The sequence below is a fragment of the Pseudomonas sp. R11F genome (assembly GCF_050312575.1).
GTDB lineage: Bacteria > Pseudomonadota > Gammaproteobacteria > Pseudomonadales > Pseudomonadaceae > Aquipseudomonas > Aquipseudomonas palleroniana.
The window spans coordinates 225495-312193 of the sequence record NZ_JBNPJU010000067.1 but is presented as its reverse complement, the minus strand read 5'-3'; the positions used below and the strand labels follow the sequence as shown (position 1 = coordinate 312193).

Below are 86699 nucleotides of genomic sequence, written 5' to 3'. Positions count from 1 at the left end.
CTGTAGTGAGCGGGCTTGCCCCGCGCTGGGTGGCGCAGCCGCCCCAAACCCAGGCACCTCGGTCCTCCTGAAATACCGTGGCGCATGTTGGGGCGGCTTTGCCACCCAGCGCGGGGCAAGCCCGCTCACTACAAGGCTGCGTTCGGTATCAGGCGGTTTAACTGGCTGGGACTAGGGCTTTACGCGGACGTGATGGCCTAAGCCAATGATAAAAGGTGCGGCAGGCCGCCTATGGAGCCGGCCACCATGGCAGGCGCGGTCCATAGAGTTTCTAGCGATTAAAAACCGATTTCTTAGACTGTCATTTCTGACAGGTTTTATTTTTGAGCGATTGACTTAAGCTCCTGATGCCTATTAGTCATCAAATGAAAAAAGGAGTTTTTATGCCAAACGTCCCTAATATCGTCCTGCCGAAAATCAGCCCGTTCGGCAGTATGGTGGGTGCGGTAACCACTGGCGGTGTGCCGAGTATTTTCATATCGACATCGGTCTATCGCGACGAACAAAGCGGAAATATTCGATTTTTTGGCAGGATGGAAGGTTCAGATCCGCTAGCGCCAGCAATCATCCAGGTCGAGATTAAGGGTGTTGACACGCCAAGCGGTACTTACACATTAGCGGACAAAGTAGTGAGTGTTACTTACGTTCCCCATGGCTCAACTCAGGGCCGCCCAGCAGTCAGTGCCGAGGTGCTGTTTATTACGTCCGGTCCGATTGTGTGGATTCGAGGACGTGTGGAGGCTAAAACCCGGGAGGGGAATGAGATAGACGTTGTGTACAGTATCTTCGGAAAGGTTTGAAAGGCTCAAAACCGACAGTGCGGCTTTCTGACGTCGACTTCAGAAAGCCGCTCTTTATTGGGTAGTGACACCCGGCCCTCAGGGATTCTCCAGATCATGCCCCAACGACTGGATAAACAACGAAAACAGCTCCGGTTGTGACGAGATATCCAGCTTCGCGTACAGATGTCGCCGATGCACCTTCACCGTGTCCGGTGAAATATTCAGGCGCTCGGCCATGGCCTTGGACGAGAACCCACGCAGCACCAGCCGCGCGACCTCCAGCTCACGCTCCGACAGCACGCCGCAGCCGAAATGGCTCAGGGCGTCCCTGATCTGGCTGTCCATCGCCGGCACTCGCTGAGTACTTTGTTGCCAATGCTGCTGCATCAACGGCAGCACCCACGCCGCCAGCGTGGTCATCAGCCCGCTTTCTTCAAAACTGAACCGGCGTTGCATGCCCAGCGACAATGACAAGGTGCCTGCCCCCGGCAATTGCAGGATGAACTGCACCTCATCTTCCAGGACGTTGTCGTGGAAGTAGTTGAGGAAGTATTCACTCTGGCGAAAATGGTCCGGCGCCACCTCTTCGAGGCGGTACACACCGCTGGGGTAGCCTTCGCGGCACGCCTGGAAAAACGGGTCGAGCAAATACAAGCCATTGAGGTAAACCAGCATCGACGCCGGTTTGCTGCTGGGCTGGGCGTCGTATTCCTCCAGCGCCTGGGGCGGGCCTTCCAGTGGGTAGAAGATCGCCAGGGCGTTGTCGAAGGGCAGGCACTGATGCAGTAACAGCACCAGTTGTTTCCAGAAACGATCGGTGCCGATCTGTGACAGGGTGCGCCCCAGCCCTGCATGCATGCCGATTTCCCTGAACAGGCTCATTTAAACGGCTCCCGGCCTCGAATAGATCGGTCAAGGGTTGGGTTTTTGCCGGGGGCCGTCAAGGGGAGTACCCCAATAGGGGAATTGGCTGACGCCGTCGCAGCCGATACCTTCGTGCTCATTCAGCGGGAAACATATCCCGCAACCCATCCGGTTTTTCGTTTCTGCCTCACACCAAAAACAACGATAGAGGATAACGATATGAGTGCTTCTCCCGCGCCAGACGGCGTGCTCAAGCCGACCTTGAGCGTCTTCGATGTGGTGGCCATCACCGTTTCGGCGGTCACTCCGGCCAGTTCCGTGTTCGTCATCGCGCCCTTTGCCATCCAACAGGCCGGCAGTGGTGTGTTCCTGGCCTTTGTGATGGCCGCTTTGCTCGCACTGATGTTCGCCTTCTGCTACGCCGAACTGGGGCGTGCCCATAACAGCGCAGGGGGTGAATATGTCTACGCCAAGCGCGTGTTCGGCGGCATGGCCGGTTATGCGACGTTTTTGACCGTGCTGGTCATGTTGCTGTTTATCCCGCCGGTACTGGCAACGGGAGCCGCGACGTATCTCAATAACGCCTTGGGCACGAAATTCGACTCGCAAACCGTGGCCCTGGTCATCGTGGTGTGCAGCTACGCACTGGGCATCCTCAATATCAAGCTCAATGCCTGGATCACCGGCACTTGCCTGTTGCTGGAAGTGGCGGCACTGCTGGTGATCGTGTGCATCGGCTTCGGCAACCCGGTGCAGCCGGCCAGCGTGCTGTTGCAACCGCAGATTGTCGAGAACGGCATGTTGCATCTGGCGCCCTGGGGCCTGGTGATCGGCGCGGTCGGTATCGGCCTGTTTTCGTTCAATGGCTATGGCCCGGCCGTGCTGCTGGCCGAAGACATGAAGTGTGGCGGCAAAGGCGTACACAAAGCCGTATTGTGGTCGCTGGGGCTGGTGGTGGTGATCGAGCTAGTGCCCATTACCGCGCTGTTGATTGGCGCGCCGTCCCTGAGTGCGATGATCAGCAGCCCCGACCCGATCGGCTACCTGCTGACCAGCCACGGCAATGAAACCCTGTCACGCCTGGTCAGCGCAGGCATCTTCCTGTCGGTGTTCAATGCCATCGTCGCCATCGTCATCCAGATCGGTCGCGTGGTGTTCAGCAGTGGCCGCGATGCACTGTGGACGCCGACCATCAATCGCTGCTTCACGCGTATCCACCCGCGCTGGGATTCCCCCTGGTTGGCTACGCTGTTTCTGGCGGTTCCCTCGGCGTTGCTGAGTTTCAGCTCGAATTTGGCGGACCTGACCTCATTCAGCGTATTGCTGATCATGCTGGTGTACCTGGTGGTGGCGTTGAGTGCGCTGATGAGCCGGGTGCTGCTGCGTGATCGTGAGCATCCTTACCGCATGCCGCTGTGGCCGCTGCCGGCGTTACTGGCGGTGCTGGGGGCGGGTTATTTACTGACGACCCTGATCGCGGCTGCGTCGATCCGGGACATCATGATCATCATCGGCTTGCTGGCCACGTCGGTGATTTTGTATTGCATCAGTGGCCGGTTGAGTCCGGCGTTTCAGAAATTGTAAGGAGTGGTTATGCGTGCACGTCAATTGGGCATCACGTTGGGGCTGGGCACGCCCGGCGAATTGAATGCAATCACCGATGTACCGGGCGTGCGGGTCGGCCACGCCACGCTCAAGACCTGCATCGACGGCAAACAGGTGCGCACCGGCGTCAGCGTCATCCAGCCACGGGCCGGGGAGGCGCGCCATCAACCATGCTTTGCCGGCTATCACGTGCTCAATGGCAATGGTGACGCCACTGGCCTTGAATGGATCAGCGAAGCGGGGCTGCTGACCACACCGCTGGCCATCACCAACACCCACAGCATCGGCGTGGTGCGCGACACGTTGATCGCCCTGGAGCGCGAGCGCCTGGCAGACCCGGCCGTGTATTGGTGCATGCCGGTGGTGATGGAAACCTACGACGGCCTGCTGAATGATATCTGGGGCCAGCACGTCAAGCCTGAGCATGTGCGCGCGGCGCTGGATAACGCTGAATCCGGCCCGGTGCAGGAAGGCGCGGTGGGCGGCGGTACCGGGATGATCTGTCACGAGTTCAAGGGCGGCATCGGGACGGCATCGCGGCGCTTGCCGGCGCAGCAGGGGGGCTGGACGGTCGGCGCGCTGGTGCAGGCCAACCATGGCAAACGCCAGGAACTGCGTGTGGATGGCTACCCGGTGGGGCGTCATCTGATGGAGATCCCTTCGCCGTTCGCCGAACGCGGTACGCCCGGCATGGGCTCGATTGTGGTGATCCTCGCCACCGACGCGCCGTTATTGCCGCACCAATGCCGACGCCTGGCACAGCGTGCCTCGGTCGGTATCGCCCGCACCGGCGGCGGCACTGAAGACTCCAGTGGCGATCTGTTCCTGGCGTTCGCCACCGGCAACCAAGCGATCCCACCGGCCGATTACGGGCGCAAGGACCTACCGCTGAGCACGCCCCTGCAGATGGTGAACAACGACCATATTTCACCGCTGTTCAGCGCGGCGGCAGAGGCGGTGGAGGAGGCGATCATCAATGCCTTGCTGGCCGGTGAAGACATGACCACGCAAGACGGCATCAGCGTGCCGGGACTTGCCGGCGAGAGGCTGATCAGCGCGTTGAACAAGTCGGGTTGGAGTGTGGCCCGGTAATAGGGGACAAAGCACTTTAATAGTGCAGATAGTGGCTCTTTAATGTTGTAGATGACACCGTGACAATATATTGGATCCATTTATCAAGTGTGCCGCTCAACTTGAGCGGCTTTACCGATATTTAATATTTAAATAACAGTGGGCGACAATTGGCCGCGCAGAAGCAATGGCCCCCAATAAATGCTGGAGAGCACTTCCTCAAGTTGAATCTACGTCACAGTTTCAATGCGGAAATATTTGTAGACGAAAGATTTCAGGTTGTGTCAGTTTCGATACGCCTTCAAAAGAGGCGAGTGATAGGACGATCTCGCCCGCGAGGTTCCTATCGAACAAAGACTGATGCACTTGCAAACAAGGAAGTACGTTTATGTCAAAAGTAAAAGACAAAGCTATTGTTTCTGCAGCGCAAACCAGCACAGCGTATTCGCAGATCGATAGTTTCAGCCATCTGTACGACCGTGGCGGCAACCTCACGGTCAATGGCAAACCGTCCTACACCGTGGACCAGGCAGCGACCCAGCTGCTGCGGGATGGTGCCGCGTACCGGGACTTTGATGGCAACGGCAAGATCGATCTGACCTACACCTTCCTCACCTCGGCGTCCTCGGCCACCATGAACAAACATGGCATTTCCGGGTTCAGCCAATTCAACGCCCAGCAAAAAGCACAGGCCGCACTGGCCATGCAATCCTGGTCGGATGTCGCCAACGTGACCTTTACCGAAAAGGCTTCCGGTGGTGATGCACACATGACCTTCGGCAACTACAGCGGTGGCCAGGACGGCGCAGCGGCTTTCGCCTACCTGCCCGGCACCGGCGCAGGCTACGACGGCACTTCGTGGTACCTGACCAACAACAGCTACACGCCGAACAAGACCCCGGACCTGAACAACTATGGCCGGCAGACCCTGACCCACGAAATCGGCCACACCCTGGGCCTGGCTCACCCTGGCGACTACAACGCCGGGAATGGCAACCCGACCTATAACGACGCGACCTATGGACAGGACACGCGTGGCTACAGCGTCATGAGTTACTGGAGCGAGAGCAACACCAACCAGAACTTCAGTAAAGGCGGGGTCGAGGCTTACTCCTCGGGCCCGCTGATCGACGACATCGCGGCGATCCAGAAGCTCTACGGCGCCAACTACAACACGCGTGCCGGCGACACCACCTACGGTTTCAACTCCAACACCGGGCGTGATTTCTACAGCGCCACTTCCAATGCCGACAAGCTGGTGTTTTCGGTATGGGACGGTGGCGGCAATGACACCCTGGACTTCTCCGGTTTTACCCAGAACCAGAAGATCAACCTCAATGAAGCGTCGTTCTCCGACGTCGGCGGCCTGGTGGGCAACGTGTCCATCGCCAAGGGCGTCACGGTCGAAAACGCCTTCGGCGGTTCGGGCAACGACCTGATTATCGGTAACAACGCAGCCAACCTCATCAAGGGCGGTGCCGGCAACGACATCATCTACGGCGGCGGCGGTGCGGACCAACTGTGGGGCGGCGCCGGCAACGATACCTTCGTGTACGGTGCCAGTTCCGACTCCAAGCCGGGTGCGGCCGACAAGATCTTTGACTTCACCTCCGGTTCCGACAAGATCGACCTCACCGGTATCACCAAAGGTGCAGGCGTAAGCTTCGTCAATGCATTCACCGGGCATGCCGGCGATGCTGTACTGACCTACGCCTCGGGTACCAACCTGGGTACGTTGGCAGTGGACTTCTCTGGGCATGGCGTGGCGGACTTCCTCGTCACCACCGTTGGCCAGGCGGCAACCAGCGACATCGTAGCCTGATGTAAAGCGCGCGGCGCCACGGCGCCGCGCTCTATGATGGAGCAGAAGATGCCGCGTTTTTCCCATTTGATCGCCTGTGCTTCGCAGGTGTTGTTCGTTTTGGCAGGAGCCCAAGCAATGGCGAGCAGTCTCGTATTACCCACCAGCGCCCAATTGGCCGGGCATTGGCAGCTCAAGCAACAGGATCAGGTCTGCGCGCTGGACCTGCTGGAACAGGCCAATGCGCTGGCCGGTGATGTCGCCTGTGTCGAGCAATGGCTGGGAGACAAACCCCTGACCTGGTCACCGACCCCGGACGGCATCTGGTTGATGAACGCCGAAGGCACCGGTATTACCCATTTGAATCGCCAGAAAGAAGGCGAATATAAAGGGCGCACCGCCTCCGGTTCGGAAGTTATATTGCAACGCACACCTTAGTTAATCGTTATAAGCCTATAACTCGATTTCATAGTTGGCCGTCCCTTAGTCAGGGGCTTGGGCAACTATTGCGCGTATTCGCTTCAGGGAAGATCAATAAATATGGCGAAGTCCCATGCGGTTGTGCCCTTATTCAGGGCATTGGGTGAATACAAAAGTATTTTGATCAGCATCGGCTGTTTCACCGCGTTGATTAACCTGCTGATGCTGGTACCGTCGATTTACATGCTGCAAGTGTATGACCGTGTGCTGTCCTCCCAGAATGAAACCACGCTGGTGATGTTGACACTGATGGTCGTGGGCTTCTTTGCCTTTATCGGCACCCTGGAAGTGGTGCGCAGTTTTATCGTGATCCGTATCGGCAGCCAGTTGGAACAGCGTTTCAACCTGCGCGTGTACAAGGCCGCGTTCGAACGCAACCTGCAACGGGGCCAGGGGCATGCCGGGCAGTCCCTGGGCGATTTGACGGTGATCCGCCAATTCATCACCGGGCCTGCGCTGTTCGCATTTTTCGATGCGCCGTGGTTTCCCATCTACCTGTTCGTGATTTTCCTGTTCAACGTCTGGCTCGGCGTGCTGGCCACGGCAGGCGCCGTGATCTTGATCGCACTGGCTTGCCTGAACGAATACCTGACCAAAAAGCCGCTGGGCGAGGCGGGCGCCTTTTCCCAGCAGTCGACGCAGTTGGCCACCAGCCATTTGCACAACGCCGAGACGATCCAGGCCATGGGCATGCTCGGTGCGCTGCGCAAGCGCTGGTTCGCCGTGCATGCGCAATTTCTCGGTTACCAGAACAAGGCCAGCGACACCGGCTCGGTGATCACCTCCCTGAGCAAATCCTTGCGCCTGTGCCTGCAATCGCTGGTGCTGGGCCTGGGTGCATGGCTGGTGATCAAGGGCCAGATGACCGCCGGGATGATGATCGCCGGCTCCATTCTGATGGGGCGCGTACTCAGCCCGATCGACCAATTGATCGCGGTGTGGAAGCAGTGGAGTTCGGCGAAGCTGGCTTACCAACGCCTCGACGATCTGTTGCGTGAGTTTCCACCGCAAGTCGAGCAGATGGCCTTGCCGGCACCCAAGGGCCAGGTGAGTTTCGAGCAAGTCAGTGCGGGCCCGCCGGGGCGACGCCTGGCCACCCTGCATCAAGTCAGCTTCAACCTGGGGGCCGGTGAAGTGCTGGGCGTGCTCGGCGCATCGGGCTCCGGTAAATCCACCCTGGCCCGCGTGCTGGTGGGGGTATGGCCGACCCTGGCGGGCACGGTGCGCCTGGACGGCGCGGATATTCACCGCTGGGATCGCGATGACCTCGGCCCACATATCGGCTACCTGCCCCAGGACATCGAATTGTTCAGCGGCAGCATTGCCGACAACATCGCACGCTTTCGCGACGCCGACCCGGAGCTGGTGGTGAGGGCGGCACAACAGGCCGGGGTGCATGAACTGATCCTGCGCTTGCCGCAAGGCTACGACACGGTGCTGGGCGACAACGGTGGCGGTCTGTCAGGCGGCCAGAAACAACGCGTGGCCCTGGCCCGGGCGCTGTACGGCGCGCCGCGCTTGATCGTGCTGGATGAGCCCAACTCCAACCTCGACACCGTGGGCGAAGCCGCGTTGGCCAGCGCCATCGTGCAGATGAAAGCCCAGGGCTCAAGCGTGGTACTGGTGACGCACCGCTCTTCGGCGCTGGCCCAGGCGGACAAATTGGCGGTGCTCAACGAAGGGCGGTTGCAGGCGTTCGGGCCGAGCCAGGAAGTGCTGCGCGCCTTGTCGGGCCAGCCGGAAGCACCACGGGAAAAGGCCGGAGTGAGCCTTAGCCGTCAGTACCCAGCCGCAAGGAACCCAGGCGCATGAGCAGTACCACTTTCGAATCCCCTTTCAAGCAGCGAGACGCCGGTTTTTTCGTCAAGATGGGCTGGTTGCTGACGGTTGTCGGCGCCGGCGGTTTTTTCCTCTGGGCCAGCCTGGCCCCACTGGACCAAGGGATTCCGGTGCAAGGCACGGTGGTGGTGTCGGGCAAGCGCAAGGCTGTGCAAACCCTCAGCCCAGGCGTGGTCAGCCGGATCCTGGTGAAGGAGGGCGAGGCGGTCAAACAAGGCCAGCCGCTGTTTCTGCTCGACCAGACCCAGCATCAAGCCGACGTGCAGTCGCTCCAGGCCCAATACCGCCTGGCTTGGGCCAGCGTCGCCCGCTGGCAGAGCGAGCGCGACAACCAATCCAGCATCACCTTTCCGGCCGAGTTGAGTGCCAACCCCGACCCGGCGCTGGCGTTGGTGCTTGAAGGCCAGCGCCAACTCTTCAGCAGCCGCCGCGAAGCCTTTGCCCGCGAGCAGGCGGGCATCAGCGCGAACATCGAAGGCGCCAGCGCACAGCTCGATGGCATGCGCCGTGCCCGCAGCGACCTCACTGCCCAGGCGCAATCGCTGCGCGAGCAACTGAGCAACCTGCAGCCCCTGGCCGACAATGGCTATATCCCGCGCAACCGCCTGATGGACTATCAGCGTCAGCTGTCCCAGGTCCAGCAGAGCCTGGCGCAAAACACCGGGGAAAGCGGTCGTGTCGCGCAGGGCATCCTCGAGTCGCGCCTCAAGTTGCAGCAACACCGTGAGGAATACCAAAAGGAGGTGCGCAGCCAACTGGCCGACGCCCAGCTGCGCAGCTTGACCCTGGAGCAGCAGCTGACCTCGGCGGGTTTCGACCTGCAGCACAGCGAAATCAACGCGCCGGCCGACGGCATTGCGGTCAACCTTGGCGTGCACACGGAAGGCGCCGTGGTGCGGGCCGGTGAAACCCTGCTGGAGATCGTGCCCCAGGGCACGCGCCTGGAGGTGGAAGGGCATCTGCCGGTGCATCTGGTGGACAAGGTGGGCACCCATCTGCCGGTCGACATCCTGTTCACGGCGTTCAACCAGAGCCGCACCCCGCGTGTGCCGGGCGAGGTCAGCCTGATCTCCGCCGACCAGATGCTCGATGAAAAAACCGGCGCGCCGTACTACGTGCTGCGTAGCAGCGTCAGTGACGCGGCACTGGAAAAACTCCACGGCCTGGTGATCAAGCCCGGCATGCCCGCCGAGATGTTCGTGCGCACTGGTGAGCGTTCGTTGCTCAATTACCTGTTCAAGCCGCTGCTCGACCGCGCCGGCTCCGCGTTGACCGAGGAATGAGCATGAAGTCAGTGTTCATCTCCTTGCTGTTGGCCTGTGGCAGTGCGCAAGCGGCCATGGGCCCGTTCGATGTGTACGAACAGGCCCTGCGTAACGACCCGGTCTTCCTCGGGGCGATCAAGGAGCGCGATGCCGGCCTGGAGAACCGTACCATCGGTCGTGCCGGGCTGCTGCCGAGGCTGTCGTACAACTACAACAAGGGCCGTAACAACTCCGAGGCGCACCTGCCGGATGGCCGCGGCGGCTCCTATCGCGACGACCGCAACTACAACAGCTACGGCTCCACGTTCAGCCTGCAACAGCCGTTGTTCGACTACGAAGCCTATGCCAACTACCGCAAGGGCGTGGCCCAGGCGTTGTTTGCCGACGAGAGCTTTCGCGACAAGAGCCAGGCGCTGCTGGTGCGGGTACTGAGTTACTACACCCAGGCGTTGTTCGCCCAGGACCAGATCGACATTGCCCGCGCCAAGAAGAAAGCGTACGAGCAACAGTTCCAGCAGAACCAGCATCTGTTCCAGCAAGGCGAGGGCACGCGCACCGACATTCTGGAAGCCGAGTCGCGTTATGAATTGGCGACCGCCGAGGAAATCCAGGCGCTGGACGAACAAGACGCGTCGCTGCGCGAACTGGGGGCCTTGATCGGCGTGCAGAGCGTCGACATCCATGACCTGGCGCCCCTGAACCAGAGCTTCGCCGCCTTCACCTTGACCCCGGCCAACTACGACACCTGGCATGAGCTGGCGATCAGCAATAACCCCACGCTGGCGTCCCAGCGCCAGGCGGTCGAAGTGGCGCACTATGAGGTGGAACGCAACCGCGCCGGGCATTTGCCGAAGATCACCGCGTACGCCAGCTCGCGTCGCCAGGAGTCCGACAGCGGCAACACCTACAACCAGCGCTATGACACCAACACCATCGGTGTCGAATTCAGCCTGCCGCTGTATGCCGGTGGCGCCGTCTCCGCGTCCACCCGCCAGGCCAGCCGTGCCATGGAGCAAGCCGAGTACGAGCTGGAAGGCAAGACCCGCGAGACCTTGATCGAACTGCGTCGCCAGTTCAGCGCCTGCCTGTCGGGGGTGAGCAAGTTGCGCGCCTATCAAAAAGCCCTGGTTTCGGCTGAAGCGCTGGTGGTGTCTACCCGGCAAAGCATCCTCGGCGGTGAGCGGGTCAACCTCGACGCGTTGAACGCCGAACAGCAGCTGTACAGCACCCGTCGCGACCTGGCCCAGGCGCGTTATGACTACCTGATGGCCTGGACCAAATTGCATTACTACGCCGGCAACTTGCGTGACACCGACCTGGCGAAAGTCGATGAGGCTTTCGGCCCGGTGAAATGAGCGTCTAAAAAAACAATAAGGATGGTTTAGATGATCACCGATTCACCTCGCTTCAAACCCTTTACCGCCGGTTCCTTGCTGCTGTTGTCCGTTGCGGCGCAGGCGGCATACACCGAGACCGGTCAAGCGGGTAACCCCGCCAGTTGGCGCACCGCCGAGTTCCAGAGTGACTGGGGCCTGGGACGCATGAAGGCGGATGAGGCCTACGCCGCAGGCATCAGCGGCAGCGGCGTAAAAATCGGCGCCCTCGACTCAGGCTTCGACCCCAACCACCCGGAGGCGGCCAAGGACCGCTTCCACCCGGTCACGGCCACCGGCACCTACGTCAATGGCAGCCCGTTCAGCACTACCGGCGCGCTCAACCCCAACAACGACTCCCACGGCACCCATGTCACCGGCACCATGGGCGCGTCCCGTGACGGCGTGGGCATGCATGGCGTGGCCTACAACGCACAAATCTACGTGGGCAATACCAACGCCAACGACAGTTTCCTGTTCGGCCCGACCCCGGACCCCCAATACTTCAAGACGGTGTACAGCGCGCTGGTCGATTCCGGCGTGCGCGCCATCAACAACAGTTGGGGCAGCCAGCCCAAGGATGTCAGCTACCAGACCCTCGGCGATCTGCACGCCGCCTATGCCCAGCATTACAACCAGGGCACCTGGCTGGATGCGGCGGCGGACGTGGCCAAGGCCGGCGTGATCAATGTGTTCAGCGCCGGCAACAGTGGTTATGCGAATGCCAGCGTGCGCTCGGCACTGCCGTATTTCCAACCGGAGCTGGAAGGGCATTGGCTCGCGGTGTCGGGCCTGGATAAAGCCAACAACCAGAAGTACAACAAGTGCGGTATCGCCAAGTATTGGTGCATTTCTACCCCGGGCGCGCTGATCAACAGCACCATCCCCGACGGCGGCTACGGCGTGAAATCCGGCACTTCGATGGCGGCGCCCCACGCCACTGGCGCGCTTGCGCTGGTGATGGAACGCTACCCGTACATGAACAATGAGCAGGCGTTGCAGGTGTTGCTGACCACCGCGACGCAGCTCGATGGTTCGATCACCCAAGCCCCCAACACCACGGTCGGTTGGGGTGTGCCGGACCTGGGCCGGGCGATGCACGGGCCGGGACAGCTGCTGGGCGCGATGAACGTGAACCTCGCGGCCGGGCAAGGCGATGTGTGGAGTAATGGCATCACCGATCAGGCGCTGATCCAGCGCCAGGCCGAAGACCGCACCGAGCACGCCGCCTGGCAGCAAACCCTGCTCGACAAGGGCTGGCAAAACGGCGTGGCCGCGAATGCCAGCCAGCAGGACAAGACCGATTACGCCATCGGCACCGCACGCGACCAGGCCGCCGCCCAGCGGGTGTACGAGGGCAGCCTGATCAAGTCCGGCGGCGGGCGGCTGGTCCTCAGTGGCGACAGCACCTATCGCGGCGCGACCACGGTCAACGGCGGCTTGCTGGCGGTCAATGGTTCGCTGGCATCGGCGGTGACGGTCAACGACAGCGGCACCCTCGGCGGCTCCGGGCGGATTGCCGCGCTGTCGGTCAACAACGGCGGCAGCGTGGCGCCGGGTAACTCGGTGGGCACCTTGCAAGTGGCCGGCGATGTGAACCTGGCGGCAGGCTCCACGTACGCCGTGGAACTGACCCCCACCAGCAGCGACCGCATCGTGGCGGGAGGCAAAGCGCTGTTGGGTGGCGGCACGGTCACCCTCGCGCTGGAAAACAGCCCCACGTTGCTCAGCCAGAGCCAGGTACACAGCCTGATCGGCCAGCAGTACTCCATCCTCCAGGCGGCGGGCGGCATCCAGGGCCAGTTCGGCCAGGTGTTGCCCAACTACCTGTTCCTGGGCGGCACACTCGACTATGCGGCCAACGGCGTGCAACTGAATGTAGGACGCAACAACGCTACCTTCGCCAGCGTGGCCGCTACCCGCAACCAGCGCAATGTGGCCGCCGCAGCCGAGCAGTTAGGCGCGGGCAATCCGGTGTACGAGAGTGTGTTGCTGTCGGACTCGGTGGCCACCGCCCGACAAGGTTTGCAGCAGTTGTCCGGCGAGATCTATCCGGCGATCGGCGCGATGCTGCTCAACGACAGCCTGCAACTGCGCGATGCCGTGGGCGAGCGCCTGCGGCATGTGCCGGTGAGCGGTGAACGCAACCTGTGGCTGAAGGCGCTTGGCGCCTGGGGCAAGGCTGACAGCCGCAGTGAAACGGCGGGTTCGACCCGCTCCATCGGTGGCCTGCTGGCCGGTGTGGACGGCGAGCTGGATGAGCAGACCCGTGTCGGCGTGGTCGCCGGTTACAGCGACAGTTCGTTGAACATGGGCAGTGGCACCCATGCATCGGCGTCCATCGACAGCTACCACTTCGGCGCATATGCCGGGCGCGAGCTGGGCGATTGGCGCGTCAGCGTCGGTGGTGCCTACAGCTGGCATCGCGGCGATGTAAAGCGTGACTTGCAGTACGGCGCGGTCAGCGGCAAGCAAAAGGTCAAGCTTGAGGCGCGCACGGCGCAATTGTTCACCGAGGCGGCCTACCGCATTCACCTGCAACCCCTGGCCCTGGAGCCGTTCGCCAACCTGGCCTACGTGCACCTGGACAGCGATGCCTTCCACGAAAAAGGCGCTGCCGCCGCGCTGGAGCGCAGCCGCGATCAGCGTGACGCGGTGCTCAGCACCCTGGGCGTGCGTGCGCTGAAAACCCTGCCTTTGAATGATCGCCAGCAGCTTGAACTGTCGGGCTCGCTGGGCTGGCAGCACAGCCTCAGTGCGGTGCAATCGCAAGAGCATTTGGCGTTTGTCGCCGGCGGGCCGTCATTCGCCGTGGGCAGTTCGCCGCTGCTGCGCGATGCGGCGCTGGTCGGCGTGCAGGCCAGCCTGGCGTTGAGCCCGTCCACGCGGGTCAACCTGGACTACACCGGCCAATTGGGGGGCAGCGAGAAAACCCAGGGTGTGGGTTTGAGCCTCAACTGGCAGTTCTGAGTTCAACAAGAAAAACCAAGAAAACTAAGGAAGGTCACCGTGAACAAACGAATTACCGCCACTCACACCGGCCCGGGCTACCCGCTCAAGGCTTTGAGCTGCGTGCCATACGGCGCGCTGCTGTGCTGCCTGGCAACCCTGGGAACCGCCCAGGCCGCACCCTATGTGGAAACCGGCAAGTTGGGCGACGCCGCCAGTTGGCGCAGCAATGAGTTCAAGGCTGACTGGGGCCTTGGCGCCATCCAGGCCGACACCGCGTACGCCGCCGGTTACACCGGCAAGGGCGTCAAGCTGGGGATTTTCGACCAGCCGGTGTATGCCCAGCACCCGGAATTCGCCAGCCCCGGCAAAGTGGTGACGATTGTCACCGAGGGCATCCGTCAGTACACCGACCCTTACATTCCGGTCAAGGCGGGCGACGCGTTCCGCTATGACGGCACGCCGTCCCAGGATTCCAACGGCAAGTTGGGCAACCACGGCACTCACGTTGGCGGTATTGCCGCCGGTAACCGCGATGGCGGGCCGATGCACGGCGTAGCGTTCAACGCGCAGATCCTCAGCGCGGAAAACGGTGACCCAGGTCCCGAAGACGGCATCATCCTCGGCAACGACGGTGCGGTGTACAAAGCCGGTTGGGACGGTCTGGTGGCCAGCGGCGCACGCATCATCAACAACAGTTGGGGGATCGGCATCGGTGCGCAGTACGCCAAGGGCGGCCGTGATCCGGCGTTCCCGAATTTCACGGTCAACGAAGCCCAGGCGCAGTTCAACAATATCCGGCCGATCCTCGGCACGCTGGCCGGCGGGGCTTATCAAGGGGCCATCGACGCCGCACGCAGCGGTGTGCTGACCATCTTCGCCGCCGGTAACGACTACAACCGCAACAACCCGGATGCGATGTCGGGCCTGGCGTACTTTGTGCCGGAAATCGCGCCGAACTGGCTGTCGGTGGCGGCATTGCAGCAAAACCCGGACACCACCAGTGCCACGCCGTATGTGATCAGTACGTTCTCGTCGCGCTGTGGTTATGCGGCGAGTTTCTGCGTGTCGGCGCCGGGCACCAAGATCTTCAGTTCGATCATCAATGGCACCACGCTGGAGAACCTCACCACCGATTGGGCCAACAAAAACGGCACCTCGATGGCCGCGCCGCATGTGGCCGGCGCCGCAGCCGTGTTGATGGAACGCTTCCCGTACATGAGCGGCGAACAGGTCTCCACCGTGCTCAAAACCACCGCCACCGACCTGGGTGCGCCGGGTATCGATTCGCTGTATGGCTGGGGCATGATCAACCTGGGCAAGGCGGTCAACGGGCCGGGTATGTTCATTACGGCCGAGGACATTCCCGCCGAGTTCCGTATCGATGGCGCCTATGGCAGCGGGCAGTTTGTCGCCGACCTGCCGGGCGTGGGCGCCGTGGTGGACGCGGGCAAACCCACCCAGCGCCTGTGTACCGACGTGCATTGCGGGCGCGATGTGTGGAGCAATGATATCTCGGGCCACGGCGGCCTGACCAAGCAGGGCATCGGTACGCTGGTGCTGACCGGTACCAATACCTACAGTGGTCCGACCCTGGTCAACCAGGGGTTGCTGGCGATCAACGGTTCGGTGACCTCCGACGTCAGCGTCAGCCAGGGCGGTGTGGTGGGCGGCTCCGGGCGTATCGGCTCGCTGGCCGCGAAAAGCGGCGGCACCGTGGCGCCGGGCAATTCCATCGGCACCCTGAATGTGGCGGGCAATGTCACGTTTGACGCCGGTTCAACCTACGCGGTGGAGTTGTCGCCGACCAGCAGCGACCGGATCGTTGCCGGTGGCACCGCCACCCTCAACGGCGGCACCGTGACCCTGGCCCTGGAAAACAGCCCGACCTTGTTGAGCGCGGCACAGGCCGACAGCCTGATCGGGCGGCAGTACAACATCCTGCAGGCCGCCGGCGGTGTGACCGGCGCCTTTGGCGCGGTACTGCCCAACTACCTGTTTATCGGTGGCACCTTGAACTACGGCGCCACCGGTGTGCAGTTGGACGTGGCGCGCACCAACAGCTTTGCCAGCGTCGCCGCCACGCCTAACCAACGTGCGGTGGCCGGCGCCGCCGAGCAATTGGGCGCGGGCAATGCGGTGTATGAAAGCCTGTTGCTGGCACCCAATGCCGCCTCGGCGCAAGGTGCCTTCCAGCAACTGACCGGCGAGATCTACCCGGCCCTGCAGAGCGCGCTGATCAACGACAGCCGCTATGTGCGCGAAGCCGTGGGCGAGCGCCTGCGCAACGGTGAGATGGGCTCGCGCAGCGATACCCTCGACAGCCGTGGCAACGTGTGGGTCAAGGCGTTGGGCGCGTGGGGCAAGACCGACAGCCGCAGTGAGACGGCGGGTTACACCACGTCCATCGGCGGCATGCTTGCCGGGGTGGATGGCGCACTGGACGAGGCGACTCGCATCGGTCTGGTTGCCGGCTACAGCGATACCTCGCTGAACGTGGGCAACGACACCCACAGTCGCGCCTCGGTCGACAGCTACCACTTGGGCGCTTATGCCGGGCATGAAATCGGCGCCTTGCGCCTGAGCGGCGGCGCGGCGTACAGCTGGCATCGCGCCGATGTGAAGCGTGACCTGCAATACGGCGACGTTTCCGGCAAGCAGAAAGCCAAGGTCGACGCCCGCAGCACCCAGGTGTTCGGTGAAGCGGCTTACCGCGTCAACCTGCAACCGTTGGCCCTGGAACCGTTCGCCAACCTGGCCTACGTGCACCTGGACACCGATGGCTTTACCGAGAAGGGGGATGCCGCCGCACTCAAAGGCCGCGACGACAGCCGCGACGTGGTGCTGAGCACCTTGGGCGCACGTGCCTTGAAGACGATCAACCTCAACGATCACCAGGCGCTGGAAGTGTCCGGCACCCTGGGCTGGCAGCACAACCTGAGCCGCGTGGGTTCCGAGCAGTCCTTGGCCTTTGCCTCGGGCGGCCCGACGTTTGCGGTGCAGAGCGCGCCGCTGGTGCGTGATGCGGCGCTGGTGGGGGCCCGGGTCAGCCTGGCGTTGACCAAGGATGCACGGGTGAACTTTGACTACAACGGCCTGCTGGCCAGCAAGGAGAACGTCCACGGCGTCGGCTTGAGCCTCGACTGGGCCTTCTGACCGTGTAGTGAGCGGGCTTGCCCCGCGCTGGGCGGCGCAGCCGCCCCAACAGGGGCGCTGCGGTGTTTCAGGGAGACCGAGGTGTCTGGGTTGGGGCGGCTTCGCCCCCCAGCGCGGGGCAAGCCCGCTCACTACATACGTTCGACATAGGACAAACGCTTTCTCGACAAATCCAACAACAGAGAGGCACTACCATGGGTATCTTTGACTATAAAAACCTCGGCACCGAGGGCTCCAAAGCGTTGTTTGCCGACGCCATGGCGATCACGCTGTATTCCTATCACAACCTGGATAACGGCTTTGCCGTGGGCTACCAGCACAACGGCTTTGGCCTCGGCCTGCCCGCCACACTGGTCACGGCGTTGCTGGGCAGCACGGATTCACAAGGCGTGATTCCGGGCATCCCCTGGAACCCCGACTCGGAAAAAGCCGCCCTTGAAGCCGTGCAAAAAGCCGGCTGGACGCCCATCAGCGCCGCGACCCTGGGCTATGAGGGCAAGGTCGACCAGCGGGGTACGTTCTTCGGTGAAAAGGCCGGCTATACCAGCGCCCAGGTCGAGGTGCTGGGCAAATACGATGACGCCGGCAAATTGCAGGAAATCGGTATCAGCTTTCGCGGCACCTCGGGGCCACGGGAGCACCTGATCAGTGACTCCATCGGCGACCTGATCAGCGATCTGCTGGCCGCCCTGGGGCCTAAGGATTATGCCAAGAACTATGCGGGCGAAGCGTTCGGGAACCTGCTCAAGAACGTGGCCGATTATGCCGGCGCCCATGGCCTGACCGGCAAGGACGTGCTGGTCAGCGGCCACAGCCTGGGCGGGCTGGCGGTCAACAGCATGGCGGACCTGAGCAACAGCAAGTGGGCGGGTTTTTACCAGGACGCCAACTACGTGGCCTATGCGTCGCCCACCCAAAGCGCCGGCGACAAGGTGCTCAATGTCGGCTATGAGAATGACCCGGTCTTCCGCGCACTGGATGGCTCATCCTTCAACCTGTCGTCCCTGGGCGTGCACGACAAGCCGCATGAATCGACCACCGACAACATCGTCAACTTCAACGATCACTACGCCTCCACCTTGTGGAATGTGCTGCCGTTCTCCATCGTCAACCTGCCGACCTGGCTTTCCCACTTGCCGTTCGGCTATGGCGATGGCATGACGCGTATCCTCGAATCCGGGTTCTATGACCAGATGACCCGCGACTCGACGGTGATCGTCGCCAACCTGTCCGACCCGGCGCGGGCCAACACCTGGGTGCAGGACCTGAACCGCAATGCCGAGGCCCACAAGGGCAATACCTTCATCATCGGCAGCGACGGCAACGACCTGATCCAGGGTGGCAAGGGCGCGGACTTTATCGAAGGCGGCAAGGGCAATGACACGATCCGCGACAACAGCGGGCATAACACCTTCCTGTTCAGCGGCCACTTCGGCAACGATCGGGTAATTGGCTACCAGGTCACCGACAAGCTGGTGTTCAAGGATGTGGAAGGCAGCACCGACCTGCGTGATCACGCCAAGGTGGTCGGTGCGGACACGGTGCTCACCTTTGGCGCCGACTCGGTGACCCTGGTCGGCGTGGGGCAGGGTGGGCTATGGGCTGACGGCGTCAGCATCGGCTGATCAACGCCAATGGCGCTCCCGCCAGCCGTGATCCCAATGCGGCCGGTGGGAGTAGCCATAACCGTAGTAGGGGCGTGGAGAGTAATAGGGGCGTGGCCCGTAACCCCAATGCGCGTAATAGATCGGTGGGGGTGGAGGCTGTACCACGATCACCCGGGGTGCCTGGCGGATGATGATGGTGTCGGCAAAGGCGGGCGTACTCGCCAGGGCCGCCAGGGTCAAGGGAATGAGTAAAAGCGCGCGTACCGCTCGGGACATGCGTGCCATGGCCTTGGTTCTCCGTGCTGCCGCCCTCGAATGAAGGCGGCTTATCGGTTAAACGCAGCGGCGTGGAAAATCCTTCGCTAAATAAATCTTTAACTTCCCATCGCGACGGATCGGCCGGCGTGCGCGCGTTTAACGGTCAAGCGAGCTGTTTCGCGTGATCACGTGGGAGGAATCGAACATGTCCCGTTTACGATTGTTGCTGTGCGCCCTGGTCCTGCTGGGGTTGGGCGGGTGTGCGGTGTACCCGGCGTACCCGGCGTATCCGGCGTATCCGGCCCCGTGCTGTTATCGCCCGTACTACCACTCGTACTATTACCATCCCTACTATCACCCGTATTACCACCCGTACTACCGGTATTGACCGAGGGATGCCCCTTAACAAAAAGCCCCGCATTTGCGGGGCTTTTTACTGTCATTTTTCTTTGATGACGGTCGCCACATCCGCGGCTTTTACGCGTATGTGCTTGCCGGCGATGTCGGTGAACTCGTAGAAGCCGTCGGCTGTCTTGGCGTTGGGGACGTCCTTGGTCAAATACTGTGTGCCATTTTGCAATGTGACCACGGTTTGCGTCGCACAACCGGCCAACAGCACAAAAGACAGTGCAACCAGTGGCAGACCCAAATTCTTCATGTTCATAACCCTTACCCTTAACCCTGAAAAATCCCGTAGCCAGGGGCTGCGGGCCCTAAATGTTACGCCATCAACTGAGCTATCTGATCACTTTTATACAAAAAGTTGCGTGCGCCATTTATCTATTACCGATTGCAACAGCCGCTGGGTGGCGGCACTCTGTATGCATAACCAGTATTCGATCAGCGCGTGACATGGCCAACCCCCTCGACGATCCCCTGTATTACCTGCATAACTTCCGTCAAGTACTGCTGTGGCTGGGGCAGCGCTATGCCGATTTGCTCGATGCGCACGAAGTGCATTTTATTCAGCAGTTCGACAGCTTGCCGCAGGCGTCCCAGGCGCTGCTGGTGCGCATGGTGATGCGCAAGGGCGTGCATTTTCGGGCGAGCAAACTCAATTACCTGGAAATTGGTTGCACCCACACGGCAGCGCTGGCACTGGTGCAGCAGGGTTGGGTCGATGACCAGTGCCCGCTTGGCTTTGAAGCACTGTTCGCCGTCCTGCAGAAAGGCGAAATCCTCGCGGCCTTCAAGCCCTGGATCGAGCAACCCAAGGCCAGGAAAACCGATTGGCTGGACGCGTTGGCGGCGCGGTTTACCGAGCCCCGGCATTTTGCCCAATGGTGCCCGGACCTTGAAGACACCCTCTATAGCCTCACGGTGATGGACCTGTGCGACCGCTTGCGGCTGATGTTCTTCGGCAACCTGCATCAGGATTGGTCGGAGTTCGTGCTGGCGGACCTGGGCATCTACACCTACGAAAAGGTCGAGTTCTGTGCGCAGTCCCGTGGCTTGCGTCACCGTGATGACGTGCACGGTTTTCTGTTCCTGCATCAGTGCCAGCAAGCGTTTGAAGCGGGGCAGGCGCTGGACGTGGTACTCGCGCAAATCGCCACGTTTGCCACCGACAACCCCTGGCTGGAAAAGCGTCGCGCCAAGTTGTTGTTCCAGATCGGTCAGTATTGTGAACGCAGCGCCGAGCTGGACCTGGCGCAACGGATCTATCGCGAGTGCGCGCACCCCGGCGCGCGTTCGCGCCTGATCCGGGTGCTGGAGCGCCAAGAGGACTATGCCCAGGCCATGGCCCTGGCGTGTGCGGCGCAACAGGCGCCGGAAAGCGCCGCCGAACAGCAACATCTGCTACGCGTGCTGCCGCGTCTGCGCCGCAAGCTGGGGGAGCCGGCGCTGCCCAGGATCAAGCCCCGGGCCATCACCCGCCTGGACCTGGACTTGGCGCTGCCCGAACCGCTGATGTCGGTGGAGTATTGCGTGCAGGCCCATCTCAGCGAGCCGGATGCGCCAGTGCATTATGTCGAGAACGGGCTGATCAATTCGCTGTTCGGCCTGTTGTGCTGGGACGCGATCTTTGCGCCGTTGCCGGGGGCGTTTTTCCACCCGTTCCAGCGAGGGCCGGCGGATTTGCACAGCGAAGATTTTCATCAGCGTCGTGCACCGCTGTTCGCGGCCTGTTTCGAGCAGTTGCAAGATGAGCGCTACAAAACCAGCATCCGCCAACGCTACGCAGACAAATGGGGCATCCAATCGCCTTTCGTGTTCTGGAACCTGCTCAGCGAAGCGCTGCTGGAGCAAGCCCTGGACTGTTTGCCCGCCGAGCACTTGCGCTATTGGTTTGAACGCTTGCTGCTGGACATTCGCGCCAACCGTACCGGCATGCCGGACCTGATCCAGTTCTGGCCCGCCCGCAAAACCTACCGCATGATCGAGGTCAAGGGGCCGGGCGACCGCCTGCAAGACAACCAGCTGCGTTGGCTGGAGTTCTGCGGCGAGTACCAGATGCCGGTCACCGTCTGCTATGTGCGTTGGGCGCAACCGGCTTGAGCTACAGCGTCGCGGTACGCGCGTTGTGTGAGTTCACGGCCAAGGTCGGTGACCTGGACCTGCGCTTCACACCGTCACCCAGCGCCCAGGAAGGCATCGTCGGGCATCGCACGGTGGCTTCGCGGCGCAGCGCGCATTATCAAAACGAAGTCGCCCTCGAAGGCGAATATGCACAACTGAAGGTGCGGGGCAGGGCGGACGGCTATGACCCGGATGCCAATCGCCTGGAGGAAGTCAAAACCTATCGTGGCGACCTCGGTGCCCAGCCCGCCAACCACCGGCAATTGCATTGGGCCCAGGTCAAGGTCTACGGCTGGCTGATGTGCCGCAAGCTCGGCCTTGGCGAGATCGACCTGGCGCTGGTGTACTTCGACATCGTCGGCGAAGGCGAAACCCTGCTCAACCAGCGTTTCACCGCAGTGGAGCTGGAGCAGTTCTTCAACCAGCAATGTGCGCTGTTCCTTGGTTGGGCCGAGTGCGAGATGCAGCATCGCGACGCGCGTAACAGCGCGGCTCAACGCCTGGCGTTCCCGCATGCGGCCTTTCGCCCCGGCCAGCGCCCGTTGGCCGAGGCGGTATACAAGGCCGTGAGTACCGGGCGTTGCCTGATGGCCCAGGCGCCGACCGGCATCGGCAAGACCGTCGGCACGATTTTCCCGATGCTCAAGGCATTGGCGCCCCAGCAACTGGACAAGGTGTTCTTCCTCACGGCCAAGACCCCAGGGCGCAAACTCGCCCTGGACGCGGCGCAGGTGCTCTACGACAGCAGCCCCGATCTGCCGCTGCGCGTGCTCGAACTGGTCGCGCGGGACAAGGCTTGCGAACACCCGGACAAAGCCTGTCATGGCGATGCCTGCCCATTGGCCAAAGGTTTTTACGACCGCCTGCCGGCCGCACGCAAGGCAGCGTCCCAGGTACGCCTGCTGGACCAGCGCAACCTGCGCGAGGTGGCGCTGGCCCACGAGGTCTGCCCGTATTACCTGAGCCAGGAAATGGCGCGCTGGAGCGACGTGGTGGTCGCCGACTACAACTACTATTTCGACTTTGGCGCCATGCTGTTCGGCCTGGCCCAGCTCAACCAATGGCGCGCCGCCGTGCTGGTGGACGAAGCCCATAACCTGGTGGAGCGCGCCCGTGCGATGTACAGCGCCAGCCTCGACTCCTATGCACTCAAGACCTTGCGCGACGTCGCCCCCGACCCCTTGAAAAAGCCTTTGCAGCGCCTCAACCGTGAGTGGAATGCGCTGCACAAGGACCAGCTCGCGCCGTACCAGGCGTATGCGAGCAAGCCCGACAAACTGCTCCAGGCCCTGAGCCTGACCACCAGCGCCATGGGCGAGTACTTCAACGACCACCCCGAGGCGCTGTCCGGCGACCTGCAAGCCTTCTACTTCGAAGCGCTGCAATTTGCCAAGGTGGCCGAGTTGTTCGACGAACATTTTCTCTTCGATATCAGCAAGCGCCCGTTCGGCGGCAAACGCAGCGCTTCAACCCTGTGCCTGCGCAACCTGGTGCCCGCCGAGTTTATCCGGCCCCGGCTGACGGCGGCCCGCAGCAGCGTGCTGTTTTCCGCGACCCTGAGCCCGCGTCACTATTACGCCGACCTGCTTGGCTTGCCGGCGGACACCGCCTGGATCGACGTGGAGTCACCGTTCAAGGCCGAGCAACTGCGTGTACGTATTGTTGATCAGATCTCCACACGGTTCGTGCACCGCCAGGCCTCGCTGGAGCCGATCGTCGAGTTGATTGCCCAGCAGTTCGCCGCGCAACCGGGCAACTACCTGGCGTTTTTCTCAAGCTTCGATTACCTGCAACAGGTGGCGCAGTTGATGGCCGAGCGGCACCCGCAGGTTGCGTTGTGGTTGCAGTCACGCGGCATGGCCGAGGCGCAGCGGCAGGCGTTTCTCGACCAATTCACCCAGCACAGCCAGGGGGTCGGCTTTGCCGTGCTGGGCGGTGCGTTTGGCGAAGGCATTGATTTACCCGGCGCGCGCTTGATCGGGGCATTTGTCGCGACCTTGGGGCTGCCGCAACTGAACCCGATCAACGAACAGATGAAAGCGCGCATGGGCGCGATCTTCGGTTCGGGCTACGACTACACCTATTTGTACCCCGGCCTGCAGAAAGTGGTGCAGGCGGCGGGGAGGGTGATCCGCAGCCAACAGGACCGAGGTGTGGTGATGTTGATCGATGACCGCTTTGGCGAGGCGCGGGTGCGCCAATTGTTGCCGCGTTGGTGGTTGATTGAGTGATGCCCAACCCAACCACCTGCGGACTACCCCCGGGGCCGCGCCTCAGACGACTTCCAGGTAAGAGCTATGAATCGCCCGCGCCAACTCGCGCACGGTGTCGATGAACTCGGTCAGCCGGCTATGCAAGCCGTCTTCAAGGATTTCATCGATGCCGGTATAGCGCAGTCGCGCCTCGAACTCCGCCGCCAGGCGCTGCGCCGAGCGCCCGTAACTGCCGGGCAGGTCCGCCAGGATATGGCTCAGTTCCTCGATGCACGCATGCAACGAACGCGGTACATCGCTGCGCAATAGCAGCAACTGCGACACCGAGCGTGCGTTCAGCGCATTCGGGTACAACTCGGTGTACGCCTCGAACGACGACAACGCGCGCAGCAGCGCGCTCCACTGGTAATAACCGCGTGCCGACAGGTCGCTGACTTCTTCCGACTCTTCGCCAAACATCTCGTAGCGCGCATCCAGCAGGCGCAAGGTGTTGTCCGCGCGCTCGACAAAGGTGCCCAGGCGGATAAACCGATAGGCATCATTGCGCATGATGGTGCCCGAGGTCGCGCCTCGGAACAGGTGCGAGCGCTGCTTGACCCAGTCGCAGAAGTGGCTGATGCCGTGGCGTGCCAGGCCGCCGGCGGCGATGCTGCGCATTTCCAGCCAGGTGGCGTTGAGGTTTTCCCACATGTCGGCGGTGATGCGCCCGCGTACCGCATGGGCATTGCCCCGGGCGGCGCGCAGGCAGTTGTAGATACTGGCGGGGTTTTCCGCGTCGAGGGCGAAGAAATGCAACATGCGCTCGGCGTCCAGGTGCTTATGGCGTTCGAGGTAGCTGTCCAGGGTGCCGCTGCTGAGCAACGACATCGCCAGTTCGTCCAGCCCATCGCTGCGCCCGGCCTGGGGCATCAACGACAGCGAGTAACTGACTTCCAGCATGCGCGCCAGATTCTCGGCACGTTCCAGGTAGCGGGACATCCAGTACAGATCTGCGGCGGTTCTACTCAACATACTCAGTCCTCCACCACCCAGGTGTCTTTGGTTCCGCCGCCTTGCGACGAGTTGACGATCAGCGAACCTTCCTTCAATGCCACGCGGGTCAGCCCGCCGGGCACCAGGCGGGTTTCCTTGCCCGACAACACAAACGGTCGCAGGTCGATATGCCGTGGCGCGATACCGTTTTCGACAAAGGTGGGGCAGGTCGACAGGCTCAAGGTGGGCTGGGCGATGTAGGCGTGGGGGCGGGCCTTGATGCGTTGGCGGAAATCTTCGATCTCGGCGGCCGTCGAGGCCGGGCCCACCAGCATGCCGTAGCCGCCGGAGCCCTGGGTTTCCTTGACCACCAGCTCGCCCAGGTTAGCCAGCACATGGGACAGTTCATCCGGCTTGCGGCACTGGAAGGTCGGCACGTTTTGCAGGATCGGTTCTTCGCTCAGGTAGAAGCGGATCATGTCCGGCACATAGGGGTAGATCGACTTGTCATCGGCCACCCCGGTGCCAATCGCATTGGCCAGCACCACGTTGCCCGCGCAGTACGCGGCGACCAGGCCAGGAACACCCAGCATGGACTCCGGGTTGAATGCCTGTGGGTCGAGGAACGCATCGTCGATACGCCGGTAAATCACATCCACGGCCTTGGGGCCGTCGGTGGTGCGCATGAACACCTTGAGGTCGTGCACGAACAGGTCGGCGCCTTCGACCAGTTCCACGCCCATTTCCCGGGCGAGGAACGCGTGTTCGAAGAATGCGCTGTTAAAGCGTCCGGGCGTCAGTACCACCACATTGGGGTTGTCCAGGCGGCTGGAGCTTTTCAGGGTCTTGAGCAGCAGGTTGGGGTAGTGGTCCACCGGTGCAATGCGCTGCTTGGCGAAGACTTCCGGGAACAGGCGCATCATCATCTTGCGGTCTTCGAGCATGTAGCTCACGCCGCTGGGCGTGCGCAGGTTGTCTTCGAGCACGTAGTAGGTGCCATCACCGTCGCGGACCAGGTCCACACCCGAAATGTGCGAGTAGAGGCCGCGGTGCAGGTCCAGGCCGACCATCGACTTCTGATACCCCTCGTTGCCCAGCACCTGGTCCGCCGGGATGATGCCGGCCTTGATGATGCGCTGGTCGTGGTAGATGTCGGCAAGAAACAGGTTGAGGGCGTTGACTCGCTGAATGCAGCCGCGTTCGATCACGCTCCATTCACTGGCGGGGATGCTGCGCGGGATGATGTCGAAGGGGATCAGGCGTTCGGTACCTTGCTCGTCGCCATAGAGGGTGAAGGTGATCCCGGCGCGATGGAACAACAGGTCAGCTTCGCGACGCCTCTGGGCCAGCAGTTCCGGCGGCGTGTTGGCCAGCCAGCGTGAGAAGTCCTGATAGTGCGCACGGCACACGCCGTTTGCGTCATTCATTTCATCAAAGAAAGATCGAGCCATTCCAGTACCTTGTCAGTGCCGAGTGAAGCTTGATAGCACTGCCGCTTCAAAAAACGCATTTTTTATAAGGCCGTGGCGCACAGTGCCAGCGGACCGGGTCCTTACTTTCTTATGGGGTCGGCTCTGGGTCGGGGGGTAACGAAAGCTCCTGCAGATGAGCGCGGTAGTGGGTGATGAAAGGGTTAAGCAAAGCTTGTGCCTAAACCGCCTGTAGTGAGCGAGCTTGCTCGCGCTGGAGTGCGCAGCGCTCCCGCTCTTATTGGGGCCGCTGCGCAGCCCAGCGCGAGCAAGCTCGCTCACTACAAGGGCAGGCGGTGCGCCAAATGGGTGCGTGACAATGTTTGAACTTCACCTTGCCGTGATTCTTCTAACGACACTCGACACCTTAATGGAGCACCGCCGTGCCCAGAATCATCTCGCCGGATACTCCCGAAGCGGCGCTGACCGATCACAGCGAACACAACGCCAAGATCTTCGGCTCGCCCAAGGACCGCCTGGATTTCTATCGCCGAGAGATCCAATACGAAACCAGCATCCTGGCCAACCGCACCGATGCTTACCTCACCGCGCAGTCATTCCTGGTGATTGCGTTCGTCTCGGGCATGGGCAATCTCAATCCCGAGTGGGGCAAATTCTTCACGCTGGTGGTGCCGGTATTCCTCGCCGCCCTGGGCATCCTCAGCTCGTTGAACGCCTGGCCGGGTATCCGCGCCGCCTACGAAATCATCGACCATTGGCACTACAAGCAGAGCGAACTGCTGCGCAGCGAGCCGGTGATGGGGCTGGCGTATGACGACTCGCCGCTGTTCTGCGAAACGGAGTCATCGCACAAGGGCTATCGCAAGTCGCTGTTGTTTTCGATGCGTGCGCCCTGGTTGTTCATGGTGTTCTGGGTCTTGCTGGGCGCCTATGCGTTCTACATCCAGGTGGATAACCCGGTGTCTTGAATCAATTGAACTTCAGCGCCGGAAGCGTGACCTTAACTCTACCCGGCCGATATTTTCCAAGAGGTGCCCCATGAACCCACACCCACAACCTGCCACCGGTGCCGATGCCCCCAAGGACCCGACGCCGGCCAAAGACCCCAAGGCCAAGGAAAACGACTACAGTCCAGACTTCAAGCCCGAGCGCGAGCCCAAGCCTGAAACCGATGCCGATATCGATACCCAAGGCGGTTAGAGGGAACGGTCATGTCAAAAGAGCCTGATGAAGAACTCAACGACCCCGGCAATGAAGACCCGGGGTCGTTGATGGATGATGCGCAAGTGCCGCTCAAACCGGTAGATGAAGCGCCGCAGGCCGGCACTACAGAGCCCCAGGATTGAACCTCTTCAAGTCAGGCGTTGATCCAGGAGTGTTCAGCGCCAATCCTGACCTGGAACTTGTAGTGAAGCGGATAGTAATGCTGCTTTAGGTTGTCCAGCTGTTTGTCCAGCGTTTGCGGGGGAACGATGCCGCGACGCGTGTAGTACCGACGAACATCGTTTTCAATGTTGACTATCGGGCCGTGTGATTCGAGCTTTCCGTTGACCAGCCGCGACTCCTTGGTAATGCCGTCAAAGCCCAAGTCGTACATGTCAGGCCGTTGCGACTTGAGCACCTTGTTGAACAGCGTTGGCCCCACAGTCTCAAAAATCTTGCCCTCATAGAGATTGAATTCAGGGGTGTATTGCACTCGGCCGTCAGGCCCACGGCCCACCGTAGGCCGGTTCGCCGCAAAGTAGGGTTTGTTGGCCGCAAAGCTGGTTTTCATTTCATCAATGACTGCGGTGATGACCGGGTTGCCTGCTTGTGTGCCGAAATTGCTGGTGTTGTAGAACGGCTTATAGCCGGTGAGGCTATGGGCAACCGGTTTGTTGAGCAGCACATCACTTGCACCGGCATTTAACCCATCAGCCCCGACCTTTGCCTGGATCACATCATCGGTATCCAGGTAGAACCCACCATATTTGTTGAGGATAGGGTACCGGGCAACGTCTGAAGCGGCGGCCAGGTTTTTTCCTTGTCCCTGTCGGAAGTAGTCGTACATTCCATCGCCTTTCAACTGTTTGAAGACGTCATCCTCGCGCAGGTTCCTGACTTCCAGGCCGGGAGCCTTGCTTTCCAGGGTGCGCTTTATCTGGTTGAAAATGGCTGGGGTGTCAGCATCCACATGCAGGATGGACTTGTACCCAGGCGCCTGGGCGGCGTTGTTGAGCAGGGTATCCATCAGCTTGGACGGGAGCTCTTGGCCCGCCCAGAAATAGTGAAGGTTTCTGGGGATCGGCTTCACATCGTTGGGGATTTTCACGGCCGAAGGCGGCATGACATCAACGAACGAGTAGGTATGCGCATCTGCCTTTCTGGCTTTTATGAATTCGTTGAACGGCCCGCGTTGCCACTTGCCCTTGGCGCTTCGCCAGAAATAGGCAGGGTTGAGCGGATCGATACCGGTGGACAGGTTGCTTTCTTTCCAGGCTCCCGCCGAACTGTCAAAGATGACGTTATGTTCGACGCCCTTGTAGTTGAGCGTGAACGGGGTGGTTGAGTTTTCCACGACTTTAATGTCGTCCATGGGCACGACATAGGTGCTGTCGCCCAATTTCCAACGCAAGGGTGCGTCACTCTTGCCGCCCAGCAAACGCGCAGTTCTGGCGGCAGGTTCCCATCCTGAGGCCCCCAGATCCCTGACCGCAATGTCCGGCCCCGTGCCCTGGGGATGCTGGATGACGCGTTGTCCGTCTTTAAGCTTGGACTTGTAAAGCACCCCGTCGATCTTCACGTATTCATTCCGGCCACGGCCCACATAGACATTGCCTTGCAAGCCCTTGGCCGAGAGCTCGTCAGCCGCGATGTACTTGGCTTCATAACCCAGGAGGTCCGGGTCAGGGGCCGGACCTCGCCGCCAGCCGCGATTCGGTGAGGGGTGAAGTCTTTCAAAGGTGGCCCGAAGGGTTGTTTCTTGAACGCATCGTATCGGTGCCAGTTACCTTGAACCATGACCGCGATGTCTTCCACCGTCTGTTGTCCAGCCTTTAACCGTCCGCTTGCCGCCAGGCCGTATTGCTGACTGGCGGCCTTGACGGCATCAGCGCTGCCGATCGCGTGCAAGCTGTCGGCGGTATTGGCGCCAGCAGGAGCCACCCGGAAGTTATCCAGCGGTTTGCCGAAGGCTTGCTGGGTATGCGGGTCAAAGGCGTACCAGCGACCTGATGCCTCATCGAATTTGGCCAGGGCTTGGCTTTCCACCGTGTGATTGAGTGCCCTGTAGGTGCCTTCGGCGATGTCCGGCTTTTTGGCCAGCTCAAGCAGGTTGACACTACGCTGGCCACGTAGATGTTGAATCCCGCGGTAGGTGGCGCCGGCTGCCGTTATGACTGCCTTCTTGCCTGCCTGCAGGACACCCAGCGCCAGGTCATCGACCCCGCTCAAGGGGTTCAGCGCGCCCACCGCTGCCCGGCCAATGATTTTGCCTGCATGGCCCACCCTTGAAAGGGCTGACGCGCCTGCGACAACGCCTTTCGCACCTTTGAGTGCGCCACCAATGCCGATCGCAAAACCGAACAGGTCGACAACAACTTCAACAATGCCTTCCTTGATCCTGCCGTTGATGATGTTCTCGATGCCTGATTTGAATGGAATCAGGCCGACGACGATTTGTTCAATGGTCTCGTACAGCGGTACCTGAGTGTCGAATGTCGTGGCACCTTTGGCATAACGCTCGACCTCGGGCAGGCGCATGTCGTCGAGTACCGCATCGACGATGTAGCGGGTCCGGGCACTGCTGAAACTGTCAGGCGCGCCTCGGGCATCTTTTTTCTCATCCGTAACGTCTGCCGGGTAGTTACCCGCAGGTTTGATCACGTCGTACCGCTTGCCGGGTTGGGGGATGGTGCCGTTGGTCGGCGGGTATTCATCATAGGTCTGCCCAGGCCGGCGAGTGATGGTGCCCTTGTTTCGATCAATCGCATAGTGGATGACCTTGCCGTTGTATTCGGTTTCTACCAACAGCACGCCATCGGCCACTCGTACGGGGTGGTCCGCCCGGTGGTAGCTGACTTCCTTGCGGACCGTCAATTGGCCGAACTGCAGATGCTGACGGTCTTCCAGCGGTTGTCTGGCCAGCAGCAATTTGTACTGCGCCGCCGTGGTTTTTTTCAGCGCATCGGAAAAGTCGGTGAATTGTTGCGCGAACAGGTCTTTTGGGCGTGGCAGGCTTTTCAGCTTTTCGCGAACCTCATCGAAGTTGAACGCGCTGGATGAAGAGACCCAGGCGGCGGGCGTTTGATCAGGCTGCTCCTGGTTTTCCTCGGACCTGAACAGGTTGGTGAAGTTACGTGCCTCTTCCTTCCAGAAGTTGGCACGGTTGGGTGTCCAGAACAGAGGGCGTCCGTCGATGTAACTGTCCAGTATCGAGTAGCGTTCTGGAAAGCGTTTATGTGCGGGCTGTACGGTGATGCATTTTTCGTCGAACCATTTCGGGTCGATGTGCGGCAGGGCCTTTTTCAGCTGTTCCAGTGCAATGGCCCGAGTGGTCGGGAGTTCCCTTATGTCTGTTTGCGCCGCCTCCTTCAACTCGTTGATCTGGGCGGTGAACGCCTTGCGCACTTCAACCATGGCCGCTTCGGTCGAGGGATAGGCCTGACCGTTGGCGACGGCCCACTCCTTGAGTGCTTTGGCCTGGGCGGCATATTCACTTGCGCTGTCCTCATCGGTCACCGGTGCGGTGCTGCCTTCCAGCATGATTTGCGCATAGTTCATCGTTGCCGTGGCACCCGGCGATTTCGCTTCAATACGGGCGACTAGGGTGGCGAAGCTGACCCAGCTGTGAGTGCCTGGGACGATCGTGTCCGGGATGCCCTTGACCCGGAACTCCGGTGCCAGCCTGGTCAACACCAGGTGCGCCTGGATCAGCGCCTTTTCAGGCGACGAAGCCTGCCCGCGAGCAACCAGATGCTCGACCAGTTCCTTGAAAACCGTGGCAGCCGTCTTGTCCACATTCTCAGGCGAAACCAAGTGATAGCCGCCAATCTTCAAGCCCTGTGCTGCGTCGCTATCAATCTCCAGATGCAGCGCCGCCAGCAGCCAATCGGTGCCGGGGCCTTTGACGCCGCGCGCGGCAAAGAGTGCTTGAATGGCGTCACCCAGGGCCTGGCCCCTGGGGGAGCTGATCAAGGCTTCAATCATCAGGCGCGGGTTGTCGAGCTCGGCGGGAGAGATCGACCGATTGTCCAGCAGGTAGTCCAAGACAGTTTTGAACGGGCTCAGCTTAATGTTGCCGAACGTGCCGCCCTGAATATCCGCCTTGAGCTGTTGCAGGCTCTCCTGGTCAAGCCACCTCAGCGCACCGCTGAGGTTCCCCTGCACAGCCGCCTTGGGTGTGGGAGTGGAGAGGGCGGTTGCGAGGTTGACCAGCTCTTCGTGACGGGTTGGCAAGTGCAACCCGTGGTCCGTGAGGTATTGTAAAAGCGAGACGGTCGGGGACTGGCCGCCGCTTGAGGGACGGTAGCTGCTGTCAGCAGACAGGTTGAGTGTCCTGGCTTTCAGTTCATGCGTAATCTGCCCATCATATTCGACGCCATTCTCCACGGATGCCGCCAGGTGTCTGAGTTCGCCGGCCGCCTGATGTCGGTTGTGGATATCGCCTGTAAACGCTTTCTGGTTCTGGAGTGCTTCCTCGCTGCGCGATTCGATCAAGTGTTTCGACGTGCCTGGATCGAGCGGGGTGAACCCCTGGTTTCGATCGATTTCTGCCGCCCGCTCACGCATCGCCGGCCCGGTGAGGTCCTGCCGCTCGTTGTAAAACCGGCCGATCAACCACCAGGCAACCGGTTCATCTGGAACACTGACCGGCGGCTTGAACCAGGTATCGGCATGGCCTGCGGCAATAACCCTGGCGGCATTCAGAACCGGGCCGCTGATAGCCGCCCAGCGCGGGTCGTCTTGCCCGACCGTATGGAGTTTTTGTTCGGGATCACGCGCCCGCGTGAGCGTAAAGCTGATCTGGCCCGAGGTGGCGTTGAGCTTGATCGATGCCGTGTCGATCCCTTGGTCTCGGATCCACTGCAGCACGTCGGGTGACTGAAAGGTGTTATGCAACTGCGTCCACCACTGACCGAAGGTGGAGGAGGGAGGAAGCTGGCCAATAGTGATGTTTCGTTCACGGTTGGCCGCCAGGAGCAACGCGCTGTGATATTCCGTTGTTGCAAGCTCACGATCACCCTCGCGGCGTGAACCTTCAGCCGGTGCCGAGGGGACGGGAAACTCACGCGCTTGCCCGGAAAGCTGCGGCGGGTTGGCGGTTGTCGGGGCGGGGGGAGGACGATGTTGCGTGGCATGGGAGAGCGAAACAGTGTTCATGAGGTTGGTCACCGACAGGGTGTGGATTACGCCCGGGCTCACTAAGTCCCGTGGCATTGTCCTTGTGTCGCCATGCTCGCCGTTTTGATTCCTCGCTTCTGCCGGCAGGTCCTGTGCCTTGTGTTTCCACTCTTTGCGCCAAAGGCTTTGGTGTCGAGCCGCCTTGATTGATTGGACGGCTACGGAGTTTGAACTATGTTGAGCGCATCCATCCGTTCGCACTTGGACGGACCCACGCTTTTTTCTTTTTGAACGAGAGGCCCCGGCATGCGGTTTTCCCCCTTCGTTGAGCGAATTACAGGGCAGGGCGTCGCTGCCTGGGACATACACCACGCCGCGTTTCACGCCGCTAGCCAGGGCGAGGACATCATTATCCTCAGCGTCGGCGACCCCGATTTCGCCACGCCATCCTTCATTACCGATGCCGCCGTCGGCGCCCTGCGCGAGGGCGATACCCACTACACCGAGATCCCCGGCCGCCAGACCCTGCGTGACGCGGTTGCGGCGCGCTACAGCAACAGCCTGGGGCGCGCCGTAGGCGCCGAAAACGTCATCATTGTGCCCGGCGCACAAAATGCATTGTTCATCAGCTCCCTTTGCCTGTTGCAGGCCGGGGATGAAGTGCTGGTGCTCGACCCGATGTATGTCACCTACGAAGCCACGCTCAACGCCAGCGGCGCGACCCTGGTACGTGTGCCGTGCTTGCCGGAGTCCGGCTTTCGCCTGGACGCGCAGGCGCTCGCCGCAGCGATCACCCCGCGTACCCGAGCGATCTTCTTCTCCAACCCGAACAACCCCACCGGCGTGGTACTTGACCCTCGGGAGCTGCAAGCCATCGCCGACCTGGCCGTGGCCCATGACCTGTGGGTGGTGGTCGACGAGGTGTATGAAAGCCTGGTGTTCGACGGCCAGTACCACAGCCTGGCCGCGTTGCCGGGTATGGCCGAACGCTGCATCGTGATTGGCAGTTTGTCCAAGTCCCACGCCATGACCGGTTGGCGCATCGGCTGGATCATCGCCGCGCCGCAGATGGTGGTGCACGCACAAACCCTGGTGCTGAGCATGCTTTACGGTGTGCCGGGGTTTGTGATGGAAGCCGCGACGGCGGCGGTGCTGGCCCATGATGACGTGACCCAGGGCATGCGCGAGATCTACCGGCGCCGACGTGATTTGGTGGTGACCGCGCTGAGTCTCTGCCCTGGCATCCAGGTGCAGGCACCCCAAGCCGGTATGTTTGTGCTGGTGGACATACGGGGGACCGGCCTCAGTTCCCTGGACTTCGCCTGGCGACTGTTTCGCGAAGCCGGCGTGTCGGTCCTCGATGCGGCGGCCTTTGGTGAGCCCGCCCAGGGTTTTGTGCGCTTGTCGTTCACCCTCGGCGAAGTACGCCTGGCCCAGGCGTGCCGCCGTATCGCAGGCTTTGTGGCCAAGTTGGCCGATGAGCGCGGTGACTGCAGCCTGGGTCGTCACGCAGCGTCAAATAGCTAGTAACCCGCAGATTCCGCGTTTTTGCTTTGACTGAAACGTTTAACCAAACGATAAACGGCACACGCAAGCGCTTGCGTAAGGAAATGTATCTGATCTAGAGTCGGCAGCATTCGACAACAAAAATAATAAATCCAGGAGCTCAGCCATGAGCCTTGATCCCTTGCTTGAGATGCAGGGCATCAGCAAAACCTTCAATGGTTTGCGGGTGCTCAAGAATGTCGGCCTGAAGGTCTATCCCGGTGAAATTCATGCCCTGATGGGTGAGAACGGCGCCGGCAAGTCGACCCTGATGAAGATTCTTTCCGGCGCTTACCAGGCCGATCCCGGCGGTGAAATCCGCATCGACGGCCAGCCCGTCGCCTCCTTTGACCCCGCCACCGCCAAGACCCTCGGCATTGCCGTGATCTATCAGGAACTGAGCCTGTGCCCGAACCTGAGCGTGGCTGAGAACATCTATCTGGGGCGCGAACGCCGGCGTGGCTGGACCATCGACCGCAAAGGCATGCAGGCCGGCTGCGTCGAGGTGTTGCAACGGTTGGGCGCCGAGTTCAAGCCCAATACCCTCGTGAGCAGCCTGTCGATTGCCGAGCGTCAACTGGTGGAAATCGCCCGCGCCTTGCATGCCCACGCGCGGATCCTGGTGATGGATGAACCCACCACGCCGTTGTCTTCCCGCGAAACCGACCGCCTGTTTGCCCTGATCAAACAGCTGCGCAGCCAGGGCCTGGCGATCATCTATATCAGTCACCGCATGGCCGAGATCTATGAGTTATCCGACCGGGTCTCGGTACTGCGCGACGGCCAATACATCGGCGAATTGACCCGCGAAGCGCTGTCCGCCGAGGTGCTGGTAAAAATGATGGTGGGCCGCGACCTCTCGGGGTTCTACAAGAAGGAACACGCGGCCTATAACCCGGGCAACGTGGTGATGCGCGTGCGCGATATGGCGGATGGCAAGCGGGTACGCCGCTGCAGCTTTGATTTGCATGCTGGCGAAGTGCTGGGCATTGCCGGCTTGGTCGGGGCCGGGCGTACCGAGCTGGCGCGCCTGATTTTCGGCGCCGACCCGCGCATCAGCGGCAGCCTGGAAGTGGTCGGCAAGACCGTCACCCAACTGCGTACCCCGGCCGATGCGATTCGTGCCGGCGTGGTGTACCTCACCGAAGACCGCAAGGCCCAGGGGCTGTTCCTGGACATGAGCGTGGCCGACAACATCAATGTCTGCGCCTGCGTCCCGGATGCCCATGCCGGTGGCGTGCTCGATCGTGGCCATGCGGCACAACGCGCTGGCGCTGCGATCAAGTCGCTGTCGATTCGTGTGGCGTCGGGCAAGGTCAATGTCGGCGCGTTGTCCGGCGGCAACCAGCAGAAGGTGCTCCTGGCGCGGTTGCTGGAGGTCAAGCCGCACGTGCTGATCCTCGATGAACCGACGCGGGGCGTGGACATCGGCTCCAAGTCGGAGATCTACCGCATCATCAATCAACTGGCGCAGGCGGGCGTGGGCATCGTGGTGATTTCCAGCGAGCTGCCGGAAATCATCGGCACCTGCGACCGTGTGCTGATCATGCGCGAAGGCGAGTTGGTCGCCGAAGTCGGTGGGGCTTCCGGCCATGCCATTTCCCAGGAACGTATTATTGACCTCGCCACTGGTGGCGATCAGGTGGCTGCCCATGGCTGAATTGACGATGACAACAACCCATAAAACCGAACGCGTGCGTGAACTGATGCGTACCGTGGGCATGCTGCCGGTGCTGGTCCTGTTGCTGGTGGGCTTTGCCCTGGCCAGTGAAAACTTCCTCACCGTGCAGAACCTGTCGATCATCACCCAACAGGCTTCGGTCAACGTGGTGCTGGCGGCGGGCATGACCTTTGTGATTCTCACGGCAGGGATCGACCTGTCGGTCGGTGCGATTCTCGCGGCGTCCGCCGTGGTCGCCCTGCAGGCGTCGATGTCGCCACAGTTCGGCATGTTCGGGATCGCCGCCGGCATCGGCTTCGGGCTGTTGCTGGGCCTGGTCAATGGCGGGTTGATCGCCTTCATGCGCCTGCCGCCGTTTATCGTCACCCTGGGCGCGCTCACCGCCATGCGTGGCCTGGCGCGTTTGCTGGCGGACGACAAGACCGTGTTCAACCCGGACCTGCCCTTCGCATTTATCGGCAATGACTCGATCCTCGGCGTGCCGTGGCTGGTGGTGATCGCCGTGGCAGTGGTGGCGTTGTCGTGGTTCATCCTGCGCCGCACGGTGATGGGCGTGCAGATCTATTCGGTGGGCGGCAACCCCGAGGCGGCGCGGCTGTCGGGGATCAAGGTGTGGAAGGTGCTGCTCTTTGTCTATGCCATGTCCGGCGCATTGGCCGGGCTGGGTGCGGTGATGAGCGCTTCACGCCTGTTCGCCGCCAACGGCCTGCAACTGGGCCAGTCCTATGAACTGGATGCAATCGCCGCGGTGATCCTCGGCGGCACCAGTTTCACCGGCGGTGTCGGCACCATCGGCGGCACCCTGATCGGCGCGCTGATTATCGCGGTGCTCACCAACGGCCTGGTGCTGCTGGGGGTGTCGGACATCTGGCAGTACATCATCAAGGGGATCGTGATCATCGGTGCGGTCGCGCTGGATCGCTATCGCCAGTCCGGTGCGCGGACCTGAGTTCATTCAAACAACAATCACAAGAGAGACCGGCATGAACTTCAAACGACTGTTTCCCGTCATTGCCTTGGCTACCCTGGTGTCCCAGGCCGTCGATGCTCGTGAACTCAAGGCCCTGGGCATCAGCATGGGCTCATTGGGCAACCCGTATTTCGTGACCCTGGCCGACGGTGCCACGGCCCGGGCCAAGGAGCTCAACCCCAACGTCAAAGTCACCTCGGTGTCGGCCGACTATGACCTGAGCAAGCAATTTTCCCAGATCGATAACTTCATTTCGTCCAAGGTCGATTTGATCCTGCTCAACGCCGTCGACCCGTCGGCCATGGCCTCGGCGATCAAGAAAGCCCGGGATGCGGGGATTGTGGTGGTGGCGGTGGATGTGGACGCCAAAGGCGTGAATGCCACGGTGCAGACCGACAACGTCGAAGCCGGCAAGCTGGCCTGCCAGTTCCTGGTGGACAAACTCTCGGGCAAGGGCAACGTGATCATCCAGAACGGCCCGCAGGTCACCGCCGTGACCGATCGCGTCAAAGGCTGCAAGGCGGCATTCGCCGCAGCGCCGGGGATCAAGGTGCTTTCGGACGACCAGGACGGTAAAGGCTCGCGCGAAGGCGGCTTGAACGTGATGCAGGGTTACCTGACGCGCTTCCCGAAAATCGATGGGCTGTTCGCGATCAACGACCCGCAAGCCATCGGCAGTGACCTGGCGGCCAAGCAACTGAAACGCAGCGGCATAATCATCACCTCGGTGGACGGCGCGCCGGATATCGAGAACGCGCTGAAGACCGACACGCAGATCCAGGCGTCCGCCAGCCAGGACCCATGGGCCATGGCTCAGACGGCGGTGAATGTGGGCAACGACATTCTCAATGACAAGGCCCCGGCCGAAGCGGTGACCCTGCTCACGCCGAAACTGATCACCCGCGACAACGTTGGTACGTACAGCGGCTGGTCGAGCAAACATTGATCCACTGAGCAAGGGGCAAGCGCCGTGGTCACCATGGATGACGTGGCAAGCCGGGCGGGGGTGTCGACCTCCACCGTCTCCCACGTATTGAACGGCACGCGCAAGGTCAGCCCGGTGACGGTGCAGGCGGTACAGCGCGCCATTGAGGAGCTGGGGTATATCCCCAACACCCTGGCGCGCTCGCTGGCCCGCTCCAGCACCAGCACGATTGGCGTGGCGATCTCGGCGCTGTCCAACCACTATTTCAGCGAAACCGTGCACGCCATCGAAACCGAGTGTGCCAAGCACGGTTACATGATGTTGTTCGTCGATACCCACGATGACCCCGAGCAAGAGTTGCGCGTGGTCACGGCGCTGCATCATCGGCGGGTTGACGGGATGGTGCTGGCGCCCTCGAATGGCTCCAAAGCGCTGGACTACCTGCGCGCCAACCAGATCCCCGCAGTGCTGGTGGACCGCATGATGAGCGAGCAGTTTGACCAGGTCGGGGTGGACAATGCCCAGCCGACCCAGGCCCTTATTGCTCACCTGATCGCCCATGGCCACCGCCGGATTGGCTTTATTGCCGGACGCGAGGGCTTCAGTACCACGGATGAGCGGGTGGCGGGTTATCGCGCCGCGTTGCAGGCGGCGGGGTTGGCGTTTGATCCGCAGTTGCTGGTCAATGGCGGCTCGAATACGCAGCCGGCACGCCAGGCCACCGTGCAGTTGCTCGGCCTGGCTGCGCCACCCACGGCGATCATGGCCGGCAATAACCTGATGACCCTGGGCGCCATGCACGCGTTGCGTGACGCACACATAGCGGTGCCGGGGCAGATGGCCCTGGTGGGTTTCGATGATTTTGACTGGGCGGATTTTTTTGTGCCGCGCCTGACTTTGATTGCCCAGCCGGTGCAGGCCCTGGGCGCACGGGCGGTGGATCTGCTGCTGCAACGCATGGCCAGGCCCGACGCGCCGACCCAGAGCGTGCGCCTGGCGCCCACCCTGCGACTTCGCCATTCATGTGGCTGTATTGGATTGGAATAACCCCCGTATGAGCAGTCCTGTTTCCCTCGGCATAGACCTCGGCACCTCGGAACTCAAGGCGATCCTGATGGACCTCGACGGCGTTGTGCTGGCCCACGCCGGGGTGCGCTTGAGCGTGTCGCGACGCCACAACGGCTGGTCCGAACAGGCGCCGCAGGATTGGTGGCTGGCTTGCGTGCAGGCGCTGGAGCAATTGCGTGCCCATGAAGCCTTCGCCCGTGTCGCCTGTATCGGCTTGTCGGGGCAAATGCACGGTGCGGTGTTGCTGGGCAAGGATAACCGCGTGTTGTACCCGGCCATCCTGTGGGATGACTCGCGGGCGGTGGCCGAGGCCGAACAACTGGGCAGCGAGTTCGCCGAAGTGACCGGCAGCTTGCCCATGGCCGGGCTGACCGCGCCCAAGCTGCTGTGGCTGCAACAGCATGAGCCAGAAGTCTTCGCCGCGATTGATTGCGTGTTGTCGCCCAAGGATTACCTGCGGTTGCGCTTGAGTGGCGAGCGCATCAGCGAGATGTCCGATGCCGCCGGTACGCTGTGGCTGGACGTGGCGCAGCGTGAGTGGTTTACCCCGATGGTGCGCGCCACGGGCCTGACGCCGCAACAACTGCCCCGGTTGGTCGAAGGCGGTGCTGCCAGCGCCGTGTTGACGGCCGGCGACCTGGGGCTGGCGCCTGGCGTGGTGATCGCCGGCGGCGGTGGCGACAACCCGGTGGCTGCAGTGGGCATGGGTGCCATCAACGCCGGCGATGGTTTCATCACCCTGGGCACCAGCGCGGCGGTCGTCGCCATCACTGATCACGCTGCCGGCAACCCGGGCAGTGCCGTGCACAGTTTCTGCCATGCATTGCCGCACCGCTGGTACACCATGGGCGCCATGCTGGCCGGGGCGAGTTGCCTGCGCTGGGTCACGCGATTGACCGGCATGCCGGACGAACAGGCCTTGCTGGACCAGATCCAGGCGCAATGGCCGATCGAGCAGCCCGTGCCCTTGGAGATGCCGCTGTTCCTGCCGTATCTGGCCGGCGAGCGCACCCCCCACAATGACCCGCTGCTGCGCGGCGGCTTCATGGGCCTGGGCCATGATTGCACGGCGGCCATGCTCGGTTATGCGGTGCTGGAGGGCGTGGGTTTCGGTTTGCTGGATGCGTGGCACGCGGTGCAATCGGCCGGTGCCCACGTCGAGCGCTTTGCCTTGGTCGGTGGCGGTGCGCGCAGTGAATACTGGGCACAGCTGCTGGCCAATATTCTGCAGCGGGAAGTCTTCACGCTGCGCGGTAGCGAGTTGAGCGCCTGTATCGGTGCGGCGAAGCTGGGGTTCCTGGCGATCGGGCAGGGCGACAGGCTGTTGGAGACCGGCATGCCGGTCAAGGCGCGATACTGGCCGGACCTCACGCAGCAGCCGCGGTTAAACGCACGTTATCGCCGGTTTCAAGGCTTGCTGGCCGCCGCCAAGGCGCTGCACACCGTCAGTCAGCCAAGGGCGGCAAACGCCGTTTCACCGGGGTTTTCTTGACGATGGCGGTATTGGTTTCGGCGTAGGTGTTGAGCCGGTCGAGCAGGGTGTCGAGCTGTTCCATGGTGCGCACATGCAAGCGCGCAATAAAGCAGTCATCACCGGTGACCTTGTCGCATTCGGTGAACTCCGGGATCGCCTGGATCTGACGTTCCACTTCCTGCAATTTGCCGGGCAACGGGCGGATGCGCACGATGGCTTGCAGCAGGTAGCCGAAATGCCGGGGGTCGATGTCGACCGTGTAGTGAGTCAGCACGCCGCGCTCCTCCAGGCGGCGCAGACGCTCGCCTACGCTGGGCGAGGACAACCCGGTGATGCCCGCCAGAGCCTTGAGCGACAGCCGCGAGTCATCCATCAAGGCGGCGATCAGTTGCTGGTCGATGGTGTCAATCATGATGTTCGCCTAATAAGAAAAGGTGATTTTGGGTTTTTGCCTTTTTTAGTCGCTGGAGCCACCGCCAAGCAGATTGCCATAATTGAGCCTCACTTGAGGAGTCTCAATCATGGATACATCCATCCGTCGCGGGTCATGGGAAATGGTCGCCGCCATGCTGATCTCCGGCACCATTGGCTGGTTTGTGCTGGTGTCTGGCGTGTCGGTCATCGAAGTGGTGTTCTGGCGTTGCGTGATCGGGGGGCTGACGCTGCTGCTGGTGTGTGCGCTACTGGGCTATCTGCGCCTGGACTTGCTCACCTGGACCACGCTGGGGCTGGCCATGCTCAGCGGGGTGGCCATCGTCGGCAACTGGCTGCTGCTGTTCGAGTCGTATTCCCGCGCGTCCATCGCCATCAGTACGGCGGTGTACAACGTCCAGCCGTTCATGCTGGTGATGTTGGCGGCGGTGTTTCTCGGGGAAAAGATCACCGTGCAGAAACTGGCGTGGTTGAGTGTGGCGTTCCTCGGCATGCTGGCGATTGTCACCGCCCATGGCGCGCAACAGAGCGGCGGCGGTGATTACTTGACGGGCACCGCCCTGGCCCTGGGCGCGGCGTTTTTGTACGCGGTGGCGGCGCTGATCATCAAACGCCTGAAAGCCGTGCCACCGCACTTGATGGCCTTGATCCAGGTCATCACCGGTGCCTTGTTGCTGGCGCCATTGGTGCCCTGGAACAGCTTGCCGGCGGCGGGCAACGCATGGGCGGCCTTGGCCACCCTTGGCGTGGTGCATACCGGCTTGATGTATGTATTGCTCTACGGCGCGATCCAGAAACTGCCGACGGCGATCACCGGCGCGCTGTCGTTTATCTACCCGATTGCAGCCATTTTCGTGGATTGGATTGCGTTCGGACATCGCCTGGGATGGCTGCAATGGCTGGGCGTGGCGGCGATTCTGCTGGCGGCGGCAGGGTTGCAGCGGGGTTGGTGGTGGCCCCTGAAAGCCCCTGGCCGAATTGAAAAGGCGTGATCCCTGCGCCTTAGATGGAACAGATTCCTACGCAGGCGCCACACAGGGTGGACGGATGCCAGGTTGCGGGTCTACCGCAGCCTGGAGCAAATTCCCCACCCCAATGGCGAACGATGAAAACCACTCTTTTTACCTTTCCAACCCCTGACTACCTGGCAGGAAACGTTCAAGCCGCAACAGAACCCGGCAACGTCCGTCACAAGGGTGCGCTTGATGCCCCTGCGGCGGTGAAGCGTGAGTTGGCGGCGGCGCCGTCGGGCCTGAGCAAAAACTCGGCCAGCTGGGTGAGTTTTCAGCATGGCGTCAATCTGGCTGAAGGCATCGAGCCTGGCTCATCCAAGCGCATGACCCAGCAAGAGCTGATCGCTTTGCCAGGGAAAATGAGTGCCACGGCGGTGACCCCCGAGCAGGCGCTTTTCATTGCTGCGGCCCGCGTAGGTCCTGCGCTGGAATGGGCGGTGGCGAATGGCATCCTTGAGCGCAAAACCGAATATTCACAGGCGGATATTCAAAAAGCCGTTGCCGCACTGGACAAACACCTCGAAGAAATAGCGGACGCCGTCAACAGTCTTTCCACGCCCATGCCGATGCGCAAGGACTATTTCATCGGCACACAGCAGGTGTCCCCGATCAAGGGCCATGCCGACCCGGATAACAAAACCTACCCGGTGGCGCTCTACGACGACAAACGGTTCGGTGAGGACTTCAAAACGGATCTGGCGAACAAGAAAACCGCCTACGCCACGATCCTCCAGGAGGTGTTCTCGACCTTGCCCGTGCCGGACCAGATTGCTATCGCCCAGGGCGACGTCGGTGTGTATGCAATGAAGTCATCGGGAACGGACGGCAAGCTGGAGCGCCGCACGTTCTTGCTCAAGGCTGTCCATCAGGGCAAGACCACCGTGTATGAGGTCAACCCTGAACAGGGGACGGTGGTTAAACGGGATGACTATATCGGTGTCTTCCAAGGCAGTAGCGTGATCGGAAAAAAACGCTTGCCCGACGGTGGTTACTCCGAGACGTTCACGGCGTGGCAAAAGCCGAATATTCAAGGCAGTCAGTACCAGGCCAAAGTGGATAAGAAGCCCGGTGTGCAGCCGGACAACACGTCTTTTTCAGCGCAGCTTTACGCGCTGGAGCCCCTGGGGGAATTGCCGGCACCGGCTGCAGGTGCGACCACTCAGTCCAACCCGCAGGCGCTGTTCCTGGAGCGCAACAAGCAGCTATCGACGCTAGTCGGCGAGAAGTTGTTTTACCTGAGCGATCTGGACTTGCTGCACAGCGCACAAGAGGACCCGGAACGCGTTACTGACGCCGAGAAAGATGACCGGAAAAACTATCAGGCATTCAAGCAAGAGAGGGAAAAACGTCGCGAAGTGCTGAAAGGTTTTGTGCCTCTCTGGCACGGAATCGAAGCAATCAGTGCCGGGCGCCCCATAGAAGGGCTCGCGCAGATATGGATAGATATACTGTCCTTTTTGCTGCCGGTCGAAAAAGTCGTCACCGAAGTTGTAACGAGTGGCATCCGACTGGTGAAACCGGTCATTCCGAAGTTTCTGAAACCCTCAACCCACTTTGCCAGTTACACCTTCAGGCCGGGTGCGCCAGGCGTCGCATGGGAAGGCGGTGTACAGGGATTGAAATGGGCGCCCAATACCTCGCAGAACCTGGCCAAGGGCGTCAATCAGTTCAAATTCAACGCAACGCCGCTCTCCAAGGCCGGCTCGGGCATGCGTGAAATCGAGTACAACGGCGCCAGATATTTTGCCGGTGCCAAGCCGGACGCCGGGGACAACGTGCACTATCTGCTGCGGGTACCGGACCCTCAAGACCCGACCCGGCTGGTGAGCAGCGGCATTATTGCCAAGCCGGATGAAACCGGCGTCTGGGCCAGGCGAGGGGTTCAAGGCGGCGAACGCCCCGGCGCAAAGAAAACGCAGGCAACGGATGCGAGTTCGAAAGGTCGCCTCCAGGCGCCCGGCAACACGGCGGCAAGTCAGAAATTGGTGAACCATCCAAACTGGCAGTCGGTAGTGGATTCGGGCACGTACAACGGGCAGCCGGTTTACATTCATTACACCAATAAGGAAGGCGCAGAAGCGATTACGCGGCAGTTGAGTATTAATGATGCCTCGCGTGAAGCCACGCGTGCCGGCTCCAAAGGCGGGGTCTACGTTAACCCACCGGGCCAGCAATTTAATGGTGAAAACGTCGAAACCCTGTTGTTTTTGGGTAACAAGCGCTACGAGGGGCGAGGTGACTATATGGTGATATTCAGCACCGATCAGGTGCCGACGAATTTGGGTCCTGTCACGGCGGGCAGTCCGTTCGTCGAGCTGAAGTTTCCCAAAGGCATCAAACTGACGTCGGCGAACTTCCTGTACGCGGGGCCTAACACGTTTCCCAATTATTTCGGTTGAGCGCCGCTGAGGCGCCAGGCGTCGGTTTCGTCCAACGCCTGGTTTATACCTCTCTGGGTCGACTCAGTGCGGTGCGCGCGGGATGGTCTTGAGCAAGTCATCCGGGCTGATGTAACCGACCACACTGCCAGGCTGCGGCAGGCCGAGGATATGCCCCTTGATCTTGCCCACCACGTGCATCTCGCAGGGTTTGCAGTCGAACTTGAGCGTCAGCACTTCATCGCCATGGATCAATTGCATCGGCGCCACCTTGGTCTTCACGCCCGTCACCCCCTTGGCCTGTTTAGGGCACAGGTTGAACGAGAAACGCAGGCAGTGCTTGGTGATCATCACCGGCACTTCGCCCGTTTCTTCGTGAGCTTCGAAGGCCGCGTCGATCAGCTTTACGCCGTGACGGTGGTAGAAATCCCGGGCCTTCTGGTTGTAGACGTTGGCCAGGAACGACAGGTGCGCTTCCGGGTACACCGGCGGCGGCGAGGTTTCAGCCTTGCGCCCGCCACGTGGATGAGCGGCAACGCGAGCGGCGGTCAGTGCTTCGATCACTTCGCGGCGCAAAGCCTTGAGCTGTGAGTTGGGGATGAAGAACGCTTGCGGTGCATCCAGTTGGATGTCGGTGGCGTGGTACTCGGTGGTGCCCAGTTGGCCGAGCAGGTCACGCAAGGTCTCCAGCGCCTGTTCCGGCTTGTTGGCCACGCCAAACGGGCCGGGCAGGGTGACGCTGGCACTCAGGCCCTCTTCGCTGGTGGCGGTGACTTGCAGTTGGTCTTCACGCAGGCGCGCTACCCAGGACAGGCCGATACGGCGCTCGGCGGAGGTCTTGAGCAGCGCCTGTTGCCAGTTATGGTCCAGGTTGCGGTTCAGTGGGTGGTTGGGGCGCAACTGGTGCAGGCCGGCCGGCATTTCATTCGGCTCGACGCGGTACCGGTAGCGCTTGGCACCGTCTTCTTCGAACTCGCCTTTAGGCTCGGCGATGTTGGCGCGAAAACCGACGACCTCGCGTTTGATCAGCACATTGAGGCCGTCACCATTGGACAGCGGCTCATGGGTCACCACTTGCAGGTCGCGCTTACCGGCTTTTTCCACCACGCCGACCGGCAGGCCGGTGAAGGTCGGGGTGTCGAAGGCGCCGATGTCGATCTTGCGATCGCTGACGAAGTAGTCGGTGCTGCCCCGGTGGAAGGTTTTTTCCGGGTCGGGCAGGAAGAAATGCGCGGTGCGGCCACTGGACGCGCGAGCCAGGTCCGGGCGGTCTTCCAGGATGTCATCGAGGCGCTGGCGGTAGTAGGCGGTGATGTTTTTCACATAACCCATGTCTTTGTAGCGGCCTTCGATCTTGAACGAACGCACGCCGGCTTCCACCAGGGCGCGCAGGTTGGCGCTCTGGTTGTTGTCCTTCATCGACAGCAGGTGCTTTTCAAAGGCCACGACGCGGCCCTGATCGTCTTTCAAGGTGTAGGGCAGGCGGCACGCCTGGGAGCAGTCGCCACGGTTGGCGCTGCGGCCATTCTGCGCGTGGGAGATGTTGCACTGCCCGGAGAATGCCACGCACAGGGCGCCGTGGATGAAGAATTCGATGGCGGCATCGGTCTCGTCGGCGATTGCACGGATCTCTTGCAGGTTCAGCTCACGGGCCAATACCAACTGCGAGAAACCGGCCTGGTCGAGAAACTTGGCGCGGGCCAGGGTGCGGATGTCGGTCTGGGTACTGGCGTGCAGTTCGATGGGCGGAATATCCAGCTCCATCACGCCCAGGTCTTGCACGATCAGGGCATCGACGCCGGCGTCGTACAGCTGATGGATCAGCCGGCGCGCCGGTTCCAGCTCGTTGTCATGCAGGATGGTGTTGATGGTGGTGAACACACGGGCGTGATAACGCCGGGCGAAGTCGACCAGTTGAGCGATATCGCTCACTTCATTGCAGGCGTTATGGCGTGCGCCGAAGCTTGGGCCGCCGATATAGACGGCATCGGCGCCATGCAGGATCGCCTCGCGCGCAATGGCGACATCGCGGGCAGGGCTGAGCAATTCCAGGTGATGCTTGGGCAAGGACATAGTTTTTTTAGTCAGGCTTGTCACGGTTGAGGCGCGCATTGTAGCCGTGAAACGCTGGGCGGGCACCTACCATAGGGCCGGTGTGCAAACCGCTCAATCCTTGTGGGAGGGGGCTGTTCAGGCTTTGGCGGCCATCGCGGTGACTTCGACGCGCATGCCTTCAACGGCCAGGGCGGCAACGCCAACCGCTGCGCGCACGGGCCAGGGCTTGGCGAAAAAGCGTTTGTAGACCTCGTTGAATGCGGCGCGGTCGGCCATATCGGTCAGATAAATGGTCAGGTGCATCACGCGGTCCATGGAGCTGCCGGCTTTTTCCAGGGCGACTTTCAACGCCTGCAGGGTGCATTCGCTTTGCAGGCTGATATCACCCAGTTCCAGGCTGCCGTCGGCGCGGGTTGGAATTTGCGTGGAAACCAGGATGCCGTTGAAGCCGATAACGTCGGAAGAGATCGAATCGGCGTCGGGATCGGGGGTAAAGCTCAGGTCGTGGTTGGCCATGATGGGCTCGGGTCGAGTAAAGGGCAGCCAGTCTAAACACTGGCACCGCGCCGGTCACTTCTGTGGCATTTATGATCAATTACTTGGCGTCAATTAATAATTATTTTTTGCGCCTCAAGTCACTATTTTTCTGCCGATACTAGACTCAAGAATCAGTGAAAACGCTCGAGTGAGGGTACGTCATGTTCAATAAAGCGCTTAAAGCAGAACTGGCGGCCAGGACGGCCGAAATTACGCAATACAAGGGATTGTTCGCCGCACTCGACCGTTCAATGGCGGTGGTCGAATTCGACCTGACCGGAAAGGTGTTGCGCAGCAATGAGAACTTCCAGAAAACCATGGGGTACACCGCCGATCAGTTGGTCGGCAAGTCCCACCGTGACTTTTGCCCGTCGGATTTGACAGGCAGCCCCGCCTACGCGGCGTTCTGGAATGAGCTCAAGGCCGGCAAGTTTGTATCGGGCACCTTCAAACGTCTGGATTCCCACGGTAAAACCGTCTGGTTGGAGGCAAGTTACAACCCGGTGCCGGATGCACAGGGGCAAGTGTTGAAAGTGGTCAAGTACGCGCTGAACGTGACGCAAAAAGTCGAACAGGAAGCCGCCACCCGCAGCAAGCTGGCGGCCCTGGACCGGGCGATGGCGGTTATCGAGTTTGATTTGAGTGGAGTGGTGCTCGACGCCAATGACAACTTCCAACAGGTCATGGGTTACTCACTGGCGGAACTCAAAGGCAAGCACCACCGTATGTTCTGCGAATCGGCACTGGTCAACAGCGGTGAATACAGCGACTTTTGGCGCCGTCTTAACAACGGCGAATTCTTCACCGGGCAGTTCAAGCGCATCGGTCGAGGTGGGCGTGTGGTGTGGTTGGAGGCCAGCTACAACCCGGTGTACGACGGCGACGGCAAATTGATCAAAATCGTCAAGTTTGCCAGTGACATCACCGAGCGCGTGGAGAAGTTCGAGGAAGACTCTCGCGGGGCATCCCGGGCCTACCATATTTCATCCGAGACCGAGCGTTTTGCCGAGCATGGCACCGATGTGATTCAAGAGACTGCCGCTGAAATGCGCCGCATCGCCGATAACATCGGCGCTTCGGCACGGCTGGTCGGGCAGTTGGGCGATCGTTCCGAGCAAATCACCGCGATCGTCAATACCATCCGCGGTATCGCCGACCAGACCAACCTGTTGGCGCTTAACGCCGCCATCGAGGCGGCACGCGCAGGCGATCAGGGGCGCGGCTTTGCCGTGGTGGCCGACGAGGTCAGGCAACTGGCCGGTCGCACCAGCCGCTCCACCGCGGAAATTGCCGAGATGATCGGCATGATCCTCTCGGAAACCCGCGATGCGGTGTCCAGCATGAATGCGACCCAGGAAGGCGCGCAGCGTGGGGTCAACCTGGCCGACCAGGCCGGCTCGGTGATTTTGCAGATCCGCACCAGTACGGGTGACGCGGTCCGTGCGGTGAGTATGTTTGCCTCGAAACTGGATGAGTCCGAGGTGATCCCTAAAACCGCCGTCGGCTGGGTAGGGTAGTGTGCTTGCACCGGCCGCCCGCTGGGGTGGCCGGTGCAGGGCGTGGTTACAGCAGGGTGAACGGGTAGTCGACGATCACCCGCAGTTCATTCAACTTGCCATCGCCCTGATCGGCGTTGGATGACACCATCGCGTCACGCAGGCGAAACGACAGGTTTTTCGCCGGGCCGCTCTGTAGCACGTATTTGGCCTCCACATCGGTCTCGTGGTGGTCTCCCTCGGCACCGTAGTCTCCGGCATAGGCACTGTTGGCCGGCGTGTGCGTGCCATTGATGTCCGAACCGTTGACGTAGCGGGTCATGAAGCTCAGGCCGGGGACGCCGAAACTGGCCATGTTCAGGTCATACCGGATGCCCCAGGACTGTTCGCCCGGGCCGTTGAAATCGCCCCACTGGATCGAGTTGGCCAGCAGCACCGAATCGCCGCCTTCCCCCGCGCCGTTGTTGCCGGTGCCGATGTAGTCGAACGGCGTGTCGCCATGCACTTTCTGGTACGACAGCGTCAGGGTATGCGCCGCCAGGAACGAGTAGGCCGCGGCGACCGAGTACGTCGTGTTGTTGATCGCCCCGGCCTTGGCACTGCCGGTGTCGAGGGTGCGATACAGGTTGCCATCCAGTGCCAGCGACTGGTCGTGGCTCAACGGGATCACATAGTTGAGGTTGGTGTAGTACTGGCGCCAGATATCTTCCAGTTCACCGGCATACAGCGTGGCGCTCAACGACGGCGTGAAGGTGTACTTGCCACCGACGAAGCTTGCGCTGTTGGCCGCCACGTTGGCGTAAGTGGCGTAGATATCGTGGTCATGGTTGCTGGTCATGCCGCTGTTGGTGCTGGTGAAGCGTCCGGCCTCCAGGTCCAGCCCGGCGATCTCGCTGCTGGTCAGGTCAAACCCGGTCGCGGTCTGCGGCAAAATACGTGTGCCGCCGGTGGCGAAGACCGGGGCGGTGGGCTGCATGTCACCGAATTTCAACTGGGTCTTGGAGACCTTGATCTTCACGTCGGCGCCCACTGAACCGTAGCCATTTTCAGGGTCGCCATGCCGGTCGGTCGGCAATTCGCCGGTGCCCGCATCGGCGTGCGTGGCGTCGAGCTTCATCGCGCCGTAGGCATAGGCATCCACGCCAAAACCGATAGTGCCCTGGGTAAAGCCTGAGGCGTAGTTGAGCATCGCGCCTTGGGTCCAGTCGCGGTTGTCAGCCTTGCCGCTCTGGCGGTCGCGGTCAAAGTAATAGTTGCGCAGCAGCCCCGTAAGGCTGCTGCCTTCGATAAAGCCCTTGGACTCTGCCTGGTCGGTCACCGAATCGGCAAAGCTGAGTTGGCTGATGCCGACGCCTATCGCCAGCGTCAACAGGCTGCACTTTCTGATCATATTCTTATTTCCCCGAAATAATGAGCGCGCACAGTTACACCGCACTTTATTGAAAGACGCATAGGTTTAATGGGCAGGGATTCCAGGTGAGCGCAGTGCCGTTTTTATTGTGCTCGACGTGTTTGTCGAGTCCTGATTATTAACGGATTTTTCGCGGTGCGCAGCGGGGGACGGGATTAAACTCGATTAATTAAACTTCACACTATTTAATCGGTTGGGGGTGTAGCGTGGTCAGGGTCTTAGCCGCTCTGCTTCGACACTACCCTTTGGTTTGCCGCCGCAGGTTCTGCGGCGGCTTTTTTATATCCACTTACAGCAATGGCCGGGTATTCCAGCGCGAACTACTGGCGGGCTATTACTCTTTCACATCCATGAATTCTTCAGCCCAGGCCACGTAGCTCTCCGGCAACGTGTAGGTATGCGTCAACTCGGTGGCACTCAGGTTCGAGGTGCTGTGGGTCAGCTTGCGCTGGGCGCGCAGGCTGTCGTAGGTGGCCTTGATCGAGGCAAAGTAGGCGCCATGCCCGGCCACCACGATGCGTACGCCCAGGCTGGCCAGGCGCTCGCTGTCATGGAGCAGGGGATTGCCGTAGGTCACCAGCATCAACGGCACCGTGAGGTTCGCCGCGATCTGCTCAAGGTGCTCGAAGTCTTTGACGCCGACCATGCAGATGCCATCGGCGCCGGCTTTTTCATAGGCCTTGGTGCGCTCGATGACGTCGGCGGTCGGCAACACAGCGGCGTTGGTGCGGGCGATGATCGAGAGTTCTGGATCGACACGCGCCTCCAGCGCCGCCTTGACCTTGCCGATGCCTTCTTCGATGGAAATCAGGTCGGTGGATTTACGCCCGAACTGCGCCGGCAGCAAGGTGTCCTCAATCGTCAGCGCCGCCACGCCGGCACGCTCAAGCTCCTCGACGGTGCGCATCACGTTCAGGGCGTTGCCATAACCGTGGTCGGCGTCGGCGATAAAGGGCAACTGGGCCACGCGCCCGATGCGGGTGGCCTGTTCAACGAACTCACTCAGGGTGATCAGCGCAAAATCGGGAGCTGCAAGTACCTGCAACGAAGCGACCGAGCCACCCAGGATACCGACCTCGAACCCCAGGTCGGCCGCGATACGCGCGGACATGGGGTCGAACACCGAGGCGGTTTCAACGCACATTTTCTTGGCAAGCAATTCACGGAAGTTGCGGCGCAACGCTGAGTGAGAGATTTTTGGCATGTTCTTTCCTGGCTCTGTCGTCTTCAGTGACGATCACTGTCTATTCATGGTGGCGCGAGATTACCACGCAGGCGAGCCGGGGATTATGACGTTTGAGCATGGGGTAGGCGCCCTGCACATGGTGCACCTATTTGGGGCGGATCAGGGCGCTCGCGCCGGCTCTGAATCCAGCCGCGATTGCCCGGTTTCGTGAGCGTGCGTGGCTCCCATGAACAGGTACATCGCCGGTACCATGAACAGCGTCAACAGCGTCCCGATCGACAAGCCGGCGAAGATCACCAAGCCCATGTCATGGCGCCCAGCCGCACCGGCCCCGGACGCCCACACCAGCGGCACCACGCCCAGCACCATCGCCGCCGTGGTCATCAGGATAGGGCGCAGGCGCACGGCGGCCGCTTCTTCAATCGCCTCACGCTTGCTGTGGCCGGCGCGTTGCAATTGGTTGGCAAACTGCACGATCAGAATCCCGTGCTTGGTGATCAACCCCAGCAGCGTCACCAGGCCCACCTGGGTGTACACATTGATCGACGCGTAGCCCATGGTGATAAACGCCAACGCGCCGAACAACGCGGGCGGCACGGAGAACAGGATCACCACGGGGTCGCGAAAGCTCTCGAACTGGAAGGCCAGCGCCAGGTAGACGATCAGGATCGAGAACAGCAGCAGGCCGACGAACCCACCAGACTCCTGCATGAACTGCCGCGACTCGCCGGCGAAGTCCGAGGTGTAGCCCGAAGGGGCAACGTGGTTGAGGATCGTGTTCAGCTTCGCCAGCAACTCGCCCTGGGCCACACCGCTGACGCCGCCCAGCGTCGCCGAGTTGAGTTGCTGGAAGTGGTTGATCGATTCCGGCTGGGTCGAGGTCTCGATATGCGCCACCGTACGCGCCGGTATCATGTTGCCGGCAGGTGTGCGGATGTAGTAATCGAGGATCTGCTCGGGGTTGAGGCGGTTGACCTGCAATACCTGGGGAATGACTTTGTACGAGCGCCCGGCGGTGGAGAAATAGTTCACGTAATTGCCGCCCAGAGCGGCTGACAACGCGGCGCCCACATCGGCCTGGGTCATGCCCAATGCGGCAATTTTTTCCCGGTCGACCACCAAGCGTGCCTGGGGTTTGTCCAGCTTCAAATCCATATCGGCGAACCAGAACAGCTGTTGTTTCAGGGCCTCGGCCATGACCGCCTGCGCGACTTCGTTGAGGTTCTCCACCGAGTCGGTGGTGGTGATCACAAATTGCACCGGCAACCCTTGGGCCCCCGGCAGCGAGGGCAGCGGGAAGGCCGCGATGCTGGCCCCCGGCACCTGATTCCATTTTTGCTGGAGGTCCAGAATCAGTTGGGCCTGGGAGCGGGTGCGGTCGCCCCAGGATTTGAGCAGCACGCCGCCCAGGCCCTGGTTGAGTGCCGGCAGGCCGGTCAGTTGGAACATCTGCGCGTATTCGGGTTCTTTGTTGGCGATCTGGAACGCCTGGTCGGCAATGCGCTCCATCTGCTGCGGTGACGCCGTCGGCGGACCTTTGATCTGCATGAACACCAACCCCTGGTCTTCGGTGGGCGACAGTTCGCTCTTGGCCGTCATGCCGCTGGCCGCGACCAGCAGGAACAGGGCAAAGCCGAAGGTCACCAGCACCGGCCAGACGTCCAGTCCGCCGGACAGCACGCGGTGATAGCGTTTGCGCAACCAGTCAAAGTACTGGTCGAGCCGCCGGGCGAAACGACCTTCTTCCTGGCCTGGCTTGAACAGCCGCGACGTCATCATCGGTGAGAGTGTCAACGCCACCACGGCCGACACGGTCACGGCGCCTGCCAGCGAGAAACAGAACTCCTTGAACAGGGCACCCGTGAGGCCGCTGCGCAGCCCGATCGGCACGTAGGCGGCCACCAGCACCACGGTCATCGCAATGATCGGGCCGCCCAGTTCGCGCGCCGCGATCAGCGCGGCGTCCAGTACGCCTTTACCTTCCTCCTTGATATGCCGGTCGACGTTTTCCACCACAATAATCGCGTCGTCCACCACCAGCCCTATCGCCAGTACCAGGGCGAGCAGCGTCAGCAGGTTGATGGAGTACCCCAACAGGTACATGACAAAGAACGTTCCCACCAGTGACAGCGGAATCGCCACCAGCGGCACAATCACCGCACGGAACGAGCCGAGGAACAGGTAGATGACCACCGAGACGATGATCATGGCTTCGACCAGGGTCTTGACCACCTCGTAAATCGACGTGTTGATGAACTCGGTCGAGTCATACACGATCTCGCCGCGCACCCCGCTGGGCAATTGCGATTGCAGCTCGGGGAACGCCTCGCGCACGCTGCTGGCGACCGTCAGGATGTTCGCCGTGGGAGCCGCCTTGATGCCGATGAACACCGAGCGCTTGCCGGAGAACGCCACGCTGCTGTCGTAGCTTTCGGCGCCAAGGGTGACGGTCGCCACATCCTCCAGGTACACCAGCGCATCGCCTTTGTGCTTGATGACCAGGCGCTTGAACTCATCCACCGTGTGCAAATCAGTGCCGGCCGTGAGGTCGATCGTCACCGACTGCCCACGGGTCGAGCCCACGGCAGACAAGTAGTTGTTGTTGGCCAGGGCGGTGGAGACGTCCTGCGCGGTGACGTTGTGTGCCGCCAGTTTGTCCGGGTCGAGCCAGGCGCGCAGGGCGAACTGGCGGCCGCCGAGAATCTCTGCGGTTTGCACGCCCTGGATCGAGTCGAGCTTGGGTTTGACCACCCGCACCAGGTAGTCCGTGATGTTGTTGGTGGGCAGCGTGTCACTGTAGAACCCCAGGTACATGGCGTCGGTAGTCTGCCCGACGGCCACCGTCAGCACCGGTTCCTGGGCTTGGGCGGGCAGTTGGTTCTTCACCGAATTGACTTGGGTATTGATCTCGGTGAGGGCCTTGCTCGCGTCGTAGTTCAGCCGCAGGGTGGCGGTGATGGTCGAGACGCCGGTAATGCTCGTTGAGGACAGATAGTCAATGCCTTGGGCTTGAGCAATAGCCGCTTCCAGCGGCTGGGTGATAAAGCCTGCGACGGTGGAGGCGTCTGCACCGTAGTAGGCGGTGGTGATGGTGACCACCGTGTTTTCGGTGCGCGGCCATTGGTTCACCGGCAGTTCGAAGATCGAGCGCAGCCCCAGGATCAGGATGAACAGCGAGACCACTACGGCCCAGACCGGTCGGTGGATAAAGGTATCGGTCAGTTTCATGGGACACCTTTAATGTTCTTGGGGAGTCGGAGCCGGGTCGTTCAACGGCGCGGCGCGGTTGTCGACCTTCACCGGCGAGCCATTCTTGAGTTTCATCTGGCCGCTGGTGATCAACAGATCGCCTTCTTTCACTCCGGACACAATCGCCACCTGGTCGCCCCGGGTCGGGCCGGTCTTGATAAAGGTTTGTTGCGCGCTGAGCACTTCCTCACCCTTGTCGTTTTTACTCGAGGTGGCGATGAACACGGTGGTGCCGTAGGGGTTGTAGGTCACCGAGGTCTGTGGAACGGTGAGGTAGCGTTGGGAAGCGCCGGAATTGACCACGGCGCGGGCAAACATACCGGGCACCAGGCTTTGCCTGGGGTTCTCGACGGTGGCTTCGACGGTGACGTTGCGCGTGGTCGGATCGAATTGGGTGTCGACCGTGCTGATCCGCCCCGTGAAGGTTTGTTCGAAAAGGCCGTCGGCGGTCACCAGGACCTGTTGGCCGATGGCAATGGACCCGAGCTGGTTCTGTGGGACATTGAAGTCGATATAGATGGGGTCGAAGGTCTGCAGCGTGGCAATTTTGTCGCCTGGGTTGAGGTATTGGCCGGGGTTGACGCCGGTGATCCCGATACGCCCGGCAAACGGTGCGCGAATGGTCTTTTTCGCCACCAGCGCGCGTTGTTGTTCGGCGGCGGCAAGTTTGGCCTTCAAGTCTGCCGTGTCGGTGTCGACCTGGGCCTGGGACACCGCATTGACCGCCAATTGAGCCTTGTTACGCTTGAGCACGATGCCCGCCAGGTCGGCAGTCGCCTCCAGGGAGTGAAGCTGCGCGAGGTCCGCGTCGGCATTCAACTGCACCAGCAGCGCCTGGGCCGCCACCTGCTGTCCGGGCGTGAAACCGAGGGTACGCACGATGCCGCCGACTTCGGTGGTCACGTCCACGCCGCGCACCGCCTTCATCGAACCCACGGCGGACACACTGGGTTGCCAGTCGGCATACGGCACGGGCATCGCGGTCACCACGGCGGCGGGTAGCGGCAGTTTTGACTGGGCGATCAGCGCGGAAATCTGCACGAATTTCACCCCGGCGATGATCGCGACAATCAGCAATACCACCGCGATCATGATCAACATCGGCCGCCACAGTCGACGCTTGCGCGGTACGCCGGGCTCGGAGGGCGGGGGAGAGGCAGTCTGGACGTCGGCCATGGAGAGTCTCACGGGTTCAATGATTCGGTTCAGTCCAGCCCGCCGCTGTGGCGGGCGTCGCGTGCGCATTGTCGGCCGGCATCAGCTCCCGCCATGACGGCAGGCCGAAGCGGTCCGGCTGGCCCCGGGTGGCGGGGTCAACATCGGTGCGGTTCCACCAGCCGCCTCCCAGCGCCTGGAAGAGGGCCGTGGTATCGCTGTAGCGAGCAGCCTGCGCCCTGACCCGCGCCAGCACCGTGTTCTGGTAGGTCTGCTGGGCGGTGAGCAGGTTGATGTAGGCCACCGCGCCCAGGCGGAATTGGGCCTGCACCAGGTCCAGGTTGGCTTGCGCCGAGCGCTCAGCGGCAACCTGCTGGTCGAGGGTCTCGGCGTCGGCTTCGAGGGCGCGCAGTGCATTGGCCACGTCCTGAAACGCGACCAACACGGTGCCGCGATAACGCGCCGCGGATTCATCGTAGGCCGCCACGGCGGCGCGTTTGCGATGCTCCAGGGCGCCGGCATCGAAGATCGGTTGGGCAATCCCGCCCGCCAGGCTCCAGACGCCGGAGCCGGCCGAGAACAGCCGGGTGCCGCTCGCCACCGTGGAGCCCACGGAACCGGTGATGCTGAACTGCGGCAACTGATTGTCGACCGCCACGCCAATGTTGGCGCTGGCTTGGTGCAATTGAGCCTGGGCCGAGCGCACGTCCGGTCGCTGGCCGACAATCGCCGAGGGCAGACTGACGGGCAGGTCTGTCGGCAAGTGCAGGGAGGCCAGTTGGAAACGTTCGTCGCGGTCCTGATTGGGGAACCGGCCGAGGTAGGTCATCAGTTGGTTGCGAGTCTGCGCCAGCTGCTTTTGCAGGGGCGGCAGGGTGGCGCGGGTCTGGGCCAGCGCGGTTTGCTGCGTGAGCACGTCGGCATTGCTGATGGCGCCCAATTGTCGTTGGGCTTGCAGGACGTCGAGCTGATCGCTCTGCAGTCGGATGATGGCCTCGGTGGCCGCCACTTGATCGCGCAAAGACGCCAGGCTGACCGCCGTGTTGACCACATTGGAGGTCAGGGTGAGGTAGGTCGCCTCCAGTTGGAAGCGTTGGTACTCGGCCTGGGCCGTGGTCGATTCGATCTGCCGGCGCGTGCCGCCGAACACGTCCGGGGCATAGGATACGCTCAGCGACGCCGAGCTGAGCGTAAGGATGGGCGATGAGGGGGCCCCCGTTGTGACGCCCGAGACTTTCTCCCGGGTCTTCTGGAGATTGGCGTTGACGGCGGGAAACAGCGACGCCTGGTCGGCGTAAACCTGCTCATTGGCCTGGCGCAAGGCCGCTTGCGCCGCGCTGACATCCGGGTTGGCACGCAGGGCTTCTTCAACCAGGGCATTTAATGTCGTTGAGTGGAACAGCGTCCACCATTGCCCCGGAATGTCCATGCCCGCGATCAAGCGCTGCGCCGCGCCGCCGGTGTCGATATCGGCCTGGGCGGTGGTCGTCAGCGGTTCTTTTGTGTAGCCGGCCGCTGCGGGCACCTCGGGGCGGCTGAAATCCGGCCCGACCGTGCAACCGGCAAGGGCCAGGCACAGCAGGCCAAGCCGAGCCAGGAGAGGTGATTCACGCCGCCGCGGATGCTCTTTCATATCGACTCTATTAATCAGTTGGGCAACTGCTTTTTTGTCGAGCAATGCGTGCAGGTATCTGCGGGCGATCTACAGAAATGACCCTGGGCGCTGGACTCAAATCAGTGTAGGTGGTGCACGACGCTACGCAATGTCGGCGTATTCCCGGGGGCGTTTCTATGGGCTTGAAAATGCATTGTGCGCATTATTATAGAATTAGGTTATGCGTTATCGGTATTTTACACGCGCTGATCAGTCCCCCATCTTGTCCGTCCCCAAGAACAGGTAGCTGGAGACAAATGTGCGTGATCTGACAAAACGGGTAGCCGGGATGGTTGCCGCATTGCTGTGTCTGAGTGCGCACGCGCAAACGCTGGTGGTGGGCGACCAGAGCTACAACGCTCAGGCCGTGATGGAGGCGGCGGGCGTGCTCGATGACCTGCCTTATCAGCTGGAGTGGAAACAGTTCACCGCGGGCTCGCCGGTCGCCGAAGCACTTAATGCCAACAGCCTGGATATCGGTTTGCTCGGTGATGCGCCGGTGTTGTTCCTGGGCGCATTGGGTGCGCCGATCAAGGTCATCGCCATCAGCCGGCAAAATCTCGACGGCGTGGCGATTCTGGTCAGGAAGGATTCGTCGATCCACAGCCTGGCGGATCTGGCGGGTAAGCGTGCGGCCGTGTGGAAGGGCTCCTGGAGCCAGCAACTGCTGCTGACCGCACTCGACAAAGCCGGGGTGTCGCGAGACTCACTGGAGTTGCGCTACCTCAGCGCGCTGGACGCTTCCCATGCCCTGGAAGGCGGTTCGGTGGACGTCATCGCCACCTGGGAACCCTATGTCACGCAACAGGAACGCCAAGGTGCGCGCGTGCTCGCAACGGCTGACGGCCTGATCCCGGCCCAGAGCTTCGTTGCCGCCAATGCCAAGGCCGTGGATGCCAAGCGTGCGCCGATCAATGACTTTCTCCAACGCCTGAAGAAAGCCCGCGACTGGACCCGCCAAAGCCCGGCCAACGCCGATGCTTATGCCGATGCCTGGGCCAAGCGCACCCGGGCCGATGCGGATATCGCCCGCGCCTGGTTTGCCCGCGCCCGTACCACCGTGGAGCCGGTGACAGCCCAATCGCCGCTGGAGGCGCAAAAGACCGTGGACTTCTTCGCCAGCCAAGGCTTGGTCAAGTCTTACCCGGCCGCCAGTCTGTTCGACAACTCGTTCTCGGCGGCACTGCAATCCGCCGTCGTTACAACACAGCCCTGAACGCCGCAAGGAACCCCTTGGACATGACCAAAAGACAGCTCAAACTTGGCGCCTTGACGATGGGTTGCGGCGGACCGGGGCGGCACAACCTGTGGCTTGACCCGCAATTGCCGGCCGATGCCAGCGTCAACATCGACTGGTACATCGACATTGCGCGCCAGGCCGAAGCGGCCTTGTTCGACTTGATGTTTATCGTCGACAGCCAGTTCATCACGCCGGGGTCGCCATCCCATTACCTCAATCGCCTGGAACCGTTGACGCTGCTATCGGCACTGGCCGTCAGCACGCGCCATATAGGGCTGGTCGGCACCCTGACGACTTCTTACAACTCGCCTTACAACGTCGCACGCCGCCTGGCCTCGCTGGACCTGATCAGCAAGGGCCGCGCCGGCTGGAACGTGGTCACCAGCGGCGACGCCGGTACCGCCGGCAACTACAGCCGCGATGAACATTATGACTACGACACCCGCTACGGCCGTGCAGCCGAACACGTGCAAGTAGTGCAGGGCCTGTGGAACTCCTATGAGGACGATGCCTTTGTGCGCAACCGCGCCACCGGCCAGTTTTTCGACCCCAACAAGCTGCACAGCCTGAATCACCAGGGCGAGCATTTTTCGGTGGTCGGCCCATTGAACATCCAGCGCTCACCCCAAGGCCAGCCGGTGATCTTCCAGGCCGGCGACTCGGAGCAAGGCCGCGAGCTGGGCGCCGCCACGGCGGACGTGATCTTTACGCATGCGGCCAGCATCGAGCAGGGCCAGGCTTTTTACCGGGATATCAAGGACAGGGCCGCGCGGCACGGTCGCGATCCCGAACAACTGCGGGTGATGCCCGGCGCAGAAATCTATGTGGGCGACACCGATGAACAGGCCCGCGAAATCGAGCGACACTACCATCACGCCGACCACAGCTTTGAATTGGCCTTGAAGGAGTTCGGGCGCAATTTCGGCTGGCATGATTTCAGCCAGTACGACCTGGATGCGCCGTTTCCGCAGGAGAGCCTGGAGGCTGCGCGCAGCAGCTTTTTCACTGCCGCCAAACGCATTGCCGACCAGGCCCGGGAGAAAGGTTTTACGTTGCGCCAGGCCGTCGAATTCGGTCGACAACTGCGCCCGGGGGCCTTTGTGGGAACGGCGGCGACCGTCGCGCAGAAAATGGCGGAGTGGTTCGAGGCGCGGGCGGTGGATGGGTTCAATATCTATATTGGGCATCCGGAGCAGTTCGAGCGCTTTACCCGTGAAGTCATACCGCTGTTGCAGGAACGCGGTGTGTACCGCACGGCCTATGAAGGGACGACGTTGCGCGAAAGCCTGGGGCTGAAGATTCCGAAATCGCTGACGTAATCACTTGAGCGTAATCACCACCTTGCCCCTGGCGCGCCCCTGCTCGACGTACGTCAACGCCTGCGCCGTGTGTTCCAAGGGGAAGGTGCGGTCAATCACCGGCTTGATGATTGCGGCCTCGATAAGCTCGGTGAGCTGCTGCAGTTGTGCGCCATCGGCCCGCATGAACACGAATGCGTAGCGCACGCCCTGTTTGCGCGCCTTGCGCCGAATCCCCAGGCTCAGCAGGCGCATGACTTGCTGCAGTGGCCAGGACAGCCCTTGTTCGCGGGCGAATTGGACCGTGGGTGGTCCTGAGATGGAGATGAGCTGCCCACCGGGCTTGAGGACCTTGAGCGACTTCTCCAATACATCCGCGCCGAGGCTGTTCAGCACTACGTCATAGTCATGCAGGACGCTTTCAAAATCCTGCTGTGTGTAGTCGATCACCCGGTCGGCGCCCAGCGCCTTGACCCATTCCACATTGGCCGTGCTGGTGGTGGTAGCGACAAAGGCACCGAGGTGTTTGGCGAGCTGGATCGCGAGCGTGCCGACACCGCCTGACCCTGCGTGGATCAGGACTTTCTGGCCCGGTTGCAGGTGTGCGGTGTCGACCAGCACTTGCCAGGCGGTCAGGGCCACCAAGGGGATCGCTGCGGCGTGTGCCATGTCGAGATTGGCGGGCTTGCGGGCGAGCGCGTTTTCGTCCACGGCGATGCGTTCGGCGAATGTCCCGATGCGGGTTTCAGGTGCGCGGGCGTAGACCTCGTCTCCCGGTTTGAAGCGTTTGACTTGCGAGCCCACTTCTACCACGACCCCGGCCAGGTCATTGCCCAGGATCAACGGGAGTGGGTACGGCAGGATCAATTTGAAGTCGCCTTTGCGGATCTTCGCGTCCAGCACGTTGACGCTGCTGGCGTGCACCTCAATCAATACGTCGTGCGCCCCGACTATCGGGGAGGGCACCTCGCCAAGGCGACCAGTGTTCTTGCCATAGCGATCAATCAAAAAGGCTTTCATCGTGACGCAGCTCTTGTCGGTTGGCAGGCGTCGATGCAGGGCCTTGGGCGCCTGCACCGAATCCTGTTGGGATGATCGTGACTCAGTGATCGCACTCAGGCCAGGTAGCGTTGGGCAACCGCAGACTGACGGATTTGCCCAAGCAAGCCCTGACGGGCGGTCTGCAGGCCATCCCAGCGTTCAGCTTCGTGCAGCGGCGGAATCGTCACCACCTCACGACGGTCGAAGCCGACCAGTGCGGCATCCACCAGATCGCCCACTTCCATGATTTCGTTCAGGGTGTTGATGTCGATGCCGGAGCGATCCCAGATTTCCGTGCGGGTTGCGGCCGGCAGTACGGCCTGCACATACACGCCCAGAGGCGAAAGCTCCAGGCTCAGGCCCTGGGAAAGGAATAGCACAAAGGCCTTGGTCGCACCGTAGACCGACATGCCGAACTCCGGCGCCAGGCCGACCACCGAACCAATATTGATGATCGCACCGTCGCCGGCCTTGGCCAGACGTGGAGCGATGGCACTGGCGAGCCGCACCAGCGCGGTGGTGTTGAGGGCGACCAATTGCGCGACGCTGTCGGTGCTCTGGTCGATAAAGCGGCCGGACAGCGCCGCGCCGGCGTTATTGACGAGGATTCCGATGCGGGCATCGTCGCGCAGACGGGTTTCAACGCGGGTCAGATCGTCGAGTTGGGTCAGGTCGGCGGGGATGATCTCGATGCTGACCTTGTGTTCGTCGCGCAACCTTGCAGCGAGTGCTTCCAGGCGCGCCTGGTCTCGAGCGACCAGCACCAGGTCGTGGCCGCGTTGCGCGAAGCGTGCGGCGTAAGCCGCGCCAATGCCGGTAGAGGCGCCGGTGATCAAAACAGTAGGGCGAGTGCTCATGGTTCATCTCTCTGGGTGGGTTTTGCGTGTTTTTATGATGATGATCGAAATCTAAGCTGTCAACGGTTTTGATTATGACTGGCATCTATGTATCATGGAGCGCAGGTTTTCCCGTTGAACACGAGGTATGACAGGTGAGAGTGACCAAGGCGCAGGCGCAGGCCAATCGAGAGCACATCGTTGAAACGGCTTCCGAACTGTTCCGCGAGCGCGGTTTTGATGGTGTCGGCGTCGCCGATCTGATGGCGGCGGCCGGCTTCACCCATGGCGGTTTCTACAAGCATTTCGGCTCGAAGGCCGACCTGATGGCCGAAGCCTCGGCCTGCAGCCTGTCCAAATCGCTGGTGGGGGCTGAGTCGCTCGATGTTGCTGGCTTCATCAACCGCTATGTGACCCGAGAGCATCGCGACCGACGTGGCGGCGGTTGCACCCTGGCGGCGCTGGGGGGCGACGCGGCGCGTCAATCGGATGAGCTGAAAACCACCTTTGCCGAAGGCATCGAACAGCTCCTGCACACGCTGGGGCAGAAATACCCGACGGGACCGGATGCCGCGGCGGGTGAGGGCAGGAAGAACATGATCGACCTGCTGTCTCGAGCGGTTGGCGCGATTGTCTTGTCGCGGGCTTGCCCGGACGATTCCGCGCTGGCTGACGAGATCCTTGAAGTGTGCCGTGCGCAGATGTTGGCTTCGTTGGACGTTGCGGCCAGTGACGGCGCGCCTGCTTGAGCGCCTTTTTCGCGTGGGGTGTTTAAGCGACTGGTATCCAGTGGATTCTCAAAAAAGCTCGTTAATGAGAATTAGTGCTAAACGAGAACTGTTGATATAAGATCCGCCGCGAATTCCTGGCAGGTCCACCTTCTCGTCGGCTCATCCATAAGGTCCAGCATCCATGCGTCGTACCCTCATTTCCCTCTGCGTGCTTCAAGCATTTTCCCCTTTAGCCTGGGCGCAGGATGCACCCTCTGAAAACGCCAGCCTCGAATTGCAAGCGACCACGGTCACGGGCGAGATGGACAGTGAGACGGCCCAAGGTCCGGTCAAGGGCTACCGCGCCACACGTTCGGCGAGTGCGACACGTACCGATACCTCGATTCACGAAACGCCCCAGTCCATCAGCGTCGTACCCAAGGACGTGGTCGAGGACCTGGGGGCGACGCGCTTGCAGGAAGCCCTGGACTACGCGGGTGGCGTTGGCCGGGCCAACAACTTCGGCGGGCAGGGGCTGACCAGCTTCACGGTGCGCGGCTTTACCACCGCCGAGTTCTATCGCAACGGTTTTCCGATCAATCGGGGCTACCCGAGCATGCCGGATGCCAACAGCATCGAGCGTCTTGAAGTGCTGCGCGGGCCTGCCAGCCTGCTCTATGGGCGTGGCGACCCTGGCGGCACCTTCAATGTGGTCTCCAAGCAACCCCTGGCCGAGCGTACGATCACGCTGGGCAGCCAACTGGATGATCAAGGCATGCGGCGCGGTACGCTCGATGCGTCCGGCCCACTGGATGAGCAAGGGCGCCTGGCCTACCGGCTGAACGTGGTGGGTGAGGGCGGCGACACCTTTCGCGACCATGTCTCCACCGAGCGCTATGGCGTGGCGCCGGTGTTGACCTGGCAGGCCACGGACGACACCAAGGTCACCTTCGAAGGCGACTTCATGCGTAACAATCACCCACTGGATCGCGGCCTGACCCGTTTCGCCAACCAGCGTGGCACACCGTCACGAGACACCTTCTGGGGTGAGAAATACGCCGGTAACCTGCACAACGACAACAACATGGCCCAGTTGCGTTTCGAACATCTGCTCAACGACAACTGGACCCTGGCCGGTGGCTTCCAGTGGCTGGACGGGACGATGAAGGGCAATGGCGTTGAGGCGAACAATGCGACGAGCCTGAATGCCGACGGACGCACCCTGCAGCGCAACTTCAACTACCGCAAGCTGGATTGGACCGACAAGGACTACCAGCTCAACCTGACCGGGCACTTTTCCCTGGGCGGCCTGGACCACACGCTGCTCACCGGCATTGAATACGAAGACTACGATTACAAGTCGATCATCCAGCGTTCCAGCGCCGCAACGGGCACGTTCCCGATTGATATCTTCAACCCGGTCTATGGCCAGCCACGACCTGCGCTGATCCGCACGCCGACCCATGACAAAGAAAACCTCAAGACTTACGCGGCTTTCGTCCAGGACCAGGTGGCGCTGACCGAGCGCTTGAAGGTTCTCGCGGGTGCGCGCTTTGAGCGCTTCGAGCACGAATACGAATCCTACGTACCGGGTGTCAGAAGCTGGAACGCTGCCGACAACGCGGTCACCCCACGCGTCGGTGTGATGTATGACCTCACCGACACCGTCGCGCTCTACGCGGATGCGGCGCGTTCGTTCAAACCCAACACAGGCGCCAGTCGTCAAGGCGGCGGTTTTGATCCGGAGCAGGGCAAGTCCTATGAAATGGGCGTGAAGTGGGAAGCGCTTGACCGGCAGTTGAGCGTCGACGCAGCGATCTACCAGATCGACAAGAAAAACGTTCAAGGTGTCGACCCCGTTGACTCGGCCTTCAACGTGGCGACGGGGCAGGTGCGCAGTCGCGGCTTCGATCTGAACGTGGCCGGCAACCTGACGCCCGAGTGGCGGATGATCGGCGGCTATGCCTATGTAGATGCCGCGGTGACCAAGGACACCACCATTCGCACCGGTACGCGCCTGGCGAACATCCCGCGCAACAGTTTCAGCCTGCTTAACGTGTATGAGTTCCAGGACGGCGCCCTTAAAGGGTTGGGCCTGGGCGCCGGTGGTAAATACGTGGCCGAACGCGCCGGGCAAACTGCCAATAGCACCTTCACGATGGGGTCCTACACGGTCGTTGACCTGCTGAGTTACTACAAGGTCAACGAAAAGGTCAGGCTCAATCTTGACGTGAAGAACCTGTTCAATCGTGAGTACGAAGAAGGTTCTTTCCTGAACTTCTATGCCTACCCTGGCGAACCGCGTACGGTCCAGGTGGGGATTTCCTACACCCTGTAACCCCACCTGAACAGGGCGAGAAAGTCGTCATTCCACGCAGCCCTTGCCTGGTCGGCGACCGCCGCGCCGGGCAAAAGCTCGATTGTGACTGCGCCTGGAGCGTGCTCACTCATAGGGCATAGGTGTGCTGTTTGGTAGCACACCGTGCTGGTCGTACGCGGCGGTCTCGCCGCTACTTTCCGATTTATGCAGCCGATTCAACCCCTTGCCTCCCTTCACGCGAGATGGCACGCATTCTGCTTTTATGTATCCGTGGATAATTGGATACAAAAAATCAAAAGGTGCCGCCGATGCAATTTGCCCCCGCTTACGTAGACCGTCAGCCCCTGACTGCCGAGGAGGAGGCCTACAACTACCTGCTGGAAGCCATTTGCAGCGGCCGCTACCGCAAGGGTGACCGGCTGATTGCCGAAGATATCGCCAGTGAGGTCGGCATGAGCCGCATGCCGGTGCGCGAAGCGTTCCGGCGCCTGGATGCCCAAGGCCTCGTTACCCTGCGACCCAACCGTGGCGCGGTAGTCAGCGGCCTGGATATCGATGAGTTGCATGAGGTGTTCGAGATGCGCAGCGCCCTGGAAGGGCTGGCGGTGCGCGTGGCGGTGGGCCGTATCGGCGAACGCCAGCTGGCGGCCCTGGAACGCCTGCTGGACGAGATGGACGACTACCGCGACGAGAGCGCCGCCTGGGTCCGGCGGCATCGTGCGTTTCATGAATACCTGTGCAGCCTCAGCGGCCGACCGCGTTTGATGAAGCAGATTTCGGCGTTGTACTCGCTGGTCGAGGCGCCCATGCGCTTATGGTTGCAGCACGGTGACAAGCCGCTCAGCGCACGCCAGGAACATGCGGTGATCCTCGACGCGATTCGGGCCGGTGACGCCGCCCGCGCCGAAGCCGTGGTGCGTGAACACATCGAAGGCACGGTGCCGGCGCTGATTCAATTCCTGCAAGCGGAAAAATAATAAAAAAGCTGTCGTGTTTTGACTTGGTGTCCTGCCCCGTTCTTCAACCTACTGGAGTGTCTGGTCATGCATAAACGCCGCGCCTTGCTGGTGGCTTTCTCCCTCAGTCTCTTTAGCCAGTGGGCCTTTGCTGCGCCCCAGGTACCGGAGCGCCTGCTCAAAGCCGATAAGCTCACTTACTGCTCGGGGATGGATTCACCCCCGCTGGTGTCTTTCGACGAGGCCCAGAAACCGCGCGGGCTGACCGTCGATCTGGGCCTGGAAATCGCCAAGCGCCTGGGCGACAAGCCGGTGCAGTGGCGAGTGATTCCGTTCTCGGGGCTGGTGCCGGCGCTGCTCGCCCAGCAGTGCGACATGATCGTCGATCAACTGTTCGACAAGCCCGAACGGCGCCAGGTGATCGATATCGTCAACTACATGTATTCCAGCCAGTCGGTGGTGGTGCCAAAGGGCAACCCCAAGGGCATCAAGGCACTGGATGACCTGTCCGGGCACAAAGTCGCGGTGCTCAATGGCTCGACCATCAAGACCCTGCTGGATAGCCAGAACGACAGCCTGACCAAAGCCGGCAAGCCCGCCATGAAACTGGTGGTCTACAACACCGACACCGATGCTTTCCAAGCCCTGCGCATCCACCAGGTTGACGCCTACGGCACCACCGTGGAAACCGCCGGTTACTACGCAGCGATGGCCCCCGACCTGTTTCAGGAGGGTGTGCCGGCGTTCAGCCGCATCCTCACCGGCCTGGGCATTCGCAAGGATGACCCGCAATTGAGCGCCGCGGTGCAACAGGTGATCAGCGACATGCGCAGCGATGGCAGCTACCTGCAGTTGCTGAACAAGTGGCATGTGAGCAGCGACACACTCGACTGAGGCAAACCCGCGATGAATTTCAATTGGGATGTGTTCTGGCAGTACCTGTTGCAGCCCAGCGGCGTGTACCTGACCGGGCTCTGGCTGACCTGCCTGATCGCGGTCTCGGCGATGTTGCTGGGCTGTTTGCTGGGGCTGGCGGCGGCGTTGCTGCGGCTGTCGAAGAACCCGTTGCTGCATCTGCCGGTGCGCTTTTATGTGTGGTTGATGCGTGGCACGCCGTTGCTGGTGCAGATCGTGTTTTTGTACACCGCCATGGCGGCAGGCGGGATTTTCCGGTTTGAGGATGTGGAACTGTTCGGCCTGATGATCCCGGGGAATATCCAGGCCGCGATCATTGCCCTGGGCCTCAACGAAGGCGCCTATATGGCCGAGATCATCCGGGCGGGGATCGGCGCGGTCGACAAGGGCCAATACGAGGCCGGACGCTCCCTGGGCATGGGCTTCGCCAAGCTGATGCGGCGCATCATCCTGCCACAGGCGTTCCGGGTGATCGTGCCGCCGCTGGGCAACGAGTTCAACGTGATGCTCAAGAACACCACGCTGGTCAGTGTCATCGGGGTGCAGGAGTTGCTGCTCAGTACGCAGATGGTCACTTCGGCGACCTTCCGTGTGTTCGAGTTGTACCTGGTGGTAGCAATCTACTTCTTGATGCTCACCACCCTGTGGGGGGTTTTCCAGCGTTGGCTGGAGGCCCGTTTCGGCCAGTCCGACCAGCCCGGCGCACCACCGCCGGCCTCCAGCCGCCTGTTCGGGCGTAGCACCTTGAAATTGCTGAGGGGACGTTAAGCATGGCGCACCAAAGTGAAGAACTGATCATCGAAGCGCTGGATATTTACAAGTCCTTCGGCGAGCTACAGATTCTCAAGGGCGTTTCCCTGCAAGTGCGGCGTGGCGAAGTGGTGGTGCTGATCGGTGCATCAGGCTCCGGCAAGACCACTTTTATCCGCTGCATCAACCTGCTGGAAGATATCCAGGGCGGGCGCATCCGCGTCAACGGCCGTGCCATGGGCTATCGCGAGCGCAGCGACGGCAGCCTGGTGCGTGATTCGGAGCGCAACATCGCCCGGCAGCGCCGCGATATCGGCATGGTGTTCCAGCGCTTCAATCTGTTCCCGCATATGACCGCCCTGGAAAACATCATCGAGGCGCCGATCCAGGTGCTTGGCGTTTCGCGTGCCGAGGCGCTGGGTCAGGCGCGGGATTTGCTGGCCAGGGTCGGCCTGGCGGACAAGGCCGGCCATTACCCCTCAATGCTTTCCGGCGGCCAGCAGCAACGGGTCGCGATTGCCCGCGCCCTGGCCATGAAGCCCCAAGCCATGTTGTTCGACGAACCCACCAGCGCGCTTGACCCGGAAACCGTCGGCGAAGTGCTGGAGGTCATGAAAGAGCTGGCCGAGGAGGGGATGACCATGGTGGTGGTCACCCATGAAATGGGCTTTGCCCGTGAAGTGGCCGATCGGGTGGTGGTGCTCGACCAGGGCGAAATCATCGAACAAGGGCCACCGGAACAGATTTTCAGGCGCCCCAGCCACCCTCGTACCCGAGCCTTTCTCAGTCGTGTGTTGTGAGCCTGGCGAGGAACCCCTGTCGCCTGTGTCCAAAAGCCTGAACCCAAGAGCCTTTGCCATGTTGAAATTTTCTGCTCACGAGTACCCCTATCCGTCACAACGCCAGAGTGTCTTTGCCCGTCGCGGCATGGTCGCGGCGTCACAACCCCTGGCGGCCCAGGCGGGGATCGAGATTCTGCAAAAGGGCGGCAACGCCATCGACGCCGCCATCGCTACGGCGGCGGCCCTCATTGTGGTGGAACCCACTGGCTGCGGCCTGGGTGGCGATGCGTTTGCGCTGGTGTGGTGCAAGGGCCGGTTGCACGGCCTGAATGGCAACGGCCACGCGCCGGCGGCCTTGAGCATTGATGCGGTCAAGGCTGCGGGCCATGAGCAGATGCCGCTGTACGGCTGGACTCCGGTCACCGTGCCTGGCTGCCCATCGGCCTGGGCGGAGCTGTCGCAACGCTTCGGCACGTTGCCCTTCGCCGATCTGCTGCAGCCGGCCATCAGCCTGGCGCGGGACGGCTTTCCCGTCTCGCCGGTAGTCGCCCATCAGTGGCAGCTCGCCTTGAACGAATTCACCGCCCATCGTGACGCCGCGCTGGATGCCTGGTTCGATACCTTCCTGATCGACGGCCGCGCCCCGCTGGCCGGGCAGTTGTACCGCAACCCGGCCCAGGCACGGACCTTGGAAGAACTCGCCGCGACCCGCTGCGAAAGCCTGTATCGCGGCGCCCTGGCCGACCGACTGGACGCTCATTCGCGTGCCAGCGGCGGCTATCTGCGTGGCGGCGACCTCAAGGGTTACCGGGCGCAGTGGGTAGAGCCGATCCATATCAATTATCGTGGCGTGGATGTCTGGGAAATCCCCCCGAGCGGCCAAGGGCTGGTGGCGTTGATGGCCCTGAAGATCCTCGAAGGCTTCAACTTCGATCACCGTGACAGCCAACAGACCTGGCATCGTCAGCTTGAGGCGATGAAGGCGGCCTACAGCGACGGCTTGCACCACATCACCGACCCCTTGCATATGTGCGTGGCGGTGGCTGACCTGCTGAGCGACGCCTACAGCACCCGCCGTCGCGACCAGATCGGCGAACAAGCGCAACTGCCCAAGCCCGGTGACCCTCACGCCAGCGGCACGGTGTACCTGGCCACGGCGGACGCCGAAGGCAATATGGTCTCGTTCATCCAGAGCAACTACCACGGCTTCGGCTCCGGCGTGGTGCTGCCCGACAGCGGCATCGCCCTGCAAAATCGCGGGCAGGAGTTCAGCCTCGATCCGGCCCATGCCAACTGCCTGGCGCCCGGCAAGAAAACCTTCCACACCATCATTCCCGGCTTTCTCACCCAGGATGGCCAGGCCCTCGGACCGTTCGGCGTAATGGGCGGCTACATGCAGCCCCAAGGCCATGTACAGATGGTGATGAACCTCGTCGATTTCGGCCTCAACCCGCAAGCCGCGCTGGATGCGCCACGCTGGCAATGGCTGGGCGGCATGAAAGTCGGCATAGAGCAGGGCGCCTCCCGCGATTTGGCCAACGCGCTGATACGTCGCGGCCACGAAGTACAGATCGCCTGCGACCTGACCGATTACGGGCGCGGGCAAATCATCCTGCGCGACCCGGTCACGGGCGTGCTGTGCGGAGGAACAGAACCGAGGGCGGATTCACATATCGCGGTGTGGTGAGCAACGCCCGTCCTGTTCGTTGAATGCCCTGCGCGGGGCATGCTGCAGGGCTGCGGCAGGGTCGAGATCATGCGAGACTGCGTGGGCGTTGCCTGCCATCGAACTTGAAACGGGAATCTGCTCGGGTGATCAAACCGCTATTGTTGTTACGCCGTCGCTTTGCGTCTGTCCGCTGGCGTACTCGCGTGACCCTCTGGGTTGCCGCCACCTGTGCCGGGCTGCTGGTCGTGATGTTCGCCCGCCTGGCCGACCTGGCGCTGATGCAATTTGCTCAACAGACGGCCGGGCGACCCTGGTTGCCGTTTATCTACACGCCACTGGTGGGCATGCTGGTGGTGTGGCTGACCACGCGGTTTTTTGCCGGAGCCCAGGGCAGTGGAATTCCCCAGGTGATCGCCGCCACGCGGCTGGCGCACCAGGGCAAACCCGTCAGCCGGTTGGTCTCGTTGCGTATTGCGTTCGCCAAGATAGGCCTGGGCACACTGGCACTGACCGGGGGCTTTTCGGCTGGGCGCGAAGGCCCTTCGGTGCAAGTGGCCGCCTCAATCATGCACTTCTTTCATCGTTACCTGCCCAATGCGCGGGTGATTCGTCCCGAAGACCTGATCCTGGCCGGAGGCGCCGCCGGCATTGCCGCAGCGTTCAACACGCCGTTGGCCGGGGTGGCGTTTGCGGTGGAAGAGTTGGGGCGCAAGCTGGAAACGCGCACCAGTGGTGTGTTGCTCAGCACGATCATCCTGTCAGGCATGGTCGCGATCGCTATACAGGGCAACTACAACTACTTCGGCCACCTGGACGTACAAGATGTCAGCCTCACGATCATCGCGCCTGCGGTGGCCGCCGGTATCGGTTGCGGTCTGCTGGGAGGGTTGTTCAGCCGAATGCTGCTATGGCCACAGCGGCATCAGCGGTTTGCCCTCTGGGAATGGCGCCGCGCTCACCCGGTCTGGTTTGCCGGTGGTTGCGGGTTGATCGTGGCCGTTCTCGGCGCGCTCAGCGGTGGCCTGTCGTTTGGCAGCGGTTACGGCATTACGTCACAGATCATCGTGTCGGATATCGGCCTGCCCTGGCATGCGCCCATCACGCGTTTTCTCGCCACCGTCGTGACCTATTTTTCCGGTATCCCTGGCGGCATTTTCGCGCCGTCCCTTGCAGTCGGCGCGGCGGTGGGCGCCAATGCCGCCGAGTTTTTCAACGTGGCGGCCCAACCCATGATTGCGCTGTGCATGGTGGGTTTCCTGGCGGCGGTAACACAGTCGCCGATCACTGCCGCAATCATCGTCATGGAGATGATCGACAGCCATGGCATGGTCATCAGTCTCATGGGCGTGGCGTTGATCGCCAAGGCGGTCAGCGCCAGGATGGGGCCGGAGTTGTATCAGCAATTGGCGCGAGGTTTTCTGCAGGTGCCCGTTGCTGCGACAGCCACCAAACCTTAGCGCCAGTGCGAAGTTGTACCTTGAGTCATTTTGGCACTGCTTGAGGCGCAGGCAGTGTTGGAGTGCCTTGGCGAGCAGGGTCGCCCAACCAGAGCATCAAGCACAGGCCTATCAGCAGGACGGCCGCCACCGCAAAGAATGGCATCGTATAGCTCTCAGTGGAGTCCTTGATCAAGCCGATCATGAACGGGCCGGTGAAACCGCCAAGGTTGCCGATCGACACAATCATCGCCAGGCCACCTGCGGCAGCACGCCCCGTAAGGAAAGTTGAAGGGATCGCCCAGAACGTCGCCTGGAAGGCAAGGATACTGGCCACTGCCATGCACAGAGCCGCAATTTTCAGGACGGAATGCTCGGTCAGTGCCGCTACCACCAGTGCTGCAGCGGCCATGGCCAACGCACCGACGACGTAGGGAAGTCGCTGCCTGCTTTTATTGGCCAGGCGCGCCCAGAGGGTCATGATGATTGCGCCTGACACATAAGGCAACGCCACGACAAAGCCCAAGGCGCCACTGGAAATACCCTGGCTTTTGATGATTTGCGGAAGCCAGATACCGATGCCGACCGAGCCGACGATGCAACAGAAGTTGATCGCCGCCAGCGTGAAGACTTTCGGATTGGTCAATGCTGCCCGCAAAGTGGTGCCATGGGAGGCGCCAATCGCTTTTTGCTCTTCAGAGAGGCGGTTGTTAAGCCAGGTTTTTTCGCGATCCGACAGCCACCGAGCCTTCAGCGGCGTATCGACGAGCAGAAACAGGCACGCGATACCCAACAGCACAGCGGGCAAGGCCTCCGTAATGAGCAATAGTTGCCAGTTGCGTAGCCCCAGGACATCGTGTTGTTCGAGCAGCCAACCCGACAGCGGCGAGCCGACGATATTCGCCACGGGAATACCGAGCAGAAAGGCAGCGGTCGCCTTGGCGCGCCACTTACCCGGGAACCAGTAGGTGAAATACAGATAAACGCCTGGGGTGAATCCGGCTTCGGCAACCCCGAGCAGGAAACGCGCAATGCTGAAGCTGATGGGGCCAGTCGCAAACGCCGTGGCCATGGAAATAAGGCCCCAGGTGATCATGATGCGTGCAATCCAGATCCGCGCGCCAAATCGTTGCATCAGCAGGTTGCTGGGGATTTCAAAAATGAAATAGCCGAAGAAGAACAGGCCGGCGGCCCACCCGAACATTGTTGCGGTCAGCCCTAAATCCTTGTTCATGCTGATGGCGGCAAAACCGACGTTCGTGCGGTCCAGGTAGCTGATGACATAGCAGACGAAAATGAATGGCACGACGCGCCACAGTATGCGGTGCATCAAGCGTTCACCTTCGGCCTCGTTGAGCGTAGTAGGGTGGGTCGAAGTGTCGTAGGTCATAGTGTCAGGTCTTTTTATAGTTGTTGTATGAGCTGTGCTGTGGGTTCAGCTATGGGAGTACATTGGTAACCCCGGTGTGGCCGTGTCGACTTGCAGAATGCTCCCGGTCTCGGACTCGATGATGAACAGCGTTCGACCGTCCACGCCGCCGAAAGCCAGGTTGGTATTGCTGATGCCGGCACAAGAAACGATGCGTTGCAGCGGCTCCGCGACTTTCGACAGTTTCCAGACAGAACCGAAGCCTGTGTGCGCGATATAGAGGTTGCTCTCTGCGTCAAGGGCCAGCCCATCGGGGCCGCCGAGACCTCCGTGCAGTTGGGCGAAGACTCCAACCTTTCCGATGATCGAGCCGTTGCCCAGCGGGATACGCCAGATCTGTTGGGCGCGGGTGACCGCAATCAGCAGATGATTCAGGTTGGGGTCGTAGACGATCCCGTTGGGACTGGGGATGGTATTGAGCAGGCAAGTCAGGTTGCCCTTCACGTCGACCTTGTAGACCCTGCCGCTCGCATCCTGCAGGCCGGTCTGTCCCTGATCGGTGAAGTACAGGTCACCATTGGGAGCGAAGACGAGGTCATTCACGCCCTTGAAACCCTCTGAACCCGCCGACTCCAGAAAGGGCTGGATATCGCCGGTGTGCGGATCCAGCACCATGATTCCGCGCTTGTAATCGGTGATGAAGATTCGCCCGTCCTGATGGATCTTCAGGCCATTCGGCCAGCCATCGTAGGCGCAGACCAGCTCCCACTCGCCGAGACGGGAAATCCTGAAAATCCGCCCATTGGGGATGTCGGTCACGTAGAGGCGACCCTCCCGGTCAAACGATGGTCCTTCCAGAAACGAATCTATCGCTCGTCCCTGGCGGTTGGCATTCGCCCAGGCGGTTGGGCGCACGTCGCGAAACTGTTCCGGCAGGCGGGTAAAGACGCTTGTCTGAACGGTCGGTGGGGCAGCAAAAAAGCTCATGTTCGCTCCTGGCGGCGAGAAGGGCGTGGGTCGCCCGGAATTGTTATTGGTCTAGTTTTAATGAAATGCTGTTTCAAAATAAACCAATCGCCGACGAAAGGCGATACAGGGTTTTCGCGAAAATAGTGCTTTTGTTGAGTTATTTTGTGGTGGCGATGAGCTGGCTAGCTTTTTAGATTCTCTAAAAGAAATGGCATTTTAAAAAAAATCGGATGCGGGTCTTCAGAGGCTCCGATGGCTTGGAGTACGCGCGCTGATCAACGCATCCAGGATTTGCAAGGCGCAGCTTTCGGGCCTTGCTAGTTTTTTTGCTATACATCACCCGGATGGCGAGCAGGCTGTCGTTGTAAGATAATCAATTTTCCTGCCCTGATCGTTGGCTGCCCTGTCTGGTCAACTGAATGGGCTCTGTCAATGAGGTGTCTTCAATGGTTAAAGCGCGGCCGCGCCCAGCGGTAAACGGGGTGGCTTCGGCTGACCGAGTCTTGACCGTTCTGTCTGCCTTTCGAATCGGCGATTCTGCGTTGAGCCTGGTTGAGCTGGTAGAGCGTACGGGGCTTATCAAAAGCACGATCATGCGTTTGATGGTTTCGCTTGAAAACCAGGGTTACATCACACGCATGGCTGATGGCCGTTATCAGTTGGCCAGCGAGGTCATGAGGCTTAACGCGGTGTATCAGGAGTCGCTCGATCTGGAGCGGCATGTGATGCCGCGACTGCAGTACCTTTCCGAGCAAACAGGTGAGACCGTTTCTTTCTATGTTCGCCATGGTGCCTATCGGATGTGCCAGTACCGGGTCAATTCCGCCCATCGCCTGCGGCTCAATATGCAGCCGGGGGATATGCGCCCCATGGATGAAGCGGCCGGAGCCCAAGCGCTGCGAGCGCCTTTTCACGTGGGCATCGCGCTGGAAAAACCGTACTTTTCGCGTGGCGCGACGGACCCACACGCGTCCTCTATCGCGCTGCCGATCTATGGGCGGCAGCAGGAGCTGATGGGCGCACTCGTCATCTCCGGGCCTGCCAGCCGACTGACGGAGGAGTGCGCGGACAACTTGAAGGACATTTTCTTCGAGGTTGCCCGCGACCTGATGCGCAGTCTGGGGCTCAAGCCGGCGGACAGCTGAACTGCCTAGGAAGCATCTGTCCCGGCGTCCGGCGCGCCAGTAGATCCTGGAGGGCGGCGTCGCCGGCTCGCAGGAAACGGCGACGAGACAGAAGCATCGCAGAACCTCATGATGTGGGTTTGGAAGCGATACCGAGGCTCCCTTGCGGGAGCTCGGCATCTTGGCGTCGATTGAGGAGCGCTTACTTGGCGACCACGGATGCGCCCAACTCGGCGTGCTCCCGCTGACGCTTGCGGCCAATCACCAACACCATGATTCCTGCCAGCGTGCAGAGCGCCGCCAGGGGCATAAGCGCTATCGCGTAACTGCCTGTTGCGTCGTGGATCGCGCCATAAGCATTCACCATCAGGCCGCCTCCGATCAGGTTTGCCATTGCGCCTACGGCTGCGAGCCCGGCAGCAGCCGTGGAGGAGGAGAGCCAACCGGAAACCAACGCCCAGAATGGACCTTTCATTGAGTAGGCCCCGACCAACACCAGGGTGAGCAAAATGACGGTGGCAACCAAGGAGGAGGTGAACAGGGTCAGGAGCAGGCCGAACGCGATCAGCAACAAGGTCATTGCTGTATGCCAGCGACGTTCGCCGGTGCGATCGGAACTGCGTCCCCACACGATCATCAGGACCGAAGCGATACCATAGGGAATGGCATTCACCAGGCCGATTTCCAGTGAGTTCAAACCAAAGGTCTTGAGTAGTTGCGGGGCCCAGACACTCATGGTGCTGCCGGCGGCGGAGGCCCCCGAATAGATCAGGGCAAGCACCCAGATGTCTTTATGGCGCAGCAGTTTCCACAAGGAAATATGGCCGATTGCGGTTTTTTTCGAAGCCTCTTCAGCCAGGCGCTGAGTCAACCAGCGGCGTTGTTCATCGGTCAGCCATTTAGCCTGTTCGGGGCGGTCAGTGAGCACGAACAGGCAAGCAAACCCCAGCAAGACGGCGGGTATGCCTTCGAGGATGAATAGCCAATGCCACCCGCGCATCCCCATCCAGCCGTCCAGGCTGAGCAACAGACCGGACAGCGGCGAGCCGATGAAGTTGGCGGCAGGAATCGCCACCATGAAGATCGCCACCATGCGTGCACGGTAAGCTGAGGGCAGCCAGTAGGTGAGGTAAAGCAGGACCCCCGGGAAGAAACCCGCTTCGGCGGCTCCGAGCAGGAAGCGCATCACATACAGGGAGTTGGCGCCCTGCACGAATGCCGTGCCTGCCGAGATCAGCCCCCACGTGATCATGATCCTGGCGATCCACATACGCGCGCCATATTTTTGCATGGCCAGGTTGCTGGGGACTTCGAGGAGGAAATACGCGACGAAGAACAGGCTGCTCGCAAAGCCGAAGACTTTCGCCGTCAGGCCCAAGTCTCCGTTCATCTGCAGCGAGGCCATGCCGATGTTGCCGCGGTCGATGATCGCAATCAAATAGCAGACGATCAGAAATGGAAGAATGCGCCAGGCGACGCGGTGCATCGTACTGCGCTCTAGCTCACTGATGGTGGAAGTTGCTGAGGTCATGAGGCTCTCCGATTGTTATTGTTTCTGGAGTGTCGCGTTCATTGTGGGCGGCCCTGGTGTCCAGCCAGGGCAGCGGGGGCAAGGTCACTGCACCGCGGTACTGGCCTCGAGCAGATGTCGGTTGACCACACAGCGAGGATCCAGGGGTTTGCCCGCCCACACATCGAGAATCTGTTGAAGTGCAACGAGACCGACGCGATCACGTGCCTCGCCGGTATTGGCCCCCACGTGGGGAGTGGCGACAAGTGTCGGCAGACCCCAGAGCGGGCTGTCGGAAGGCGGCGGCTCGGGGTTGAAGGTGTCCAGGCCGGCGCCCGCTATCTTGCGCTCGCTCAACGCTTTGACCAGTGCGTCGGTATCAATCAATTCGCCCCGGGCGGTATTGATCAGGATGCTGCCTGGGCGCATGCGCTCCAGTTGCGCGGCGCCAATCAGGTTTGCGTTGGTGTCCGTCAGCGGGCAATGCAGGCTGATGATATCGCTCTGGGCCAGGAGTCGATCGAAATCCTCCTCGCGCTGCACATGATCGCGTTGCGGCAGTTGCTTCAGGTAGGGGTCGTAAACTTTTACCTGCATGTTCAACGGAGCAACCAGGTCCATCAGGATGCTGCCGATCGAGCCCAAACCCACCAGGCCGAGCGTCTTGCCAAACAACTCAATACCGTTCGCCGAGGTCTTGTCCCAGTGACCGTCGCGCATGCGTGCGTCCAGCAATGCAGTCTGGCGCGCCACGCTGAACATCAGCGCAAAAGCGTGTTCGGCGACGGACTGCGCGTTGGCACCGACAGCGATGCTGACTGGAAGGCCATGGTCGGCAGCCGCCTGGATATCAATGGTGTTGTAACCCACGCCGTGCTTGGCAATCGCCTTGAGTCTGGACGAGGCCTCAATCATCGCGCGGGTCAATTGCCCCTGGCGAACGATGATTGCGTCGGGTTGCTCGGCACGGATGATCGCTTCCAGCTCGTCAGCAGCAATGTAGGGGGTTGTAGGGATTACCCTGACGCCCTGGCGTGCGGCCAGGTTCATTGCGTCTGCAGCCAGTTCGGGCCCGGTAAGCAGGAGGGTTCGGGTCATGACAGATACCTTGTTCTTATGGGTATGGCTGACGATCAAAGCGAGAGCGTCGCGACAGACCGACATTAGCATAATGAAATGCCGTTGCAATATCTGTGATTGAAATGCTTTTTTTGCCCGATGGCCGGTTAAATTCTTTGTTGCATTGAGATAAATGAAATGCAATTCTGAAATTAAGCCTTGGCTACTCGGCCGACGGCAACGAATAAATTCAATAAGCAACGTCAGTAGAGGTTTGTCACATGAGCATTGGATTCAGGGTGTTGGAGCGTGCGCGCAAGGTAGATGCCGAGTGGGTTGCACGTTACCGGGAGGTTCCAGTGGCGAACGTCAGCGACTCAATGAACCGCATGACGGCAGGTGGCGCCAAGGTGCGTCCGATGCATCGTGCAGGCGTATTGGCCGGCGCTGCGCTCACGGTCAAGGCTCGCCCGGGTGACAACCTGATGCTGCATTACGCCCTGGATATTGCAGAGCCGGGTGATGTGGTGGTGGTCGATGCGGGGGGCGACCTGTCCAATGCCCTGATCGGCGAAATGATGGTTGCTTACGCCATCAAGCGCGGTGTCGCGGGTATCGTGATCAATGGTGCAATTCGCGATTCGGCCGTCATCGGCGCAGGCGATTTTCCACTGTTCGCGGCAGGCATTTCACACCGTGGCCCTTACAAGGATGGCCCGGGCGAGATCAACGTGCCTATTGCTATCGATGGTATGGTGATCGAGCCGGGCGACCTGGTAATTGGCGATGACGATGGCCTCCTGTGTGTACCTTTCGATCAAGTCGGCGAAGTCTTTGATCGTGCGTCAGCCAAGCATGCTGCCGAGTGCAAGCAGATGGAGCAAATTGCCCAAGGCACCAATGATCGCACCTGGGTACTGGAGTCACTGAAGAAAAAAGGTTGCCTGCTACCCTGATGTGCCATTGAGGTGCGATGGGGCGGGCATTGCTGTTACTTGCTAATCAGGAGCAACGCCTTGCTGGACCCCATCACCACGCAACGCAGGAAGTGGCCCGCCTCCGTGAGAGCGCTGGCACATCGTAACTTTCAAATCTATTTTGCAGGACAAGCCGTTTCCACCCTGGGCAAGTGGGTCCAGCAGGTGGCGTTGTCCTGGTTGACCTATCACCTGACAGGGTCAGCTGTACTGCTTGGCACCATCACCTTCCTCACCCTGGCGCCTCAACTGCTGATAGGCCCTCTGGCGGGAGCCTGGACGGACAGGCACGACAAGCGTCGCCTGCTGATCATCGTACAGGCCATCCTCGCGCTACAGTCGCTGGCGCTCGCGATTCTTGCCTATGAGCAATGGATGAGTGGCTTGATCCTTGCGCTGATGGCATTGCTGCTCGGGTTGCTCAACGCAGTGGAAACGCCGCTTCGCCAGGCATTGATCGCAAGCTTTGTGCCTGATCCTGCAGACCTGCCGAATGCCCTTGTACTCAACGCCATGCTCATCAACGCCGCGCGCTTCGTCGGCCCACCGTTGGCCGGCGTCCTGATTGCCTCAGCGGGCGAAGCGGGCTGTTTTTTACTCACCGCTCTTGCGTTCATGTTCCTGTTGATAGGGCTGGTAAAAGTGCGCACGACACCCAGCCCCAGAGCCAGTGGTTCAACCCGTGAAGTCTTCCGCGAAGGGTTGCGTTATCTCTGGAGAACCCTCGAAGTTCGGCGGTTGATGGTCAGTGTGGTGATCATCAACCTCCTTGCGTCGTGCTACACCGCATTGCTGCCGATTTTAGCCAAGACCGTTTATGCGGGGGATGCTCGTACGCTTGGCTGGCTGTGGGGCGCGGCGGGTTCCGGGGCGTTTCTTGCAACCATCCTATTGGCGGTCAGCGGTTCCGCGTCGAGGTTGCAGCATTTTATATTGGCCGGGGCGGTGTTATGCGCATTGGGTTTGCTGGGGCTGGCCATACCTACTCATCTGGTACTGGCATTACTGTGCCTGGCCGTGCTCGGGTTTGGGATCACCGTCAGTAACGTGAGCAGTAATATGCAACTGCAAAGTGGAGCGCCTGGCGCACTGCGTGGACGAGTGATCGCGTTCTACATCGCGCTACGCTTTGGCTTCGAGGCGATTGGCGGGCTGCTCGCCGGGTTGATCGCGGCTCAATGGGGAGTGTCCGTCACTCTCGCGATAGCCGGAGGGCTGTTAGGGGGGATTATCGTTGCTCGCGAACTCCTCGGCGGCAGGAGAAGCGCGTCATAGTGCATTCAAGCGTGCATTTAAACGAAGGGAGCGCAGGTTTCCTGGGGGGCCAACTGTACTCGGTCACGACCGCCGGATTTGGCGGCGTACATGGCAGCGTCCACCCGCCGCATAAGGTCCTCGAAGGACTCAGGGTGTGCCCAAGTCGCCACGCCAAAGCTGCAACTCACCTGGCCCGCTTCATCGAACGGGAGGGCGCTTATCAACAAGCGGAGCTTTTCTGCGAGTTTTCCTGCGTCGTTCAGTGCGCTGCTCGGGCATATGAGTGCGAATTCTTCTCCGCCCGTCCTGCATAACAGGTCGCTTTTACGTATTGCCGCACTGATCCGGGCGCACAGAAGCCGCAGGACTTTATCGCCGCACAGATGCCCCTTGCGGTCATTGATGAGTTTGAAGTGATCGATATCGAACATGATCAGCGATAGCGGTTGGCGTTGAATATTGGCCTCCATGAGCAGGCGCGCCATTGATGTTTCAAAGTAGCGTCGGTTGTACACGCCGGTGAGGTGGTCGGTAATGTTCATGGTCTGCAATTCTTGGGTGCGCTCGGCAACCAGGGAAAGCGCGCGGGTGCGTTGTGTGATCAGCAGGAACATCATCGCGGTCATCAACAGCGTCAACACGGCCCCGGATACAACAATCAGGCCGCTGGAAAACACGTGACTATTGGCCGCCGAAAACGCCGGGCCGGGCCGAAACTGCATGACGTAGGTATTGTCAGCGACGTTGAGCAGCCGCCGCTCGTAGAGTTCCGAATCGGCTGGCGGCGTTGAGCTTTGATAAATGTACTCACCGGCCGCTGCGTCAATCGTTGAGAGCGTCACGTTCAGCCTCAGCATGCTTGCCAATGGAATATTCTGTTCCATCAAGAACGCCAGGCGCACGGTGGAAACCACGTAGCCCTGCAGGCCATCGTCATGCTCGGGAATCGTGGCGTCTGGGCCGAATACGGGTGCAATAAAGAACACACCGAACTGGCCACTGGACATTTTCAGCGGGTCCGACACGACCATTTGATGGCTCTCGCGAGCTCGGGTGAACAGCGCTTCACGATTCGGGTTGGCCATGACGTCGGTACCTGGGGTGATCTTTACATCATCCAGCGACAGCAGGTAGAGCAGTATCCAGTGTTCAGCTCGTTCAGTGAGGGGACGCGTTTGGCCGTTGAGGGGATTGATCTCATGATAAGAAAAATCGCTGGTTCCGTTCAGCAGCGCTTCGGTGCGAAAGGACTCCAGATCCTTCTGCTGGATCCTCTGGACCCAGCCATAGGTTTCGCCTTCCTCAACCAGCGGCGTGACAAAGCCCATGAATTCTTTTTCAGTAACGTCGTCGGCGTTGATAAAGAACCGCTTGACGGTGTCCAGCTTTAAATCTTGCACACTGAAACGTCGCTGTACGCGACTGAAGCGCTCGTCAACTTCGAGTTTGAATGCAACGCTGGCGGTGCGTTGCTCTGTCCTTGTGTAAAAGGTCAGCACCAAGACTGTAACGGCAATGCCTGTCAGGCAGATCAGGGTGCAAAAGATCACGTCGGCAACTTTGAAAGCACCCAAATGAGAACGCATCTTCTTTTTTGATCCTCAAGCGTCGACGGCAGAGCGTATAGGGGAGACGGCAGTATGCTGGCTATCGGCCCTTGCTCAAAATACTTAACGACTCGCCTGGAGAACGCCTTGGATTTGAGAACGGCGGTGAGCGGAGCAAACCGGTTTAGAATATTGGCGCAAGTTCCAGAGCAGCCCCGCCCCGATCAAACCATTTCTTCAACGCTTGCGGGCTTAGAGGCTGGGTGATCAAGTAGCCCTGCGCTTGTGTGCAGCCCCATTTGGCGATCAGGTGAAGAGTGCTTTGCGTTTCGACACCTTCGGCGACTACTCGGTAGCCCAACCCCCTGGCCAGTTCGATGAGTGTCTTGACCAGACGCTTATCTTTTTCATTGTGGGGGAGGTTGCCGATCAGTGATTGGTCGATCTTCACTGAGTTGGCCGGAAGCTGACGTAGATAGGTCCAATTGCTGTAGCCCGTGCCAAAGTCATCGACCGAAATTTCTATTCCCAGATCTCGAGCTCTTTCGAGTTGGCGTACGACCTTCTCCGGATCGGACATGACCATACTTTCGGTAAATTCCAGCTCCAAGTCTTCAGGAGCAAGTTTGCCGGCCTGTAGGTAGCTTTCGATTTTATCCACGAACCTCGAGTTTTCGAGGTCACTGACCGTCACGTTCATCGCGACCCGTACCGCAAGCCCCTCGGCTTTCCATGCGCGCGACTGTTCGACTACTGCCTCCAGGACCCAGAAGGTGATGGACTGCATCAGTGCGGTCTTGCCTGCCAGGGGGATGAATTCTGCCGGACTGATCACGCCAAGTGTTGGATGCGTCCAGCGGATCAGTGCTTCAACGCTGTCGCATGTGCAGCCAGGTATGTTGATCTTAGGGTGGTAAACCAGACTGAATTGAGTGCTCGAGCGTACGGCCTCTGATAAGGAGCTAAGGAGCGTAAACGCGCGTTGCTGAGCCGCATCCAGCTGCGGCTGATACAGCGCCCACCCGATATTACGCACCCTCGCATCATCCGCAGTGCCGACGACAAGGCGCAGCCAGTCCTTCTCCTCCGGGCCCTGGATTGAAAGTACACCAATACCGGTCTGCATCAGGATCGGAATGCCCCGGCAGTCCACCGGTTCCTCGAAATTGGCAAGGATTTTCGCGCAGAGTTGCTCGATGGAAACATCGCTCTTGAGCAGGAACCCAAAGCGTGTGGGGCTGATTTTGTACAGCAGGCAATGTTTGGGGATCAGGCGTTGAAGGCGTGATTTGACGCACAGCATCAACGCCTGCGCGAAACTGTAACCGAGTGCCTTGACTACATCATTCAAGAACTTCGGTGAAATCACATCAACCGCGTAAACGTGGTACGGCTCCGCGTTGGCGCGCGCCTGGCGGATATCTTCTTCCAACCGGAGGCGGTTGAATAACCCGGTCGGCTGATCTACATAGTTTCGGGAGCGCAAGCCCCTGATTTGCATCATCACCAGCTCAGAGAAATACGTCAGCATGGCTGCATCGCGCGAGCGCATCGGGGTTCTGGGGGCGGTATCTATGATGCACAGGCTACCGAGGGAGAAACCGTCATGGGTGAGCAGCGGGGCGCTTGCGTAGTAACGAATAAAAGGTGAGCCGGTCACTAACGGATTGTTCACGAAACGCTCGTCCTCGTGAGCGTCCAGGATTTCCATGAACTCTCTGTCACGCAGAGAATAAGCGCAAAATGCGACATCCCGCGGTGTGGAGCGTTCTTCTATCCCCACGCGCGCCCTGAACCACTGTTGGTGTTTTTCCACAATGGATATCAGCGCGATGGGCGCATTGAAGTACTCCGAGGTCATCGCAATTATTTTCTCGAAGACCTCATCCTCTTCATTGTCATGCGGGCACAAGTCCGCCACGCGTGCCAGGCGCTGTGTTTCATAATCCCTTTCTTGATCCAAAGCGTCCATGATCTCTCTCGTTTAGCCTGTGTCTGGCTGGAACAGTAGCAGATGGCTATTAGCCCCACGACTGCATTTATCTATCGCCTCTATAGCTCAACGCAGACGGAACCGGACACCGGATCAGGCTCAACTCACTTATGAAACCGGCGCCCCAGCGCATCCAGCCGCACCGCAATCGGTGGCAACTGCTGACTGCTCCTGGCCAGCGTTTCCACATCCAGCGCGGTGTTCTGCGCAATGTTCTGCACCGATTGCAGCCGTCCCACGATCGCCACATTCGCCGTGGATTGCTCTTGGGTGGTCGATACGATCCGCCCATTCAACTGATCAATCTGCGAGATATCGTTGCCCACCGCGCGTAGCATCTCGACCGCCAGCTGACTGTCTTCCACGCACCGTTCCACGCCTTGGCGGCTGTCGTGCATGGCCTGCGCCGCCCGCCGGCTGCCGTGCTGCAACCCCTCAATAATAGTCTTGATCTCCTGGGTGGACAGCGCCGTGCGCTGCGCCAGGTTGCGAACCTCATCGGCGACGACGGCAAACCCACGGCCTTGCTCACCCGCACGGGCGGCTTCAATGGCGGCGTTGAGCGCCAGCAGGTTGGTCTGGTTGGCGATGCTGCTGATCACCTCCAGCACCGAGCCGATCTGTTCGGCTTGTACGGCCAGTTCCTGGACCGTCTCGTTGGTGTCGTGGAGGCGGGTGGCGAGTTGGGTTATTTCCTGTAGGGCCCGGCCGACGCTTTCCTGGCCGCGAATAACCTGCCGGCTGGCTTGAGCCGCGTGCTCGACGGCATGTTCCACATGTACGGCGATATGGCCCGTGGCGTCTTCCATGCGTTGCATGGAACCGGTCATTTGCACGATTTCCGCCAGCTGGTGGCGTGCGCCGGTTTCCAGAGTGCCGCTGGCGTGGGCCAGTTCCTGGCCGAGTTGGCCGAGGCCGTGGGAGTCGCGGGCGACGCCGTCGATCAGGCCGGTGATCTGCGTCAGGAAGTGATCGAAGCGGGTAGCCAGGGGCACGTGGGCTGTTTCCGCCTTACCCGTGGCGGATCCATCGTTGAACTGGGTGGTGACGGCCAGCATCTTTTCGAGCATTTCCTGGCTCTCTACCGCTTCGCGCTGGCTGTGCACGGCAAGGTAGAGCAGGGCGATCGTCTCCATGACCACGTATAACGCATGGACGAAGATCATGTTCCAGCCGCCGTGATGTTCCATCACAAATACCGGAAAGCCCTGGTGCTGCAAGGCATGAAACACCACGTGGTGCACCGCGATGGTCACGGCGGCCACCAGGATCGGCAGCCAATCGCGGTAGACGGTCAGCACCGCCAGCAGCGCGAAGATACCGAAGTGCGATTCGATGACTCCCTGGGCCTGGTTGATGTGCAGCGCCGCCATGATCATCAGGCCAACGCCAAGCGCACAACGCATCAGGCGTGTGCCGCCGATGACCCGATAGGCCAAGGTCAGCACCACGCTGGTGCCGACACCCACGAACAGCGTTTGAAGCAACGTGTCGTGCCAAAACGCCAGGCCCAGTGAAAACAGGGCCATCAGCCAGATCACAGCGAGCATGATGCGGTCGGCTTTCTGGTAATGCTTGATGAAACGAATTTGCGCAGGCATTCACTCGTACTCCATGTGGACAGGCCAGGGTCAGGCAAGCATGCGACGTGCCACAGGGGTAAGGTTCATACCGGAAAAACTCACCAGCGATCCTTGAGTCGGTGTTGAGGCAACGTCGGTTGCCTGCTAAACCCTGATCGCCTGCACCACTCCAGCACAGACACACCAAACCAGCGATGAAATGCCCGAGAAAAAGTGCTGACATCGGCGTAACCCAGCAGATGCGCCACTTGCGTCATGCTGATTGTCGGGATCTGCAGATAGTTGCATACCAATTGCTGGCGTGTCTCATCCAGCAACTGCTGAAAAGACGTATTTTCCTGAGCCAGGCGGCGCTGCAAGGTTCTCGGGTTGACTGCCATGCAAACGGCCACTCTGTCGATCGTTGCACGTCCGCTGGGCAACAGGTTACGCAGCAATTGCCTGACGTAGCCAGGCATCGCGTCTGTCGACAAGCGCTCTATACCCGATAGGTGTCGAGCAAGAATCTGATGTAATGCTTCGCTGGCACAATCCAGCGGTTGCGCCAGCACGCATGCGTCAAATAGCAGACCCGTGTGCGCTGCCGAGAAGATCGGTGTGATACCCAGTGCCTGGCGATAGACCGACTCATCTGCAAGAGGGCGATGACGCAGCATCACTGCCCGAGGTTGCCATTGATCCCCGGCCAGGGTCAGCATCAGTTTTAGACCCACTCCACACGCCAACTCTTCTGCTTGAGGCAATCCGCCAATCGACATCTCATCGGTTCGATAACTGAGTAACGCGACGCCGTCGACAACCTCCAGATCAACCTGTGCCGCGCCGTTGTACAGCGCGAAATTCGCACGCAGTTCGAGCAAGGCATCGCCGATGGTTCGAGCGTTGTGAATCAGGAAAAAAATATCTCCGAACACGTCGACCCCTTGATGCAGCCCGAACTCCAGGCCGAACAATGCGTTATTCGAACGCTGCCGGCACAACTCCAACAAGCCGCAATAGTGGTGGAAGGACAGGATATCTTCCGGGCGCTGTAGCGACATCAAAGGTACAGAGGCCAGTCGCAGCATCTGACTCGGGTCCAGCCCCTGATGCCGGGCGAATTGATCGAATCCTGTCAGGCTGATTGCACGAATGAAGGGATTGGAAGCCATGTTTTACCCCAGCGTGTGTTGCATGCGCTGTTTCCACTTTTGCGGGCTGACGCCGTTCCAGCGAGTGAACGCGCGGGAAAAGGTGCTCAGGTCGGCGTAACCCAACAGGCTTGCCACCTGCGTCAGACTGATCGATGAGTCGCAAAGGTAGCGCACGGCCATCGCCTGGCGGGTATCGTCCAGCAACTCCTGGAACTGCGTGCCTTGTGCCCGCAGGTAGCGTTGCAGGGTGCGCTGGCTGATCATCATGTACTCGGCCATGTCGCGAAGCGTGACCGGGCCATGGGCCAGTTCAGTGCGCAGGCGGTTTTGCACGTAGGACGGCAACTCTTGCAGGGTTACGCAGGCGAGTTCGTCGAGATGTTGTTGGGCCAATTGCTGACACCGGGTGTCTGTCGCTCCCAGGGGGATCGCCAGCAATGACTCATCAAAAACCCAGGCATTGACGGGACTGTCAAAGCGCGGGGGGATACCCAGCAGCGCACGATAGGCAACGCGGTGGGGCGGAGCACCGTGGCGCAATAGCAGAGCGCTCGGTTTCCAGGCGTGTCCCAAGAGTTCGCGGAGCAGACACGCGGCAATTCCCATCGCCAACTCCACTGTCTGACGTACCGAGACCAACGTTCCATCAGTGACATCGTACAAAAGCCGGGCGCTGCCGGCCTGACGTTCAAGGCTTAGCAGCGCGCCGTCGCTATGGATAGGGAAATAGCGTGTCAGCAGATTCAACGCCTCACCCACATTGGCTTTACTGCGCATGGCGTACAGCAGGGGACCCAGACTTTGCGTGCCCTGGTGCAAGCCGAACTGTAAGCCGAACAGAGGATTGTCCGAACGCACCGCACACAACTCGACCAAGGCATTGAACTGCGCGCCGGAAAGTTGAGCATCCAGCGGCTCTTCAGGCAGACCCATTTCGGCCAGTAGCGAGTTCGCATCGATGCCCTGACTGACAGCAAATGCCTTGAACCCCCACAGAGCAGCGCCACGGACAGTGGACATCAGATTGACCCTCCGAATGACGAGCCGTCTCTGGCCTGGGCGGCATTGGCACGATATGCAAAATTTCTGGCGCGATCTGCAAAGCTTTCACCTTGGTATCGAGACCAGACTCGAACCACCAATAACAAAAAACCTGCGTTCGGCCCCACGCTGGACGGTGGAGGTGTTCGATGCGTCGGTCTCTGTTCGCTTTGCTGGTAGTCGCACTGATTTCGGGGGCGCTGTATTTTCAGCCGCGCTCCGCTCACCACACTGTTGCTCATCATTCCAATCACCCACCGGTTGCCGGCATCAGCGACGCCTTCACACATTTCTGAGCACTACAGCGCACTTTCCTGTGCAGAGGCGTGCTCGCGGAACTCGCCACCAGAGAGCGCTCCGTGCAGGAACATTTGCTCAAGCGTGCGTGCCGAATCGGCGTTGGCAGCACGCCCGCGCTGCTCGGCATCCACCAGGCCGTAGATCAGCGT

General features: G+C 60.9%; 65 protein-coding genes and 2 pseudogenes (1 of these 67 only partly in view). 40 read left to right on the top strand and 27 right to left on the bottom strand.

Annotation, left to right across the window (positions count from 1 at the left end; all coding sequences use genetic code 11):
• The first annotated feature begins 383 nt into the window (after window positions 1-383).
• Complete coding sequence (locus ACQRBV_RS21955) at window positions 384-800, top strand: hypothetical protein (RefSeq protein ID WP_411984082.1); 417 nt, start codon at window positions 384-386, stop codon at window positions 798-800.
• 78 nt (window positions 801-878) lie between these two features.
• Here the strand turns inward: ACQRBV_RS21955 and ACQRBV_RS21950 are convergent, their stop codons facing one another.
• Window positions 879-1664, bottom strand: a complete 786-nt coding sequence (locus ACQRBV_RS21950) for a helix-turn-helix transcriptional regulator (protein WP_411984083.1) — start codon at window positions 1662-1664, stop codon at window positions 879-881.
• A gap of 201 nt (window positions 1665-1865) precedes the next feature.
• Between ACQRBV_RS21950 and ACQRBV_RS21945 the strand changes: the two genes are divergently transcribed.
• The 10 genes from ACQRBV_RS21945 to ACQRBV_RS21900 all read left to right on the top strand — a co-directional run bounded on the left by ACQRBV_RS21945 (window position 1866) and on the right by ACQRBV_RS21900 (window position 18810).
• Window positions 1866-3230, top strand: a complete 1365-nt coding sequence (locus ACQRBV_RS21945) for an APC family permease (RefSeq protein ID WP_411984084.1) — start codon at window positions 1866-1868, stop codon at window positions 3228-3230.
• A gap of 9 nt (window positions 3231-3239) precedes the next feature.
• Complete coding sequence (locus ACQRBV_RS21940) at window positions 3240-4343, top strand: P1 family peptidase (RefSeq protein ID WP_411984085.1); 1104 nt, start codon at window positions 3240-3242, stop codon at window positions 4341-4343.
• 367 nt (window positions 4344-4710) lie between these two features.
• A complete protein-coding gene (locus ACQRBV_RS21935; protein ID WP_244383527.1) occupies window positions 4711-6144 on the top strand; it encodes a serralysin family metalloprotease in 1434 nt (477 codons plus the stop codon).
• Between the two features lie 48 nt (window positions 6145-6192).
• On the top strand, window positions 6193-6561 hold the full coding sequence (locus ACQRBV_RS21930; RefSeq protein WP_411984086.1) for an AprI/Inh family metalloprotease inhibitor: 369 nt from the start codon (window positions 6193-6195) through the stop codon (window positions 6559-6561).
• Between the two features lie 102 nt (window positions 6562-6663).
• Window positions 6664-8415, top strand: coding sequence for a type I secretion system permease/ATPase (locus tag ACQRBV_RS21925; RefSeq protein ID WP_411984087.1), 1752 nt, complete (start codon window positions 6664-6666; stop codon window positions 8413-8415).
• Window positions 8412-9725, top strand: a complete 1314-nt coding sequence (locus ACQRBV_RS21920) for an HlyD family type I secretion periplasmic adaptor subunit (protein ID WP_411984088.1) — start codon at window positions 8412-8414, stop codon at window positions 9723-9725. Before ACQRBV_RS21925 ends, ACQRBV_RS21920 begins: the two co-directional genes overlap by 4 nt.
• A gap of 2 nt (window positions 9726-9727) precedes the next feature.
• The gene (locus ACQRBV_RS21915) at window positions 9728-11062 is read left to right on the top strand and encodes a TolC family outer membrane protein (protein ID WP_161548130.1); all 1335 of its coding nucleotides are present in this window, start codon (window positions 9728-9730) and stop codon (window positions 11060-11062) included.
• Between the two features lie 30 nt (window positions 11063-11092).
• Window positions 11093-14050: an autotransporter domain-containing protein gene (locus ACQRBV_RS21910; protein WP_411984089.1), complete on the top strand. Its 2958-nt coding sequence runs from the start codon at window positions 11093-11095 to the stop codon at window positions 14048-14050.
• 51 nt (window positions 14051-14101) lie between these two features.
• Entirely contained in the window at window positions 14102-17185 is a 3084-nt protein-coding gene (locus ACQRBV_RS21905; protein ID WP_411984407.1) for an autotransporter outer membrane beta-barrel domain-containing protein, read from the top strand.
• A gap of 194 nt (window positions 17186-17379) precedes the next feature.
• On the top strand, window positions 17380-18810 hold the full coding sequence (locus tag ACQRBV_RS21900) for a polyurethane esterase (RefSeq protein WP_104993756.1): 1431 nt from the start codon (window positions 17380-17382) through the stop codon (window positions 18808-18810).
• On the opposite strand, the gene ACQRBV_RS21895 is transcribed toward ACQRBV_RS21900, so the two are convergent.
• The gene (locus ACQRBV_RS21895; protein WP_081086958.1) at window positions 18811-19077 is read right to left on the bottom strand and encodes a hypothetical protein; all 267 of its coding nucleotides are present in this window, start codon (window positions 19075-19077) and stop codon (window positions 18811-18813) included.
• Between the two features lie 178 nt (window positions 19078-19255).
• On the opposite strand from ACQRBV_RS21895, the gene ACQRBV_RS21890 reads away from it, so the two are divergent.
• The gene (locus ACQRBV_RS21890; protein ID WP_411984090.1) at window positions 19256-19438 is read left to right on the top strand and encodes a hypothetical protein; all 183 of its coding nucleotides are present in this window, start codon (window positions 19256-19258) and stop codon (window positions 19436-19438) included.
• Between the two features lie 51 nt (window positions 19439-19489).
• Here the strand turns inward: ACQRBV_RS21890 and ACQRBV_RS21885 are convergent, their stop codons facing one another.
• Window positions 19490-19714 carry a YgdI/YgdR family lipoprotein gene (locus ACQRBV_RS21885; protein WP_060753092.1) on the bottom strand — a complete coding sequence of 75 codons (225 nt, stop codon included), beginning with the start codon at window positions 19712-19714 and terminating at the stop codon, window positions 19490-19492.
• A gap of 188 nt (window positions 19715-19902) precedes the next feature.
• Between ACQRBV_RS21885 and ACQRBV_RS21880 the strand changes: the two genes are divergently transcribed.
• Together ACQRBV_RS21880 and ACQRBV_RS21875 are read left to right on the top strand one after the other, a co-directional pair.
• Complete coding sequence (locus tag ACQRBV_RS21880; RefSeq protein WP_244699125.1) at window positions 19903-21549, top strand: VRR-NUC domain-containing protein; 1647 nt, start codon at window positions 19903-19905, stop codon at window positions 21547-21549.
• Window positions 21546-23801, top strand: a complete 2256-nt coding sequence (locus ACQRBV_RS21875; protein WP_411984091.1) for an ATP-dependent DNA helicase — start codon at window positions 21546-21548, stop codon at window positions 23799-23801. The genes ACQRBV_RS21880 and ACQRBV_RS21875 overlap by 4 nt, the downstream gene beginning before the upstream one ends.
• Before the next feature lie 42 nt (window positions 23802-23843).
• Here the strand turns inward: ACQRBV_RS21875 and ACQRBV_RS21870 are convergent, their stop codons facing one another.
• Complete coding sequence (locus tag ACQRBV_RS21870) at window positions 23844-24794, bottom strand: alpha-E domain-containing protein (protein ID WP_060753090.1); 951 nt, start codon at window positions 24792-24794, stop codon at window positions 23844-23846.
• A 2-nt stretch (window positions 24795-24796) separates the two neighbouring features.
• Window positions 24797-26206, bottom strand: a complete 1410-nt coding sequence (locus ACQRBV_RS21865) for a circularly permuted type 2 ATP-grasp protein (RefSeq protein ID WP_090371131.1) — start codon at window positions 26204-26206, stop codon at window positions 24797-24799.
• A 401-nt stretch (window positions 26207-26607) separates the two neighbouring features.
• Between ACQRBV_RS21865 and ACQRBV_RS21860 the strand changes: the two genes are divergently transcribed.
• The 3 genes from ACQRBV_RS21860 to ACQRBV_RS21850 all read left to right on the top strand — a co-directional run bounded on the left by ACQRBV_RS21860 (window position 26608) and on the right by ACQRBV_RS21850 (window position 27531).
• Complete coding sequence (locus ACQRBV_RS21860; RefSeq protein ID WP_060753088.1) at window positions 26608-27153, top strand: hypothetical protein; 546 nt, start codon at window positions 26608-26610, stop codon at window positions 27151-27153.
• 70 nt (window positions 27154-27223) lie between these two features.
• Window positions 27224-27385 (top strand): hypothetical protein, encoded by a 162-nt coding sequence (locus ACQRBV_RS21855; RefSeq protein ID WP_199777954.1) that lies wholly within the window; start codon window positions 27224-27226, stop codon window positions 27383-27385.
• Between the two features lie 11 nt (window positions 27386-27396).
• Complete coding sequence (locus tag ACQRBV_RS21850) at window positions 27397-27531, top strand: hypothetical protein (RefSeq protein ID WP_279613724.1); 135 nt, start codon at window positions 27397-27399, stop codon at window positions 27529-27531.
• Window positions 27532-27542: 11 nt separating this feature from the next.
• Here the strand turns inward: ACQRBV_RS21850 and ACQRBV_RS21845 are convergent, their stop codons facing one another.
• Together ACQRBV_RS21845 and ACQRBV_RS21840 are read right to left on the bottom strand one after the other, a co-directional pair.
• Window positions 27543-28967 (bottom strand): glycosyltransferase, encoded by a 1425-nt coding sequence (locus tag ACQRBV_RS21845; protein ID WP_411984092.1) that lies wholly within the window; start codon window positions 28965-28967, stop codon window positions 27543-27545.
• On the bottom strand, window positions 28964-32545 hold the full coding sequence (locus ACQRBV_RS21840) for a hypothetical protein (protein WP_411984093.1): 3582 nt from the start codon (window positions 32543-32545) through the stop codon (window positions 28964-28966). Before ACQRBV_RS21840 ends, ACQRBV_RS21845 begins: the two co-directional genes overlap by 4 nt.
• Window positions 32546-32812: 267 nt before the next feature.
• Here ACQRBV_RS21840 and ACQRBV_RS21835 point away from each other — a divergent pair.
• The 6 genes and pseudogenes from ACQRBV_RS21835 to xylB form a co-directional block, all read left to right on the top strand.
• Window positions 32813-33988: pseudogene (locus tag ACQRBV_RS21835) on the top strand (pyridoxal phosphate-dependent aminotransferase); the annotation flags it as partial.
• A 190-nt stretch (window positions 33989-34178) separates the two neighbouring features.
• The gene (locus tag ACQRBV_RS21830) at window positions 34179-35711 is read left to right on the top strand and encodes a sugar ABC transporter ATP-binding protein (protein ID WP_411984094.1); all 1533 of its coding nucleotides are present in this window, start codon (window positions 34179-34181) and stop codon (window positions 35709-35711) included.
• Window positions 35704-36681 carry an ABC transporter permease subunit gene (locus tag ACQRBV_RS21825; RefSeq protein ID WP_060753313.1) on the top strand — a complete coding sequence of 326 codons (978 nt, stop codon included), beginning with the start codon at window positions 35704-35706 and terminating at the stop codon, window positions 36679-36681. The genes ACQRBV_RS21830 and ACQRBV_RS21825 overlap by 8 nt, the downstream gene beginning before the upstream one ends.
• A gap of 34 nt (window positions 36682-36715) precedes the next feature.
• On the top strand, window positions 36716-37648 hold the full coding sequence (locus tag ACQRBV_RS21820) for an ABC transporter substrate-binding protein (protein WP_411984095.1): 933 nt from the start codon (window positions 36716-36718) through the stop codon (window positions 37646-37648).
• A 24-nt stretch (window positions 37649-37672) separates the two neighbouring features.
• Window positions 37673-38674, top strand: a complete 1002-nt coding sequence (locus tag ACQRBV_RS21815) for a LacI family DNA-binding transcriptional regulator (protein ID WP_411984096.1) — start codon at window positions 37673-37675, stop codon at window positions 38672-38674.
• A gap of 7 nt (window positions 38675-38681) precedes the next feature.
• On the top strand, window positions 38682-40187 hold the full coding sequence (gene xylB / locus ACQRBV_RS21810; RefSeq protein ID WP_411984097.1) for a xylulokinase: 1506 nt from the start codon (window positions 38682-38684) through the stop codon (window positions 40185-40187).
• Here xylB and ACQRBV_RS21805 read toward each other — a convergent pair.
• A complete protein-coding gene (locus tag ACQRBV_RS21805; protein ID WP_060753081.1) occupies window positions 40141-40581 on the bottom strand; it encodes an Lrp/AsnC family transcriptional regulator in 441 nt (146 codons plus the stop codon). The genes xylB and ACQRBV_RS21805 overlap by 47 nt on opposite strands.
• Window positions 40582-40690: 109 nt before the next feature.
• Between ACQRBV_RS21805 and ACQRBV_RS21800 the strand changes: the two genes are divergently transcribed.
• Together ACQRBV_RS21800 and ACQRBV_RS21795 are read left to right on the top strand one after the other, a co-directional pair.
• Complete coding sequence (locus tag ACQRBV_RS21800; protein WP_411984098.1) at window positions 40691-41593, top strand: DMT family transporter; 903 nt, start codon at window positions 40691-40693, stop codon at window positions 41591-41593.
• 113 nt (window positions 41594-41706) lie between these two features.
• Complete coding sequence (locus ACQRBV_RS21795) at window positions 41707-44013, top strand: hypothetical protein (protein ID WP_411984099.1); 2307 nt, start codon at window positions 41707-41709, stop codon at window positions 44011-44013.
• A gap of 63 nt (window positions 44014-44076) precedes the next feature.
• On the opposite strand, the gene ACQRBV_RS21790 is transcribed toward ACQRBV_RS21795, so the two are convergent.
• Together ACQRBV_RS21790 and ACQRBV_RS21785 are read right to left on the bottom strand one after the other, a co-directional pair.
• Window positions 44077-46065, bottom strand: a complete 1989-nt coding sequence (locus ACQRBV_RS21790; RefSeq protein ID WP_411984100.1) for a peptidase U32 family protein — start codon at window positions 46063-46065, stop codon at window positions 44077-44079.
• A 117-nt stretch (window positions 46066-46182) separates the two neighbouring features.
• Window positions 46183-46563 carry a RidA family protein gene (locus tag ACQRBV_RS21785; protein WP_060753077.1) on the bottom strand — a complete coding sequence of 127 codons (381 nt, stop codon included), beginning with the start codon at window positions 46561-46563 and terminating at the stop codon, window positions 46183-46185.
• 182 nt (window positions 46564-46745) lie between these two features.
• On the opposite strand from ACQRBV_RS21785, the pseudogene ACQRBV_RS21780 reads away from it, so the two are divergent.
• Together ACQRBV_RS21780 and ACQRBV_RS21775 are read left to right on the top strand one after the other, a co-directional pair.
• Window positions 46746-47513, top strand: a pseudogene (locus ACQRBV_RS21780) (PAS domain-containing protein); the annotation flags it as partial.
• A 3-nt stretch (window positions 47514-47516) separates the two neighbouring features.
• Window positions 47517-48101, top strand: a complete 585-nt coding sequence (locus ACQRBV_RS21775; RefSeq protein ID WP_372241661.1) for a methyl-accepting chemotaxis protein — start codon at window positions 47517-47519, stop codon at window positions 48099-48101.
• Window positions 48102-48147: 46 nt separating this feature from the next.
• Here ACQRBV_RS21775 and ACQRBV_RS21770 read toward each other — a convergent pair whose 3' ends face one another.
• From ACQRBV_RS21770 to ACQRBV_RS21750, 5 genes are all read right to left on the bottom strand, one after another.
• Window positions 48148-49470: an OprD family porin gene (locus tag ACQRBV_RS21770; protein ID WP_411984101.1), complete on the bottom strand. Its 1323-nt coding sequence runs from the start codon at window positions 49468-49470 to the stop codon at window positions 48148-48150.
• Between the two features lie 355 nt (window positions 49471-49825).
• On the bottom strand, window positions 49826-50695 hold the full coding sequence (locus ACQRBV_RS21765; protein ID WP_411984102.1) for an isocitrate lyase/PEP mutase family protein: 870 nt from the start codon (window positions 50693-50695) through the stop codon (window positions 49826-49828).
• A gap of 141 nt (window positions 50696-50836) precedes the next feature.
• Window positions 50837-53905 (bottom strand): efflux RND transporter permease subunit, encoded by a 3069-nt coding sequence (locus ACQRBV_RS21760; RefSeq protein WP_411984103.1) that lies wholly within the window; start codon window positions 53903-53905, stop codon window positions 50837-50839.
• Window positions 53906-53914: 9 nt separating this feature from the next.
• Window positions 53915-55102, bottom strand: a complete 1188-nt coding sequence (locus ACQRBV_RS21755; RefSeq protein WP_411984104.1) for an efflux RND transporter periplasmic adaptor subunit — start codon at window positions 55100-55102, stop codon at window positions 53915-53917.
• Between the two features lie 16 nt (window positions 55103-55118).
• On the bottom strand, window positions 55119-56714 hold the full coding sequence (locus tag ACQRBV_RS21750) for an efflux transporter outer membrane subunit (protein ID WP_411984105.1): 1596 nt from the start codon (window positions 56712-56714) through the stop codon (window positions 55119-55121).
• Between the two features lie 280 nt (window positions 56715-56994).
• Between ACQRBV_RS21750 and ACQRBV_RS21745 the strand changes: the two genes are divergently transcribed.
• A complete protein-coding gene (locus tag ACQRBV_RS21745; RefSeq protein ID WP_411984106.1) occupies window positions 56995-57951 on the top strand; it encodes an ABC transporter substrate-binding protein in 957 nt (318 codons plus the stop codon).
• A gap of 23 nt (window positions 57952-57974) precedes the next feature.
• Window positions 57975-59294, top strand: a complete 1320-nt coding sequence (locus ACQRBV_RS21740; RefSeq protein WP_411984107.1) for an LLM class flavin-dependent oxidoreductase — start codon at window positions 57975-57977, stop codon at window positions 59292-59294.
• Here the strand turns inward: ACQRBV_RS21740 and ACQRBV_RS21735 are convergent, their stop codons facing one another.
• The gene (locus tag ACQRBV_RS21735) at window positions 59295-60293 is read right to left on the bottom strand and encodes an NADP-dependent oxidoreductase (protein ID WP_411984108.1); all 999 of its coding nucleotides are present in this window, start codon (window positions 60291-60293) and stop codon (window positions 59295-59297) included.
• 95 nt (window positions 60294-60388) lie between these two features.
• The gene (locus ACQRBV_RS21730; protein ID WP_411984109.1) at window positions 60389-61171 is read right to left on the bottom strand and encodes an SDR family NAD(P)-dependent oxidoreductase; all 783 of its coding nucleotides are present in this window, start codon (window positions 61169-61171) and stop codon (window positions 60389-60391) included.
• Window positions 61172-61305: 134 nt separating this feature from the next.
• Here ACQRBV_RS21730 and ACQRBV_RS21725 point away from each other — a divergent pair, with 134 nt between their 5' ends.
• From ACQRBV_RS21725 to ACQRBV_RS21690, 8 genes are all read left to right on the top strand, one after another.
• On the top strand, window positions 61306-61899 hold the full coding sequence (locus ACQRBV_RS21725) for a TetR family transcriptional regulator (RefSeq protein ID WP_411984110.1): 594 nt from the start codon (window positions 61306-61308) through the stop codon (window positions 61897-61899).
• A gap of 163 nt (window positions 61900-62062) precedes the next feature.
• Window positions 62063-64198: a TonB-dependent siderophore receptor gene (locus ACQRBV_RS21720; protein WP_411984111.1), complete on the top strand. Its 2136-nt coding sequence runs from the start codon at window positions 62063-62065 to the stop codon at window positions 64196-64198.
• Window positions 64199-64488: 290 nt separating this feature from the next.
• Window positions 64489-65157 (top strand): GntR family transcriptional regulator, encoded by a 669-nt coding sequence (locus tag ACQRBV_RS21715; protein ID WP_060753065.1) that lies wholly within the window; start codon window positions 64489-64491, stop codon window positions 65155-65157.
• A 66-nt stretch (window positions 65158-65223) separates the two neighbouring features.
• Window positions 65224-66030, top strand: a complete 807-nt coding sequence (locus tag ACQRBV_RS21710) for an ABC transporter substrate-binding protein (protein ID WP_411984112.1) — start codon at window positions 65224-65226, stop codon at window positions 66028-66030.
• 12 nt (window positions 66031-66042) lie between these two features.
• Complete coding sequence (locus tag ACQRBV_RS21705; RefSeq protein WP_411984113.1) at window positions 66043-66819, top strand: amino acid ABC transporter permease; 777 nt, start codon at window positions 66043-66045, stop codon at window positions 66817-66819.
• Between the two features lie 2 nt (window positions 66820-66821).
• Window positions 66822-67601 carry an amino acid ABC transporter ATP-binding protein gene (locus ACQRBV_RS21700; RefSeq protein ID WP_411984114.1) on the top strand — a complete coding sequence of 260 codons (780 nt, stop codon included), beginning with the start codon at window positions 66822-66824 and terminating at the stop codon, window positions 67599-67601.
• A gap of 58 nt (window positions 67602-67659) precedes the next feature.
• A complete protein-coding gene (locus tag ACQRBV_RS21695; RefSeq protein ID WP_411984115.1) occupies window positions 67660-69270 on the top strand; it encodes a gamma-glutamyltransferase family protein in 1611 nt (536 codons plus the stop codon).
• Between the two features lie 125 nt (window positions 69271-69395).
• Window positions 69396-70709, top strand: a complete 1314-nt coding sequence (locus ACQRBV_RS21690; protein ID WP_205343815.1) for a chloride channel protein — start codon at window positions 69396-69398, stop codon at window positions 70707-70709.
• 25 nt (window positions 70710-70734) lie between these two features.
• Here ACQRBV_RS21690 and ACQRBV_RS21685 read toward each other — a convergent pair whose 3' ends face one another.
• Together ACQRBV_RS21685 and ACQRBV_RS21680 are read right to left on the bottom strand one after the other, a co-directional pair.
• Window positions 70735-72078 carry an MFS transporter gene (locus ACQRBV_RS21685; RefSeq protein ID WP_411984116.1) on the bottom strand — a complete coding sequence of 448 codons (1344 nt, stop codon included), beginning with the start codon at window positions 72076-72078 and terminating at the stop codon, window positions 70735-70737.
• A 45-nt stretch (window positions 72079-72123) separates the two neighbouring features.
• Window positions 72124-73044: an SMP-30/gluconolactonase/LRE family protein gene (locus ACQRBV_RS21680; RefSeq protein WP_161548100.1), complete on the bottom strand. Its 921-nt coding sequence runs from the start codon at window positions 73042-73044 to the stop codon at window positions 72124-72126.
• A gap of 428 nt (window positions 73045-73472) precedes the next feature.
• On the opposite strand from ACQRBV_RS21680, the gene ACQRBV_RS21675 reads away from it, so the two are divergent.
• Window positions 73473-74171, top strand: a complete 699-nt coding sequence (locus ACQRBV_RS21675; protein ID WP_081086957.1) for an IclR family transcriptional regulator — start codon at window positions 73473-73475, stop codon at window positions 74169-74171.
• A gap of 181 nt (window positions 74172-74352) precedes the next feature.
• On the opposite strand, the gene ACQRBV_RS21670 is transcribed toward ACQRBV_RS21675, so the two are convergent.
• Both ACQRBV_RS21670 and ACQRBV_RS21665 read right to left on the bottom strand, forming a co-directional pair.
• Window positions 74353-75681 carry an MFS transporter gene (locus ACQRBV_RS21670; RefSeq protein ID WP_411984117.1) on the bottom strand — a complete coding sequence of 443 codons (1329 nt, stop codon included), beginning with the start codon at window positions 75679-75681 and terminating at the stop codon, window positions 74353-74355.
• An 84-nt stretch (window positions 75682-75765) separates the two neighbouring features.
• On the bottom strand, window positions 75766-76758 hold the full coding sequence (locus ACQRBV_RS21665) for a hydroxyacid dehydrogenase (protein WP_411984118.1): 993 nt from the start codon (window positions 76756-76758) through the stop codon (window positions 75766-75768).
• Between the two features lie 242 nt (window positions 76759-77000).
• On the opposite strand from ACQRBV_RS21665, the gene ACQRBV_RS21660 reads away from it, so the two are divergent.
• Together ACQRBV_RS21660 and ACQRBV_RS21655 are read left to right on the top strand one after the other, a co-directional pair.
• A complete protein-coding gene (locus ACQRBV_RS21660; protein WP_060753055.1) occupies window positions 77001-77675 on the top strand; it encodes an RraA family protein in 675 nt (224 codons plus the stop codon).
• Between the two features lie 60 nt (window positions 77676-77735).
• A complete protein-coding gene (locus ACQRBV_RS21655) occupies window positions 77736-78971 on the top strand; it encodes an MFS transporter (RefSeq protein WP_411984119.1) in 1236 nt (411 codons plus the stop codon).
• Window positions 78972-78988: 17 nt separating this feature from the next.
• Here ACQRBV_RS21655 and ACQRBV_RS21650 read toward each other — a convergent pair whose 3' ends face one another.
• The 6 genes from ACQRBV_RS21650 to ACQRBV_RS21625 form a co-directional block, all read right to left on the bottom strand.
• The gene (locus ACQRBV_RS21650; protein WP_411984120.1) at window positions 78989-80539 is read right to left on the bottom strand and encodes a diguanylate cyclase; all 1551 of its coding nucleotides are present in this window, start codon (window positions 80537-80539) and stop codon (window positions 78989-78991) included.
• Window positions 80540-80684: 145 nt separating this feature from the next.
• A complete protein-coding gene (locus ACQRBV_RS21645) occupies window positions 80685-82472 on the bottom strand; it encodes a sensor domain-containing phosphodiesterase (RefSeq protein WP_411984121.1) in 1788 nt (595 codons plus the stop codon).
• A gap of 125 nt (window positions 82473-82597) precedes the next feature.
• Window positions 82598-84094, bottom strand: a complete 1497-nt coding sequence (locus ACQRBV_RS21640) for a methyl-accepting chemotaxis protein (protein ID WP_411984122.1) — start codon at window positions 84092-84094, stop codon at window positions 82598-82600.
• Window positions 84095-84174: 80 nt separating this feature from the next.
• Complete coding sequence (locus ACQRBV_RS21635) at window positions 84175-85227, bottom strand: AraC family transcriptional regulator (RefSeq protein ID WP_411984123.1); 1053 nt, start codon at window positions 85225-85227, stop codon at window positions 84175-84177.
• 3 nt (window positions 85228-85230) lie between these two features.
• The gene (qhpR, locus tag ACQRBV_RS21630) at window positions 85231-86229 is read right to left on the bottom strand and encodes an AraC-like transcriptional regulator QhpR (RefSeq protein WP_411984124.1); all 999 of its coding nucleotides are present in this window, start codon (window positions 86227-86229) and stop codon (window positions 85231-85233) included.
• 320 nt (window positions 86230-86549) lie between these two features.
• Window positions 86550-86699 carry the 3' portion of a TetR/AcrR family transcriptional regulator gene (locus ACQRBV_RS21625; protein ID WP_126871080.1) on the bottom strand. The gene runs 447 nt beyond the window's last position, so only the last 150 of its 597 coding nucleotides appear in the window; its start codon lies off the right edge, out of view; it ends in the stop codon at window positions 86550-86552.

Excerpts from the sequence above, each read along its gene's own strand:
- ACQRBV_RS21825 (WP_060753313.1), top strand. The coding sequence starts at position 35,704 with ATGGCTGAATTGACGATGACAACAACCCATAAAACCGAACGCGTGCGT.
- ACQRBV_RS21820 (WP_411984095.1), top strand. The coding sequence starts at position 36,716 with ATGAACTTCAAACGACTGTTTCCCGTCATTGCCTTGGCTACCCTGGTG.
- ACQRBV_RS21640 (WP_411984122.1), bottom strand. The coding sequence starts at position 84,094 with ATGCCTGCGCAAATTCGTTTCATCAAGCATTACCAGAAAGCCGACCGC.
- ACQRBV_RS21805 (WP_060753081.1), bottom strand. The coding sequence starts at position 40,581 with ATGATTGACACCATCGACCAGCAACTGATCGCCGCCTTGATGGATGAC.
- ACQRBV_RS21785 (WP_060753077.1), bottom strand. The coding sequence starts at position 46,563 with ATGGCCAACCACGACCTGAGCTTTACCCCCGATCCCGACGCCGATTCG.
- ACQRBV_RS21920 (WP_411984088.1), top strand. The coding sequence starts at position 8,412 with ATGAGCAGTACCACTTTCGAATCCCCTTTCAAGCAGCGAGACGCCGGT.
- ACQRBV_RS21915 (WP_161548130.1), top strand. The coding sequence starts at position 9,728 with ATGAAGTCAGTGTTCATCTCCTTGCTGTTGGCCTGTGGCAGTGCGCAA.
- ACQRBV_RS21695 (WP_411984115.1), top strand. The coding sequence starts at position 67,660 with ATGTTGAAATTTTCTGCTCACGAGTACCCCTATCCGTCACAACGCCAG.
- xylB (WP_411984097.1), top strand. The coding sequence starts at position 38,682 with ATGAGCAGTCCTGTTTCCCTCGGCATAGACCTCGGCACCTCGGAACTC.
- ACQRBV_RS21865 (WP_090371131.1), bottom strand. The coding sequence starts at position 26,206 with ATGGCTCGATCTTTCTTTGATGAAATGAATGACGCAAACGGCGTGTGC.
- ACQRBV_RS21740 (WP_411984107.1), top strand. The coding sequence starts at position 57,975 with ATGACCAAAAGACAGCTCAAACTTGGCGCCTTGACGATGGGTTGCGGC.
- ACQRBV_RS21890 (WP_411984090.1), top strand. The coding sequence starts at position 19,256 with ATGTCCCGTTTACGATTGTTGCTGTGCGCCCTGGTCCTGCTGGGGTTG.
- ACQRBV_RS21895 (WP_081086958.1), bottom strand. The coding sequence starts at position 19,077 with ATGGCACGCATGTCCCGAGCGGTACGCGCGCTTTTACTCATTCCCTTG.
- ACQRBV_RS21720 (WP_411984111.1), top strand. The coding sequence starts at position 62,063 with ATGCGTCGTACCCTCATTTCCCTCTGCGTGCTTCAAGCATTTTCCCCT.
- ACQRBV_RS21830 (WP_411984094.1), top strand. The coding sequence starts at position 34,179 with ATGAGCCTTGATCCCTTGCTTGAGATGCAGGGCATCAGCAAAACCTTC.
- ACQRBV_RS21910 (WP_411984089.1), top strand. The coding sequence starts at position 11,093 with ATGATCACCGATTCACCTCGCTTCAAACCCTTTACCGCCGGTTCCTTG.
- ACQRBV_RS21930 (WP_411984086.1), top strand. The coding sequence starts at position 6,193 with ATGCCGCGTTTTTCCCATTTGATCGCCTGTGCTTCGCAGGTGTTGTTC.
- ACQRBV_RS21635 (WP_411984123.1), bottom strand. The coding sequence starts at position 85,227 with ATGGCTTCCAATCCCTTCATTCGTGCAATCAGCCTGACAGGATTCGAT.
- ACQRBV_RS21710 (WP_411984112.1), top strand. The coding sequence starts at position 65,224 with ATGCATAAACGCCGCGCCTTGCTGGTGGCTTTCTCCCTCAGTCTCTTT.
- ACQRBV_RS21950 (WP_411984083.1), bottom strand. The coding sequence starts at position 1,664 with ATGAGCCTGTTCAGGGAAATCGGCATGCATGCAGGGCTGGGGCGCACC.
- ACQRBV_RS21790 (WP_411984100.1), bottom strand. The coding sequence starts at position 46,065 with ATGTCCTTGCCCAAGCATCACCTGGAATTGCTCAGCCCTGCCCGCGAT.
- ACQRBV_RS21760 (WP_411984103.1), bottom strand. The coding sequence starts at position 53,905 with ATGAAACTGACCGATACCTTTATCCACCGACCGGTCTGGGCCGTAGTG.
- ACQRBV_RS21945 (WP_411984084.1), top strand. The coding sequence starts at position 1,866 with ATGAGTGCTTCTCCCGCGCCAGACGGCGTGCTCAAGCCGACCTTGAGC.
- ACQRBV_RS21955 (WP_411984082.1), top strand. The coding sequence starts at position 384 with ATGCCAAACGTCCCTAATATCGTCCTGCCGAAAATCAGCCCGTTCGGC.
- ACQRBV_RS21650 (WP_411984120.1), bottom strand. The coding sequence starts at position 80,539 with ATGCGTTCTCATTTGGGTGCTTTCAAAGTTGCCGACGTGATCTTTTGC.
- ACQRBV_RS21670 (WP_411984117.1), bottom strand. The coding sequence starts at position 75,681 with ATGACCTCAGCAACTTCCACCATCAGTGAGCTAGAGCGCAGTACGATG.
- ACQRBV_RS21770 (WP_411984101.1), bottom strand. The coding sequence starts at position 49,470 with ATGATCAGAAAGTGCAGCCTGTTGACGCTGGCGATAGGCGTCGGCATC.
- ACQRBV_RS21680 (WP_161548100.1), bottom strand. The coding sequence starts at position 73,044 with ATGAGCTTTTTTGCTGCCCCACCGACCGTTCAGACAAGCGTCTTTACC.
- ACQRBV_RS21935 (WP_244383527.1), top strand. The coding sequence starts at position 4,711 with ATGTCAAAAGTAAAAGACAAAGCTATTGTTTCTGCAGCGCAAACCAGC.
- ACQRBV_RS21675 (WP_081086957.1), top strand. The coding sequence starts at position 73,473 with ATGGTTAAAGCGCGGCCGCGCCCAGCGGTAAACGGGGTGGCTTCGGCT.
- ACQRBV_RS21870 (WP_060753090.1), bottom strand. The coding sequence starts at position 24,794 with ATGTTGAGTAGAACCGCCGCAGATCTGTACTGGATGTCCCGCTACCTG.
- ACQRBV_RS21880 (WP_244699125.1), top strand. The coding sequence starts at position 19,903 with ATGGCCAACCCCCTCGACGATCCCCTGTATTACCTGCATAACTTCCGT.
- ACQRBV_RS21885 (WP_060753092.1), bottom strand. The coding sequence starts at position 19,714 with ATGAACATGAAGAATTTGGGTCTGCCACTGGTTGCACTGTCTTTTGTG.
- ACQRBV_RS21660 (WP_060753055.1), top strand. The coding sequence starts at position 77,001 with ATGAGCATTGGATTCAGGGTGTTGGAGCGTGCGCGCAAGGTAGATGCC.
- ACQRBV_RS21730 (WP_411984109.1), bottom strand. The coding sequence starts at position 61,171 with ATGAGCACTCGCCCTACTGTTTTGATCACCGGCGCCTCTACCGGCATT.
- ACQRBV_RS21715 (WP_060753065.1), top strand. The coding sequence starts at position 64,489 with ATGCAATTTGCCCCCGCTTACGTAGACCGTCAGCCCCTGACTGCCGAG.
- ACQRBV_RS21685 (WP_411984116.1), bottom strand. The coding sequence starts at position 72,078 with ATGACCTACGACACTTCGACCCACCCTACTACGCTCAACGAGGCCGAA.
- ACQRBV_RS21735 (WP_411984108.1), bottom strand. The coding sequence starts at position 60,293 with ATGAAAGCCTTTTTGATTGATCGCTATGGCAAGAACACTGGTCGCCTT.
- ACQRBV_RS21925 (WP_411984087.1), top strand. The coding sequence starts at position 6,664 with ATGGCGAAGTCCCATGCGGTTGTGCCCTTATTCAGGGCATTGGGTGAA.
- ACQRBV_RS21665 (WP_411984118.1), bottom strand. The coding sequence starts at position 76,758 with ATGACCCGAACCCTCCTGCTTACCGGGCCCGAACTGGCTGCAGACGCA.
- ACQRBV_RS21750 (WP_411984105.1), bottom strand. The coding sequence starts at position 56,714 with ATGAAAGAGCATCCGCGGCGGCGTGAATCACCTCTCCTGGCTCGGCTT.
- ACQRBV_RS21800 (WP_411984098.1), top strand. The coding sequence starts at position 40,691 with ATGGATACATCCATCCGTCGCGGGTCATGGGAAATGGTCGCCGCCATG.
- ACQRBV_RS21705 (WP_411984113.1), top strand. The coding sequence starts at position 66,043 with ATGAATTTCAATTGGGATGTGTTCTGGCAGTACCTGTTGCAGCCCAGC.
- ACQRBV_RS21645 (WP_411984121.1), bottom strand. The coding sequence starts at position 82,472 with ATGGACGCTTTGGATCAAGAAAGGGATTATGAAACACAGCGCCTGGCA.
- ACQRBV_RS21755 (WP_411984104.1), bottom strand. The coding sequence starts at position 55,102 with ATGGCCGACGTCCAGACTGCCTCTCCCCCGCCCTCCGAGCCCGGCGTA.
- ACQRBV_RS21795 (WP_411984099.1), top strand. The coding sequence starts at position 41,707 with ATGAAAACCACTCTTTTTACCTTTCCAACCCCTGACTACCTGGCAGGA.
- ACQRBV_RS21850 (WP_279613724.1), top strand. The coding sequence starts at position 27,397 with ATGTCAAAAGAGCCTGATGAAGAACTCAACGACCCCGGCAATGAAGAC.
- ACQRBV_RS21940 (WP_411984085.1), top strand. The coding sequence starts at position 3,240 with ATGCGTGCACGTCAATTGGGCATCACGTTGGGGCTGGGCACGCCCGGC.
- ACQRBV_RS21765 (WP_411984102.1), bottom strand. The coding sequence starts at position 50,695 with ATGCCAAAAATCTCTCACTCAGCGTTGCGCCGCAACTTCCGTGAATTG.
- ACQRBV_RS21700 (WP_411984114.1), top strand. The coding sequence starts at position 66,822 with ATGGCGCACCAAAGTGAAGAACTGATCATCGAAGCGCTGGATATTTAC.
- ACQRBV_RS21840 (WP_411984093.1), bottom strand. The coding sequence starts at position 32,545 with ATGAACACTGTTTCGCTCTCCCATGCCACGCAACATCGTCCTCCCCCC.
- qhpR (WP_411984124.1), bottom strand. The coding sequence starts at position 86,229 with ATGTCCACTGTCCGTGGCGCTGCTCTGTGGGGGTTCAAGGCATTTGCT.
- ACQRBV_RS21900 (WP_104993756.1), top strand. The coding sequence starts at position 17,380 with ATGGGTATCTTTGACTATAAAAACCTCGGCACCGAGGGCTCCAAAGCG.
- ACQRBV_RS21855 (WP_199777954.1), top strand. The coding sequence starts at position 27,224 with ATGAACCCACACCCACAACCTGCCACCGGTGCCGATGCCCCCAAGGAC.